At 34.1% G+C, this 115,343-nt stretch carries 120 protein-coding genes (2 of these 120 running past the window's edge); 85 read left to right on the top strand and 35 right to left on the bottom strand.

The genetic code is table 11. The annotated features are described in order from the left end of the window. The 3 genes in view from ggt to ACRHOC_RS06385 are tightly spaced (at most 21 nt apart) and all read right to left on the bottom strand, a layout consistent with a single transcriptional unit that may run on beyond the window. Positions 1–341, bottom strand: the 5' end (the start) of a protein-coding gene (gene ggt / locus ACRHOC_RS06375) for a gamma-glutamyltransferase (protein WP_431157753.1). It extends 1,372 nt beyond the left edge of the window; only the first 341 of its 1,713 coding nucleotides appear in the window; the start codon lies at positions 339–341; its stop codon lies off the left edge, out of view. Positions 342–362: 21 nt separating this feature from the next. After that, entirely contained in the window at positions 363–3,176 is a 2,814-nt protein-coding gene (locus ACRHOC_RS06380; RefSeq protein WP_431157754.1) for a prolyl oligopeptidase family serine peptidase, read from the bottom strand. Positions 3,177–3,189: 13 nt separating this feature from the next. Then, a complete protein-coding gene (locus tag ACRHOC_RS06385; protein WP_431157755.1) occupies positions 3,190–6,480 on the bottom strand; it encodes a glycosyl hydrolase in 3,291 nt (1,096 codons plus the stop codon). A gap of 358 nt (positions 6,481–6,838) precedes the next feature. On the opposite strand from ACRHOC_RS06385, the gene ACRHOC_RS06390 reads away from it, so the two are divergent. After that, entirely contained in the window at positions 6,839–7,105 is a 267-nt protein-coding gene (locus ACRHOC_RS06390; protein ID WP_431157756.1) for a hypothetical protein, read from the top strand. A gap of 325 nt (positions 7,106–7,430) precedes the next feature. Next, positions 7,431–8,366, top strand: coding sequence for a peptidoglycan DD-metalloendopeptidase family protein (locus ACRHOC_RS06395; RefSeq protein WP_431157757.1), 936 nt, complete (start codon positions 7,431–7,433; stop codon positions 8,364–8,366). Here the strand turns inward: ACRHOC_RS06395 and ACRHOC_RS06400 are convergent. Genes ACRHOC_RS06400 through ACRHOC_RS06410 form a run of 3 tightly spaced genes read right to left on the bottom strand, consistent with a single transcriptional unit; the run spans position 8,355 to position 10,608 of the window. Next, entirely contained in the window at positions 8,355–8,822 is a 468-nt protein-coding gene (locus tag ACRHOC_RS06400) for a GyrI-like domain-containing protein (RefSeq protein WP_431157758.1), read from the bottom strand. The two genes, ACRHOC_RS06395 and ACRHOC_RS06400, sit on opposite strands and share 12 nt — an antisense overlap. A 12-nt stretch (positions 8,823–8,834) precedes the next feature. Next, the gene (locus ACRHOC_RS06405; RefSeq protein WP_431157759.1) at positions 8,835–10,115 is read right to left on the bottom strand and encodes an NAD(P)/FAD-dependent oxidoreductase; all 1,281 of its coding nucleotides are present in this window, start codon (positions 10,113–10,115) and stop codon (positions 8,835–8,837) included. A 7-nt stretch (positions 10,116–10,122) separates the two neighbouring features. After that, positions 10,123–10,608: a hypothetical protein gene (locus ACRHOC_RS06410; RefSeq protein ID WP_431157760.1), complete on the bottom strand. Its 486-nt coding sequence runs from the start codon at positions 10,606–10,608 to the stop codon at positions 10,123–10,125. A 149-nt stretch (positions 10,609–10,757) separates the two neighbouring features. On the opposite strand from ACRHOC_RS06410, the gene ACRHOC_RS06415 reads away from it, so the two are divergent. The 3 genes from ACRHOC_RS06415 (at position 10,758) to ACRHOC_RS06425 (ending at position 12,814) form a co-directional block, all read left to right on the top strand. Then, positions 10,758–11,051, top strand: a complete 294-nt coding sequence (locus ACRHOC_RS06415) for a DUF3817 domain-containing protein (RefSeq protein ID WP_431157761.1) — start codon at positions 10,758–10,760, stop codon at positions 11,049–11,051. Further along, positions 11,038–12,282 carry a mechanosensitive ion channel family protein gene (locus ACRHOC_RS06420; RefSeq protein WP_431157762.1) on the top strand — a complete coding sequence of 415 codons (1,245 nt, stop codon included), beginning with the start codon at positions 11,038–11,040 and terminating at the stop codon, positions 12,280–12,282. Before ACRHOC_RS06415 ends, ACRHOC_RS06420 begins: the two co-directional genes overlap by 14 nt. Positions 12,283–12,397: 115 nt before the next feature. Further along, entirely contained in the window at positions 12,398–12,814 is a 417-nt protein-coding gene (locus ACRHOC_RS06425; RefSeq protein ID WP_431157763.1) for a glyoxalase, read from the top strand. On the opposite strand, the gene ACRHOC_RS06430 is transcribed toward ACRHOC_RS06425, so the two are convergent. Together ACRHOC_RS06430 and ACRHOC_RS06435 are read right to left on the bottom strand one after the other, a co-directional pair. Then, positions 12,811–13,488, bottom strand: a complete 678-nt coding sequence (locus ACRHOC_RS06430) for a DUF2461 domain-containing protein (protein ID WP_431157764.1) — start codon at positions 13,486–13,488, stop codon at positions 12,811–12,813. The two genes, ACRHOC_RS06425 and ACRHOC_RS06430, sit on opposite strands and share 4 nt — an antisense overlap. A gap of 87 nt (positions 13,489–13,575) precedes the next feature. Next, the gene (locus ACRHOC_RS06435) at positions 13,576–14,073 is read right to left on the bottom strand and encodes a Dps family protein (RefSeq protein WP_431157765.1); all 498 of its coding nucleotides are present in this window, start codon (positions 14,071–14,073) and stop codon (positions 13,576–13,578) included. Between the two features lie 254 nt (positions 14,074–14,327). On the opposite strand from ACRHOC_RS06435, the gene ACRHOC_RS06440 reads away from it, so the two are divergent. The 3 genes from ACRHOC_RS06440 to ACRHOC_RS06450 all read left to right on the top strand — a co-directional run bounded on the left by ACRHOC_RS06440 (position 14,328) and on the right by ACRHOC_RS06450 (position 16,933). Further along, positions 14,328–14,549: a hypothetical protein gene (locus ACRHOC_RS06440; protein WP_114301470.1), complete on the top strand. Its 222-nt coding sequence runs from the start codon at positions 14,328–14,330 to the stop codon at positions 14,547–14,549. A 148-nt stretch (positions 14,550–14,697) separates the two neighbouring features. Then, positions 14,698–15,114 (top strand): hypothetical protein, encoded by a 417-nt coding sequence (locus tag ACRHOC_RS06445; protein WP_431157766.1) that lies wholly within the window; start codon positions 14,698–14,700, stop codon positions 15,112–15,114. Positions 15,115–15,205: 91 nt separating this feature from the next. Continuing rightward, positions 15,206–16,933 (top strand): sodium:solute symporter family protein, encoded by a 1,728-nt coding sequence (locus ACRHOC_RS06450; RefSeq protein WP_431157767.1) that lies wholly within the window; start codon positions 15,206–15,208, stop codon positions 16,931–16,933. On the opposite strand, the gene ACRHOC_RS06455 is transcribed toward ACRHOC_RS06450, so the two are convergent. Continuing rightward, complete coding sequence (locus ACRHOC_RS06455) at positions 16,930–17,715, bottom strand: tRNA pseudouridine synthase A (RefSeq protein WP_431157768.1); 786 nt, start codon at positions 17,713–17,715, stop codon at positions 16,930–16,932. The genes ACRHOC_RS06450 and ACRHOC_RS06455 overlap by 4 nt on opposite strands. A 39-nt stretch (positions 17,716–17,754) precedes the next feature. Then, positions 17,755–18,315, bottom strand: a complete 561-nt coding sequence (locus ACRHOC_RS06460; RefSeq protein WP_431157769.1) for a DUF4251 domain-containing protein — start codon at positions 18,313–18,315, stop codon at positions 17,755–17,757. A gap of 337 nt (positions 18,316–18,652) precedes the next feature. On the opposite strand from ACRHOC_RS06460, the gene ACRHOC_RS06465 reads away from it, so the two are divergent. After that, positions 18,653–19,369: a T9SS type A sorting domain-containing protein gene (locus tag ACRHOC_RS06465; RefSeq protein ID WP_431157770.1), complete on the top strand. Its 717-nt coding sequence runs from the start codon at positions 18,653–18,655 to the stop codon at positions 19,367–19,369. Between the two features lie 56 nt (positions 19,370–19,425). Here ACRHOC_RS06465 and ACRHOC_RS06470 read toward each other — a convergent pair whose 3' ends face one another. Both ACRHOC_RS06470 and ACRHOC_RS06475 read right to left on the bottom strand, forming a co-directional pair. After that, positions 19,426–19,809 (bottom strand): hypothetical protein, encoded by a 384-nt coding sequence (locus tag ACRHOC_RS06470; protein ID WP_431157771.1) that lies wholly within the window; start codon positions 19,807–19,809, stop codon positions 19,426–19,428. A 12-nt stretch (positions 19,810–19,821) separates the two neighbouring features. After that, positions 19,822–21,942, bottom strand: a complete 2,121-nt coding sequence (locus ACRHOC_RS06475; RefSeq protein ID WP_431157772.1) for an elongation factor G — start codon at positions 21,940–21,942, stop codon at positions 19,822–19,824. Between the two features lie 118 nt (positions 21,943–22,060). Here ACRHOC_RS06475 and ACRHOC_RS06480 point away from each other — a divergent pair, with 118 nt between their 5' ends. Further along, on the top strand, positions 22,061–22,873 hold the full coding sequence (locus ACRHOC_RS06480; protein ID WP_431157773.1) for a DUF1853 family protein: 813 nt from the start codon (positions 22,061–22,063) through the stop codon (positions 22,871–22,873). A 12-nt stretch (positions 22,874–22,885) separates the two neighbouring features. Next, the gene (locus ACRHOC_RS06485) at positions 22,886–23,443 is read left to right on the top strand and encodes a pseudouridine synthase (RefSeq protein ID WP_431157774.1); all 558 of its coding nucleotides are present in this window, start codon (positions 22,886–22,888) and stop codon (positions 23,441–23,443) included. Here the strand turns inward: ACRHOC_RS06485 and ACRHOC_RS06490 are convergent. Both ACRHOC_RS06490 and ACRHOC_RS06495 read right to left on the bottom strand, forming a co-directional pair. Further along, entirely contained in the window at positions 23,433–24,170 is a 738-nt protein-coding gene (locus tag ACRHOC_RS06490; RefSeq protein WP_431157775.1) for a hypothetical protein, read from the bottom strand. The two genes, ACRHOC_RS06485 and ACRHOC_RS06490, sit on opposite strands and share 11 nt — an antisense overlap. Positions 24,171–24,264: 94 nt before the next feature. Further along, entirely contained in the window at positions 24,265–25,773 is a 1,509-nt protein-coding gene (locus tag ACRHOC_RS06495) for a DEAD/DEAH box helicase (protein ID WP_431157776.1), read from the bottom strand. Between the two features lie 134 nt (positions 25,774–25,907). Here ACRHOC_RS06495 and ACRHOC_RS06500 point away from each other — a divergent pair, with 134 nt between their 5' ends. Next, positions 25,908–26,471, top strand: a complete 564-nt coding sequence (locus ACRHOC_RS06500) for a biopolymer transporter ExbD (RefSeq protein ID WP_431157777.1) — start codon at positions 25,908–25,910, stop codon at positions 26,469–26,471. Positions 26,472–26,846: 375 nt separating this feature from the next. Here the strand turns inward: ACRHOC_RS06500 and ACRHOC_RS06505 are convergent, their stop codons facing one another. After that, positions 26,847–29,162, bottom strand: a complete 2,316-nt coding sequence (locus ACRHOC_RS06505) for a T9SS type A sorting domain-containing protein (protein WP_431157778.1) — start codon at positions 29,160–29,162, stop codon at positions 26,847–26,849. A 108-nt stretch (positions 29,163–29,270) separates the two neighbouring features. Then, positions 29,271–31,271 (bottom strand): alpha-ketoacid dehydrogenase subunit alpha/beta, encoded by a 2,001-nt coding sequence (locus ACRHOC_RS06510; RefSeq protein WP_431157779.1) that lies wholly within the window; start codon positions 31,269–31,271, stop codon positions 29,271–29,273. 146 nt (positions 31,272–31,417) lie between these two features. On the opposite strand from ACRHOC_RS06510, the gene ACRHOC_RS06515 reads away from it, so the two are divergent. The 5 genes from ACRHOC_RS06515 to ACRHOC_RS06535 are packed head-to-tail and all read left to right on the top strand — an operon-like array spanning position 31,418 to position 35,365. Then, complete coding sequence (locus tag ACRHOC_RS06515; protein ID WP_431157780.1) at positions 31,418–32,368, top strand: isopenicillin N synthase family dioxygenase; 951 nt, start codon at positions 31,418–31,420, stop codon at positions 32,366–32,368. A 1-nt stretch (position 32,369) separates the two neighbouring features. After that, complete coding sequence (locus tag ACRHOC_RS06520; protein ID WP_431157781.1) at positions 32,370–32,699, top strand: translation initiation factor; 330 nt, start codon at positions 32,370–32,372, stop codon at positions 32,697–32,699. Between the two features lie 5 nt (positions 32,700–32,704). After that, on the top strand, positions 32,705–33,646 hold the full coding sequence (locus ACRHOC_RS06525) for a DUF1835 domain-containing protein (protein WP_431157782.1): 942 nt from the start codon (positions 32,705–32,707) through the stop codon (positions 33,644–33,646). Further along, on the top strand, positions 33,636–34,508 hold the full coding sequence (locus ACRHOC_RS06530) for a nucleoside phosphorylase (RefSeq protein WP_431157783.1): 873 nt from the start codon (positions 33,636–33,638) through the stop codon (positions 34,506–34,508). The genes ACRHOC_RS06525 and ACRHOC_RS06530 overlap by 11 nt, the downstream gene beginning before the upstream one ends. Positions 34,509–34,510: 2 nt before the next feature. Further along, complete coding sequence (locus tag ACRHOC_RS06535; RefSeq protein ID WP_431157784.1) at positions 34,511–35,365, top strand: substrate-binding domain-containing protein; 855 nt, start codon at positions 34,511–34,513, stop codon at positions 35,363–35,365. Positions 35,366–35,700: 335 nt separating this feature from the next. Here the strand turns inward: ACRHOC_RS06535 and ACRHOC_RS06540 are convergent, their stop codons facing one another. Beyond that, on the bottom strand, positions 35,701–36,375 hold the full coding sequence (locus ACRHOC_RS06540) for a uracil-DNA glycosylase (RefSeq protein ID WP_431157785.1): 675 nt from the start codon (positions 36,373–36,375) through the stop codon (positions 35,701–35,703). Between the two features lie 97 nt (positions 36,376–36,472). On the opposite strand from ACRHOC_RS06540, the gene ACRHOC_RS06545 reads away from it, so the two are divergent. Beyond that, positions 36,473–38,635, top strand: coding sequence for an endonuclease MutS2 (locus ACRHOC_RS06545; protein ID WP_431157786.1), 2,163 nt, complete (start codon positions 36,473–36,475; stop codon positions 38,633–38,635). A gap of 113 nt (positions 38,636–38,748) precedes the next feature. On the opposite strand, the gene ACRHOC_RS06550 is transcribed toward ACRHOC_RS06545, so the two are convergent. Further along, entirely contained in the window at positions 38,749–40,410 is a 1,662-nt protein-coding gene (locus tag ACRHOC_RS06550; RefSeq protein ID WP_431157787.1) for a hypothetical protein, read from the bottom strand. Positions 40,411–40,726: 316 nt separating this feature from the next. Between ACRHOC_RS06550 and ACRHOC_RS06555 the strand changes: the two genes are divergently transcribed. Then, positions 40,727–42,607 (top strand): tetratricopeptide repeat protein, encoded by a 1,881-nt coding sequence (locus ACRHOC_RS06555; RefSeq protein ID WP_431157788.1) that lies wholly within the window; start codon positions 40,727–40,729, stop codon positions 42,605–42,607. Between the two features lie 22 nt (positions 42,608–42,629). Then, on the top strand, positions 42,630–43,052 hold the full coding sequence (locus ACRHOC_RS06560) for a thiol-disulfide oxidoreductase DCC family protein (RefSeq protein WP_431157789.1): 423 nt from the start codon (positions 42,630–42,632) through the stop codon (positions 43,050–43,052). Between the two features lie 497 nt (positions 43,053–43,549). Here the strand turns inward: ACRHOC_RS06560 and ACRHOC_RS06565 are convergent, their stop codons facing one another. From ACRHOC_RS06565 to aroC, 7 genes are all read right to left on the bottom strand, one after another. After that, on the bottom strand, positions 43,550–44,710 hold the full coding sequence (locus ACRHOC_RS06565) for a flavohemoglobin expression-modulating QEGLA motif protein (RefSeq protein WP_431157790.1): 1,161 nt from the start codon (positions 44,708–44,710) through the stop codon (positions 43,550–43,552). Next, the gene (locus tag ACRHOC_RS06570; protein WP_431157791.1) at positions 44,710–45,540 is read right to left on the bottom strand and encodes an N-formylglutamate amidohydrolase; all 831 of its coding nucleotides are present in this window, start codon (positions 45,538–45,540) and stop codon (positions 44,710–44,712) included. The genes ACRHOC_RS06565 and ACRHOC_RS06570 overlap by 1 nt, the downstream gene beginning before the upstream one ends. After that, a complete protein-coding gene (locus tag ACRHOC_RS06575; RefSeq protein WP_431157792.1) occupies positions 45,540–45,875 on the bottom strand; it encodes a hypothetical protein in 336 nt (111 codons plus the stop codon). The genes ACRHOC_RS06570 and ACRHOC_RS06575 overlap by 1 nt, the downstream gene beginning before the upstream one ends. Continuing rightward, on the bottom strand, positions 45,872–46,696 hold the full coding sequence (locus ACRHOC_RS06580; RefSeq protein WP_431157793.1) for a sulfurtransferase: 825 nt from the start codon (positions 46,694–46,696) through the stop codon (positions 45,872–45,874). The genes ACRHOC_RS06575 and ACRHOC_RS06580 overlap by 4 nt, the downstream gene beginning before the upstream one ends. Positions 46,697–46,704: 8 nt before the next feature. Beyond that, a complete protein-coding gene (gshB, locus tag ACRHOC_RS06585; protein WP_431157794.1) occupies positions 46,705–47,742 on the bottom strand; it encodes a glutathione synthase in 1,038 nt (345 codons plus the stop codon). A gap of 67 nt (positions 47,743–47,809) precedes the next feature. After that, the gene (locus tag ACRHOC_RS06590; protein WP_431157795.1) at positions 47,810–49,135 is read right to left on the bottom strand and encodes a dicarboxylate/amino acid:cation symporter; all 1,326 of its coding nucleotides are present in this window, start codon (positions 49,133–49,135) and stop codon (positions 47,810–47,812) included. Positions 49,136–49,172: 37 nt separating this feature from the next. Continuing rightward, positions 49,173–50,240 carry a chorismate synthase gene (gene aroC / locus ACRHOC_RS06595; RefSeq protein ID WP_431157796.1) on the bottom strand — a complete coding sequence of 356 codons (1,068 nt, stop codon included), beginning with the start codon at positions 50,238–50,240 and terminating at the stop codon, positions 49,173–49,175. A gap of 205 nt (positions 50,241–50,445) precedes the next feature. Between aroC and ACRHOC_RS06600 the strand changes: the two genes are divergently transcribed. Next, positions 50,446–51,294 carry a UDP-2,3-diacylglucosamine diphosphatase gene (locus tag ACRHOC_RS06600; protein ID WP_431157797.1) on the top strand — a complete coding sequence of 283 codons (849 nt, stop codon included), beginning with the start codon at positions 50,446–50,448 and terminating at the stop codon, positions 51,292–51,294. 2 nt (positions 51,295–51,296) lie between these two features. Here the strand turns inward: ACRHOC_RS06600 and ACRHOC_RS06605 are convergent, their stop codons facing one another. Beyond that, positions 51,297–52,706: an FAD-binding oxidoreductase gene (locus ACRHOC_RS06605; RefSeq protein ID WP_431157798.1), complete on the bottom strand. Its 1,410-nt coding sequence runs from the start codon at positions 52,704–52,706 to the stop codon at positions 51,297–51,299. 128 nt (positions 52,707–52,834) lie between these two features. On the opposite strand from ACRHOC_RS06605, the gene ACRHOC_RS06610 reads away from it, so the two are divergent. The 28 genes from ACRHOC_RS06610 to ACRHOC_RS06745 all read left to right on the top strand — a co-directional run bounded on the left by ACRHOC_RS06610 (position 52,835) and on the right by ACRHOC_RS06745 (position 76,147). Continuing rightward, positions 52,835–53,311: a hypothetical protein gene (locus ACRHOC_RS06610; RefSeq protein WP_431157799.1), complete on the top strand. Its 477-nt coding sequence runs from the start codon at positions 52,835–52,837 to the stop codon at positions 53,309–53,311. A 135-nt stretch (positions 53,312–53,446) separates the two neighbouring features. Next, entirely contained in the window at positions 53,447–54,529 is a 1,083-nt protein-coding gene (gene gcvT, locus ACRHOC_RS06615) for a glycine cleavage system aminomethyltransferase GcvT (protein WP_431157800.1), read from the top strand. 25 nt (positions 54,530–54,554) lie between these two features. After that, a complete protein-coding gene (locus tag ACRHOC_RS06620; protein WP_431157959.1) occupies positions 54,555–55,385 on the top strand; it encodes a sugar nucleotide-binding protein in 831 nt (276 codons plus the stop codon). Between the two features lie 50 nt (positions 55,386–55,435). Further along, positions 55,436–55,723: a 4a-hydroxytetrahydrobiopterin dehydratase gene (locus tag ACRHOC_RS06625; RefSeq protein ID WP_431157801.1), complete on the top strand. Its 288-nt coding sequence runs from the start codon at positions 55,436–55,438 to the stop codon at positions 55,721–55,723. A gap of 81 nt (positions 55,724–55,804) precedes the next feature. Next, positions 55,805–56,551 carry a YebC/PmpR family DNA-binding transcriptional regulator gene (locus ACRHOC_RS06630; protein WP_431157802.1) on the top strand — a complete coding sequence of 249 codons (747 nt, stop codon included), beginning with the start codon at positions 55,805–55,807 and terminating at the stop codon, positions 56,549–56,551. Between the two features lie 136 nt (positions 56,552–56,687). Then, the gene (locus ACRHOC_RS06635; RefSeq protein ID WP_431157803.1) at positions 56,688–57,245 is read left to right on the top strand and encodes a DUF4870 domain-containing protein; all 558 of its coding nucleotides are present in this window, start codon (positions 56,688–56,690) and stop codon (positions 57,243–57,245) included. 31 nt (positions 57,246–57,276) lie between these two features. Next, complete coding sequence (locus ACRHOC_RS06640) at positions 57,277–57,972, top strand: lysostaphin resistance A-like protein (RefSeq protein WP_431157804.1); 696 nt, start codon at positions 57,277–57,279, stop codon at positions 57,970–57,972. Positions 57,973–58,053: 81 nt separating this feature from the next. Beyond that, the gene (locus ACRHOC_RS06645; protein ID WP_431157805.1) at positions 58,054–59,061 is read left to right on the top strand and encodes an alpha/beta fold hydrolase; all 1,008 of its coding nucleotides are present in this window, start codon (positions 58,054–58,056) and stop codon (positions 59,059–59,061) included. Between the two features lie 101 nt (positions 59,062–59,162). Further along, entirely contained in the window at positions 59,163–59,897 is a 735-nt protein-coding gene (locus tag ACRHOC_RS06650) for a hypothetical protein (protein ID WP_431157806.1), read from the top strand. 162 nt (positions 59,898–60,059) lie between these two features. After that, entirely contained in the window at positions 60,060–60,545 is a 486-nt protein-coding gene (locus tag ACRHOC_RS06655; RefSeq protein ID WP_431157807.1) for a hypothetical protein, read from the top strand. Continuing rightward, the gene (locus tag ACRHOC_RS06660; protein ID WP_431157808.1) at positions 60,538–61,110 is read left to right on the top strand and encodes a DUF4870 domain-containing protein; all 573 of its coding nucleotides are present in this window, start codon (positions 60,538–60,540) and stop codon (positions 61,108–61,110) included. The genes ACRHOC_RS06655 and ACRHOC_RS06660 overlap by 8 nt, the downstream gene beginning before the upstream one ends. Positions 61,111–61,223: 113 nt before the next feature. Beyond that, positions 61,224–61,721 carry a hypothetical protein gene (locus ACRHOC_RS06665; protein ID WP_431157809.1) on the top strand — a complete coding sequence of 166 codons (498 nt, stop codon included), beginning with the start codon at positions 61,224–61,226 and terminating at the stop codon, positions 61,719–61,721. A gap of 156 nt (positions 61,722–61,877) precedes the next feature. Beyond that, positions 61,878–62,660, top strand: coding sequence for a class I SAM-dependent methyltransferase (locus tag ACRHOC_RS06670; protein ID WP_431157810.1), 783 nt, complete (start codon positions 61,878–61,880; stop codon positions 62,658–62,660). A gap of 122 nt (positions 62,661–62,782) precedes the next feature. Beyond that, positions 62,783–63,274, top strand: a complete 492-nt coding sequence (locus ACRHOC_RS06675; protein WP_431157811.1) for a hypothetical protein — start codon at positions 62,783–62,785, stop codon at positions 63,272–63,274. Between the two features lie 65 nt (positions 63,275–63,339). Next, positions 63,340–63,903, top strand: a complete 564-nt coding sequence (locus ACRHOC_RS06680; RefSeq protein WP_431157812.1) for a hypothetical protein — start codon at positions 63,340–63,342, stop codon at positions 63,901–63,903. 74 nt (positions 63,904–63,977) lie between these two features. Continuing rightward, complete coding sequence (locus ACRHOC_RS06685; RefSeq protein ID WP_431157960.1) at positions 63,978–64,559, top strand: DUF1287 domain-containing protein; 582 nt, start codon at positions 63,978–63,980, stop codon at positions 64,557–64,559. A 53-nt stretch (positions 64,560–64,612) separates the two neighbouring features. Then, positions 64,613–65,191, top strand: a complete 579-nt coding sequence (locus ACRHOC_RS06690) for a hypothetical protein (RefSeq protein WP_431157813.1) — start codon at positions 64,613–64,615, stop codon at positions 65,189–65,191. Between the two features lie 91 nt (positions 65,192–65,282). Then, complete coding sequence (locus ACRHOC_RS06695; protein ID WP_431157814.1) at positions 65,283–66,038, top strand: DUF6090 family protein; 756 nt, start codon at positions 65,283–65,285, stop codon at positions 66,036–66,038. Between the two features lie 112 nt (positions 66,039–66,150). Next, complete coding sequence (locus ACRHOC_RS06700) at positions 66,151–67,206, top strand: helix-turn-helix domain-containing protein (RefSeq protein ID WP_431157815.1); 1,056 nt, start codon at positions 66,151–66,153, stop codon at positions 67,204–67,206. Between the two features lie 72 nt (positions 67,207–67,278). Beyond that, entirely contained in the window at positions 67,279–68,997 is a 1,719-nt protein-coding gene (locus tag ACRHOC_RS06705; protein ID WP_431157816.1) for an alpha/beta hydrolase-fold protein, read from the top strand. 14 nt (positions 68,998–69,011) lie between these two features. Continuing rightward, positions 69,012–70,004 carry a hypothetical protein gene (locus ACRHOC_RS06710; protein WP_431157817.1) on the top strand — a complete coding sequence of 331 codons (993 nt, stop codon included), beginning with the start codon at positions 69,012–69,014 and terminating at the stop codon, positions 70,002–70,004. Positions 70,005–70,007: 3 nt separating this feature from the next. Then, positions 70,008–70,919 carry a hypothetical protein gene (locus ACRHOC_RS06715; protein WP_431157818.1) on the top strand — a complete coding sequence of 304 codons (912 nt, stop codon included), beginning with the start codon at positions 70,008–70,010 and terminating at the stop codon, positions 70,917–70,919. Between the two features lie 89 nt (positions 70,920–71,008). Further along, positions 71,009–71,797 (top strand): DUF6090 family protein, encoded by a 789-nt coding sequence (locus tag ACRHOC_RS06720; protein WP_431157819.1) that lies wholly within the window; start codon positions 71,009–71,011, stop codon positions 71,795–71,797. A 21-nt stretch (positions 71,798–71,818) separates the two neighbouring features. Next, complete coding sequence (locus ACRHOC_RS06725; protein WP_431157820.1) at positions 71,819–72,511, top strand: cyclase family protein; 693 nt, start codon at positions 71,819–71,821, stop codon at positions 72,509–72,511. A 26-nt stretch (positions 72,512–72,537) separates the two neighbouring features. Continuing rightward, positions 72,538–73,116, top strand: coding sequence for an outer membrane protein (locus ACRHOC_RS06730; protein ID WP_431157821.1), 579 nt, complete (start codon positions 72,538–72,540; stop codon positions 73,114–73,116). A gap of 45 nt (positions 73,117–73,161) precedes the next feature. Beyond that, entirely contained in the window at positions 73,162–75,039 is a 1,878-nt protein-coding gene (locus tag ACRHOC_RS06735) for an erythromycin esterase family protein (RefSeq protein ID WP_431157822.1), read from the top strand. A gap of 3 nt (positions 75,040–75,042) precedes the next feature. Beyond that, positions 75,043–75,729, top strand: coding sequence for a hypothetical protein (locus ACRHOC_RS06740; RefSeq protein WP_431157823.1), 687 nt, complete (start codon positions 75,043–75,045; stop codon positions 75,727–75,729). After that, positions 75,722–76,147, top strand: coding sequence for a hypothetical protein (locus ACRHOC_RS06745; RefSeq protein ID WP_431157824.1), 426 nt, complete (start codon positions 75,722–75,724; stop codon positions 76,145–76,147). The genes ACRHOC_RS06740 and ACRHOC_RS06745 overlap by 8 nt, the downstream gene beginning before the upstream one ends. Before the next feature lie 104 nt (positions 76,148–76,251). Here the strand turns inward: ACRHOC_RS06745 and ACRHOC_RS06750 are convergent, their stop codons facing one another. Continuing rightward, positions 76,252–76,770, bottom strand: coding sequence for a peroxiredoxin-like family protein (locus ACRHOC_RS06750; RefSeq protein WP_431157825.1), 519 nt, complete (start codon positions 76,768–76,770; stop codon positions 76,252–76,254). 11 nt (positions 76,771–76,781) lie between these two features. Further along, entirely contained in the window at positions 76,782–77,363 is a 582-nt protein-coding gene (locus ACRHOC_RS06755; RefSeq protein WP_431157826.1) for an NAD(P)H-dependent oxidoreductase, read from the bottom strand. 105 nt (positions 77,364–77,468) lie between these two features. Between ACRHOC_RS06755 and ACRHOC_RS06760 the strand changes: the two genes are divergently transcribed. Genes ACRHOC_RS06760 through ACRHOC_RS06770 form a run of 3 tightly spaced genes read left to right on the top strand, consistent with a single transcriptional unit; the run spans position 77,469 to position 79,731 of the window. Further along, positions 77,469–77,852, top strand: a complete 384-nt coding sequence (locus ACRHOC_RS06760) for a winged helix-turn-helix transcriptional regulator (protein WP_431157827.1) — start codon at positions 77,469–77,471, stop codon at positions 77,850–77,852. A 57-nt stretch (positions 77,853–77,909) separates the two neighbouring features. Continuing rightward, entirely contained in the window at positions 77,910–78,545 is a 636-nt protein-coding gene (locus ACRHOC_RS06765; RefSeq protein WP_431157828.1) for a transglutaminase-like domain-containing protein, read from the top strand. A 10-nt stretch (positions 78,546–78,555) separates the two neighbouring features. Then, positions 78,556–79,731 (top strand): P1 family peptidase, encoded by a 1,176-nt coding sequence (locus tag ACRHOC_RS06770; protein ID WP_431157829.1) that lies wholly within the window; start codon positions 78,556–78,558, stop codon positions 79,729–79,731. A gap of 24 nt (positions 79,732–79,755) precedes the next feature. On the opposite strand, the gene ACRHOC_RS06775 is transcribed toward ACRHOC_RS06770, so the two are convergent. Then, positions 79,756–83,025 carry a VPS10 domain-containing protein gene (locus ACRHOC_RS06775; protein ID WP_431157830.1) on the bottom strand — a complete coding sequence of 1,090 codons (3,270 nt, stop codon included), beginning with the start codon at positions 83,023–83,025 and terminating at the stop codon, positions 79,756–79,758. A 127-nt stretch (positions 83,026–83,152) separates the two neighbouring features. Further along, positions 83,153–84,340, bottom strand: coding sequence for a PKD domain-containing protein (locus tag ACRHOC_RS06780; protein WP_431157831.1), 1,188 nt, complete (start codon positions 84,338–84,340; stop codon positions 83,153–83,155). A 209-nt stretch (positions 84,341–84,549) separates the two neighbouring features. Here ACRHOC_RS06780 and ACRHOC_RS06785 point away from each other — a divergent pair, with 209 nt between their 5' ends. The 14 genes from ACRHOC_RS06785 to ACRHOC_RS06850 all read left to right on the top strand — a co-directional run bounded on the left by ACRHOC_RS06785 (position 84,550) and on the right by ACRHOC_RS06850 (position 94,934). After that, the gene (locus tag ACRHOC_RS06785) at positions 84,550–85,404 is read left to right on the top strand and encodes a CPBP family intramembrane glutamic endopeptidase (protein WP_431157832.1); all 855 of its coding nucleotides are present in this window, start codon (positions 84,550–84,552) and stop codon (positions 85,402–85,404) included. 33 nt (positions 85,405–85,437) lie between these two features. Then, positions 85,438–86,115, top strand: a complete 678-nt coding sequence (locus tag ACRHOC_RS06790) for a DUF6624 domain-containing protein (RefSeq protein ID WP_431157833.1) — start codon at positions 85,438–85,440, stop codon at positions 86,113–86,115. A 73-nt stretch (positions 86,116–86,188) separates the two neighbouring features. Further along, a complete protein-coding gene (locus tag ACRHOC_RS06795; RefSeq protein WP_431157834.1) occupies positions 86,189–86,881 on the top strand; it encodes a hypothetical protein in 693 nt (230 codons plus the stop codon). A gap of 22 nt (positions 86,882–86,903) precedes the next feature. Continuing rightward, on the top strand, positions 86,904–88,619 hold the full coding sequence (locus tag ACRHOC_RS06800; protein ID WP_431157835.1) for an amidohydrolase: 1,716 nt from the start codon (positions 86,904–86,906) through the stop codon (positions 88,617–88,619). Between the two features lie 99 nt (positions 88,620–88,718). Beyond that, entirely contained in the window at positions 88,719–89,114 is a 396-nt protein-coding gene (locus ACRHOC_RS06805) for a helix-turn-helix domain-containing protein (RefSeq protein ID WP_431157836.1), read from the top strand. 41 nt (positions 89,115–89,155) lie between these two features. Continuing rightward, a complete protein-coding gene (locus tag ACRHOC_RS06810) occupies positions 89,156–89,551 on the top strand; it encodes a VOC family protein (RefSeq protein WP_431157837.1) in 396 nt (131 codons plus the stop codon). Between the two features lie 42 nt (positions 89,552–89,593). Next, complete coding sequence (locus ACRHOC_RS06815; protein WP_431157838.1) at positions 89,594–89,992, top strand: hypothetical protein; 399 nt, start codon at positions 89,594–89,596, stop codon at positions 89,990–89,992. Between the two features lie 27 nt (positions 89,993–90,019). Beyond that, entirely contained in the window at positions 90,020–90,307 is a 288-nt protein-coding gene (locus ACRHOC_RS06820) for a hypothetical protein (RefSeq protein WP_431157839.1), read from the top strand. A 25-nt stretch (positions 90,308–90,332) separates the two neighbouring features. Then, positions 90,333–90,725: a hypothetical protein gene (locus tag ACRHOC_RS06825; RefSeq protein ID WP_431157840.1), complete on the top strand. Its 393-nt coding sequence runs from the start codon at positions 90,333–90,335 to the stop codon at positions 90,723–90,725. Between the two features lie 66 nt (positions 90,726–90,791). Further along, on the top strand, positions 90,792–91,514 hold the full coding sequence (locus ACRHOC_RS06830) for a hypothetical protein (RefSeq protein ID WP_431157841.1): 723 nt from the start codon (positions 90,792–90,794) through the stop codon (positions 91,512–91,514). Between the two features lie 69 nt (positions 91,515–91,583). Continuing rightward, positions 91,584–92,864, top strand: a complete 1,281-nt coding sequence (locus ACRHOC_RS06835; protein ID WP_431157842.1) for a hypothetical protein — start codon at positions 91,584–91,586, stop codon at positions 92,862–92,864. Positions 92,865–92,936: 72 nt separating this feature from the next. Beyond that, a complete protein-coding gene (locus ACRHOC_RS06840) occupies positions 92,937–93,968 on the top strand; it encodes a carboxylesterase family protein (protein WP_431157843.1) in 1,032 nt (343 codons plus the stop codon). 145 nt (positions 93,969–94,113) lie between these two features. Further along, on the top strand, positions 94,114–94,356 hold the full coding sequence (locus tag ACRHOC_RS06845; protein WP_431157844.1) for a hypothetical protein: 243 nt from the start codon (positions 94,114–94,116) through the stop codon (positions 94,354–94,356). Between the two features lie 2 nt (positions 94,357–94,358). Next, positions 94,359–94,934: a hypothetical protein gene (locus ACRHOC_RS06850; RefSeq protein ID WP_431157845.1), complete on the top strand. Its 576-nt coding sequence runs from the start codon at positions 94,359–94,361 to the stop codon at positions 94,932–94,934. 16 nt (positions 94,935–94,950) lie between these two features. Here ACRHOC_RS06850 and ACRHOC_RS06855 read toward each other — a convergent pair whose 3' ends face one another. Both ACRHOC_RS06855 and ACRHOC_RS06860 read right to left on the bottom strand, forming a co-directional pair. Then, positions 94,951–95,688 carry a LytR/AlgR family response regulator transcription factor gene (locus ACRHOC_RS06855; RefSeq protein WP_431157846.1) on the bottom strand — a complete coding sequence of 246 codons (738 nt, stop codon included), beginning with the start codon at positions 95,686–95,688 and terminating at the stop codon, positions 94,951–94,953. Further along, positions 95,681–96,739, bottom strand: coding sequence for a sensor histidine kinase (locus ACRHOC_RS06860; RefSeq protein ID WP_431157847.1), 1,059 nt, complete (start codon positions 96,737–96,739; stop codon positions 95,681–95,683). Before ACRHOC_RS06860 ends, ACRHOC_RS06855 begins: the two co-directional genes overlap by 8 nt. A 190-nt stretch (positions 96,740–96,929) precedes the next feature. Between ACRHOC_RS06860 and ACRHOC_RS06865 the strand changes: the two genes are divergently transcribed. The 6 genes from ACRHOC_RS06865 to ACRHOC_RS06890 all read left to right on the top strand — a co-directional run bounded on the left by ACRHOC_RS06865 (position 96,930) and on the right by ACRHOC_RS06890 (position 101,713). Further along, positions 96,930–97,298 carry a MotA/TolQ/ExbB proton channel family protein gene (locus ACRHOC_RS06865; RefSeq protein ID WP_431157848.1) on the top strand — a complete coding sequence of 123 codons (369 nt, stop codon included), beginning with the start codon at positions 96,930–96,932 and terminating at the stop codon, positions 97,296–97,298. Between the two features lie 16 nt (positions 97,299–97,314). Further along, a complete protein-coding gene (locus tag ACRHOC_RS06870) occupies positions 97,315–97,974 on the top strand; it encodes a hypothetical protein (RefSeq protein ID WP_431157849.1) in 660 nt (219 codons plus the stop codon). A 24-nt stretch (positions 97,975–97,998) separates the two neighbouring features. Next, positions 97,999–98,412 carry a DUF3997 domain-containing protein gene (locus tag ACRHOC_RS06875; protein WP_431157850.1) on the top strand — a complete coding sequence of 138 codons (414 nt, stop codon included), beginning with the start codon at positions 97,999–98,001 and terminating at the stop codon, positions 98,410–98,412. Between the two features lie 172 nt (positions 98,413–98,584). Then, the gene (locus tag ACRHOC_RS06880; protein ID WP_431157851.1) at positions 98,585–99,598 is read left to right on the top strand and encodes a serine hydrolase domain-containing protein; all 1,014 of its coding nucleotides are present in this window, start codon (positions 98,585–98,587) and stop codon (positions 99,596–99,598) included. Between the two features lie 59 nt (positions 99,599–99,657). Then, entirely contained in the window at positions 99,658–100,485 is an 828-nt protein-coding gene (locus tag ACRHOC_RS06885; RefSeq protein WP_431157852.1) for a TlpA disulfide reductase family protein, read from the top strand. A 31-nt stretch (positions 100,486–100,516) separates the two neighbouring features. Next, positions 100,517–101,713: a DUF418 domain-containing protein gene (locus ACRHOC_RS06890; protein WP_431157853.1), complete on the top strand. Its 1,197-nt coding sequence runs from the start codon at positions 100,517–100,519 to the stop codon at positions 101,711–101,713. A gap of 97 nt (positions 101,714–101,810) precedes the next feature. On the opposite strand, the gene ACRHOC_RS06895 is transcribed toward ACRHOC_RS06890, so the two are convergent. Next, complete coding sequence (locus tag ACRHOC_RS06895; protein WP_431157854.1) at positions 101,811–102,995, bottom strand: hypothetical protein; 1,185 nt, start codon at positions 102,993–102,995, stop codon at positions 101,811–101,813. A gap of 159 nt (positions 102,996–103,154) precedes the next feature. On the opposite strand from ACRHOC_RS06895, the gene ACRHOC_RS06900 reads away from it, so the two are divergent. The 5 genes from ACRHOC_RS06900 (at position 103,155) to ACRHOC_RS06920 (ending at position 107,899) form a co-directional block, all read left to right on the top strand. Further along, complete coding sequence (locus ACRHOC_RS06900) at positions 103,155–103,832, top strand: hypothetical protein (protein ID WP_431157855.1); 678 nt, start codon at positions 103,155–103,157, stop codon at positions 103,830–103,832. Between the two features lie 36 nt (positions 103,833–103,868). Continuing rightward, a complete protein-coding gene (locus tag ACRHOC_RS06905; RefSeq protein ID WP_431157856.1) occupies positions 103,869–105,713 on the top strand; it encodes a carboxypeptidase-like regulatory domain-containing protein in 1,845 nt (614 codons plus the stop codon). 7 nt (positions 105,714–105,720) lie between these two features. Beyond that, entirely contained in the window at positions 105,721–106,317 is a 597-nt protein-coding gene (locus tag ACRHOC_RS06910; protein WP_431157857.1) for an outer membrane beta-barrel protein, read from the top strand. A 59-nt stretch (positions 106,318–106,376) separates the two neighbouring features. Continuing rightward, the gene (locus ACRHOC_RS06915) at positions 106,377–107,216 is read left to right on the top strand and encodes a GNAT family N-acetyltransferase (protein WP_431157858.1); all 840 of its coding nucleotides are present in this window, start codon (positions 106,377–106,379) and stop codon (positions 107,214–107,216) included. 77 nt (positions 107,217–107,293) lie between these two features. Beyond that, the gene (locus tag ACRHOC_RS06920; RefSeq protein ID WP_431157859.1) at positions 107,294–107,899 is read left to right on the top strand and encodes a hypothetical protein; all 606 of its coding nucleotides are present in this window, start codon (positions 107,294–107,296) and stop codon (positions 107,897–107,899) included. A 68-nt stretch (positions 107,900–107,967) separates the two neighbouring features. Here ACRHOC_RS06920 and ACRHOC_RS06925 read toward each other — a convergent pair whose 3' ends face one another. After that, complete coding sequence (locus ACRHOC_RS06925; RefSeq protein WP_431157860.1) at positions 107,968–109,014, bottom strand: DUF7467 domain-containing protein; 1,047 nt, start codon at positions 109,012–109,014, stop codon at positions 107,968–107,970. Between the two features lie 159 nt (positions 109,015–109,173). Here ACRHOC_RS06925 and ACRHOC_RS06930 point away from each other — a divergent pair, with 159 nt between their 5' ends. From ACRHOC_RS06930 to ACRHOC_RS06965, 8 genes are read left to right on the top strand one after another with little or no spacing between them, the layout of a single operon-like run. Next, positions 109,174–109,917, top strand: a complete 744-nt coding sequence (locus ACRHOC_RS06930) for a class I SAM-dependent methyltransferase (RefSeq protein ID WP_431157861.1) — start codon at positions 109,174–109,176, stop codon at positions 109,915–109,917. A 12-nt stretch (positions 109,918–109,929) separates the two neighbouring features. Then, positions 109,930–110,829 carry a polysaccharide deacetylase family protein gene (locus ACRHOC_RS06935; protein ID WP_431157862.1) on the top strand — a complete coding sequence of 300 codons (900 nt, stop codon included), beginning with the start codon at positions 109,930–109,932 and terminating at the stop codon, positions 110,827–110,829. Beyond that, entirely contained in the window at positions 110,822–111,397 is a 576-nt protein-coding gene (locus ACRHOC_RS06940) for a hypothetical protein (RefSeq protein ID WP_431157863.1), read from the top strand. Before ACRHOC_RS06935 ends, ACRHOC_RS06940 begins: the two co-directional genes overlap by 8 nt. A gap of 55 nt (positions 111,398–111,452) precedes the next feature. Continuing rightward, positions 111,453–111,917 (top strand): VOC family protein, encoded by a 465-nt coding sequence (locus tag ACRHOC_RS06945; RefSeq protein ID WP_431157864.1) that lies wholly within the window; start codon positions 111,453–111,455, stop codon positions 111,915–111,917. A gap of 20 nt (positions 111,918–111,937) precedes the next feature. Further along, positions 111,938–112,309: a DUF2200 domain-containing protein gene (locus tag ACRHOC_RS06950; RefSeq protein WP_431157865.1), complete on the top strand. Its 372-nt coding sequence runs from the start codon at positions 111,938–111,940 to the stop codon at positions 112,307–112,309. Positions 112,310–112,328: 19 nt separating this feature from the next. Beyond that, positions 112,329–113,087, top strand: coding sequence for a class I SAM-dependent methyltransferase (locus ACRHOC_RS06955; RefSeq protein ID WP_431157866.1), 759 nt, complete (start codon positions 112,329–112,331; stop codon positions 113,085–113,087). Positions 113,088–113,101: 14 nt separating this feature from the next. After that, positions 113,102–113,551, top strand: a complete 450-nt coding sequence (locus ACRHOC_RS06960) for a GNAT family N-acetyltransferase (protein ID WP_431157867.1) — start codon at positions 113,102–113,104, stop codon at positions 113,549–113,551. A 54-nt stretch (positions 113,552–113,605) separates the two neighbouring features. Continuing rightward, positions 113,606–114,337 (top strand): SIMPL domain-containing protein, encoded by a 732-nt coding sequence (locus tag ACRHOC_RS06965; protein ID WP_431157868.1) that lies wholly within the window; start codon positions 113,606–113,608, stop codon positions 114,335–114,337. On the opposite strand, the gene bshA is transcribed toward ACRHOC_RS06965, so the two are convergent. Further along, positions 114,334–115,343, bottom strand: partial view of an N-acetyl-alpha-D-glucosaminyl L-malate synthase BshA gene (gene bshA, locus ACRHOC_RS06970; RefSeq protein ID WP_431157869.1) — the 3' portion only. Its footprint extends 142 nt past the window's final position; only the last 1,010 of its 1,152 coding nucleotides appear in the window; the start codon falls outside the window, past its right edge — the gene reads right to left on this strand; the stop codon is at positions 114,334–114,336. The genes ACRHOC_RS06965 and bshA overlap by 4 nt on opposite strands.

A 115,343-nucleotide genomic window follows, 5' to 3' on the forward strand; every position in this document is an offset into this window, starting at 1 on the left:
GAGCGACCACTCGCATTTAGACCATACAGTTTTTGTGTTTTAGCATTCCACACTATGGCAAAAAGATCGCCTCCAATACCACAGCCTGTAGGTTCCATAAGGCCTAGCGCTGCATTTGCCGCAATAGCAGCATCAATGGCATTCCCACCATCTTTGAGGACATCTAAGCCAATCTGAGTCGCTAAAGGGTGACTTGTAGCTACCATTCCATTCTGACCTAAAACCTCAGATCGTGTTGCAAAGGCTTCGCCTGTAATACGATCTTGTGCTTGAATGAAAACGGGTAATGCAAGCACAAAAACTAAATAATAAGTATGTCTTTTTAATTTTTCTAATTTCATAGCAATTTTTACTTTCTTTCATTAATCTTTATCGCTGTCTATAAATTCATAGCCTTGATTAATTCCTTTTTCAATAGCCGGAACACCACGATCCATCCATACTGGTAAAGGTTCACCTTTAAGATAATGATCAAAGAACTGTGCCATACGAATATTAAAATCTATACGATTCTGCATTTTTAAAGGCCAATGTGGTTCATCATTATAGTTTAAGAACCAAGATGGTTTCCCTAATCGTCTTAAACTCACAAAGAACTCTATGCCTTGATACCATGGTACATGTCCATCAGCATCATTGTGCATAATTAGTAATGGTGTGTTAATCTTATCGATATTGAAGATCGGAGAATTCTCTATATAGCGCTGTGGATATTCCCATGGTGTGCCTCCTATTCTACTCTGCGTATGCTCGTATTGGAATTGACGGCTTAAACCTGTCCACCAGCGTATACCACCATAAGCACTAATCATATTAGGTACAGGAGCACCAGATTCTGCGGCTTTAAATATATCGGTCTTCGTCACTAAGTAGGCTATTTGATAACCTCCCCAACTATGACCTTGTACACCAATATTGTCTTTATCTATAAATCCTTTCTCGATGAGCATCGTCACACCAGGAATCACACAATTAAACGCACTTTCTCCTGGATAGCCATCTCTATAGTACACATCTGGATTAAAGATGACATAACCACGACTCGCATAGAATGGATAGTTTATTGTACTACGACCATAACTTGGAGCACGATGGCGATATAATCCATCCGAACTCTTTTCATAGAAATTAACGATTAATGGATACTTCTTATTAGGATCAAAGTTCTCTGGCTTTATTAACATCCCTCGTAATGATTTACCATCTAGTGAGGTCCATTCTACCATTTCTGATGTTCCCCAATTGTAATCACTCTGTTGTGGATTAGCATCGGTTATCTGCTTTGGTGACTTAAAACTTGTATTAGTCGACCAAAAATTTGGGAAATCAGTAAATGACTCTCTAGTATAAATCAGGCGGTTTTTCTTATCGTTTTGTGCCATTCTAAACTGACCATATGAATAAGGGCCTTCCATTAATTGCTTAACAGCCTTTTGTTTTGGGTTATAGGAAGCTGTACCTCCATATTTTGAATCTTCATTGAATGTACTCAACATCCAATCTTTATCATTTGGTATGGAGCGCTCTTCTCTATCTAAGCGCACATAGCGGTAACGTAGTTTTGATGCTCTACCCTTAGTAAGGTTTTCTGAAGCTCCAGTTTCTGGATTAAAAGCCCAAATATCATAACGATCATAAATAAGAAATTTGTCATCATCATCTGTCCAACCTGCAGAACCATAGCTGTAAGGATCATCTGGATAGTCGTGCAACTCGTTATAAAATTGTCGCCCTTTAGTTAAAGCTGTATACTTTAAAGTCTCAAGATTATAGGTAAACCATGTGCTATCCTTTCGGCTGTAACCATACATGTATTTCCCTTTTGGACTAATAGCCGAACCTCCATATACTTTTGAAGCGATAGGCTTACGTTCTCCAGTATTTAAATCTACACGCTCCAAATCCATAGGACGTTGTGCTGTCCATTGGCTTTGTAATAAATAAGGGGTTTGATTACCAGTTACTGCATAATTGCTATTACCTTCATCACCATAACGCGCTAAATCATAGTCTAAGTTTGCTATCTGAACACTTTTCTTTTTATCAAAATCATATAAGCTCAAATACGATTTTTTCTTATCGTCGCTTACATCGAGTTCTTGTACGGTATATAATCTTGGTTCATCATAGGTCCAAACTTCAACGTTGACAATTTCTTCATCTAGCAACGTGGTATCCTGAACAATTGGCTTTGTTCTTAAACCATAAAATAAACGACTCTCATTTTCTGAAAATTGAAGTCTACGATCGCTTGAAACCAATAGATCTGAATTATTCTTTTCTGAATCAACAATGAGATTGGCTTCTTTATCTCCTAAATTCCAAACATAGAGTTTAGGCATTTTAATTAGACTTTTTGTTGAATCTGCGTCGACTACAAAACCTGCACGTTGGCCTGAATCTGATATCCCTAATTGTGGATACTTTGTTTTATGATGACTGGCTAATAATAGACTTTTGGAAGCTTTATCAACATCATAATGATATACGCCTCCTCCTAGACTATCAACAACACCAGAAGTTGCATAAACCAAGTGACGACCTTCTTTGGCAATAGCATAACTATATACATATTTTAGTGTGTCTTCAGTTCCTGTTTCTAGGTTTCTAATCACCAAATGAAAGCCATTATCTTTTGAAACTTTCTTTAGCTTCTTCTTTACTTTTAATGTATCCTTTTCCTTGGCTTTTGCCGTATCCTTCTTTTTCTTTTTCATCTTTGTCGCTTCTAGCATATAAGCCACTACACCACCCCATTTTTCTGGCATTCTAAAGGACTTTACATTGGCAATCTTATTAATTGAATTGCCATTTATATCATAGATAATTAAAGTGTCTTTAGGCATATCTTTCTTCTTCATCTTGTTGCGTTTCATTTCACGAATACTGTCTTTATAAGCATTTACTGTAAAAGCTACATGCCTAGAATCGTATGAAAATCTAGCGTCTCTTGCGCGTTCATAGGAGAGTATTTCCTCGCCATTGGTTGTTTGAACATGAAGCGTTTGATCTTTCTCTTCTGGTCCAAGATTATAAAGCATATAATCACCAGAATTCGAAATTTCTACGGGTCTAATTCTATTCCATAAGGCTTTATCCTCATGTTGCATTACTTTTTTTTGTGCATTCAAATTAACTGTGAGCAATAAAAAGGAGAAGATTACAAGTAGTCTCATAAAGTGTTTCATTTTAGTTTCTGTTTTCATAACCACGTCCTGGTGTATATGGAGCACCAGCGTTTATAAGTTGTTGTTCTAAGTTTTTAAGGTCTTGATTAAAAATACGCTCCATCTTTGATTTAATGGCCTTAACTTGGTCTTTTGCAATAGTATAGCTATCTCGATGGGTTTGTGTTGGCGTTGCGGTAGAATACTTTTGCTCGTACCCAATTGATCCTAATCGACTTGCTGGTGATGGTGGTTGATCTATATCTAAACGACGTTTTACCGGATCGCCATACATTTCAATTTGTAGTGCATCTAATTGATTTTCTATAGCTACAACTGAACCAGATAAGTTTCCTAAGGGTTGCTCGGCACGTTTAATAGCTTCTTTAATGTATCGCAGTTTATTACGAGACTCTGACATTAAATTTTGCGCGATACCAAAATCTGCTTGTAATTTTGCCAATGCTTTTTGAAATGCCACTTTCTCCATTCTGTTATCCGCAGGCATTTCAACATTATTCAAGGCTTTAACTTCAAAGGAAACTGGAGAAGTCAAATTAGTTACATTTCCATCCTTAAGTAAGCCCATTTCCACAGTGTAATTTCCTGGTGCTACAAGCGTCCCTTCATCTCTACCTCCAAATGGGTTATAGAATGCTGGCTGTCGCAAATTAATAGGATTTTGAAGAGTGTATCTTAAATTCCAGTGGAAGCGTTGTACGCCTTTCTTGGCTGGTCTAAATTCTTTCTTAACCACTTTACCGTCAGCATCCTTAATAGTAAACACTAATTCATCTTTAGACTCCTCACCTTCTGCCTTAAGTGCCTCATAACTTGGATAAGGCGTATCCTTATTAGATTTTAATAATTCCTTTTCAGCTTTCTGACGTTCGTCTTTCAAGGATTTGAAATCTTTATTGTAGTAATAGGTAATAAGGGCTTCTGGCCCCAGGTTATCTGCCGTATAGAAATTATCACCTTGGAAGGATTTTCCAGGTAATCCTAGTGGGCTACTCTGCTCCCACATTAAAGCGGTTCTTACCGGAAATATTTCTGCCTTATCTGCTGGTTTAGCATTCTCAATATTTCGTAATACCGAATAATCATCTAGGACATAAAATCCTCTTCCGAATGTTCCTAATACCAAATCATTTTCACGTTCTTGAATGGCAATATCTCTAACAGCAATGGTTGGAAGTCCATTTTTAAGTTGTTTCCAGTTCTGACCTTGATTAGGCGAAAAGAAAGCACCAAATTCCGTACCTACAAAGATTAATTCTTGGTCAACATGGTCTTCTTCAATCGCATAGACGCTGCCACGTTCAGGAAGATTAGACTGAATTGCTGTCCAACTCTGCCCTTTATTAGTAGACTTAAAAATATAAGGCTTAAAGTCACCAAATTTATGGTGATTAAAGGCCACATAGATTACATCTTCATTGTGTTTCGATAAGTATACACTATTTACATAAGATTGACTCGGAGCTCCAGGAACGCTAGATATCTTTCTCCAACTCTGACCACCATCTTCAGAAATATATATAAGACCATCGTCAGTTCCAGCGGCTAATAAGTTTTTATTTAATGGTGATTCCGAAAAGGCTACAATACTACCATAAAGAGAAGTAGAACCATTTTTCATAACGGCATCAATACTTACCACACGATCATACACTTTGAGGCTATTTCTATCAATCTGTTGCGACAAATCCTCACTTAAAACCGCCCAGCTGTTACCATAATCATCTGATCTAAACACTTTCTCAGCTGAGAAATATAACCTTCCAGGCACATGTCTACTAACGACTAAAGGTGCATCCCAATTAAAGCGATACGCATTCTCACCTTGCCTTGCTTTAGGTTTAATACCAACAGATTCTCCACTTTTTTTATCAAAACGCACTAAACCGCCATACTGTGATTGTGCATAGACAATATTTGGATTGTTAGGATCAATTTGCGACTCAAATCCATCACCTCCATTAGTTATGAACCATTCAGAATTACGTATACCATGATTGGTTAATACACGTGAAGGCCCACCTAAACTAAAGTTATCTTGGGTACCACCATAGATATTATAAAAAGGATAATCATTATCAACTGCTACTTTATAGAATTGTGTGACTGGCAAGTTCTTTTTAAAATCCCAGGTCTTGGCTCCATCAAAAGTTTCATAGATACCACCATCACAACCTACTACAAAATGTCTGTTGTTATTAGGATTAATCCACATACAATGGTTATCTACGTGTTTGGTGTCCTCTCCTACTAAATTGAAAGATTTGCCACCATCATGAGTTACAGACATCCAAGTATCCATAGAATACACGGTATGCTCATCGACAGGATCGGCTATAATCTCTTGGTAATAATTTCCACTTGTAACATGTGAGCTACGCTTTTCCCAACTCGCGCCTCTATTGGTTGACATAAAGAATCCGCCTTTACCATTCGCCGCTTCAACAATAGCGTAAATAATTTCAGGGTTTGCAGGAGAAATGGCCAAACCAATACGACCTAATTCTACATTAGGTAATCCAGTTTGAATCTTAGACCAGGTTTTACCACCATCAATACTTTTATGAAGGCCAGATCCTGGTCCTCCACCTACATAAGTAAATACGTGGCGACGTCTCTGTAGTGTTGAAGCATACAATACATTAGGATCTCTTGGATCCATAACCACATCATTAACACCTGTATGTTCATCTACCTTAATAATAGAGCTCCAGGTTTCGCCACCATCTTCTGTTTTATATAATCCACGTTCACCGCCTTTACTCCACAATGGACCTATAGCAGCGACATAAACAACATTAGAATCATCTGGATGAACAATAATTTTCCCAATGTGCTCAGATTTTTTTAAGCCCATGTGCTTCCATGAATTTCCACCATCCATGGATTTATAAATTCCGTCGCCATAAGCGACCGAACGCTGATTATTATTTTCACCAGTTCCAACCCAAATTACATTAGAATTGTTAGGGTCCATGGTTACGCATCCTATGGAGTAAGAGCCTTGTGAATCAAAAATAGGTTTATAAGTAACACCAGAATTCACTGTTTTCCATACACCTCCAGAAGAGGTTGCTACATAGTACTCAAAAGGATTATTAGGATTAAAAGCAAAGTCTGAAATACGTCCAGAAGTTAATGCAGGACCAACATTACGCCATTTAAGACCTGAGATACTGATCTCATCTAGTGGTGATTTAGTTGTTGTGTTCTTTTTAGATTTTTTTTGGGCATCACAAACTGAGCTCATACTAAGCAATACGCTCAGTATAACTATAGATAATTTTTTCATAGTGAAGAAATCTGATGGTTGGTTAGATTTTATTTGAATTAGTTGATGTCTAAAACTTGGAATTAATAAGTAATTAACGCACAAGTTTTAGATCCTTAAAGATACTTTATTTGGGTAGCACTATTTCCAAAGAAAATTATAAAATTTAGAAGAATTTCATCTCCATTTAAGCAAATTGTACAATGAAAATCATATCTAAGAATTTATCCAAATCTTACCGTTTGTCGAGGATTGAAAAAAAATAGTGTTTTTAATCGGTTGATAATTGCCCTTTATCAAAAAATTAAAATGCGAGCTTAAGGTCTATGTAAATTCGTTTTCGGATTGCCCCAGAATCTATTTATTAAACCTAAAAGTTATGGATACAAATTTTTCTTTATTTAATCAGATCAATAGTCTTTGTTACTGGTTACTTTCATTTAGTGATTACAGAACTTCTATTAACCTTGATGCAGATAGCGATATGTATAGCGTTTGCATAAAACATGGTGGTGTTGAATTGTACAGTAACGAAATTAAAGGATTTAGCAAACGCAACCCTCGTTTTCTAGAAAACGAATTAGATGCCATTGTGGCCGGACTACTACATTTAAAACAGAACGTAGATACACGCAAGTCTGCATAAAGCAAATTTTACTTAATAATTAATTCAAAATTTAAAACCGGTGTATTCATCGGTTTTTTTGTTAGGTGAAATTTAAGAATAATTAGTATAAAATCTCATTAGAATACTTTTTGGTAATGAAAACTGTGGCTTAGTTATAATTTTAAATCCCTAAACAATGGCCTCATTATTCTATCATGTATAAATTATCAAATGCACTAACACAATAACAAAAAATATTGGGAGACTTTATATTTAGAAAAAATTAAGGTGTAGTTAAAGCTTTTTGCGTGAAATAATAATTATTATATTTTTGCGTTCGTCTTTATTTTAGACGTTATCTTTAATGAGAAATATTGCCCTTTGTTTATTATTTTTTGTGTGTACAATTATAGTACAGTCACAAGAGAACCTTCAGAATAAAAGCTTAAAAATTAAGCTTCCACTGCCTTCTTACAACAAACCTATCCAACCAAAAGAAGTTGAAATTCCAATTGTTACTAAAGATCGCATTTTAAATGCTTCAAAAATTGACATTAAAGGTGCTTTTTGGGATACAACTGTTTACAATCCATACAAAGACTATGTGATAGATTACCCTTTTAGATTGGAGTTTCAGGATTCGGTTTATGAATCTCCTATAAATAAAGAAAAAGTCATCACCTCGCGCTATGGCTGGCGTCGTGGTCGTGCGCACAAAGGTATAGATATAGATCTTATAACGGGTGATTCTGTAGTTTCTATGTTAGATGGTATTGTACGATTTGCACGCTATAGTCATGGACATGGCAGAACTGTGGTAGTGAGACATTATAACGGTTTAGAAACCACTTATGCGCATTTATCTCGCATTGCTGTTAAGGCCAATGACACTGTGTCTAAAGGTCAATATTTAGGTAAAGGTGGGAATACTGGAAACTCAAGAGGAAGCCATCTGCATTTAGTGACGAGTTATAAAGGCGAGTATATTCATCCTGAATATTTGTTCGATTTTTCTGAGGCAAACAAAATTAGAGCTAAAGAATTATGGGTAACTCAAAAATGGACCAGAGCACATTTTCATAATGCTAGGCGTCGTTCTAAGTTGGCACTATATGAAACAAAAGAAGACGCTGATAAAAGTTTGATTAAACAGACCAAAGTCTATGTTGTGCGCAGTGGTGATACCTTATCACGAATTTCAAAACGAAACAACATAACAATTGCTTCAATCTGCAAGACCAATTCGATAAGACGTAATTCCACCTTAAGAATAGGCCAAAAATTAATTCTAGAGCTTTGATTTAATGGGTATATAAAAATCTTCTTCGGATTTATCACTACCATTAATGTACTTTTTACCCATGACCTGAAAATGAGGTCTGTCATCAATTTCGTAGCCAGAATTTGGTAACCACTCCCCTAGAATTTTCCTGTAGAGACCACCTGCATCCATACCTTTTAATACAAATACCGCATATTCACCTTCTGGTATTGTAAAACCTATGTGACCTTCAGGTATATGATTAAGATCCTCAACTTCAGCACAAGCCATTATTTCATAAGACTTACTGGTATCATTAAAATCGCCATAATATTGTAAAGCGATAAGTTCTTCATTTACAGTATTATTGATTTTAAATTTATTTGGCATGAATTGCTTCCAAAGCGCAATAATATTGTGCATTTCGCCATGATGCATTGTGCCTTGCATTCCGACAACATATTTTTCGGAAATTGTAATGATGTTAGGGTTCAAAATATGAGGTATTTAAATATATTCTGTTGATAGGTTTTCGATTACCAGGCCATCTTCAATGCTCATTATCAAACCTTGCGCTGCACGCTCACCTGAAAGCATGGCCGCATTTAAAGAGCCATTCAAAAGATGATCACCAGCAAGGTAAATATTGGTTTTAAGTTGTGTTTCTGTAGGTGAAATTTCATATTGCAGATGCTCTAAATCTGGGAGTGCTTTTCTGATATGGTAAGTTTTTAAATGTCTTTTAGTGTCGATGCCACAATAGGTTTTTAAATCAGTTTCCACTCTTTTAATGAGTTCTTCTTCACTTAACTCATGGGATTTAACCACAGTTACAGATAAAAGCTCATTATCACCTTTCTGTTGTGTTTGGACACTATTGTGATAAAAGATGTTATTTATAAGTGCTTCCTTATCTGAAATTAAACCTATCAATGGCTTTGCTATGTCTCTGCTTTCAGTTTCAAAATATAAATTGTAGCACGATTTCCATTGCACAGGTTGATTCTTAAGGTTAGCGACTAAAGGACTAGGCGCTGTGGCAATAACCGTAAAATGAGCCTTAAATTTTTCTCCAGTCTCTAATAATATATGATCATCATTTACAGCTTTAACCTTAGTATTAAAGTTAATTTCGGTATGCTTTAAGCTTGAAGCCAGTTGTTTGGGAATTTCGCCAATACCTCCTTTTGGTAAAGTTGCAAGACCTTCTCCAAACATTTTATATACAAATTCAAACATCACACTCGATGTTTGCAATTCCGACTCAAGAAAAATACCTGAAAAGAAGGGTTTAAAAAATTGATCAATTACGTTATTGCTAAATCCTTGAGCTTTTAAATACTCTATAGTGGTTACAGCTTTAGATTTAAAAATCTTATTGATGGATTTTTTCTTGAGACGATTGTTCAGTTTAAATATTTTCAATTTATCAGATAGACTGCCTACATTGGCCATTACTGTGGACCAGAATAAACTTCCATTGCGCAAAGGGTCACCTATGGTCTGTGACTTTCCATTGTTATAAATTATTGCTCCTGGTAAAAAGGATTGTAATTTTAAGTCGCTGTAATTAAGAAATTCTTGGGCTTTAGGATAAGCCTCTAAAAGCACTTGAAAACCATGGTCTAATTGATAGCCTTCTACAATATCCGTTTTTACACGACCTCCGACTTCATTAGTAGATTCTAAAATTATTGGCCTATAACCATTATCTTCTAGTGTTTTGGCTGCAATCAATCCACTTACACCAGCACCAATAATATATATTATATACTCTTCACGCTCCATATTCGATCTAAATTCTTACCACATTACCTCTATATTCCATAGAATTATTAGCATTAAAAACAGTCATAACAGCGTTGCCATTTAGCAAAATTTTAATGTCAAATTTGTACCCAACACCATTAATTGTACTTCTAAAATTAAGATCGATAACTTTACCTGCTTCATCAATATTTACCTTGTACCCTTTAATGGATTGATCATTAAATTTAAGTACATTAGAATTGTCACCTTCTAAGGCTATTAAAGTTCCAGTAATGCTTTTATTTTTAATGGATACTTTACTTGCATTTTTGGTTCTCTTAAAACCATCAAAACTTAAGTAAGCTCTAAACTCATAGGATTGACTTTCTATAGTCTTAATTGAATTTTCATAGGTGCTTTGCAATGTAGTATTATCTGCACTGTAAGATTGTGCTGATATTTGGGATAAAAAACCAAAAAAAGCTATGATAATAGCTAGTTTTGAGTGCTGAAGTACTTTGATTTTTTTCATACCTGAAAAATAAAACTTTTTAATTAGATAAGTGGCTTAATATGCATTAAAGGTAAGCATTCGTAGGACAGATTTTATTATTTTCTTAAAAGCTGTTAAAATCATAATTTTAAAAATAATTGATATGTATTTTTGCAAAAATTATCTACATGTTAAAGCAACTTAAGTTATTTCGAATTATTGCTTTATTAGAAGGTCTATCCTACATCCTTTTATTATTTATTGCAGTACCTATTAAATACGGATTAGATGATCCACAATTTGTAAAACTATTAGGTATGCCTCATGGCTTATTATTTATTGCCTATCTTATTATGGCCGTGATGATAAGTGCTGATCTAAAATGGTCAAATAAAACCTTATTTGTAGCTTTAGTGGCTTCAATTATTCCATTTGGAACATTCTATATTGATAAAAAATATTTGAGAAATGTTAAAGCTTAACATAAAACATTACATCTATGATTTGCTCGTAGAGCATGGCATGTCTGAGACTTCAGCAGAATATTTAAATATGTTTTGCTTGCTTATTGCCTTGTTATTAATTGCGTTTATCATAGACTTTATTACCAAAAGGCTATTATGGCGTTTTTCTGCTGGTGTAGCAAATCGAACAAAAACAAATTTCGATGATATACTTATAAACAATAAACTACCAAGAAATATTGCTCATATTATTCCACTTGTTATTCTTATAGAGTTTGTGCCAGATGTGTTTGCAGACTTTGAATATGCTGAGGATATTATTGAGAAAACCTTAAAAGTCATTGCTGTCCTTTTAACGCTTAGGATAATTAGAAGCTTTTTAAACTCTATAAAGGATTATCTGAAAACTTTACCGAGCTATAAGGACAAACCAGTAGATAGTTACATTCAAGTGTTTATGATATTTGCTTGGATACTTGGGATATTTGGTATTTTCTCAATTTTAACCGGTTTAACTTTTATAAAATTTGCCGTCTCTCTTGGAACTGCTTCTGCTGTTATTTTACTTGTTTTTAGAGATACCATTTTAGGTTTTGTAGCGAGCATTCAGGTAACCATTAATGATATGGTACGTATTGGAGACTGGATTACCTTCGAAAAATATGGCGCTGACGGTGATGTAACCGAAATAAGTTTAGCTACAGTTAAAGTTCAGAATTGGGACAAAACAATTACAACGATTCCTACCTATGCCTTAATTTCTGATTCATTTAAAAATTGGCGAGGTATGATGTCGTCTGGTGGAAGACGAATAAAACGATCTGTAATAATAAAAACGTCTACTATAAAGTTTTTAAATGACGAGGATATTGAGCGTTTTAAAGGGATAGAGCTTATCTCTCATTATATCAAAGAGCGATCAGACGAAATAAAGAAATTTAATAAGGATAATAATGTCGATAAGTCCATTTTAATAAACGGTAGAAATCTTACCAACTTCGGCGTTTTTAGGAAATATCTACAAACCTATATCGAAAAACATTCTGCCATAAATAAGGAAATGACTTTAATGGTGCGTCAATTAGAGCCTACACCACAAGGAATTCCTATGGAAATATATGCGTTTAGTTCAGACATAAGATGGCAGAATTATGAGTTTATAATAGGTGATATTTTTGATCATGTACTAGCATCAGTTGCTTATTTTGATTTGGAAATCTATGAACTAAGTGTCTCAAACTCTGATTAAAACCTGCTTCAAAATACTATTGTTAATAAGAAAGTTAACAACATAATTGTCTGCAAGCATTCTCAAGTTCGTTAATAACTAAATTTAATTCCCAGTTAATCCAAAGACCTATATCATGAACAAACGATCTGAAGACCTACATGCTATTAGACCAGTAATTGCATCTGCTAAAATTTATGATACCATGAGCGCTGATGAAAAGTTTCAGAACAAGACGCTCCGACCAATCATTAAGATGCAACACAATCTATTTATTGCAGTTTTTAATAATTACATTGTAAAACGTAAAAATGTCTTTTACGAATTGTCTTTACAAAAGCAGTTGGATTATATAGATAATGCTATTCACAAGGATATGAAGTTTAGAAACTCCATAAAGGGCATGATTATTGGACAATTTACTATCGAAGAATACGAAACTTATATTCTCAATTCATCAGCCTTAAATAAGCGTATGATGAATATTGTAAAGAACCGATTGATTAATAGTATTCAATTGTTTGTTAAGCCTGAAGTTTTAAAAGCAGTTTAGAGCAAAGATTCACCATTTAAATTGGTGGTCAAGACATCGCTCATATAATCAAAAAACGGCCTTATTTCGATAAATGCTTCATTGACATGGTCTATAAAATTTGAAGCTTGCACCTCCTTATCTGAATATTTCTTGATAAAGATATATTGCTTCTTTCTAATAAGATCTATAGCTGGATGTTCTTTATCAAAGCCTTTAGGTGCTGTTTTAAGTTCATCACCAACAAATCCTCCCCAAGTTGACTTGAAAGAATCCTTTTTCAGAATATCTCTCATTTCGCTATCATCCATTTCAAATTCCTTTCGAATTCTTAAAAGATCTTCTTTATTGGGTTCCCAAAATCCTGTGGCAATAAAGGATTCATTATTGGGTTGAATATGTAAATAATAGCCACCTCTTAATTCAGGTTTTTTTCTGTGAAACGAACCTCCAAAATGCGTTTTATAAGGCAGTTTATTCTTAGAAAAACGGACATCTCTATATATTCTAAATACTTTTACCTTATCTATCTGATCATGCTGATTTAAAAGCTCACCTAAAGCATTATAAGTTGCTTTTACTTGCGATTCTATGGCTTTAAATTCTGGTTTATTATCATTAAACCAATCTCTATTATTATTTTTTGAAAGCTTTTTTAAAAAGGGTAATGTTTCTTTAGGTATTCTATTATTCATAAAATTTTATTTCCTCTAAAATTAAAAAAAGCCATCCTAATAGATGGCTAATTAACGAGGTCTTAACTATAAATTGTTATATATCGTTTACACAAGGCTATCATTTAATTGAGAGGCTGTTTCTTTTGTAAACGCATCTAGCATCCAACTACTTTTTTCAATATCTCGTATGTAAGCACCGATTAAATCAATGGTTCCTTCATCATTGGTAGCTTCTGCCTTACGGATGACTTTGGACATTTGTTTTAATAAAATACTATGGTTTTCTAATATAGATTTTACCATTTCTACGTCGGTCAACTCTGCAGAGACTTCATTTATTGATGAGGCTTCTAAATAATCCTTTAGATTACTCATAGGATGATATCTCAAAGTGAGTATACGTTCAGCAATTTCATCAATCTTCTCACGTGCCTCTATATATAGGTCCTCGAACTTTTGATGTAATTCAAAAAAATTCTCTCCTAGAATATTCCAATGAAAATTTCTTAGGTTCTGGTAATAAATGTGATAGTCTGCTAATAGGGTGTTTAGTTCTACAACAGTTGGTAATAATTTGTCGTCATTCATATTTAAGTAATTCATAACTATTGTTTTCTTTTTTTGTGTTAAACTTCTTTCACTATTTAATATATAGTTATGTAATGCAATGTCAAGGGTCTTAACAGGGTTTAACGAAATGAGGACCAGTTTAACCTAATATTTTGTTAAGTAAACGGGCAAATGTTAAAGCAAAAGTGTGGAATTATCGTACATTTTTGAAATGTTAAAAAATAAACTTGCGTAGCGACTTTATTTTCACTATCATGCAGTACTATTTTAAAATTCACATTAAATTTATGGGTAGACCAGCAACAAGACCAACCAAATTAAAGGATGGTTTTTACATTGAAATTAGAAACAAAGGCTCAAAATCAGGTGTTAAACTTTACAGTGGAACTAAATTACAAATGCACCGTGCAATAAAAATGTACGAAAGATCTAAAGAAGTTATTATTCTTGGTGAATCGGTTAACGGTAAATTTGTTGATAAGGAGCCAAAATTACATGTCGTAGAATAAAATACTTAATATTAAACTTAAAGGGTGAAGGCTAAAAACTTTCACCCTTTTTTTATGCCCATATGTTTCATCAGCACATCATTTATTTGATTTTTTATAAATTGGTTTGTGTAAAAACTAACTAATTACTAATTAAATCAATTTTATTATGTCTAATTTGTCACAAAAACCACCTGTTTGGTTTTGGATCATTGGAGTCCTAGCACTCGTATGGAATGCCATGGGTGTAAATGCTTATTTACAACAAGCCTATAATACCGAAAGTTATAGAGAAATGTACACACCAGAACAACTCGATATTGCAGCTAATATGCCTGCTTGGGTTACTGGAGCCTTTGCTGTTGCTGTCTTTAGTGGCGCACTAGCATCTCTATTGTTATTATTAAAAAAGAAATTGGCAAAACCTTTATTTCTACTGTCATTATTAGCTGTTCTTACCCAAATGGGATACACCATAATTAAAGGGTATACAGACAGTATGGTTATGGCTATAATTGTTATTGCTGCAGCGGTTTTACTTTATCTGTTTGCAAAACATGCCACAAAAAAAAGTTGGATACATTAAAATGTTAACCAACCAATCCGTAAAAGGTATTAGTAAATCGCTAGTACCTTTTTTAGTTATAATATGTTAGATTTGATTATAAATAAAAATTATGCAATTAAACACTCTAGACTGGATAATCATCATCTTTTTTTTAAGCCTCTTTGCCTTTATCGGTATATATGTATCAAAACGTGCAGGTAAGGATACTAACGAATTTTTTCTATCCGGCAGAAATATGCCTTGGTGGCTTTTAGGTGTGAGTATGGTTGCAACAACTTTTGCAGCTGACACACCAGGTCTTGTGACTGAACTTGTAAGGAACGATGGTGTTTCAGGCAACTGGGTTTGGTGGGCTTTGCTACTTACTGGTATGCTCACTGTTTTTTTCTATGCCAAATTATGGAGGCGTAGTGGTATTACCACAGATCTCGAGTTCTACGAATTACGGTACTCTGGCAAAAGCGCAGCCTTTCTAAGAGGGTTTAGAGCTATTTATTTAGGTGTTATCTTTAATGTTATAACAATGGCTGGTGTTTGCTTAGCAGGTTCCAAAATTGCTAATATACTACTAGGCTTTTCGCAAGAACAAACGCTTATATATTCTTCAATAATTGTAGTTTTTTATGCCTCATTGGGTGGTCTAAAGGGTGTATTAATTACAGATTTTATTCAATTTATTATTGCAATGGTTGGTAGTATTTGGGCAACCATTTATATCGTTAATCTTCCAGAAATAAATGGAATAGAAACTTTATTAAGTCATGAGGGTGTTGCAGGTAAACTTAGCTTCTTCCCAGATTTTAGTAATACAGAAGCACTTATTACCCTTCTCATTATTCCATTAGCCGTACAGTGGTGGAGTACTTGGTATCCAGGTGCTGAGCCTGGTGGTGGAGGCTATATAGCACAACGTATGTTAGCAGCAAAAGATGAAAAGCATGCTACTTGGGCAACCCTATTTTTTAACTTTGCGCATTATGCCATGCGTCCTTGGCCATGGATAATAGTTGGACTTGCCTCTTTAGTAATTTATCCAGACTTAGGGACCTTATCTAATGCTTTTCCTAATTTGACTGCAGAAATGCAAGGGGACGATGTGGCTTACGCTGCAATGATGACGTATTTACCAGCCGGTTTAATTGGTATCGTTATGACCTCTTTAATTGCGGCATTTATGAGTACCATATCTACGCAATTAAATTGGGGCAGTTCATATGTTGTTAATGACTTCTATGGCAGATTTATAAATAAAGAAGCTTCAGAAAAACAGAAAGTTCTTGTTGGGAGAATTTCAACCATTACTTTAATGATTATGGCAGCCTTGTTTTCATTTTATCTTCAGTCTGCTAAGGATGTATTTAATTTATTATTACAAATAGGTGCTGGAACAGGTTTATTGTTCATATTAAGATGGTTCTGGCATCGTATAAATCCATACAGCGAAATTGCTGCTATGGTTATTTCATTCGCTATAGCTTTATTTTTCTTTATTAATGGGAAATTATCTGAACCTATTGTAGAATTAGCTACACATTGGCAATTAGTAACTGGTGTTTTTATTACAACTATCGGTTGGATTGTAGTGACCTTATTAACAAAACCAACGAGTACTGAAACTTTAGATGGATTTAATAAGCTTGTATTTTCCGGGTCATCAAAATTTGATGGGTTTGGTTTAAAGCTAATTGCGTTTTTAGTTGGTACACTAGGCGTTTATACGACCTTATTTAGTATTGGTAGTTTTATTTACGGCGATTTGCTTAAAGGTGTAATATTACTGCTACTTAGTTCAATATCAGTGGTAGTAATTGTTAGAATTATTGCAAGAACGCATTAATCAAACTCGAGTGAATGTAATATTAATCCAGATGCTGGAGCAATGTAATCCATTACAACATTGCTATCCTCTTTTAATGATGATGCAATAAATTCGAGGTCAACCTCATATTTACCAAGTTTAATTAGGCAACCAAACATTAATCTAATTTGATTACGCATAAATCCTTTACCTCTTATTTTAAACACGTAAGTTTTATTAGGAAAAAAATTAGCTTCGTAAATGTTATTATCAACGATTTCAGATAGTTCAATGGTTCTATTGTATTTACCTTTATCAGTAGCTTTATAGCAATATGGTTTAAAATTATGAGTCCCTTCAAATATCTTTGCTCCTTCACGCATAAGCTCAACATCTAAAGGATCTAATATTGTAGATAATATTGGTGCACAGAATGGATGATTCTTTGTACCCTCAGAAAACACATAATGATACTCTTTTATTTTAGAATCTTGAATTACATTAAAATCACTACTCACCTCTTTTATCGATAATACCCTAATATCTTGTGGTAGATTATAATTGAAAAGATTCAAAAATGCATCTAAATCCTCTATGGGTTCGTTATATAGAAATAATTCTAAAGCCGCTTCATTTGCAGAAACCATTGCGTCAGTCCGACCTGCTCCTAGGGTTTTAAATTTTTGATCGCCAAGAATATACTTCAAAGTACGATCTATCATGAGGTGTAAGGTCTTTACATCGGGCTGTTTTTGCCAACCGTGAAACCGATAGCCTAAATATTGAATTTTTATTAAATAATAATACCTTTTGTTAAACATGAGGGCAAGAACGCCAATTTGAAGAGAATTTGCAAAGGATTAATCCATTAAAGGCTCGAAAGTTCCTGTATACCTAATGGCTGTTCTATTAGATCCGTAAACGATAATATTACTTTTTAAATTATCAAATACTACCATTCTAATTCTAAAGGTTTCTACCTGATTATTAGTGTCAAACTGAATTATGAACTTGTCTGATTTACTTTTTTCATCAATATTAAAATCGGTATAATCACCAGAAAAAATAATGCTATTATCAGCAATATCATTATAACCAACATTTCGCATTTCCCCAAAATATGATAAATCACCTTCTGCTGTTTCTCCATCAACTTTTAAAAAATCATAGTTGCCAGATAAATTAATTTGACCTCCAATATTCTGAGAGCCTCGCATCAGCGCATTTGTAGCCATTATGACATCATTGGATTGCAATGGATATGCAAATTCAGCATTAAACTGAAAAGACTTCGTTGCAAGCGCTGAATTTATAAGCTGTACATTTTTTTGTTGTTCCTCAGCAGACAACTTAGGTTTTGTACTACTGCAACTCAAGAAAGTAAAAACAACAAAAAGAACTAAACAAAGCTGTGCTTTCATGGAGTTTCCTTTTTCACTTTTAAAGATAAGGATTTATTGAAGTTTACATTCGCAATAAACTGTTAATATTAAGTGGTAATCATTTAAAAATGTAATTTATGTAGTAGCTGTTTTAACGGTATATATGGCATTACATGTCTTTTAATCACCTATTAACGTTTATAACGATGCTTCGTCGATTGTTTGCAAATTAAGGCCTCCTTAATTAATACATTTATTCTCGCTATTAATCAACAAATCTATCATGAAATCTCTCAACCCGTTACTTTCATATATTTTTAGACCCTCATTTTTAAAAGTTCTAATTTCTGGGCTTTTCTGCTTCAGTCTCTTAAGTATGGTAAGTCATTCAGCCAGCTCCCACTTAGGGCTTGTAAAAGTTCGGATAGATAATGGTACAAACCATTTCACAACCGATATTTATTTTAATACAAATGGTACTGCTGGATTAGATCCTGGTTATGACGCTTCACTTTTTGGTGGTGTGGCGCCTTCATTTTCAATCTACTCTTTATTAGTTGAGCAAAATACAGGCATGCCTTTTGGTATACAAACACTTGGTGAAAATGAGATGAATGGGATTACTGTTCCTATTGGTATTCATGCAAATCAAGGTGAAATGATCACGGTAAAATTAACTGAAATCACAATCCCTAATTCAATTAATATTTATTTAGATGATAGTTTAACTGGGACTTCTACTCTACTTAATTCTGGTAATTATCAGTTCTTGGCAGAAAATGCTATACTCGATTCTGGTCGGTTTTATCTGAGATTTGATGCTAACGCTTTAAGTAATGGTAACCAAAACTTAGAACAGCTTAATATTTTTACAGACCAGAGCACTAGTCGTCTTATGATTGAAGGCACATTAGAACAGGATACAAACTATAGTATATATGCCATTAATGGGACTAAAGTTAGAAGTGGCAAACTAAATAGTACATCTAGAGATAATACAATACAACTACATGGATTACAAAGTGGTATCTACATTGTAGAAATAACCACTAAGGGTGAACAAAGACGTACCGAAAAATTTATATTGAAATAAAACATTAAAAAAACCACAGCATTTTAAAACTGTGGCCTTTTACTTTTCTAGTTAATTTACAGTACTTCTAAGAAATAGTCCATCATTTCTTCCTTTAGATCATAATGTAATTTAATATAGGTTCTCATATCTTCTCTTAATGTGCGCTGTTCATTCTGAAGCCTACCATCTATATTTTCATTAAAATCCGCATTATTAATATTAGCCATTTTGTTACGGCATCGATGTAATAATTTTGATATCGCATCTTTTTCGATCATAATTCTATTTTGAAAAACTTCCAGTTTAATCATTACCAAAGAATCTTTATCACCTCTTTGAACAATTTCTTCTAGTTTTTCTTCGAACGTATCCATTTCATTGAAATGAAATCTTAATTCGCGCTTCCAAGTTTCTATATTAAACTTGAGATCGCTTAAGTACATGACTTTACTATGCATAGTGATTGTATTTTAGGTTGTTACTAATTCTTGTTGTTTAACTAATTCTTTATGTATATGTCCTGGTACGGCTTTATAGCCTTCAAAATTTGAAGAATACGTCGCTCGTCCTTGTGTGATTGATCTTAATTGACTGGAGAAATCAGATAATTCTGCCGTTGGAATTGTACAACGCAGTATCTGATAATGTGCTTCGGTTTCGATGCCCTGTATAACAGCTCTTCGACTTTGTAGTTCCGTCATTACATTACCAACCATCTGTTCTGGCACCCTTAGTTCCATTTGTTCTATTGGCTCTAAAAGCTTTGGATTAGCATTTAAAAAAGCCTCTCTAAAAGCGTGAGCTCCAGCTATTTTAAAAGAAATATCATTAGAATCGACTTGATGCATTTTCCCGTCATATACCATAACTCTAATATCTCTAATAAATGACTTGGTTAACGGACCAGATCCCATAACCTCGATTATACCTTTCATTATAGATGGTAGATAACGTTGGTCTATAACACCTCCAACTATACAGTTGTAGAATATTAATTTTCCATCCCAAGGTAAATCTACTTCTTCCTTACCTCTTATTGAGAATCCTTCAGGTTCTGGCACACCTTCGTAATAGGGTTCAATTTTAAGGTGCACTTGGCCAAATTGTCCTGAGCCACCACTCTGTTTCTTATGTCTGTAATTTGCTGTTGCACTACGCGTTATTGTTTCTCGGTAAGATATTTTTGGTGCTTCAAAGCGTGCTTCTACATCATATATGTTTTCTAATAACCAATTTAATGTTGAGAGATGTAATTCCCCTTGCGTACCTACTAAAGTCTGATGAGTTTCATTATTATAGCTTAGATCTACGGTTAAATCTTGACTATGAATGCGCTTAAGGGCCTCACTTAATTTTTCTTCTTCTGTTGAGGACTTGGCAAATACTGCTTTAACCAATCGAGGCTGTGGATATTTAATTGGTTTAAAAGTACCAGCTTCAGCTTTCTTTGCTAATGTGTCATTCGTTTCAGTATACTTTAATTTGGTTGTGGCGCCAATATCTCCTACGGTTAGTTTCTGAACAGAATGCTTCTTTTTACCATCCATTATAAAAAGTTGATTTAGCGTTTCAGATTCTCCTGTCCTTGTATTAAAAAGTTTATCATTGACATTAACTTCACCAGACATAACCTTAAAGAAGGTAATCTGTCCTAGATTAGGTTGATAAACATTTTTAAAAACGAATATTGATGTGTCATCATTTAACTCTGGTTTTATTAATTCGCCTTCAAGTGTTTGTTCAGGTTTTAAATCGGAAGCAGCAGGTGCAACGTTGTCAATAAAGCCCATTAATCGTCCTGATCCCATGTCTTTTAACGCAGAAACACAAAATACCGGAAAGAAATCATGATTAAGCATTCCTAACTTAATTCCCTTTCTAAGTTCTTCTTCAGTTAAGGTCCCTCGATCAAAAAAATGTTCCATTAGTTCCTCATCGTTTTCAGCAGCCTTTTCTACTAATTCATTATGCAGCATGGTCGCATATTCCATCTGATCGTCTGGTATAGGTAATTTCTCAGGCTTACCGCCTTCAGGCCTGAACTTGTAACACTTCATTTTTAAAACATCAATGATGCATTGAGCTCCATCTAGTTTTATTGGGTATTGTATCAGCACTGCATTTTTCCCAACCAATTCCTTAAGACTATTAGAACTCATTTCAAAATTGGCCTTTTCACTATCAATTTTATTAATTACAAATAATGTAGGCTTGTGATATTTATCAACGTAGTTCCAAATAATTTCTGTTCCTATATCTGCACCATGTTTTGCATTTATGACCATAACTATGGTATCTGCAACTCGTATGGAAGACATAATTTCACCAATAAAATCATCTAATCCTGGTGTGTCAATAATATTTATTTTGTAGTTACGCCACTCAGTATGCAAAGGGGTAGCAAAAACAGAAGCACCGCGTTGGTGCTCAAACTCATGGTAATCAGATATGGTATTTTGCTGTTCTACAGTACCACGTCTATTAATAAGGCCAGCTTCAAAAAGCATGGTTTCAGATAAGGTGGTTTTGCCAGCACGATGCGTACCTACAAAAGCCACATTCTTAATGTGTTTGTTATCGAATACTTTCATATTTATATTGATTTTTGAAGTTATATTGTCTAAAAAATTGCATTCTTAAAGGTACCTTTACTTATAATTTTAAAACATGATATAAGTTAGGTTATGAATATTTTTGATAAATCAAAACATGAGCATTCCTACTAGGCAGACTTTAGAAGATATGTACGCTGGTTTTCAGAGCACACCCTTACTTTGGAAGGACAAAAAGGTATATGGATTGGAGCAATTTTTGCCAGATGAGACAACAAACACCTCCTTTAAAGATAAAGAAAATAATTCGATTCGACTTGGTAAATGGGTAGAGAAATTTGTTTCGTTGCAATTTGATAACCAGAAGGATGCATCCATTATCTTAGAAAACATTCAGGTTAAAAACAACAACAATACCATTGGTGAATTAGACCTATTATTCGATCGAAATGGACAAACTATACATTTGGAGATTGCCTACAAATTCTATCTTTTAGATAACTCTAATAAGACAATTAAACTCGAGAATTGGATTGGTCCGAACAGAAAAGACAATTTAAATCTAAAATTGGAAAAGATTCGTACAAAGCAATTTCCTCTACTTTTTAAAGAGGAAACAAAAACACACCTAGACAACATAGATTTAGAATCCATTAAGCAACTAACCTGCTTCAAAGCCCAATTGTTTGTTCCATTAAACAGTCAAAATGTAAGTATTGAACCATTAAATAACGACTGTATTATTGGGACATATTTTAATTATGATAAAATAGATAGCTTTAAAGATTATCAATTTTATATACCTTCTAAATTAGAATGGCTTTGTATTCCTAATGAGAACGTCGAATGGCTTAATTTTGAAGACGCAAATCCTATAATTAGACGTTTTATTGATAGTCATCGCTCGCCTCTATGTTGGCTCTATTCACCAAAGAATACAATAAATAAGCACTTTATTACATGGTGGTAAATTCTAATTTTAATGCACAGTTACTTTAAGTTATATAAGCCATATGGGTATTTAAGTCAATTTATAAATAACCAGACCAAGCGAAAATCGAAGCGATTACTGGGTAGCTTATATGATTTCCCTGAAGGCACTATGGCAGTGGGACGACTAGACGAAAAATCAGAAGGGCTATTACTCCTTACTACAGATGGTAAGTTTAGTAATGAAATAACAAGTTCTAAAGTCGAGAAAGAATATCATGTTATGGTTGATGGATTAATTACAGATGAGGCCATTAACAAAATGAAAAATGGCATTCTCATTACCAACAAAGGCGAATCCTATTTAACCAAATCTTGCAAGGTTGATTTGCTTACAAACACACAACATATTATTGAGAGACCTGTAAGAGACGATAAACATGGTCCTACAAGCTGGATAAAAATTATTCTAAATGAAGGTAAATTTAGGCAGGTTAGAAAAATGACTGCTAAAGTAGGCTATCCTACATTACGACTAATAAGGGTGAGAATTGGAGATGTAACTCTTGGAAATATGAAACCTGGTGATGTAGAAGTTATTAATTATTAGAAGCCTCGTCACCTTCACTTTCTTCTTTGCTATCGTCTTTTGACTTTATTACAGCCTTCTCATTATTAAAGACAATCCTTGCCTTTACACCTGTTAATAAATTCCATTCTTTCGACGATATGACTCTTCCTGAGTCATCGTAAACTACAAACTCTGCAGTATTTGGGCCTGATTCACCTTGGTTTAGGGCTATGATGTCTATTATATTTCTGCCTTGGGCCAAATTAACTTCTACACGTCTATAGCTACTTGTTAGTAGTAAATTATGTTTAACAATGTAACCATTAACCGTAATCTGTACTCTATCACCATCTGGATATTCGTGATCTCGACAAACGATATTTACAAACTTAGTATCTACATTATGTTCTCCAAGAAACTGATCGGACATGGTTTTAACCACACCTCCCTTTACCAATTCTTTTTTCCAACGTTTTTCAAAAATCTCACCAGGGTTTTTCAATCCATCATCATAAACCATAGAAAACGGCTTTTCTGATTCTTTACGACTAAACTCTTTGCGATCTTTATCTTTACCAGAAGACTTATCCTCCTCTTTTTCTAGTTTTGGTGCAACTTTAATCTTTAAGGGAATAGAGTCCTTTTCCTTATTAGATTTTTCTGCAGGTATTCTAATAGATTTAGTCTGCTTGTCTTTAACTTGTGAAAACAAAACCGTAGCACTAAACATGTTAAAAAAAAGTAATATGAATTTTATGGTTTTCACTTTTGTCTTGATAAGTTGACTTTTGTTATAAGCTTCAAAAACTATACCTATTTCAAAATAAACGCTAAATAATTGAAATCCTTACAAAAATACGTTAAAACTTACCGTTAAAACTGATCCTTAATTTGCGGTTGTATTCTTCAAACAACCAATCTTTATAATTATCAGTGCTGTTCATAATACAATAGCAATACTGCTTAATACGATACGCAATGTCATCTTGCAAGAGCTTAATTAAGTCGCGAGCATCATAGACATCCTCACTATTTTCGATACACATTTTTGAGTGTTGTGCAATTGACTTCTCAATTACAGTAAAAGACTTTTTACCAGATTTTATGACTTCTTTATAGGTCGACTTTACATCAAAATCTAAACTTGGTGAGTTCTTAAATTTCTCTTTCACAGAATCTGGCATTACATAAACGAAATCACGTTCAAGCGATTCATCATCAATAATATTCTCTAAGTATAAATCTGGATATTTAAATATATGCTGCCAGTCTACAGGCTGACTCCACGGACCAAAACGTGCCACATTATTACCTAAATCTATAACCTGAAAAGTGCTTCTATCTTTATAAATTCTACTACCACGACCAATCATCTGAAAATAAAGTGTTAACGATCTTGTAGCTCTATTTAAAATTATTGATTCCACTGAAGGCTCATCAAAGCCTGTTGTTAGAATGCTCACAGAGGTGAGTACAGCATCTGGTGTTGTATTGAACCACTTTAAAATATCTTTACGATCTTGCTTACTGGCTGTATTATCGAGATGTTGCACATTATAACCTGCTTTTTTAAACGTGTAATAAACTTCCTTAGAAGTGTAGATACCGTTATTAAAAATTAAGGTCTTTTTTCCTTTTGCAAGCTCTTCATAAGCTGTAAGCAATTTGCTTTGCATTATGGAATTGGTATAAAGCGCTTCAGACGATTTTACAGTATAGTCTCCATTAATACCAATTTTTAAAGACGTTAAACCAACATCATAATGATACATTTCAGCTGTTGCTAAAAAACCGTTCTTTATCAGTGTAGCAATATCATCTCCAACAATAAGTTTATCATAATTATCCTTCATTGGTAATTTGATATTACTACTTAAAGGTGTTGCTGTAACGCCTAGAATAAAACAATCCTCAAAAAACTTAAATAACTTCCTAAAAGAGTTGTAATGTGCTTCATCTATAATAACCAGTCCTACATTCTTAAGTTGAAAATCATTGTCTGAAAGACGATTATTTAAGGTTTCCACCATTGCCACAAAACACTTGTAGTCGTCTTGATCTGGTAAGGTTTTTACCTTACTATTTATGACCTTATTCTTTACTTTAAAACCAGAAAGAACATCAGATGTCTGCTTGCAGAGTTCAATTCTGTGCGTTAGAATTACAACTTTCTTATTGTGTTTTTCTATATATCGCCTTACAATTTCCGAGAAGATTACAGTCTTACCTCCACCTGTAGGTAATTGATAAAGAAGATTAAAATTATCGGACTCTTCATCCATCACATCAAAAATGCGATTGAGATCCTTTATTTGATAATCATATAATCTTTTCTCTGATATATTATTGTCTATGGTTTGGGTCGCCATTTATGGGTTGCTAAATCGTTAATTTTGCAAAAATAGCATATTATAAGAGTTTTTGTAGTTATTGTTAATAACCTTTAACAAGATTGGTATTGTTGTTGTGCATCTATAAATATTAACATTTTAAATATTTAATTATGAAAACTACAAGACGACAGCCAGCAACGGTCAATGCAGGCTCTATGGCAGATATTGCCTTTTTACTTCTTATTTTCTTTTTAGTTACTACTACAATTTCAGCAGACAAAGGGCTGTTGAGACAATTGCCACCCTTCTGCCCTACTGGAGAAAATTGTATTGCTGATATTGAAGAGCGGAATCTTTTACGAATAATGATTAATGGAAAGAACGAGGTATTGGTTAATGACGAAGTTCTAAAAATTGAAAATATAAAGGACGCTATAATAACATTTGTAGATAATAATGGATCTAATAGCTGTAATTATTGTAAAGGCCCTAAAAGTTTGGAGGCATCAGAACATCCAAAAAAGGCTATACTATCACTGAGTCATGCTAAAGAAGCAAATTATGAGCAATACGTTAGTGTGCAAGATGAAATAACCAAGGCCTATTATAAATTGCGTTATGACTATAGTAAAACCATTTTTAATAAAGAACCAGATGAACTCTCTCAAAATGAATTGAAGGAGGTTAAAAGCGCCTATCCATTTGTTGTTTCTGAGGCTAATTTGAACTTTTAGCGTTAAAATTTGTTAAATCATTACTATGTATTGCACAGTACTGTAACATTTTTGTTTAATGCTCGTCTATTATGTGTAAATCAATTAAAAAACGAGAAATCATGAGAACTTTAAACAACAATCAATTATCAGGTACGACAGTAGGAACAAAAAGTTTTACTTGGAACAAAAAGAGGCGTTACAGATAATAACGCAATTCATCAATCACTAAATCAAACAGTTATGAGAGCTTTATCAAGAATCGTCAATACATCTAATAGTTTAGATGATGACTTAGAAACAATTAGATTATGAAAATTGAACCTAATCAAATTCAATTAAAATAAAAGGCCAGTTTTAGAAAAACTGGCCTTTTTATGTAGTAAGTTAAAGGAATTACTCCTTAATAATTTTATGTACCAAGCTGTTATTTTCACTACTTAGTTTAATAAAGTAAATACCACTACTCAATTGTTCTAAAGATAAAATATTAAGTGTGTTGATATTTAATTTACCTCTTGTAACGCGCTGTCCTAAAGCATTTACAACTTCATAATCCAAAGCTTCATTTACATTCTGTGTACGAATATTTAATGTTTCCTTTACTGGATTTGGATAGAAGGTCACAAAATTAGCAAACGTCTCATCATCAATACTTAATGGATCCAAGGCCTTGAATAAGATAGATTCAGAAGCACCAAAATCTCCACCAGATATAAGAACATTACCATTTTCATCTTCTACATTATAAGATCCCGTTCCAAATCCACAACAAATACCATCTCCATAAGAATCAAATAAGGTAAACGTATAACATTCATCAAAAGCTGGAATTGTTATTGTTTCTTGATAAGTTGTCGCATTAGCGTAAGTAGTACCACCACTTGCAATTAAAACATTAATACTATTTCTTACTTCCCAAGTGGTTTCACTCGCATAATTATCTGTTGTTATATTTAGAATAATCTCATTCGTTGAAAATTCAGGAGACACCTCAAAACCAAATACAAAACTATCATTTGATGTATTTTGATCAGGAACACCGTTTGGATTAGATACCATTATGGTGAAGGTATGACTACCTGGAGCGATATTATTATAAACTGGACTTGCTACAACCACACTTTGTCCATTGGCCAGATTACCTGTCCAATTAATCGTTGTTGCAGGTTCTGAGTCCAAATAATACTCTACTGTAGCGGATGTTAAATTTAAATTACCAGGATTAATAAGTGTAACATTTGGAGTAAAACCAGCATTACATAAAAGTGCATCATTATTGTCACCTGCTGATGCTCTCGCATCATTATCAAAGGTTTCAAGAGAAGGAAATTGTCCTAATGTCGTAGCACCTGTATTTCCTGGATCTAACCAGTCTCTTAAACGTGATGCAGCAGAACTACCGAAATCCCAAGCTACACCAAATCTACCATATACATCAAAGCCTCCATTATCATTAGTTCCAGTACATGCAGCGGCACCACCAGATAAAACACCAATTAGCTCTCCGTTTTCGTTAAAAATACCAGATCCGGAAGATCCTGGTTCTGTAACTCCTAAATCCCAATCTTCAACACGCCACATTTGTGTTGTAGGGTTTCCATTGAAATTAGTTTGAGTTCTAGTAGCACCTTGATCGTCTCTACATACTTTCTGAATATCTCCACTTGGGTGATGGATACCAAAATTTAAGTTTGGTGTTTGAGTTGTTGAATTATTCCATCCTACCCATACCACATCTGGGTTATTGTTAAAAAAGCTTGCATCGGTTATTTCAACAAGTTCCATGTCCGATTGCGAACTATTGGCTCTAAGAATAGCACCACTTACAGTTTGATTGAATGAACCATTTGTACTTGGTGTCGTTGTGCCACATGAAGGATTAGGACTTCTCCAGTTAAATCTAAAGGCCCATCCACCAACATTATTTCCGCAATGGTTAGCCGTCATAAAATATGGCGTACCATCATTATTAGTATTGTTTATTAAAGTACCTGAACAAAATCCAGTATTTCCAGTTACTAACATACCTGAAGCTTTTTTAATATTCTCCTTTACCGTGTCAATACTGTAAGGATCTGCTCCTGGTGGTGTAATATCACAATCAACATCATGGTTACAGTCGCCAGAGTCATTCAGTGCTTTTTGGTAAGTCTCCGCGGTTCTATATCCATGTACCACTGAGCCTAAGGTTAATTTAGCTTGTCCAGTAACATTTGCGGGTTGGTAATACTCAATCCACGCTTGCTCTCCATTAACAAGCCAAGTGCCCAACACTTCTTCAGCATTGTTATTGTGATGCGTAAATGGCCTTAACAAATCATCCTTATCGTTATTGTAGACATACAGTTTGGCGCCTTCTGGAATATAAAATATATCGAAATAGAAATTTAAAGTATGAGCACCTTCTGATTTGTAGGACATTCTCCAAATCTTGTCTCCGTTAGGTAAGGTTGTCCATTTGCCCACTTCATTAAAATCATGATCAACATATAACTCATGGCCAAATCGCCAAGGTTTAGATTTATCTTGATCATTAATTAAATCTTCATCTTGCAAACTTTTTAAATTGAAAGAAGGCAATTTGTGAGGTTTCACATTTTCAAATTCATGTGAAATGGTCCAACTTGGTGGCTTGATATCCTCGGGTATGGTTTGACCAAAAGATACCATGGCTAGACACCAAAGTACGAGTAGTAGTTTTATTTTCATTTTTAGTTAATTTTTTACGACAGTAAGTTACATTTTTTTAAGGCAACTTAGGTGCATAGCGCAGTATTTTTCGATGTAACTGGCGCTGAGAAAGTTAAGTGGAAGCTATTAATAGTTTGCAAGTTCTATTAAGGCATTCTCCAATTTAGACTTGGCCAAATATTGATCTTCTAATTGGCTTGCAAAAGGAATAGGTGTATCCAAACTCATTACGCGCTTCACTGGTGCATCTAAAAACTCAAAGCATTCTTCCATAATCATGGCGCTAATATCACTACAAATACCTCCAAAAGATGAATCCTCTTGTAATAAAAGCACTTTGCCAGTACGTTTTACGGATGCTATAATTGCTTCTTTATCCAACGGATTTAAAGTTCTTAGATCTAATAAATCTATTGAAACATCCTTGTGCTTATCCATAAGCTCTAACGCCCAATGAACGCCTGCTCCGTAGGTGATTATACTAACGGTATCGCCTTCACTTAAACGACTCGCTTGACCAAAGGGTAATGTGTAGTAGTCTGTTGGTACCTCTTGACGTATACTTCTATAAAGTGCTTTATGCTCAAAAAATAGAACTGGATTAGGATCATTGATTGCTGTAGCCAAAAGTCCTTTGGCATCATAAGGAAAAGCAGGGTAAACTACCTTTAGACCAGGTGTTTTGGTGAACCAAGCCTCATTAGTTTGTGAGTGGAACGGTCCTGCACCAACTCCGGCACCACAAGGCATGCGAACAACTACATCGGCATGTTGTTGCCATCTGTAATGAGATTTTGCTAAATAATTAACGATAGGATTAAAACCAGAGGTCACAAAATCAGAAAATTGCATTTCAACGATAGCCTTCATACCTGCTATAGATAAGCCCATTCCTGCTTCTACAATTGCCGATTCACAAATGGGTGTATTACGAACACGTTCTTTTCCAAACTGATCTACGAATCCTTCGGTTATCTTAAAAACACCACCATACTCGGCTATATCTTGTCCCATAATAACAAGATTCTTGTGCTTTTCCATAGACTGTTTTAAGCTCTCAGATATGGCATCTACTAAACGTAGCTCTTTAGTCTTATTTCCGTGCTTATAGTCTTGATAATCAAAGTTTTTAAACACATCACCTAACTCTTCACTTTCATTGGGTATTATTGGTTCTTCGGCAAAAGCAGACTCTAAGGAACTATCTATATCTGCTTTTATTTCTTGATTGTATTTCTCGTCTATTTCTTGCGTTAAAATCTTCTTGCTAAATAAATAACTTCTGAAGTTTTCAATAGGATCTTTTGCTTCCCACTCCTCCATCAATTCCTTCGGAACATACTTTGTTCCACTTGCTTCCTCATGACCGCGTCTTCTGAATGTTTTAAATTCTATTAAAATTGGACGTGGCCGTTTCCTTATGCTTTCTGAAAGTTTTTTAACCTTCGTATACGTTTCAATGATATTGTTACCATCTAAAATAAAGGACTCTATCCCGTAACCCTTACCACGATCTGCCAGGTGCTTACATCTGTATTGCTCATTTGTTGGTGTTGAAAGACCATAACCGTTGTTCTCAATACAGAAAATGACAGGCAACTGCCAAACCGAAGCTACATTTAAAGCTTCATGAAAGTCTCCTTCACTCGTACCACCTTCACCAGTAAAAACTGCAGTAACCTGTCCATTTTTATTCAGTAAATTGGAAAGCGCTATACCGTCTGCAACACCTAATTGTGGACCAAGATGAGAAATCATACCAACGATATTATAATCTTGAGAACCAAAATGAAAAGACCGATCCCTACCTTTTGTGAAACCACTGGCTTTTCCTTGCCACTGACAGAATAGACGATGTAATGGAATTTGACGCGTTGTAAAGACACCTAGATTACGATGCATTGGTAATATATACTCACTTGGCTTTAATGCCATAGTCACACCTACAGCGATTGCTTCTTGCCCAATACCAGAAAACCATTTTGAAATTTTCCCTTGACGAAGCAAAATCAGCATTTTTTCCTCAATCAATCGAGGCCTCAACATATTGTAATACAACCGAAGAAGTGTCTTATCCGTTAAATCTCTTTTATCGTAACTGATATTGCTCTTGGAAATCGTGGGCATATATACGCATTTATGATTGTCTCAAATGTAAATAAATTTGATGCAACATCTAAAGAATATCCTTCGAATTGTCAATAAATCAGACTTAATAATTTGGCCTTATTTTCGTTAGATTTGTATATTTAATAAAATTTAAAATTTATTTAATGGATAGAATTCCCAGTGTAGATCTTAAGGATTTTGTTTCTAATGATCCTGATCGAAAACAAAAGTTCATTGCTGAAATTGGCAAAGCCTACGAAGAGATTGGCTTTGTAGCGCTAAAAGGCCATTTCTTAGACGACGAATTAGTGGATAGACTTTATTCTGAAGTTAAGAAATTCTTCAGCTTACCAGTTGACGTGAAAAGAGGCTATGAAATACCAGGAATTGGTGGCCAAAGAGGTTATGTATCTTTTGGTAAAGAAAGTGCTAAAGGTAAAAAAGAAGGAGATCTTAAAGAGTTTTGGCATTTTGGGCAGTATGTAGAAGATGATGAAGAGCGCAAAAAAGAATACCCAGACAATGTAACGGTAAGTGAGCTTCCAGAATTCAATAAAGTTGGTAAAGAGACTTATCAAATGCTCGAAAAAACAGCTAAATATGTATTGAGAGCACTTGCACTTCATTTGGATCTCGAAGAAAAATATTTCGATAATTATATCCACAATGGTAACTCTATTCTCAGACCAATCCACTATCCTCCTATTTTAGAAGAACCTAATAATGCCGTTAGAGCCGCAGCACATGGCGACATTAATCTTATCACATTATTAATGGGTGCACAAGGACGAGGATTACAAGTACAACGACACGATGGTGAATGGATTGATGCCATTGCAGAACCAGACGAACTTATGATAAATGTTGGTGACATGTTATCGCGTCATACCAATAACAAATTAAAATCTACAATACATCGAGTTGTAAATCCTCCACGTGAACTTTGGGGCACATCGCGTTATTCGATTCCCTTCTTTATGCATCCTATAAGTGAAATGAAATTAGATGTATTAGATAGTTGTGTTGATGAGGATAATCCAAAGCGGTATAATGATATTACTGCTGGTGAATTCTTAAATGAGCGCTTGGTAGAACTTGGCCTGATTAAAAAATAATATGGATTTAAGAGATCAGCTGCAACAACTCTTTCCTGATCATAAGCCCGAAGATGACAGCAAAGACGATAAAGTTGAGAGCGACATTTGGTTACAAGAGGAGCCCATACTTTGTAAATACGAAAAACGTAAAGGTAAACCAACAACGATTTTAGATGGTTACAATGGTGCAACGGAAGATTTTAAGAAATTAGCCAAAGAACTAAAATCAAAACTTAGTGTTGGTGGTAGTTTTAAAGATGATAAAATCATTATTCAAGGAGATTACAGAGATAAAATAATGGATATCCTTAAAGCAAAAGGATTTAAAGTTAAACGTGTAGGAGGTTAAAACATATGAAAAAATCATGTTTGCATATAACAAACGGAAATGTACTCACGGATTATTTACGTGAACTGGATTTTAAGGATGATATTCTCACTTGGCAAGAAATGCTATGTGAAGGCCCAACAATTCCAAAAATAGACTCCGATGAATTCTTTGAATTACGAGCAAACTTTTTGAGAGCTTACTACGATATTGAAGTAGATTCTAATGACCTTAAAAAAGAACTTTCCAAACTGGATAATGTTGATCAGTATGAGGAAATCAATTTATGGTTTGAATATGATCTTTTTTGTCATATTAATCTCATTGGCGTAATGAACTTATTACACCAAAAAGAAATTGATAAACCTATATATTTAATTTGTAGCGGTCGTGTTGAGGGTGAAAAGAATTTAAAAGGACTTGCAGAATTGAGTCCAGCGCAGATAGAACATCATTATAACAATAGGGTCTTATTAACCAAAGAAGACAAGGATTTAACTGTAGCTCTATGGCGCACTTATTGCGGTAAAGATCATAATATATTGAAGCCTTACATCGTTACAAAATCTAGTTTTAAATATATGAGCAATTGTCTTAAGGCACATTTAAAGCGTTTTCCACATCAAAAAAGTGGTCTTAGCGTACTTGAGGATAACATTCTAAGAATAATAAGAGATAACCAAATAAATTCAGAGCATCACTTATTAGGTTACAGTCTCAACTATCAAGGTTTTTATGGCTTTGGAGATCTTCAACTAAAAAGGATCATCGACAGACTTTCAATATTTTATGAGGTTACAGAAGATGGTATAAATCTAAACCGTAAAGGCCATGAAGCCTTGTTACGTAGATATAATTATGCCTCTGAAGTTAACAATGATATGAGCTATGGTGGTGTAAACCGTCTCGAATATCAATTCAGTGTAGATGAAAATAAGCTGATTAAAACAGTAATGCATGTCAATTAAAGACTCAGAACTCATATTGAATCCAGATGGCAGTGTTTACCATCTTAATCTTAAACCCGACGATATATCGGATACCATCATCTTTGTTGGTGACCAAGATCGGGTTGAACGCATTACAAAGTACTTTGATAGTATAGAGTTTAGCACTCAAAAACGCGAATTCAAAACACAAACTGGTTATTATAAGGATAGAAGAATAACCGTTATATCTACTGGTATTGGTCCAGATAATATAGATATTGTGCTTAATGAACTAGATGCTTTGGTAAACATAGATTTGAATACCAGAAAACCAAAAGTTAATCTAACAAGTTTAAATATCATTAGGATAGGTACTTCTGGATCTCTACAACCTGATATTCCTGTAGATTCATTTGTAATGAGTACACATGGTCTAGATTTAAATGGAATGCTCCACTTTTATCAAATTAGCGGAATCAGTAATCCTGAGATCGAAGATGCATTTATTGTTCATACCAATTGGGACATCAATAAGGCTAGGCCTATTATCATAAATAACAGTAAATACCTAGAGCGCTATTTTGAAAACACTAAAGTTCATAAAGGTATGACCGGAACAGCTGGTGGTTTTTATGGTCCTCAAGGTCGTGTTCTAAGACTACCTTTACATGATGAATCGTTAAATTCTAAGTTAGATAATTTTAATTACAAGGATTTTAGAATTACCAACTTTGAAATGGAGACTTCTGTTATTTATGGCTTATCTAAATTATTAGGACATGAGGCCTTATCTCTTAATGCCATTATCGCCAACCGAGCAACAGGTGACTTCAGTAAAAATCCAAAGGACACTGTTGAAAAATTAATTCTTTTTGCTTTAGAGCGTATTGTGAATATCTAGTTATGATCAAAGTAAATATTGGTGGTGTCCCAGAGCACTTTAATCTTGCATGGTATCTAACCCTTAAAAATGGAGAATACAAAAAGGAAGGTATTAATCTAAGATGGCACGACTATTATGGTGGTACTGGTGCTATGTGCAAAGGATTAAGGTCTGAAGAAATTGATATTGCAGTAATTCTTACTGAAGGCATTATTAAAGACATTATAGCAGGTAATCCATCTAAAATTGTTCAGACTTTTGTGAGCACACCATTAATTTGGGGCATTCATGTAAGCAGTAAATCTAGTTATCAAACAATAGATGAAATAAAAGGAACCAAAGCCGCTATAAGTAGATATGGGTCCGGATCACACCTAATGGCTTACATTAACGCAGAGCAAAACAACTGGGATTTAGATAATGACTTAAATTTTGAGGTCATAAAAAACCTCGATGGTGCTGTTGAGGGTTTAACAAATGGCGTTGCAGATTATTTTATGTGGGAAAAATTTACAACGAAACCTTTAGTGGATGATGGTACATTTAGACGGGTTGGAGATTGTCCATCGCCTTGGCCTTGTTTTGTGATTGCTGTAAGAGAAGAATTTATTGAGAATAATTATGGTGAACTCCAAACCATTTTAAATATCATAAATAACACAACTATGGACTTTAAATCTATTCCAAGCATAGACAAAACAATTGCGAATCGTTACGACCAAAAACTTGAAGATGTACAAGATTGGTTGTCCATAACAGAGTGGTCTCAGTCCGTTATTGATGAAAAAACAGTGGAAAATGTGCAACAAAAACTGCGAAATTTGGAAATTATACCAAGAAAAGCGAAATATTCAGAATTGATAACAATTTTATGATAATACCCTAATAAAATCACTCTTATTTTACGATATTTTCAATTATTTCCGTTTAAATGCATGATAAATTCGACGAAATACACAAAATATGTCGGTTTTTTAGGTGACAATTAGCTAATACTTGGGTCTAAAATGTGTATATATGGATTATTTATCTATATTTGACCAGTCCAATCTAAGCTATAAACCGTTAAAACAGAATAATATGCTATTAACAATTACTCTGATTTTAAGTTTCGGGATTGCGATAAATTTCTTGCTTTTATTTTTTAGTTGTAACAAGACTAAAACAAATTCAAGAAATAAAAAGCCGCAAATCATTAGAAACGAAAAACCTACTTTAGTGACCACTCAACTCCAGACAGGCCAGCTTGCTGCAACAGGGAGTTAGTTTTACTAAAATGCTTGTTACCAAACCAGTAGCCTCTATTTGCACTTAATGGAGACGGATGACCCGTTTCTAAAATGAAGTGTTTTTGATGGTCTATGAGTTTCTTTTTCTTTTTGGCATAACCGCCCCACAAGAGAAAAACGATATTATCCTTCTTATCATTTAGAAGTTTAATCACGTGATCTGTAAATTGTTCCCAACCTTGTCGTTGGTGACTTCTAGCGTTATGAGCCCTTACAGTTAAGGTAGCATTTAATAATAAAACGCCTTGATCTGCCCATGCCATTAGATTTCCACTTTTGGGATAAGCATTGTTTACATCGTTTTCTAATTCTATTAAAATATTCCGAAGAGATGGTGGATGCGAAATACCGTCCTTAACAGAAAAACACAGACCATTGGCTTGATTTGGGCCATGATAGGGATCTTGACCAATAATCACAACTTTCGTTTTGTCAAAAGGACAATGATTAAATGCATTAAAAATATCCTTCCCCTTTGGATAACAGGTGTGATTTGAGTATTCGTACTTAACGAAATTTACCAAGTTTTGAAAATAGGGTTTTTCAAATTCTTCGATTAAATGATTTTTCCAAGAATTCTCAATATCGACGTCCATCTGTTTTTTTGCTAAAAATACACATATACAGTAATAGAAGCAATTAGGCTTATCTCTCCTTTTCACTTAAATTTGCATTTTTAATTCAAACCTATAGATGATAAAAATTCACGAAAAGACCTTAAAGGACCTTGAGTTCGATTTGGTTTTGGAGCAAATTAAAGAATATGCCATTACCCCTTTGGGTAAAGAGGCTGTTCTATCTGTGCTTCCAATTGAGGTTGAAGCACAGCTTCTTCGTGAATTAGATTATGTTAATGAATATCTATCCTCCTTTGAGAATGATAATAGAATACCTAATCATGGATTTGATTCTATAAGTAAAGAATTAAAACTCCTTACTATTGAAAATACGTATTTAGAGGTCCCAAGTTTACAAAAACTGGTAAGTATATCCTTGACGGTTAATAGCATTGTGAAGTTTCTCGACAAGTTTAAAGATTATTACACCAAACTTGGTCAGTACAGTCAACACATTGAGATAACCACAGGAATTATTGATCAGGTTGATGCTGTGGTAGACAGATTTGGAGATATTAAAGACGACGCCTCTCCTCAATTATCTGAATTACGTCGTGAAATAAACAAGTTAAAGAGTAAAATAAACAGTAGTTTTTCTTCAGCTTTAAACAGATATCATGGTCTAGATTATCTAGATGATATTAGAGAATCTGTTGTAGAAAACAGACGTGTTCTGGCCGTAAAAGCTATGTACCGACGTAAGGTAAAAGGTGCTATAATGGGCGGAAGCAAAACCGGTAGTATCGTCTACATCGAGCCAGAAACAACTTTACAATATACAAGAGAGCTTAATAACTTGTTGTATGAAGAAAAGGAAGAAGTCATTAAGATATTAAAGGAGCTCACAGATTATATAAGGCTGTTTTTGCCACTACTTAATGACTACCAAGCATTCTTAATAAAGATTGATCTCATTTCGGCTAAGGCTAAATATGCAAGAAGCCTTAACGCTATATTACCAGAAATAGTTGATAATCGTGAAGTTGAATTAATAGATGCATACCACCCACTACTCTACTTAACCAACAAGGAAAAGGGAATAAAGACCTTCCCTCAATCAATTAGCCTTAATGAAAGCAACAGAATAATTGTAATATCAGGCCCTAATGCTGGAGGTAAAAGTATTACACTAAAGACTGTTGGTCTATTGCAAACTATGTTGCAAAGTGCCATTCTTATTCCTGTGCATGAGCGCAGTAAAGTTTGTCTATTTGAGCGAATCATAAGCGATATTGGTGATAACCAATCAATAGAAAACCATCTAAGTACTTACAGTTATCGCCTTAAACAAATGAATTACTTTCTTAAAAAGTGTAATTCAAAAACCTTATTCTTAATTGATGAATTTGGAACAGGTAGTGATCCCGAATTAGGCGGTGCCTTAGCAGAAACTTTTTTAGAAGTCTTTTATGATCGTAAGGCTTATGGCATAATAACCACTCACTATTCTAATTTGAAGCTCTTAGCTAACGAGCTTCCGCACATGCAAAATGCGAATATGCTTTTTAATGAAAAAAGCTTAGAGCCGATGTTTAAGCTGGTAACAGGACAAGCAGGTAGCTCTTTCACCTTTGAGGTTGCTCAAAAAAATGGGATTCCTTATAGTTTAATAAATAAGTCTAAAAAGAAGATTGAACGTGGTAAGGTGAGGTTTGATGCGACCATTGCCAAACTGCAAAAGGAACGCAGTAAGTTAGAGCGCACAGAACGTTCTCTCAAAGAAAATGAGAAGAAGAAGCTCTCAGAGGCTGAAAAGCTTGAGAAAACAAATGCTAAGATTCAAAGAAAATTAGAAAGCTTTCAAGAACTATACGATAGTAACCAAAGGCTTATTTATTTAGGACAGAAAGTCAATGACTTAGCTGAGAAGTATTTTGATAATAAACGTAAACGTGAGCTGATGTCAGAACTATTTAGACTTGTTCAGATTGAAAATGCGAAGCGTAAAAAAATCTCAGCAAAGCAAAAGCGGGCAGAGAAAGCTAAAGAAAAGCAAATCAAAGAAGAAGCTAATAAAAAAGTAGAAGCTATTCGAAAAAAGAAAAAGGCTCAAAAGAAAAAAGTGGAAATTGTAGAACCACCAAAGCCTATTTTAAAAGTTGGTAATCGTGTTCGTATGCACGATGGAAAAGCTGTGGGTACCATTGATGAAATTGAAAAAGGAAAAGCCACAGTAAACTATGGCTTATTCACAACAAACGTAAGTCTTGATCTTTTAGAATTGGTTAATGCAAAATAACTTGGATTTAACGCAATTTTTATATACGCTTTAGGAATAATATAGATTTCTGTTATTGTTAAAAACAAAAAAAGCGGTAGAATGAACCACCGCTTTTAGAATTGCTAGCAATATTAGTTACAATCCGCTGCAACATCTCGTATCTCACTTTGAGTATGTACCATATTGTCTAAAACAGTAGTACCTCGAAGCGTAACCTCAATGTAATCTGACCCAATTTCAGTTATCGTTCCTCTAAAATTGGTAACTCTAAATTGAGTTGCTATTTCGTTCCCAGAAAGATTTCCAACATATGCATTATTGTTTGCTGGGTCCATCTGATTTGCAAATATTCTAAACCGTTTTACAAAAGGTACTTTAACATTCGAATAAGTCTGGTAAGCATCATAGACCAAAGATGCACTTCCAGAAGGAACAGTGACAGTACGGAGAGAAAAGTATGAGTTTGTTTCTTCAGAACCCATCTCTTCAAATTGAGATTGTGAAGAAGTTACTTCTTGGGAGAAGTTATAAGAAGCTGTAGCTTCAGCATTAGTCGTTACAGTTCCTCCAAAGAAATTAGCTTCTGCTTCTACGCCAACAGTAACAGAGCTACCGAACTCTTCTCTAGAACTAATTGAAATGGACTCTTCCCATCCAACTGTTCGTGAAGTAGTAACCTCTTGTTCTATACCTACTTCTTGAGATAAATTTCCATTACCACAGTTTAATAACGTGCTATTAAAGCCAAATGAAGTATCCACTGATGGTAAAATCGGATTTAAAAATTTCGTATCAAGTTCTTGAAAATCCCATTGAACGTCTAAAGCCAATATTCTAAAATATTGAATCTCATATTGCTCGAGTGGGTAGGCTATCCAATATAATAAACCATCACCATTTGGTCTTCGTCTTAAAGGCTCATTTGTACTATAACGTCTTATAGTGTATAAACCATTGTCCTCTCTTTTTATTTTAAATTTATAATCATCACCAAGAGTGTTATTTTGTATACCATCAGGATGAATCGCACTACCATTTTGTCTAAAAGTAAATTGCTCATTACTAATCTGTAAATACCTATTAGTTTGCTTACTCCAAATAGAAAACACATTCTCCTCATTTGGATATTTATAAAAATAGTATTGGTGGTTTGACCATGTAGCTTTAAATTCTGAATAATCTTCAAATAACAATGTACTTGTCGTTACAGCACCAGCAGGTTTTTCTACTGCATTTGTGCCATAATTACCATTAGCGTCAACAGTTTGTAAAAAATGTGGCATTTCTAGCTTAAACGCTAATTCTACATTGTTATACTCTAACTGGTTTCCATCGATATGGACATCGTTACCGTTTTCTTCTAAAGTCAAAATACTATAAGATTCTGAAATAATTTCTGAGTCATTCTCATCGAGTATAGAAACATTTAATGGCACTCCATTTCTTAATTCATCCTCTGCATCTGTAGATAGATCTTCTACACTGAGTGAATATTGCACAATATTAGTAAATGGATCTATTGCAAGTTCTCGATCATAATTCCCTGTTGTTGCATCAAAATCCAAAATTGCCTTTACAGGGTTATACCCTTTCTTTATCAAACCTCTAACATCTATACTTATTCCGATATCTCCTCGATAATTGTCGAGTTCATCTTCCGTGATACCACTTAATTCGACTATTTCGCCATCACCAGTTCCAGGATTTGTTTCATCATCTTCACTACATCCTAATAAGACAAATAGTAAAGCACACATTGTAATACGTTGTAAATTTTTAATAACTGTTTTCATAATACTTAAATTTTTGCGAATTGTTTCTGAGTCAAAATTAGACGTGTGTAGGTGTCAAATCTAAATTACAGTATGGACAAACTATGGACTAGCCACGAAAATGAGGGGTTTTAAAGCATAGAATTACTTAAAATCGAATGATTAACAAATTAATTTATTTACCTGTATATCAATACTTTATGATGTTTATGTTTTTTAAGAAGGTATGGACAAAGTATAGACTGGCCCTGTTTTTAAGTTTCCAACCCCATATATATGTGTTATACGCAGTAATAAATTGTCTAATTTTATTTTGTTATAAATCAAACCAGGTATTATGAATTACAAATCATGTTTAACACTGCTATTATTTCTTGCTTCCATTCCTGTATTGTCACAGAGCATTGAGAAAAAAATAGACAGCTTAATTAACATAATAGAAAACACAAAGGTTGATTCAATTCAAGCCAATTCCTATTTACAGCTTTCAAATCTTACGATGTATAACGATCAAGAAAAGACCAACGCATACCTCAAAAAAGCTGAACTTTTATATTCCAATTCAGAAAATAAAAGAGGCTTGGCTAAATTATATGCTCAAAAGGCAAACTATTTCTATGGCTTAGGACAGATAGATTCTGCCATGTCCAATCTAAATAATTCTGTAGATAAATATCTTCAACTTCAAGACACACTTCGAGCCGCAGTAATAAGACATAACATAGGCATTACAGAACATTACCAGGGAAATGCCGATAAAGCCAAAGCTATAATGGAAATGAATATTCCTGTTTTTAAGAAATATAAGGATACGCTACATCTTTGTAATGCCTATCTTATTAATGGTAAAATTGCCATGACAGAGGGCTACTTTAAAATTGGATTAATAGAAAGCAATAAAGCACTTGAAGGTCATAAAGCATTGGGTGATAATTTTAGAATTGCAGACGATTTATTACAAATTGGTAGACTGTACAATTTAACAGAAGATAATACTAAGGCTATTGAAACCTATAAAGAAAGTATATCCTATTATGACAAAGTCAATAATATTAAAAATAAAGCCCAGGCTTTAAATTTTATGGCTTATTCTCAAATTAATCTGGGTAATTACGAAGATGCAGAGAAAAATCTCAAAGCGTCTTTAGAACTTTCAGAAAAACTAAAATACAAACCAAATATTGCTAGAATATATAAGAACTTAGGAAGTCTTGAGTATAAAAGACAAAACTACAACCAGTCCATTAGCCATCTCAAAAAAGGGTATGAGTTATGGAAATCTATAGGATCCTTAGCAAATGAAGCAACAACACTTCAACATTTAGGCAAATCATACCACAAGAAAAACGAATATGCCAAAGCCATTGAGTGTTATGATCAGAGTATCAACATTTCAAAGAAAATAAAATTACCAAACGTATTAAGAGCCACTTATTTAGATAGGTCACTGGCACTAGAAAAAATGAACCTTTATAATGACGCACTATTAAACTATAAGGAAAGCGAGAAAATCAATGATTCTATTTACAATATCGAAAAAATAAAGGCTGTCGAAGAACTAAAGACCATTTACGATACTGAAAAGAAAGAAGCACAAATATCTTTACAGAATGAGGAAATTAAAACTCTAAATGTGCAAGCAGAAAATGATAAGCTCACAAAACTCTTATATGGTGGTGGTGCTGTTGCAGGCTTATTAACTTCGGGATTACTACTTTTTGGCTTTCGTCAGCGCATTAAGAAGAACAAGATTGAGCGTGAAAAGCAAGAAGAAATCTATAAACAAGAAATTGCATTTAAAAAGAAAGAACTCGCCTCACAGACCTTGCATTTAGTTCAAAAAAATACATTTATTCAAGAGCTTAAGGAAAACCTTGAAAAAATTAAAAAATCACCTGAACTCTTGAAGGTTGAATTTAGACGATTGGTGATGCTTCTTAAAAAAGAAAGCGCTGAAGACAAAGATTGGGAAGTCTTTAAATCCTACTTTTCAGAGGTTCATAATAATTTTGACCAAAAGATTAAAGCTTTGGCTACTGATATTACTGAAAAGGAAATTAGGCTAGCGTCTTTTTTACGAATGAATTTAACTACGAAAGAAATCGCTTCCATGCTTAATGTCTTACCAGACAGTGTACTTAAATCTAAATATCGCTTAAAGAAGAAACTAGATATTGATAAGGATATGGATTTAACGCAATTTTTAAATACGCTATAAGGATATGACGTAACTTTGCAAGGTGATAGCATCAATTCCAAAATCCAAGCAACTTATTCTTTTTGATGGTGTTTGCAACCTCTGCAACAGCAGTGTGCTATATGTTATAAAAAACGATACTAAAAATCAATTTCTGTTTGCACCACTACAGAGCGAAATAGGTCAAGAAATTATTAATGCCTTTAATATAGACGTTCTACAGACCGATTCTATATTGTTGTTTGATCCGAAAGCACATCGCATATATAGCAAATCAACGGCAGCACTTCGCATTGCAAAGCAATTAAAATTCCCAAACACGCTAATGTCTATTTTCTTTATAGTACCTACTGGTATACGTAATTGGATATATGATTTCATTGCAAGAAATCGCTATAAGTGGTTTGGTAAGAAAGACGCTTGTATGATTCCAACACCAGAGCTTCAAGCTAAATTTATGGCGTAAAAAAGCCTTTTAGGACGAATACTAAAAGGCTTTTTTAAATTAACAACTTACTTAAAACTATTGAATCTAAACAAAATTTCAAAAAATGTTGAATGAGGGAATCAACATTATGATTAATAGCACATTTGTTTTGATGACTCAAAAATAAGCCAAGACTCAAGGTTGTTTGAAAAAAACTCGTTGTACCGTAAGAACTTCTGATAAAAAAAATAAAAACGCAAAAATCTTCTATGAGCGACCACTTTTACGAATTCAAAGTGATGTTTCACTCAATATGGGTTTTCAATCTTATGAATGCGCAATAAATTAGATTTAAGCTTTTTTAGTAATGGTTTTAAGCTTAGTAATTAATCAAACCTCAAAGCAAGAATATGTTAGTTCAACCCTAATTTCAGTTAATTAGGAAGAAGTTGAATTCTAATTGGAGACAAGTCTAACCTGCAATTAGTATCATTGATGATGATAGACCGAAACTCTAGCTTTGGGGTTTTTTATTGCTATTTTAAACTCTTAAGAATAAAGTCTAGATTAGGATCGGTATTATCATTATTGATATAGGCATCCGTAAAATACTTTGGTGCAATAGCAAGTCCAAGTGCTTGCAGCTTATTAATGGTTGCTATATACTCCTGACTTACCTTTCCTGTTAAAAGCACACCTAAATCCTCGCCAGCTTTTGCGTATTTATAGACGTTTCTAATACCGCGTAAATACAAATGGTCTTTGGTAAACCCTCCTCCTCTATGCACACGCAATGTTATGGCAAAGGCTTTATCTCTATTGAGTTTATGCTGACTATGTAAGAGATGAAAGGTATCAGAAAAACTATATCCTTTATGAAGACTATCTACGGCAATTACTCTAAAAGCAAGCTCCTTTAAACGTTCTATAGTTAGGCAACCACTCATAAACTCAGAATAAACAGCTAATCCTTCTTGTGTTTCTACATTATTAGGGAAACCATTAGAAAATACTTTAAGCGGTTGTTCTAATCCGTTAAAGGTAGTTACCATATGCACACCAATTTCATGATTAGCAAGTACCTTTAATTGGTTAAGACTGTACTTATGACTTTTTCGCAGTACTAAGGTTTGGGTATTATTAAGGACCATTGCTGCCGCAGAAAGATTATTAGAAATCTTTATGTTGTACTTAAAATCATAACGCTTAGAAAATTCATCAAAATAATCACGTGCTTCTGTGGCATTGTACATTGGTAACATCTCCTCATTAAAATCAGAATCATCAAAACGCAAAATAAAGGTTGCATTTTCAATGTCTTTTTCCGTTGGTGTACCGAAGCTCTTTAAACTATTAAAATAGAATTTTCTACCCTGACCAATGGTCTCTATACACTCAATTAAGCCGGAGTATTCATAAATGATATCCTCATATAATTGACGGATAGCATCATCTTCAATTCGCTCAAGCCGTTGTGAAAAGAAAAGGCGATGTAATTTGTAACCATTAAAACGGATCTTAGGATATTTAAACTGAGGCTCATAATTGTATTTTGCCGAATAGAACTTTTTCTTTTCCGAAGCAATATTTAAAGGATTGATATAATTGAGCAATTCGATGTTTTTGACTAATCGATTAAGATTAGCGTCGATATCAAATAAATCCTGAAATTCTTCGGTTGTTGTTATCCTTGGCATTAATCCTTAAATGTATTGTAAAATTGCTCTGCGTGTTTCGGAATAAGTGTTCTCAATTGTTCTTCGACAGAAGCCACAACTTCAGGATAATTGATCTGATTAATCTCATCGCAATACACCTTCGCAATTTCAGTCGCCAAAACTAAGGTATTTTTAAAAGTATTGGTAATGAATCTCAAGAAATATCCGTTACCATAGAAGGTATTATTTATAGCTGCCGTTTGTTTTATTTGGTGTGGCAGAACAATCTGGGAGAGCATCTCACGCCAAGATTCAATTTGCGCACCAAAACGGTCATTATCTACATTGGATGTGCCAAGATTCCATGTTGGCACTTCCCTATCCCAACGTTGCCAATTATAACTATGCATATCGTAAACAATACAAATCCCAAATTTGGATTCGATTTTTGTTATTAATGCTTTTACAACTTTATAGAAGTTGGCATGCTTTTCTAGACTTTTGTTCTTCTCCGATTCTTCTAATGGTGATTTCCAAAGTTGTTTGCCCCAAGCTGTTTCAAAAACAGCATCTTCAGGAAAACGATTAAGATCATACTCAAATCTCGAATCACAACCTGCAATTAAAATAGGGTGCGAAATGACCATATTCTTAGTTTCAGGATCTTCTTCATACCAACGTTCATATTCGGTGTGCAGACAATTGTCCCAAAGTGATTTTCTAAATTGATGCCCATCGTGTACTGCGCCGCAAACATATGGCACATACGCTTCTAATTTTAAAGTAAATGAATAATCGTCAGCTACGGCATGAAACTGTTCTTCTGCCTCAATTTTAGCAATGATAGCCTCTACGGAAAGTCTTTCCATTATAATGTTTTAAATAAGCGTTCGAGTGATTTTAGCAGGTTACGTTCATTGATATTAAATTTACCATCTGCAAAGAATAGGGTCTTTATATCAGCCAATAAGAGTTCAATATCATCTTTATCATAATTATGTTGCCTAAGGCTTGTCATTATTTTTTGAATCCCTTGGTAGTCATTATCACTATTAAACTCATTATGAATCTCTTGAAAGGTATTCATATCTACCTTAGAGATAATGACATTACGTTCCTTATTATCCTCTTTAAAATCGGAATTGGCAGCAAACAATAAGATGTAAGCCACAAGTTCATCACGTGTCCAGTCAATTGTTTTCATTCTTTATTTATTAAAGTCCCATATTCGGTCCATGAGCCATCATAAACTGCTATGTCATCGTAATCACAAAGTTTTGCACCTAGTGCCAATATGCAAGCTGTAATACCAGAGCCACAGCTAAAGACTAATCGTTTTTCCGCTTTTACTAATGTATTAAAGAAAGTTGAAAGTTCATTAACTGGTTTCAATTTATTATCATGGAGTAATTCTGTATAAGGCAAACTCCTCGAACCAGGTATATGGCCGCGTCTCAACCCTTTTCGAGGTTCATCAACTAAGCTTAAAAAACGGTCTTTTGATCTCGCATCCAAAATGACCACCTCTGGTTTACTAATACATTCTTGTATACCTGAGAAATCAACAATACAATTAGGTCTATAGTAGGCTTTAAAATTCCCTCTTTTTACTGAAGATTGATCTAATATGGAAACAGGATAATTGCGCTCTAACCATTCCGGAAGACCTCCATCTAAAACCGCAACATGTTTATGGCCAAAAGCCTTTAACAACCACCATGCTCTTGCAGAAGAATAGATACCTTTTTCGTCATATACAACAATAAATGACGATTGATTTATACCGAGTAACTGGGCTTGTTCTTCAAATTGAGTGGCTTTGGGTAAGGTACTAGGAAATGTAGCGTTTAAATCACTAAACTGTCCTTTGATATCAAAAAATCTAGCACCAGAAATACTTTCCGAATCCTCGTTGATTATTTTACTAATTGTAGCATCTAGAACAATTAAATTATCATGATTAAGATGCTCAAGCAACCAATCTACAGTAACTAATTCAGGAATAGATGTAATCGGCTTGCTCATGGCGTCCGTTAAGCCTCTTCTACTGTTTTACGTAACCTAGCACGTCTGTCAAACGCTTGCAACTGATCCAATACCTTACTTTCTAAAAAGTCAATAACCTTCTCCTCTACTTTACGCTTGTTCTTATAAACCTTATTAATGTAGGTTATTCCACCTGGTGACATCACGTTTACTTCAACGAGTTTACCACCTATGACATCTATACCCACAAAATAAAGACCATCCTTAACTAATTTTGGTCCTATTTGTTTACAAAGGGCCTTCTCAGCCTTGGTTAAAGTATGTTTTTGTACAGAACCACCAGCTGTAACATTAGATCTGTGATCATCCTTTCCTGGCACGCGTTTCATAGCACCAACAGGTTCTCCATTTAATAATAGTATTCGAACATCACCTTGATCAGCACCTTCGATATAATCTTGTAAAATCACATAATTAGATGTCCCGTCAGAATTGGTAATGTAAAAATCGAGCAAGGAATTTATATTACTCATGGCAGACTTCTCAATCAGGATAACACCAGAGCCTCCAAAACCATTCAATGGTTTTATAATCATCTTATCTGATTTAGAATCTTTAATCTGATCTATGAGATACTTCTTATTCTTAGAAACATGGGTATTCGGAATAATATTGCTATGCGCATCACCAAAAGCCGCTGTATAAAGCTTGTTATTGGCTTCTCGCATACCTTGTAATGAATTCACTATAAAAACATCATCTTTAACCGAATCTAAGAAGTTGAGCATTATAGGATCTAGTGGTGGATTCGCTCTAAAGAAAATGGCATCAAAACCAGCTAAGGGTAACATCTCTTCTCTTAAATCTGCCTTCTTGTAAAAAGCCTTTAAGGTAGAAGGTACCCTGTCCATACGACCAATTACCGTACAAAAGGCATTCGTAACACTATCTCTAATGGTTAAGTTTGAAGGTGTACACATGGCCACACCATGCTTGCGCTTTACACATTCCCTAATAAGCGCCAAACTCGTATCGTTTTCGGCATCTATATTTTCCCAAGGGTACATTATAAAACAAATGTTCATCTGTGATTATTTTTTAATTGGTTATGTTGATGATTAAAGTTAATGACTTTTTATGAGCTTGTAAAACTTATTTTACAGCATCATAATTATCATTCCATTCCTTTGGCTTAGGGTTATCATGAAGTTTCCCTAAAGACTTAGCTACCATCATAGATACTGTCGCGTCACCAGTAACATTTACAACGGTTCTACACATATCTAAGGGTCTATCTACTGCAAAGATTAGTGCTAATCCGATTGGTAATAATTCCGCTGGAAATCCTATTGATTCCAATACGATTACCAACATCACCATTCCTGCACTAGGTACAGCCGCACTCCCTATAGACGCTAATAAAGCTGTAGCTACAATTATCAATTGATTAGTAAACGAAAGCCCTTCTGGCCAAATCACCTGCATAATAAAGACGGCCGCAATACCTTGATACAAACTTGTACCATCCATATTAACAGTTGCACCGACAGGTAATACAAAACCTGAAACTTCTTTATCTACACCAATATGTTCCTCAACACGCTCCATCGTTACAGGTAAGGTTGCTGCACTACTACTTGTAGAAAATGCTAATAATTGTGCTGGACTTATTTTATTTAAAAACCAAAGTGGTGATTTTTTTGTAAAAACTTTTACCAGTATCATGTAGAATCCTATCATTAAAATTAAGCCACCAATAACACAGAAGGCATATTGTAACAATTTAATGAGGATCTCTGTATCATCAAATGCTATAATAACGTTTGCCATAAGCGCAAATACTGCATAAGGCGCAAATAGCATAATAAGATCTACCATTTTCATAACCACTTCATTGAGTGAATCAAAAATATCGACCATGGGTTTGGCTTTCTCTTCAGGGATAAGCAATAGACAAATCCCAACAAACAAGGCAAAAAAGATAATCTGAAGCATTTTAGCTTCTCCCATAGCTTGGAAAATATTACTTGGAAAGATATCTACTAAGGCCTGTAAAGGTCCAGCATCTTGTTGTGCACTCGCCTTTTGAAGTTTGTCAGTTACACCAGCATCATTCTCATATTTTAATTTAATCTTTTCTATCGTCTCTTGTGGCATACCTTCACCAGGCTTTACAAAATTAACGATGGACAACCCAATGACAATAGCGACTAAAGTTGTACTGATATAAATTATAATAGTTCGCAATCCCATATCACGGATTTTAGAAATATCCTTAAGATCGGATATTCCTTTAATCAATGAGGCCAGGATTAACGGTACAGCAATAAGCTTTAATAGATTAATGAAAATGGTTCCGAAGGGTGCAATCCAATCAGATACAAAACCCTGACCATTATTGGCATTCATAATAAAGCCAAAAATGATTCCGAGAACCATCCCTATTATTATTTTCCAGTGTAGCGCAAGTTTTTTCATAGGCTAGAATAAAACCAATATCGTGGTTTTTATGCTTTTAATTATTGGTCTCTTGTCTTCTTAATAAAGTATAGTCAGCTAAAACTAATGCAGCCATTGCTTCAACAATAGGCACTGCTCTTGGTACCACACAAGGATCGTGACGTCCCTTACCTTGCATTTCTACAGTTTCTCCCGAACTGTTTATGGTATCTTGTTTCTGTAAAGTCGTTGCTACAGGTTTAAAAGCAACATTAAAGTAAATGTCCATCCCATTGCTAATACCACCTTGCACACCACCAGAACGGTTGGTCTGTGTACTACCATCTTCATTAAACTTATCATTGTGGACACTACCTAACATCTTGGCGCCATCAAAACCACTACCATATTCAAAACCTTTTACGGCATTAATGGATAGCATAGCCTTACCTAATTCTGCATGTAATTTATCGAAAACAGGTTCACCTAATCCTGGAGGCACATTTTGTATGACACAAGTTATAACACCACCTATGGTATCACCTTGCTTCTTTACTTCACTAATTCTAGCAATCATCTCCTCTGCCTTGGCTTCATCTGGACAACGCACCACATTAGCTTCGATATTATCAAAATTGAGTTCTTGATAGGGCTTTTCAAGCTTAATATGGCCAACGGCCGACGTAAAGGCATTAATCTTAATGGAGGCTAAAAATTGCTTGGCAATAGCACCAGCAACCACACGACATGCTGTTTCTCTTGCAGAACTACGTCCACCGCCTCTATAATCCCTAACACCATATTTTTGATCATAGGTATAATCGGCATGGCTTGGCCTGTAGACATCTTTAATATGCGAATAGTCTTTAGATTTCTGATTGGTGTTCTTAATTACAAAACCAATTGGTGTCCCTGTGGTAACACCTTCAAAAATCCCAGAATGAAATTCTACTGTGTCTGGCTCCTTACGTTGTGTGACTATTTTTGACTGTCCTGGCTTACGCCTATCCATTTCATTTTGAATGGCCTCAAGATCGAGTTTTATTCCTGCCGGACAACCATCAATTACACCACCAATTGCAACACCATGAGACTCACCGTACGTGGTGAGTTTAAATAATTTTCCGAAGGAATTTCCTGCCATTAAATATAATTTTACGCTAATGTAAATGTATTATAAGAGAAACAAAAATACATCCCTTTTTTTTATGTGTTATTGCAATGTTAAGCCCAAGATTAAGGTCTTAATTTTAATAACAAATCCGTAACAATTTGGCGTTTAATTTTAATTTTTCCTTTACACCTAATACCTGTTTTATCTGTTGCTTTGTATCGGTTAATAGTATGCATTGAAACGAAAGCGCAAAATAGAAATAGCAGTCATCTCCGACGTACATCTTGGTACTTATGGATGCCAGGCTAAACAGCTCCTTACCTATCTTAATAGTATTGAGCCTAAGCGCCTTATCCTCAATGGTGATATTATAGATATTTGGCAATTTAAAAAGCGGTACTTCCCTAAATCACATTTAAGCGTCATTAAAAAAATAATGGACCTAGCTTCTAACGGTACAGAGGTGATCTACATTACAGGGAATCATGATGAGATGCTGCGCAAGTTTAGTGAGACTAAAATTGGCAACATCTCTATAGTGAATAAATTGGTTTTAAACCTCGATGGTAAACGTGCTTGGTTTTTTCATGGTGATGTCTTTGATATTTCTATTCAGAACGCAAAATGGCTGGCCAAATTAGGTGGTTGGGGCTATGATATGCTTATTGTCATCAACAGCTTTGTGAATTGGTGCTTGGAGAAATTTGGAAAAGAACGTTATTCTTTATCCAAGAAAATTAAGGATAACGTTAAAGGTGCTATTAAATACATTAATGATTTTGAGAACGTTGCAACTGAGCTGGCTATTGAAAATGGTTATGATTATGTGGTTTGTGGTCATATACACCAACCTAAAATAAAGCATATTGAAATAAAAAATGGAAGTACTACCTATCTTAATTCTGGTGATTGGGTAGAAAACTTCACTGCCCTCGAATATCAATTTAAACGTTGGAAAATCTACAACTACAACAATGACAAGCTCGCACCATTTTTTGCTGATAGCGATTTACAAGAGATGGAAATGAAAGATCTTATTGCGGCTATTACTATTGTAGAACAACCAAAAAAAGAGGAAGAATAAATTTAGTTAGGATCTAATATTTTTCCCGGATTAAGAAGGTTTTTTGGATCGATAGTTTTCTTAAGTTGCTGCATTAAAAGTAGTTCCTCATCAGTACGGCATAGTGCTAAGTAATCTTTCTTATGCAAACCAATACCATGCTCCGCCGAAACAGAACCTTTTAACCCTTTAATAGGCTGATATACAATATTATTAATTGCTTTTCTTAAATTATCACTTTCATCTATTTTACCTATCATAAAGTGTATATTTCCATCACCAACATGGCCAAAAGGAAACACATGAGTTACGCCTTCTAAAGCACTTAATTGTTCCGATATTGTAGCAATCGTATCACCTATAGCATGGATGGGTAAACTAATATCAAAATGCTGGTCATAATCGCAAACGGCAACCAAAGCATCTACATTTTCCCTAATATTCCAAAACCATTTTAATTCTGTAGAGGTATAGGCAAGTGAAGCATCGAGAATTAATTCGTTTTCTAGGGCATTCTCTAACAAGTGCTCCATTCTAATCTGGTCTTGTTCTTGATTACTCCCTAAACCTTCAATTAGAACATAGTAGTTATAATCATAAGGTAATGGTGCACGGTCTATCGATGGGTCTTTGGTAAGCGTTATAAAAGATTCTTTCCAAATGAGTTCATAACTACTTAAAGTGCCAGCTAGCCCTTGGTCTACAAACCGCATAAATTCTACCACCTTGTTATAATCATTAATACCTACAAAGGCACTAATGCGACTGTTAGGCGATTCTACCAATTTAAGCACAGCCTTAGTGACAATGCCTAAAGTACCTTCAGAACCAATGAATAAGTGTTTTAGGTCATAACCAGAGTTATCTTTTATTACTTTCTTTAAGGATGATAAAATGGTACCGTCTGCAAGAACGACTTCGAGTCCAAGCACCAAATTACGAGTCATTCCAAACCTAATTACCTGCAAGCCACCAGCATTGGTAGATATTGCACCACCTATCTGCGCAGAACCCTTAGCACCATAATTTAATGGAAATAGCAATCCGCTTTCCGCTACGGTATTCTGTACGTTTTCTAGTATAGCACCTGCACCAACAGTAATAGTTCTACTTTGTAGGTCTGGTACTTCAATACTATTTAAGCGTTCCATAGAGATAATCACCTCATTACCTTTGGTCTCGGTACTCCCAACTAAATTGGTAAGTCCACCGAAAACAATAACAGGTTGGTCATTTGTATGGCAAATCTTCATGATTTCAGAAACCTGCTCTGTACTACTTGGTAATAACATGGCAACAGCCTCTAAAGACTGGTCCATATGCCATATATGATGATAGCGCGGTTTTAAAGCATCACCATATAAAATTTGATCATTATTTAAAATAGACCGAAAGGATTCTAAAAGTGCATTCATTCGCTTTGTTTCCGTCATTTTTATTAGGACAACTCGGTATTTAAGTTGTTAAAATATGTTCATAAAACTATAAAGAATTCTAATATAAATTCGCTTTTGGCGTTATTTTTGTAAAGTTTTAGAAAATCAATTAAAAACGAAATAAAATGAAGAAATTAATTTTAACCGCAGTTACTGTTTTTGCAGGACTTTTATCTATTAATGCACAACAAATTTCGGAGAATGCCATTGGACTACGATTAGGCGATAGTGATGGTTTTGGTGCCGAAGTATCCTACCAACGCGCCTTAGGTGAAAATAACAGACTCGAAGTTGATCTCGGCTGGCGCAGTGCGCGAGACTATGATGGTTTTAAACTTACTGGTGTTTACCAATGGGTTTATGAACTCGATGGTGATTTTAACTGGTATGCTGGTGCTGGTGGTGGTTTAGGATCTTATGGATTTGAAAACCCCGCCTTAGATGACGAAACTTTTGTATTTATCGCTGGTAATATTGGTATAGAGTATCATTTTGATATCCCATTGTTACTCTCTTTAGACTTTAGACCAGAATTTGGATTTGGCGATTTTAACGACGATCTCGATTTTGATATTGCCTTAGGTATCCGTTATAAATTCTAAGACCATTTTAAACGTATTATAAACCACCTTTCCAGGTGGTTTTTTTGTTTAAATTCTAACATAATATTTTATTTCTGCGCTCATAATTTCATTAATTTTGCGCTGCATTTAATTGAAATCAATACACAAAAACTCATGAAGAATACTGCATTAACAGATACACATATCGCCTTGGGTGCTAAAATGGTGCCTTTTGCTGGTTATAATATGCCTGTACAATACGAAGGCGTTAATATAGAACACGAAACCGTGCGAAATGCAGTCGGTGTTTTTGACGTATCGCATATGGGCGAATTCCTTATCGAGGGTCCTAATGCTTTAGACCTTATACAAAAAGTATCTAGTAACGACGCTTCAAAATTAGAGATTGGTAAAGCACAATACAGTTGTTTACCAAACGATGATGGCGGTATTGTAGACGATTTAATTATCTACAAGGTAAAGGAAGAGACATATTTGCTAGTCGTTAATGCGAGTAATATCGAAAAAGACTGGAATTGGATCAGTTCTAAAAATGATATTGGTGCAACGATGCGCGATTTAAGTGAGGATTATTCTTTACTGGCCATTCAAGGTCCTAAAGCAGTTGAAGCTATGCAGTCTCTGTCTAGCCATGATTTAGCTTCTATTAAATTCTACAATTTTGTAGTGGGTGATTTTGCAGGTATTGAGCATGTCATTATATCAGCAACTGGCTATACAGGTAGTGGTGGTTTCGAAATTTACTGTAAGAATTCCGAGGTAAAACAAATCTGGGATAAAGTATTAGAAGCTGGCGCTTCATTTGGTATTAAACCAATTGGTTTAGCAGCGAGAGATACACTGCGTCTAGAAATGGGTTATTGCCTTTACGGAAACGACATCGATGACACCACCTCTCCTATCGAAGCTGGTCTTGGCTGGATTTGTAAATTCAATAAACCATTCACAAACAGCGAAGCGCTTCAAGATGAAAAAGAACGCACGCCAGAACGCAAGTTAGTGGCTTTTAAACTCGATGAGCGTGGCATTCCACGTCATGGTTATGATATTGTGGATAGCAGTGGCAAAACCATAGGTAATGTCACTTCTGGTACAATGAGTCCAAGTCTTGGTGTTGGCATTGGTTTAGGGTATGTACCAAAAGTATTCTCAAAGGTTGATAGTAAGATCAACATTCAAGTGCGTAAAAAAGCGATACCTGCTACAGTGGTAAAACTACCTTTTTATAAAGGGTAAGTGATTTTGATGTGCTCGAATGGGAATGAAGAAGGATTTAAATAAACATCGTATACTTATTCTTGGCGGTAGTGGCTTTATAGGCAATGCGCTCTATAAAGAACTAGGACCTTATTTTAGGACTTACGGTACTTATCGCACACCAAAGCGTGTTTATGAAACCAATAAGCAGTTTTTTAATTATAATGTCGAGGAAGATGATGTCTACGAAATCCTAGAAGCCTGCAGACCTACAATTATTATTTCAGCTATGCGTGGCGATTTTCATGCGCAGACCATTGCCCACCAACATATTGTAGAATATGCTTTAGAACATGGTAGTCGCATCCTCTTTCTATCTTCAGCTAATGCCTTCGATGCCTATAGCAAATACCCAAGTTATGAGCTCGATAAAACTTTAAGCCATAGTAAGTATGGGCACTTTAAGATAAAGATTGAAAACATGCTCTTGCGCTTACCAAAAAAGCAAGTTGCTGTACTGCGCTTACCAATGGTATTTGGTCCAAATTCACCTCGAATCCAAGAGATAAAACAATTGGTTGGTGAGAAGGAACCCGTTGAGATCTTCCCTAACCTTATTATGAATGTAACGCTCGATAAAAAAGTTACGCAACAGATTCATTACATTATTAACCGCAATAAATACGGTATCTTCCATTTGGGTAGTACTGATTTGGTACATCACGATGAGTTTATAAAAAACGTCTTGAAGATTTTTGCCAATGGCAATGTAAAATTTAAGCACGTTTATACTACTAATGAAGACCGTTACCTAGCCGTCTTACCTAAATTTAATAAGCTACCAAAGCATTTACAGATTACCAGTGATGGCGTCTTAGAAGAACTGCAAAAGTAAGCTTGCATTAGGAGTATTCTTTTAGTAATTTTAGTTGAAACAAATCACATATGAAACTAGACGATTCTACTATTGAAAAAAAGTTACTACGCTTTCCTGATTGGGAATACCATAAAAATGCGATACATGCCGAGTTTGAGTTCGATAATTTTAAGGACTGCTTTAGTGCCATGAGTCGCATCGCTTTTGAGTGCGAAGCTTTAAACCATCATCCCGATTGGAGCAATGTTTATAACGTTTTAAAAATTTCATTATCCACGCACGATGCAGGAGGCGTTACCCAAAAAGATTTTGATTTGGCCGAAGCCATTGAGGCTATTGTTGAAGTAGAAGAATAGAACTGCAATTACTTTTACAAAACATTTGAAATCATTTATATTTGGGATTTAAAATTTCTAACAACCTAGAACAAACAATTTATGGGAAGAGCTTTTGAGTTTAGGAAAGCAAGAAAAATGAAGCGTTGGGCCGCAATGAGTAAGGCCTTTACACGTATTGGTAAGGATATTGTAATGGCCGTAAAAGAAGGCGGACCAGATCCCGACAGTAATGCCAGACTAAGAGCGGTTATTCAAAACGCTAAGTCGGTAAACATGCCAAAGGACAATATAGAGCGTGCCATAAAACGTGCTTCCGATAAAAACCAAGGTGACTATAAAGAGGTTTTGTTTGAGGGTTATGCCCAACATGGTATCGCTATTCTAATTGAAACAGCAACCGATAATAATACACGTACCGTTGCCAACATAAGAAGCTACTTTAATAAGTGTGACGGTAGTCTCGGTACCTCAGGTTCTGTAGTTTTTATGTTTGACCATACCTGTAATTTTAAGATTAAAGGCGATGATCTCGATATGGAAGAACTCGAGTTAGAATTGATTGACTTTGGTGTTGAAGAAATCTTTGAAGATACCGACGAAGATGCTGACGGTAATGAAATTACAAGTGTTATGATCTACGCACCTTTTGAAAGTTTTGGAAGCATTCAATCCTACTTAGAAGAAAACAATATAGAGATCCTGTCTTCTGGTTTTGAGCGTATACCTCATAATACCACAAAGCTTAGTGCAGAACAGATGGAAGATGTGGAAAAACTCCTCGAAAAGATTGAAGAGGACGACGATGTACAGAACGTCTACCACACTATGGAAGAAGCCACGGAATAAAACCATTTTCCACAAAATTTTTAGCACTACCCTTTGCAAACACCTATAAACACTCAAGATGACAGATAGGTGACATTTAAATGACGTAAGGATCACAGCGGTTGCATGGTAAATTTGTACCATTAAAATTTATAAAATGGAAAACAAAACTTTAGGAAAACGCTTAAAATACCATCGCACGCTAAAAGGTCTTACCCAAGAGCAACTCGCTGAATATTCAACCGTTGGTATTAGAACGATACAACGTATCGAAAAAGAAGAGGTGACACCACACCTCCAAACTGTAAAACTCTTAGCTGATAGTCTAGACATAAAAGTTGAAGATCTTGTTGTGGTAGACAACCCAAATGAAGAGGTTATACAACGTAAGTGGATGCTTTTATTACATGCCACACCCTTTTTAGGCTTTATCATCCCTTTTGCTAATATTTTTGTACCGCTTTTTCTTTGGATCCATAAAGCCAATGACAATCCCTTATACAATGCACATGGTAAGGCCATAGTTAATTTTCATGGTTCCATCATGTTATATCTTGTACTCTCCCTGTTATTATTTTTTGCCATACCAGGTTATAACTACTTTATAACCGCAGGTCTTGTGTTGTTTAGTATCATAATGACGCTACTTAATGTTCGCTCAGCCTTGCGGAACCATACTTACAATTATCCTTTGGCGATTCCCTTTTTAAAATAAACACCTTTTTTATCACCAAATACTATTATAGATGCTAGGCTTATTATGTATCCTAACAGTCTCTTGGGTACTCCTATACCTAATCGAGGCTAAGAACCTCAATGCTTTAGGTCTTATACCTAATAAAGCACGACTTGTACAGTTTGCTGTAGGCTTTATTTTTATAATGCTTGTCGTACTGGTTAACATAGGTATAGAAACCAATGTATTGCAAATAGAATGGCACCGCAACACAGATTTGAATCTCAGTACAATTCTCAAGGCTTCTTATTACCATTTACGTTCTGCACTCACGGAGGATCTTGTCTTTAGAGGAGCGTTGTTGTATATACTAATTCAACGCATTGGTGCAACCTATGCCATTTGGCTATCTGCATTGGTATTTGGTGTTTACCATGTGTTCTCTTATGGTATGGGCTTTAACCGTATTATTCCTATTCTCTATGTGGTCTGTATCACAGGCTTTACAGGTTATGTTTGGGCTTATTTGTTTTACAAAACAAAATCCATCTACTTGGGTTTGAGCTTACATGTGGGCATAAACCTTATGAATACCTTTTTCTTTGCATCTCAGCCATATGGTGAGCTCGTCTTTATGGAAGTCTCCCGAGAAGCCTTAACAGAAGGCTATAATTTCTTGTTTTTAATTGCAAAGGGCCTCTTCCCTAGTCTTGTGACCTTGATCTGTGCTAAGTCATTTTTTAAGAGGAATCTGAAGATACTGTAACTGTAAGAAAATGAGTATATTGTATGTTAATACACTACAGACAGATAACATGCTTTTAGTGCATAATTAATACAATCAAATATGAAATCAATACTAACTACCATTTTATGCCTATTTCTGTTAACAACCTATGGCCAAGACTTAGGAGCTAATGAGAAGGAGTCTAACTCTGATTCTGAACCCTACGAAGCCAAAATGATTCAGACCTCGAGAATGAATATGGAATACATGGATTTTGGAGGTAAAGGAAATACACTCATTCATATACAGGGCGTTCATAACGCCTCTGCCTTAAAAGATAATATGACTTACTATCAAAATTACGTAGCTTGGAGAGATATGCTTACTAAAGCATCCAAACACTATCGAGTGTATGCACCTATATACAGAGGTTATGGTAATTCTGATAAGGATGGAGAGGACATCTATAAGGTTGAGAATGTTGCCAAGGATATTTTGGCCTTTATGGATAAAATGAAGATTGAGACTGCTACACTTATTGGTAGAACAACAGCACCGCAAGTGATGTTCTACATGGCAGAGCATTATCCTAATAGAGTTAATGCCATGGTTGCAGTGCCTATGAGTATGTACAAGACCATACCTATTAAAAACAAGGAGCTTAGAGATTTTATGTACTACTGTTCTTATGCAGCAACTGATTTAGGTGATCGCGCACCCGAAATTGACATGCCTAGTTACGAATATGAGCCAAAATTCTACAATGATGATTCAAAAACAATTGAAATCCCATTATTTTGGCCATACTCTGATCAAATTAAAATAGCTCAGATGAATTTACAGTTGCTTAACTACTTGCAACCTGATAATGCATTTATCCCAAATGAAAAGGCTAAGAGCTATTTTGACTCGCTTTACGCCGATAAAGAGCTACAAGGTAGAATAAAGCAGTACTATGTAGATAATGATCCTACAAAAAAAAATATGGACGCTTTAAAAAATGCATTTGGAGATAACTTAACCCTACAGAACATCGATGACATTGAGGAAACAGATATGATGAAAAAATTTGAAAAGGCCGATGAGATTATGATGAAGTTTTTAATTTCCGTTAGCAATAATGACTAGATTAGTAAACTCATTTAATAAGCTACACTCAAAATTGGTTGTAACTAATCGCTAAATAAAGCAACTACGAATAGCAGAGACCGTAGTGTATAATATAAGAAATGAAGATAATAACGACAGTAGTTTTAATTTTGATTAGCCTAACAAGTTTTAGTCAAAACATCGAATCGATAACCCAAAAAGTATCTAATAAGATTTGCGAGTGTATCAAAGATGATATAAAATCTTACGAAGAAATTAAACCAGAAATTAACCGTTGCTACGACAAAGAATTTAATCAAATTTTCAGTCTTGTAAATTCAACAGAACAAAAATCATTAGTTGAAAAGGGTGCTTTGGAGAAAATTAAAAACGGAATAATTCCAACCTTAAACGAAAATTGTGAAAAAATCAGATCATTGATTCAAACAGAAGCAGAAAAATCAACTAAACCAACAACTAAAAATCCTTGCCCAACAAATTTTGAAGGAAAAGACTTAAAGAAAATTAAGAAACTTGATGGTGAAATTATTGCTTTTAATGCACTTGTAACCAAAGTATATTCTGCACATAAGGATAAACCCTATTATCAAGTGAAATTAGAAGGTGGAAGTAGTTTATGGATTGCTTCGCTTGTAAATAGTGGATACGAAAAAGAAGGAAAAATTCTTAGACTTTTAGGATATGTATCCGAAGTTGGAAATGACAAAATTGCTAAGAAATATAATAATTTAGACTATCATATTCTTGCATTTTGTGTAATTGATATGGAAAGTAAACAAATGGCTATGTTACCAGGCTCTGAACTTCAAATAAAAGAATGGATGAATGGAACAATACCAAAAGGAGAAAAATAAAAATACTAGGCATAATAATGGCTAACTTGTGCAACTACGAATAGCCAAAACCGTTGTAACCAATTAAAACATAGATGACGTAAAGATGTCATATAGATGACGACATCAATGTCCATCAACCATATTTACTTTTGTTTCATACAATTAAAAATATTTATATTGATGAAAAAAGTAAACGGAATCATTCCAAAATTGATATTCGAAAAAGCGTTTCAATTAGCCAAAAAAGCTATTCTAATTGCGATTATTTTAACCCCAATTCGCTTTTCCCTTGAACTCGCTGGATTACCAGAAAGTGCCATTTTTATTATTGGTTTACTCTGGCTTACTATAGGATTTTCAATTTATTGGGGAATAAAATTATCCAATGCAAAAGATTCATATCTTATACTATTCCTTGCATTACTAATTTATTCACCTATTTCAAGATTTCCTGTTGCTTTGCTTTGGTGGATTGATACTAAATGGGAAATAGGGACTCATTATGGAGACTATTTTAATAATTTTGGTCAAGCGATACTAAATCAAGTAGGTTATGGTTCTCTAATTCAAATTATTCCTGGATTTATATTAGGTTCAATTACACTTGCTATATTGAGAAATAGAAAAGCAGTTATCATTAAAACTAAAACATTAGAGAATGAATAAGAATCTCTTAGGATCAAGAATAAAAGAATTGAGAAAACAAAAAGGTATGTCTCAAGAATTTTTAGCTGAAGAATCCGGTTTGAGTTTAAGAACTATCCAAAGAGTTGAAAATGGTGAAACTCAACCTACGGGAGATTCTATTAAACGATTGTCATATGCTTTAAGTATTACGCCCAACGAATTAATGGATTGGCAAATTATTGAAGATAGTAAAGCGCTTCTAAGATTAAATCTGTCGCAACTCAGCTTTATAGTTTTTCCATTTCTTGGGATACTTATTCCATTAATAATCTGGATCTCAAAAAAAGATAAGATCAAAAATATGGATCGCATTGGAAAGTCCATTTTAAATTTTCAATTATCCTGGACATTGCTTTTGTTTGTGATGATTATTGGTCTTTTTGTCTTTTCAAAACTCGGACTATCAACTGTTTCTTTTTCCGGACTATTTATAACAATTAGTGCAATGTATTTCCTGAATTTTATCATTGTCATATCTAATTCTTTAAGATATCATAATGGAAAATCGATAAAGTATCCAACGCTAATTCAATTCTTAAGTTAAACTCAGCTTTACCACATTTCATTTAATTAGTAACCATGATTAATCTCAATTACAAGGCGACATTCGAACTTGTCTTTCGTCAGTGCGTTTTTATTATCCTAAACATTTATGGAGTGTCCAAAATTTTTGGTGGACAGTTCTACATGAAAGGAAACATACCTTCCGAAGTCGCAAACACAACATTAGGTGAAGCAAACGGATTTTCATTAGCATGGACATTTATGGGACACTCTTATGCTTATATTTTATTCATTGGTGTATTTCAACTTTTAGGAGCCTGGTTTCTATTATGGAATAAAACAAAATTGATAGGCGTATTGATATTATTACCTATCATGCTAAACATTATCGTTTTTGATATCATTTTTCTAGATGTCTATCCAGCATTAGCCAATGCTATAATAGTTTTTCTAATGTTACTTTTAATCCTATTCTTCAATAAAGAAGTAGTGATCGATATAGTAAATAAGCTTACCAACTTTGAATCAAAAAATAGTATTCCTGTTAAGAATAGATTAATAACTTTGGGAATTACCATTTTATTTATCGTTTTGATCATTAGTGTTGATTCATTGATTGAATACTGGCTCGGTGCGAGTAAAAAAAAATAATCGAATAATAACTGGTAACAACAACGTGTTTAGTTCATTGTGTTTAAACATGGCTCGCGAATTTCTAGCGAAATCCAAACCCTCTGCTCTCCTTTTTTGCTAACTTAGAACTCAAACAGCATAAACCATACACCAACACCTTGTCAAACAATTGATATGATAGATACTACAACGAAATGGAAACCTGAACTTTATAATGAAAAACATTCTTTTGTTTATCAATATGGTGAAAGCCTTATAAAACTGCTTGACCCAAAAGGAAATCAAAGAATATTGGATTTAGGTTGTGGTTCTGGGCAATTGACTTCTAAAATAAATGAATTTGCAAAAGAAACAATCGGTATCGATAAATCTGTCGAAATGATAGCTGACGCTAAATCAAAGTTCCCTGAAATTGAGTTTCAAGTCATGGATGCCAGTAATTTCCTTTTTAATGAAAAATTTGACTCGATATTCTCAAATGCGACACTGCATTGGGTGAAAGATTTTAGGAATGCTATAAAATGTATGTATGAAAATTTAAATTCAAACGGAAAAATTGTCCTAGAGTTTGGAGGGAAAGGTAATGTTCAAACAATAGTTAATGAATTAAGAAACGCATTAAGGCTGCGAGGTTATGAGAACCAATCCAATTTGGATTTATGGTATTTTCCTTCCATTGGAGATTATTGCACGGAACTTGAATCTGCCGGATTTAGAGTACTTTCTGCAGAGCATTATGACAGACCAACTGAACTTGCCGATGAGGAATCTGGAATAAAGGATTGGATTTCGATGTTTGCCGAGAGCTTTTTTGTTGGAGTTTTAGAAAAACACATAGAAGAAATAAAAAACGAAGTACAAGAGCTGATAAAGGACAAATGCCTCATTAACAACAAATGGTATGCGGATTATAAAAGAATTAGAATAGTTGCTGTAAAGGAAGAAAACGTATGCTAACCAGGTTATAGTGTATACCCTTCGGGCAGAAGTACGCTAAATGCAGTAAGAACTAATTATTGCCAACAACGGGAATTATTAATTACTAAACCATAGACGAAAAATTAAACCAAATTTACATCATGAAAAAATTGAATTTTATTTTAACCTTATTCTTAATACTAACCTTGTTTAGTTGCAGTTCTGAAGATGACAATACCAACAAAGGTACCCAAAGAGATGGGACCCTTATTTTTGGTTGGTTTGCAGATTCTAGCTGTTCTGGTGATTGTTCTACGATCTACAAATTAGATACCGGAAATGTATTTAGGGACATCGATTATAATTATCCTGAGACTACTTTTTTTGTGGGTAATTTTCAACTTATGGATAACGCCTATTACCAAGATTTTGAATCATTGATAACAGAGTTACCGGAAGATATATTTAATGAACCTAATGGCTATTTAGATTGCCCTAACTGCACTAATGAAAATGGAGGTCTCTATTTAGAATATCAAGACGATAATGGTTTTCATAAATCTTGGCGATTTAGAAATGCCATTTATCCAGATTATATGGAAAGCTACAGAAGTCTTTTAATCGACAAATTAGCAGAATTAAATAGTCTTTAGAAACCCAAGAACAGAAGCTAATACATCTTAAATTACATTAACAGAGCAAAACACTTATACATTAAATGAAAAAAACACTACTCCTACTTGTTATCGTTTTAACTTCAAATTTAGCCAAAGCACAATTCATAAAAGAAAAATCAATCAATGCTCAAATCGGATATGGGTTAAGCGTACCCTACAATAGCATCACAGACGTTGCCGACGATGGTTTTTTTGCACAAGGCGAATTAGTCCTTAAGGTAAAATCGTGGGTGGAGTTAAGACCATATGCAGGCTTTATCCTTACCAAATCTAATGGAGAAGACCTCAATGGCAATCCTACTGATGAAATAGCCGAATCAAAAGCCTTTCTACTAGGAGGAAAAGCAAGACTTAGAGCACCTATTCCGTGGGTAGCACCTTACATAGAAATAGGCATAGGAACTTCGATTGGGAAGTTTGAAACCTTTACAGCCTTTGACAATATAGAAAGAAGTGGTCTCATTTACCATATTCCATTTTCGTTAGGGCTAGAACTGGGACAAAACAATAATGTCGATCTAGGACTCACCTATTATTTTCAACCCACAGTGCAACAGTTTGCTGGTGCATTTGCAGTAGGTATTACATTTCCTTTAAAGAATTAAATTAGATGTAATTGGGAACTTCTGGGAACGGCATTAAAACACAACAAACCAAATACGATCACGTTAAAGCTTATATGAGAAGTACATTTCTAATAGCATTAATTTTAGGTCTTAAACTTTGTTTTGCTCAAACAACAGTTGCACAAATTGATCTCTCCCAAAGTGCATTGGAATTAATAAAGCAACAAGTTACTTATGACCCAAGCTACTTCTCCATAGATTATCCAAATGGTGATGTGCCAAAGGACAAAGGTGTTTGCACAGATGTGGTAATTCGTGCCTACAGAAAAATTGGAATTGATCTCCAAAAGGAAGTGCATGAGGATATGAAAGCTAACTTTAGTGCCTACCCAAAAATTTGGGGACTGCGCTCCACAGATAAAAATATCGACCATCGCAGAGTGCCTAATCTCATGACATTTTTTAAAAGGCAAGGCGCAGACAAAGTAATATCTATGGATCCAAAGGATTACAAACCTGGAGATATTGTTTGTTGGAATTTAGGAGGAGCTGTCACACATATTGGAATTGTAGTTGATAAAAAATCATCTGATGGTAAACGAAACTTAATCGTTCATAATATTGGAGCCGGACAAGTTTTGCAAGACTGCCTGTTTGAATATAAAATCATAGGACACTACAGATATAAAATATGAAATGTATATTATAACCGTATAATCATACATTTATCATATTTAAATCATAAAAATTGAAAACCAAGCAACCATATCTAAAAGGAAAATCTGTTTTTATAGTTTCATTATTTGTAATCGGAATTACAGTTCTTACCGTTTATCTCACTGGTATAAATTACAACCGAAGTTTAACGTCGAATCTCTATTGGTCACTTGGTATCATTGCCACAGCTTTATTCCTGTTTATGACGTATGGCCTTTACACAGCAATTGGGCTAATTGACGATTTTCCAAAATTTCAAAAGTTTGAAGGTGGTAATATCATCGGAAATGCCTCACCAACGTTTGATATCCCTTCAATTGATGTTGGAGATGGTATTGGCGGATTGCTTTTGTCCATTGTTTTATGGATTATAATGTCAATTCTGTTCGTTGTATTATTAGTTGTTCTTGAAGCTGTATTTTGGTTTTCTTTATTTATAATTTTAGCCATGCTTTATTGGATATTCTTTAGAGCATTAAAATTTGTTTTTAGTAAAACAAAAGACACAAGAGGTGACCTCGGAATTTCTGCAGTTTATGCCCTTACTTACACCCTACTCTACGTGGGCTGGATATTTGGGATCGTCTATCTCACTGAAATATTTAAATAAATGAACGAGATGCTTATAGAAAATTTTGCTTTAATTTATTTATTACACACGTCTCATTGCAATTTGCTATCTTTCAATAAACCACCAACCAATGATTAAATTCTTTAGAAAAATACGTCAGCGTTTGCTCTCTGAAAATAAGTTTAGTGAGTACCTGCTCTATGCCATAGGAGAGATTATACTTGTCGTTATTGGTATTTTAATTGCTCTACAGATTAATAATTGGAATGAAAGAAGAAAGATTGAGCAAAGTGGGAAGGAGTATATAAAAGAAATATATAAAGACTTAAAAATTGAGATCACTAATATTGATGAAATACTAAATAGTTTAAGTGAGCAATATGACGGAACTGAATATATTCTAAATGTATTTGAATCAAAAAATAAAGTAGTTACCGACACAGTACTATTTACTAAAAATCATTGGGAACCTAGACGATTATTTATTATAGACAGAGACTTAAACACCTTCGATAAACTTAAGAGTTCTGGTCAAAGCAGTTTACTTAAAAATGATTCACTTTCTAACTTATTAGACAAGTTTTATAAAAATTTTGACACACGTATTTCTAACTTTAAAGAATATCCACTGCAAATTAGAATGGATTTAAGACGCGCTAATTTTGCTATTGGGAATTTAAAAGACTTTAAATATGAATCAAAAAACGCTAAATTATCATCAGCTTATATCCAAGAGTATCTAAATAATGAGATCATATATGAGCACTTACTATCCATCTTAAGAACATGTAGATACAATACTACTTTTTTTAAGGAGCTTAAAGAGGAGGCTTTAGAATTGATAAACCTTATGGAAGCTAAATATCCAGAACTTAAAAATAAATAACATTCAACAATGGCCTTTAGCTATTGCTTAATCAAGCATCTGCAGAAAGTAAGACTGTTATAAACTATTTGATTATTTTTACCTTCATCTGAAAAAATAGATATTACTCTTTATGGTCATTTACCTCAAGCGAATTTTACTTTTCACATTAATTCTATTTGGGAATTACTGTTTTGGTCAATATTCTATTTCTGGATATCTAGATACGCCAGAAAAAAATAAACGCGTATATCTAAGTTTATTACAGTTTGATGAAATAAATGGCATTAGTCCAGACCAAATTATTACCTCCACCCTTACCGACAGTTTGGGTTATTTTTCTTTTGAGGGCAGTTTACTTTCAGATAAGCATGCCTTATACCGTATTTACTCAAACTTAGATGAGGATGTAGAAGGCGTGCAAAAATATGATATGGAAGATCTTAAGAACTTTCACAATTTTATTTTCTCCAATAATGACACCATTGTCTTTAAGAGGAATAGTAAATTCTGGTTTTCTAGTAATAGCAATACCAATCCTATCGATAAGGAATGGAATACCTATGAATCATATGCTAAAAAACTTCGTCAAGAATTCTCTGGTTTCAACAACCAAAAGATGATTAACCAAACTACCGATCAATATCTAGGTGAGCTAAAGTCTTTTGTAATAGAAAAAGAAACCCATCCTCTTACCACTTTAATTTTACTAGGAAGTCTACCAAAAAAAGCTTTTAAAAAAGACTTAGGAGATGACCCAGAGTTTTACGTTGAACTTCTTGGCCAGCTCAATGATTATTACGATACTTCTTCTTATGCGCTGCAGTATAGAAGTTTTTTAGATGATTTGTACAAGTCTGAAACCAAAAACGAATTGGTTTTATATAAAAAGTTAACTTATGGTTTAGCTATTTTAAGTGTTCTATTTTTTATTGGTATTGTATTCCTTATCCTTAAATTAAAACGTGCCAAAACCTTACAACAAGTACCTTTAGATTTTAGTCTTACCACTCAAGAAGAAAAGGTGGCTGAGCTCATGGTTGCAGATAAAACCAATAAAGAAATTGCCTCTGAACTTTTTATTTCTTTAAATACGGTAAAAACTCATGTTCGTAATCTCTATGCGAAGTTAGAAGTGAGCAATCGTACAGAATTCGTAGCTAAATTCAAAAATCACCCTAGGGATTAGCCCCTAAATCACCTCGGTTTTCCTCAAAATTTCTTGAGTCCTCATCTACATTTGTTCAAAAATCAAACGATTATGAACATAAAAACAACAATGCTAAAAGGCCTATTATTATTTACAGCAATAATCTTTGGGCAGACCACACAAACCATTAAAGTTATTGTACCGAATAATACGGATGAAGTTTACATAACAGGAAATCAAGAGTCATTAGGAAACTGGAATCCTAACCTTGTGAAAATGGAAAAAATATCCGATTATGAACGCAGTATCTCGGTAGTACTAACCTATCCAGCTGAATTTAAATTCACAAAAGGCGATTGGAATACAGAAGGCATCATTAAACAGTTAAATGATAATCCTAATCAGAAGCTAAAATCTCCAGATTCAAAAAACATATTTACTATAAAAGGATGGTCTAATAATATTGATGGCGAAGCTTTAGGTTTAGATTATAATATCAAATTTCTACCATCTCAATATGTTTTAGGTGGAGGGAGAAATATAAAAATAGTACTCCCAAACAACTATGACCCTAAGAATAAATATCCTGTTTTCTATATTAGCGATGGTGGTAGTAGAAACTTTGAAGTAGCAAAAAACTACTTAGAGACTATGGTTGGTGCACCCTATGAAATTATCCCTGAAACTATCTTGGTAGGTATTGAACATGGTATGACCAATGGCGAATCAAATAGAAATAAGGATTTGGATGTGAATTATCAAGAGACAGGACAACAGTTTAAAAATTTCTTATTTCAAGAATTGATTCCATATGTTAATAAGCAATATGCTACTTCTGGATTTAACGTCATGATCGGTCATTCTAATGGCGCTGAATTTAATCACTATTTATTCTTGGAAAAGGACAATCCATTTAGAGGTTTCATTTCTATATCTACCAATTTCTATGGTAAAAGAAAAAATAAAGATGTGGATACTCGCATGGGAGAAGCCATCAAAAATTATAATGGAAAAAACTTCTATTATTTTGTTGCAAATGCTACTTACGATTCTCCAGACAGAATCGAAGCTGGTGATGATTACCAAAAATTATATAAAGTAAATCAAAATACTAAAATTCAATTCAAAAAGAACGTGTATACCAGAAATCACAATTCTTTAGTGCCTGAAAGTTTGTTCGATGGAATCCGTTTTGTTTATAAAGACTATAAAGTTGTAGAAAAATACCAATCCTTTTATGACTATAGAGATCAATATGCAATCGATATGGAAAGTTTCTATGGTCTTAAGGTAAAATACAGTCTAAATGATTTAGAAAATGTATTAATGAATATCATAGAAACCAAAAATGAAAAAGAGCTAGATGCCTATTATGACTTTGTTGAAGAGAACAAATTATGGCAAAATGGAGTAATGAAAGAACCAGGAGGAATGGATGCTATGAACCAAGGAAATTTTTACTATCATATTGGAGCTTTAGAAAAAAGTTCGAAACAATATGGAAAAGCCCTGGAAGAACTAAACTTAACCGTAGAACCCCAAGTATACTTCGGTAACTTCCATTTCGTGATTGAGAGCTTCAAAAAATTAAAAGACTACGAAAGATTAATGGAGGTCTTAATTAAAAGTCGAGACTATGCTTCTACACATAAGATTTATGAAGGTGGCAATAAGGGAACCTTATTAAAACTACATTACTTGATTGCCTCTTTATCTGCTGAGCATAACATGGCGAAAGAAGAGGGTGAAAAAGCAAAGCAATATTGCATTGACAATTACTTTAAAAACAAGCTTTATACACTTGAAGAAATGAAACAATTGAGCATTTAATTTACTCCAAACTTATGAAAGTATTTAAACGACTTCTATTAGGACTATTTATACTGATAGTCACAGCAGGAACCATCAGCTTCTTTTACTTTAAGAATAAATTTTTAAGTGCACCACCTAATGAACTTACAATTTCAAACGTTGGGCAATCCTTTGATTTCATTTGGAAAAGTCATAAAGTTGGTGATAAGGTTATACCAAATTCATACATGTTTGTTCCTGTAAGTCTTCCTGGAATAGATCAAACATTTTATATGCAGTTTGATACTGGAGCAAAATCTACTGTTTTACTCTATGAGAATGTTATTTCAGTAAATGAAAAGTATGGGACTATTTTTCAAATAGACACTTTAGATAATCAGGTACGTGTTTTAGATGCAAAATTCAAAGTGGGTACTGTTGATGTTACAGCAAATTCTTTAGGTTTTAAAGGCCGAGGCACTGCAATTGATTGGGAAAATAATTCTTTTATAATACTTGGAACTGTTGGTAATGATTTTATTGAACAAAACCCAATAATCATTGATTATAAAAATAAAAACATGACTCTTATTGAGGCTACAGACAAAAGAATAATAAATGAAGATGATTTTTTACCCTTCACGTTTGATGGGCGTAGAATTTTCCTTTCAGCACAGCTAAACAATGAACCCATAGAATTATGGTACGATTCAGGCTCGAGTGCATACGAACTTATTGTGGATGAAGACACCTTTAAAGATATGTCTAAACCTAATTCAAAGATAACGACCTATGAAGGCTCCTCCTGGGGAAAAAAGACGAAGATTTCTAATGTCGCATCTGAAGGCATGTTTGAATTTGGAAATACCTCAGTTCCGCTAACCTATGTGAGCTATGTGGAAATACCTGGTACGGAAATGCTTCAATCTGTATTAAAGTTGGCAAACATCGGAGGTGATCTAGGCGGAATGACGGGAAACAAGTTATTCCTAGAAAAAACCTTGATTATAGATGCACCAAACTTAAGATATGCGGTAAAAAACTAGATCATGAAGAAAATAAAATTAAAAAGAATTATAAAATATAGTGTTGTAGCATGGGCATCACTAACAACTATAACATGTCTAGCGGCGATAATAAAGTACAATTTAGACCTGAATGCTTATATCGAACAGAGTGAGCCAATTAGTCAGACCAAAATAAAAACTTCACCAGATGGCACAGAGGTTTATGTTGTTGGATCCATGCATTTTGAAACTAATAATTTTAAAAGAGATGATCTCTATAACTATATGAGTAAAGTCTCCCCTTCTATTATTTTATTTGAAAGCGATAAACAAACCGTCAAGCGAATGGTTAAAAGAACTGATTTCCTTAATCAAATGATGAGTTCTTTCAAAAAAGGGAATAAAGTAGAAAGTTTTGTAGCACTAAAATATTTAAAACATCATCCTGAAGCTAAAGTTATAGGTTTTGAATGGGAAGAAAGAGATCTATTTCACTTAAAGTATAATTATAAAAACAACATGAGTAACCTTGTTGGAACAGCACTTAAACTAAATAAGGAAAAGGCGTTATCCAAAGAGGAGTCATTAATCATGGATAACTATCATAAAGTATCCAAGAAATACCTCAACCTTGGAAATTCTAAAACCCCTTACGACTTTAATAATCGTATTGCAGACAGTATTATTAAGATTAGACAAGCATATGTATACGATAAAATTCCCCAAATTTTAAAGACGAAAGATCTAACAGAGGAATTAAGAGAATTTCTTCCTGTTCATATGAGTTATTGGGATACTAGGAATATGGCCATGGTGAATAACATTATAAAGCAAATAAAAAATAATCCTAATCAGAGAATTGTAGTACTAACAGGCTACTCACATCGATATTATTTGATCGATGAATTAAAAAAACTACAAGAAGAATATCATTTTTCTGTGAGAGCGATATAATACATTTGCTTTGCCAGTTTGAGTATAATACTTTATTCCCCAAAACTCAAATTAATTAATTATCCTATCTTAGAGGAAACCGCCAACCGATGATTAAATTCTTTCGAAAAATACGTCAGCGACTACTCTCTGAAAATAAGTTTAGTAAGTACCTACTCTATGCCATTGGAGAAATTATACTTGTCGTTATTGGTATTTTAATCGCTCTACAGATTAATAATTGGAATGAACGGCAAAAAGATTTAGCTAAGGAACAATTAATCTTAAAACAATTACAAAAAGAGTACACAAGTAACCTTAAGCAATTAGATGAAAAGATTCTAATGCGAAATGAAGGCCTAGTGGCTTGTAACACCTTATTAGATAAAATTGATCATCCACAATCTATTAATGCCATCGAATTTTATAAAGCGTTATGGCAAATTGCAAGAGATCCTACATTCGATCCTATTGAGAATGATATTATTGGCACAGAAAAATTAAGGCTCATTCAAAATCAAGAGTTAGTGGAACTTCTTTCAAATTGGTCTTCAGAAGTATTTCAAGTTCAAGAACTCGAGCTACAATATCAAAAATATAGAACGGAAACCATTTTCCCTTGTATCACTAGATTGGGTATTATGAGAAATGTGAATGACATTCTTTGGAAAGATGGTTATACGCCAACTGAAGCTTTAGACAAAACCTATAACTATAAGTTTAGTATAGAGCCAACAAAAAAGGACGTAGATTTAAAAGAAGTCCTTAACGATGTTGAGTTGGAAGGTATCGTTAGCATGGTGATCACATTTAATCAGATGACTAATATGCAATCTCAAACCTTAAGAGATCGAATAAATAACATGTTACAAATTATTGAAAATGAGATTGATAAATAATTTGACAAACAACAATATTCAATGACAGAAATTATTGATTTAAGTCAAGAAATTTATGAAGGCATGCCTGTTTATAAAGATCTGCCACAGGTAAAAATGACTATTCATAATTCGCACGAAGAATGGAATGGCATAAAAAATCCAAAGAACAAAACACCTGCTGTCCATAAATTAGAAATGGGAGAACATACAGGGACGCACGTCGATGCCATAAATCATATGCAAATTCAACATGTAGGCAAGTCTATTGACAAGATGCCTTTATCAATGTTCTACACAGAAGGCATTTGTTTAGATTTTTCACATAAAGGACTGAGAGATTTAATAGAACCTTATGAGATTGAAGAGTCATGCAATAAAGCCGGATTAGAAATTAAAAAAGGAGATACAGTTTTATTTTATACAGACCATTACAGAAAATACTTTAATAGTGAAAATTGGAGCAATGGACCAGGAATTTCCATTGCATGTGCAAAGTGGCTTGGTGACAAGGGTATTTCCGCTTTTGGAGTTGAAACCATGTCACCAGGTGTATCTGGTGTTTCAAACAAAGAAGTGCATCATATTTGTGGAGAAATGAATTTTACGCACTATGAGAATTTGATTAACCTTAATTTGCTCATTGGAAAAGGAAGATTTAGATTCATTGGTTTTCCATTAAAAATTAAAGGTGGTACGGGCTCACCTGTAAGAGCTGTCGCAATATTTAATTAAAAACGACCAATAACACTAAAAATAACATGAAACAAAATATACTACTCACCCTTTTACTAGTCCTTAGCTTTAATCTGGATGCACAAGATTCTAAGTTTAGTATTGAAGCCAATTATCCTACACCAATAGACGACAATTTTGTTGGTGAAGCTGTTGGTATCATAGATCTTGGACTCAAATACAAATTTGCCACAATAGATTTTGTAAGTGTTGGTGCCAGCTTTAATGCAGGTGTGCTTATTGACAATTCTAACCAAAATGAAGGTGCTTTAGATTTCCTTAGAACTATATTTGTTATTCAACCGAAAGTATTTGTAGAGCTCAACATACAAAACCTAGAAAAACTGCGTCCTTTTGTAGGTGTTGGCTATACGTTTTTAAATTTTAAAATATCAGGGACCTTGAACAGCGAGGATGTCTCTGGTAGAACAGAAAATTTAAATGGTTTTGGCCTTAATCTTGGTCTTGCTTATGATATTAGCAACAAGGTCTTTGTACAAATTCAGTATGATTTTACGAAGGTAAGTGTAGATAATGATGTACCAGATATTCCCTTTAATACCAATGTGAACTTACTCAAGGTTGGTGTTGGGCTAAAGTTATAAGATATTAGAGTAAATTTAAATCCTTAGTTACTGGCAAGACAAAGAATGAAGAAAACAATTCAAATATTAATCTCTGTTTTAATTCTGAGCGATTGTTCCAATAATTATGATGATAAAAAAGTAAATGAATGGATAATAGATAACGCTGTTGATATTAAAACAGTTGAAGCAAGCACAGGATTTGATGATCTTGTAAAACTTGACGAGTTTGTTGATAATGCTCGAATTGTATCTCTAGGAGAGCCAACACATGGTAACCGCGAAGTATTTCAGCTAAAGCATCGTCTTGTTGAATATCTAGTTACACAAAAAGGCTTTAATATCTTTGCTTTAGAATGCCCTTTTGGTGAAGCTTTCGATGTTAATCGCTATGTGTTAGATGGTATTGGTGATCCTAAAAAAGCATTAGCTGGTATCTATTATTGGACATGGGACACAAAAGAATTACTCGAACTTTTAAAATGGATGCGTTCTTACAATGCCAACCCAAATAATGTAAAAAAAGTCAAGTTTTATGGCTTTGACACCCAGGATCCAGAACGCGCTGCAAAAGTAACGTTAACCTACTTAAAGAATGTAGATCCCGACCTTGAATTGGCTGTGCGCCCACAATTAGGCAGTCTAGAAATACCATTTTCAGATCCAAGAGGATTAGGTAGAAGACATTGGATTCCTAAGGAATATGACTCATTAGCTTTAAAGGCAATTAAAAAAGTTATGAAAGCTTTTAATACTAAGAAAATCGATTATGTTAATTCTTCAAGTTTAAAAGATTGGGAATTGGCTAAACAACATGCTCGACAAATCGAAATTTATATTTCGGATGGAGCAAATAAAGAGCTTAATAGAGACTATGGACAAGCTGAAAATATTAGATGGACTTTAGACAATGAAGGTGAAGATTCTAAAATGATAGTTTGGGCTCATAATTTTCATGTCAGTAATATGCTAATATCAGAAAATGATAATGAAGGTTTGGATTATAACGCCTATAAATGTATGGGCTATCATCTTAAAAAATGGTATGGTAATCAACTAAAAATTGTTGGCTTTTTTTACAATCAAGGAGAATTTTCAGCTTTAGACGAGCATATTCCTTCAACTGGCTTCAATACCTTTAATGTAGACAAAGCCAAAAAAGGGTCCTTGGAACATACATTGGTTAATGCTAGCTTAGATAGAGCCTTTTTAGATTTATCTAATGTCCCTAGTAACGGTCCTATATTTGACTTTTTCAACCAACCTATACCTACACGTTATTCTTGGGGATTCTACAATCAAAATAAGTCTGAGGATTATTATCAGATACATAAGCTTTTAAAAGAATTTGATGCACTAATTTTTTTAAATAAAACAACAGCGACTATTCCAATTGATGAATCAGATTACGATCACCTTTGGATATTCAACAAAAACCTTGAATACCCATCCAATTTAAATTTTGAAGAGGGAAGAATAGGTGAATCACCCAAAGATTGGATTTCATGGTCAAAGTTTAAGCGATTAGGTGTAACTATGACCACAAGTGAAGATGCTTATGCTGGCAATAAGTCCTTGATGGTGCAACGCCCAAAAGGTCCAACTTATGGCGAGATTGGCGCTAACGTATTTCAGTCAATTGATGCAAAACCTTACTTAGGTAAAACAATTCGGCTTAAAGGCGTAGCAAAATCTAGAACTGAAGAATCTTCATTTGCCTTTCTTCACTTGTTCGTAGAATTAAACACTGAAGATGAAACGTATTTAGGAGAGCCTCCCATTTTTGATAGTCTTGATAAATTTAGGATAAATAGCACGCATTGGCAGAATTATAGTATTGAAGCTCATGTGCCAGAAAATGCACATTCCATTACCTACAGTGTGCATTTAAAAGATTTTGGCACCGTATGGCTCGATGAAGTCGAAATTGAAATTATTGAATAATTAATGAAAAAGTTATTTATAATTGTTTTTATATCACATCTGCTACTTTCATGTACTGCAGATATGAATCCCTATTTTGGTTACAAACCAATAGGATATAATAAAAAACTTCACAAAGCAACTTGGCACGCGTATAATGCAGAATACGAATCAGGAGAATGGACTAAGAATGATTTAGATTGGATTTATAGTGTCAGTTTTAACGAAAATGGAAATATTATTGAAGCCAACACCTATGACGCCAACAATACCTTAAAATCGTCGAATAAGCTTAACTATTTTGAGGATAACAAAGTTATTTCAAAATTTTATGGTGCCAATGAAGAATTAAGTGGTCAAAGATTTTATGAACTTGTATCTACCGATAGATATGAGTATAAAGAAAATGAAACGGATGAAGCTTTAAGTGGCTATATAATTTTTTCAAATAATTACGGTAAGGATTCTAGATTAGTCCAAGAATACACTTTTCTTGATAATGATGCCTTTTTGGAGTATGAGTCTTTAACTGAGCCCAATAAACGTTACAAAAAGTATTTTGATGAAAATCAAAAATTGGTATATGAGACTCGAAATGAGTTTCTTGAATTTAATGCCCATGGAGATTGGACTAAAGCAGTTCGTTTTGATGAGGGCGAAGGTGAATTACAAATCCATTTAATTTATAGAGAATTTGATTATTATGATTAAAAAGTTTTTTAAGTATCCGATCAACTATTTGATAACTATAGTTGTATTATATTCCATCTACGATTACTTTGAACATATCGGAAGAAAAGGTTCCACTTTCGAGGAGCATCCTTGGTATTGGCTCATGTTTAACATAGGTGCAATACTATCATTTATTGTTGTTGTGTTTCTCGTAAAATATGGTGCGCAAAGAATTTTAGAAAAAAACAATTTGGTTGTTGAAGTTTTAGCTATAGGGATTTGGCTTGTGCTCTATATTACACTTCTAGGTCCTTTTATTGATCAACTCTTTTGGCCTTTTGATGACTTGAGTTTTAGATTCAAATTTGGCCCTGTTTTTATAATTCTTATTGGTTATTTCGTCATAAGATTAATTATAAATCTTATTGCTGGCAAAAACGCTTTATATTCGAAATAACAGCCTCGACTGTTAGTATAATTCCTTTAATACAGATTGGAATAAAACAATAAAAACTTCAACCTTTAGCGCGCTATTACAACTGACGATTATAGGTGGACGCTCTAAAGCATCTCACCTCGCGCTGGATAGCCAGAGCGTACAATAAAATCAACTGCTTTAACAAAAGACGCCAAATATGGTCGTCCCCAAGGGTTACTATTAGTAGCAGCATAATAGATTTTATTATTATCATCTATTAAGAAAAGTCCTGGCTCACTAAATAATTCGGGCTCTCCATCTTTTACACCAGAACTTAAGTATAATCCCCATTTTCTTGCCGAAGCTTCTGTTAATCCATAACCTATCTTAAGCTTTGGTAATTCCCATAGTTGACGAGATAGCCTTGCGCGTTTTTCGCTATCCATACTTACAGCAACAACATTTACACCTCTTTCTTTAAAATCTGGTAAAAGGTCTTGTAACTGCTTTAGGTATTTTTTGCACAATGGACAGTGTAATCCTCTGTAAAAAACAACTAATGTAAAACTCTCAGGTTGCTGTTGTGATAAATTCCATTGACTACCATCTAACAACGAAAATTCTAAGCTTGGGGCAGTATGTTTTGGTGTTGGTCTATTCATATCTCCTATAATTAAAAGTTACCTTTTAAATGTGCTTCAAACCGTTTAAAATCATTTTCTATTTCTGGATTCTTCATAACATCATAAGCCATAAAAGTCGGTAAAGGCTCGTACCCAAACCACTTAAAATTTAAATGCATTGGCCTCAGTAAGTCGTCTTCACTCATTCCATTAAAAAAGGTTTCTTCAGGATTATTAAAGGCCTCTTTCGGTGCATTGGCAGTAACAGACATCATATACTTTCCTTTTAACTTACCACCTAATCCATAATTCTGTTTTGGTGTTTCTCTACTTCTACCATCACCATCAGACATCTCACCCATCATTCCAATAGAAAACACCTCATCGATGTATTTTTTAAAGGACCAGCTTACACCCATCCAGTTTAGCGGTGTTTGAAAAAAGACTACATCGGCCCATTTAAACTTTTCAATTTCTTTCTGAACTTCATAAGCATCCTCCATTGTGGTTTTCTTTACCTCATAACCATTGTTTTTAAAGTAATGCTCTGCCTTTTCTGTTAAACTAGCATTTAATTTACCTTCAGAAAAGGGGTATTTTTGATGACCATTAATTATAAATATGTTTTTCATTCTAAATTTTTAATTACATTTGTTTCGCAAAGAAACTAATAATAGTTTACTAAAGAAACTAACATTACAGAACACAATGATTTTGTGGTAACCAAAAAGTAACTAATGGCTAGAAAGTATATCGATAATCCTAATGCCTGTTCATTAGTGCACACCATGAACGTTATTGGGAACAAATGGAAACCGATCATCCTATATTTATTATCAAATGGTTCTCTACGTTTTGGAATTTTAAATGTGCTGATACCAACGATTTCAAAAAAAGTGCTTACAAATCAATTAAAGGAACTCGAAAGTGACGGATTGATCTTAAGAGAATCTTTTGCAGAAATTCCACCAAGGGTAGAATATTCATTAACTGAGAAATCTAAAGGTCTAATGCCTGTGCTAAAGAATTTGAGCGCATGGGCGAATAGTGCCTATCCTGAAATAGAGTTTGAAGAATGTAGAATTATTGAGCACAAAGCGTCAGAACATAACAACGACTAACTATATCCGTTTAATCAATTCTGCAATGCACAATCTAGAAAAAGTACCTATTCGAAAATGAACTATTTAAAGCACACCTATTTTTTTGATTTTAATGATGATGCTGTACATCATTTAATTTCAGAATTTGAGTCAAATGAATTATCCGATAAAGAAAAAGCAATAGGTATGTACACTAAAGTACGTGATCATTTTAAATATGATCCTTACAGTATTACTCTAAGCGAAGAAAAGTATAGGTCGAGCCATATTGCTAAAAAGACCTCTGGTAATTGTGTTGAAAAGTCAATAATATTAGTCGCCTGCCTTAGAGCACTTAAAATTCCTGCACGTTTGCACTTAGGTAAGGTTAAAAATCATATTGCTGTAGAACGGCTAACCGAAAAATTTGGATCTAACGAATTAACACCGCATGGTATGGTTAATGTCTATCTCAACAATAAGTGGTTAAAAATGTCACCTGCTTTTAATAAATCACTTTGTGCAAAACTTAATATAGAACCATTGGATTTTGATGGTGAAAATGATTCATTTTTACAGCAATACAATAGTGAAGGAACACGATTTATGGAATATGTAGATGATTATGGCCATTTTGAAGATGTTCCACTAGATTTTATGGAAAGTAACATCAAAGCACACTATCCACATATTTTTGATACAGACGAAGACCTAAAAGAATTTAAACTTTAAAGAGATAAATATGAAGCGATTATTTGCACTTTGCACTACTCTACTACTATGTGCGCAAACCTACAGTCAAAAACCAAGAGCACGAGACCTAGGTATTCCGTTTGTAGGTAAAACTGGAGCGTTTAATGCGATTACCGATGTTAAAGGCGTCGAAGTTGGTTACAGCACTATTATTTCTGGAGATGGAGAAAACGTATTAGGGAAAGGCCCAATAAGAACTGGTGTCACTGCCCTATTCCCTAGAGGAAAAGCTAAGAAGTTTAGTCCGGTCTATGCCAATTGGTATAGCCTTAACGGAAATGGTGAAATGACTGGAACCACTTGGGTAACCGAATCAGGTTTTCTCGAAACACCAATAATGATCACCAATACCAACAGTGTTGGAGAAGTAAGACAGGCTGTATTAAAATGGTTTGTTGATACGGATTGGTATAGTGGCGAGAATTGGTGGTATACCTATCCTGTAGTTGCAGAAACCTACGACGGATTCCTTAACGACATTTACGGATTTCATGTCAAAGAAAAGCATGTTTTGGAAGCTATAAATAATGCAATTAGTGGTAAAATCGCAGAAGGTAATGTTGGTGGTGGAACAGGAATGACGTGTTTGGGCTATAAAGGTGGTACTGGCACAGCATCGCGTGTTTTTAGTATAAATGATAAAAAATACACTGTTGGTGCCATTGTACAATCTAACTTTGGTGCTAAAAGAAATCTATCCATTGCAGGTGTTCCTGTAGGTATAGCGCTTAAGGATACTTTAAATTATGAATTTAAAGCACCTCCAACTTCTAGAAGACAAGAAGGTGATGGTTCCATAATTGTAATTGTTGCAACCGATGTCCCTTTATTACCACATCAATTAAAAAGAGTGGCTCAAAGAATTCCTTTGGGTGTTGGCATTGTCGGAGGCCGTGGAAGTAATGGCTCAGGAGATATATTCTTAGCATTTTCAACAGCAAATGAAGGCGCTTTTAATCGTGATGAAATGACAACAGTAGAAACGATGTCCAATGATTTGCTAATGCCAGTTTTTGAAGCAACAGTGCAAGCAGTTGAAGAGGCCATTATAAATGCAATGGTCGCGGCAGACACTATGGAAGGTATTAATGGAAACAAAGCGTACGCCATTCCACACGATTTACTCGTTGAAACCCTTAAAAAATATAATCGTATTAAAGACTAAATTGTAACTACGACTTATTAGTCATCAATTCTTAGGCAGTGTTTCCCCTTCCATCCATGGAGCACCAGCCTTAACTAGGTCCTTAGCTAATTGCGATAATTTCCCATGACTCATTTCCAATTTTAACTGCGATGAACTTAACTGCTCATTAATAAGCTTTAAACCGTTTTTGTGATTGGTCGTTGGACCATAAGTTGAATGATCAATTCCTATTTGTAGAGAAAATAATCTACCCACTACTGTTGGGTTCGTTTTTTCTCCTGGTTCTGTTTTTGATTTTTCACCATTGAGCTCTTGGTCAATTTTTAAAAGCTCCATTCTTATATCTGCTAATCGATTATCATAACTACCTGCAATTGTAGGTGATTGATTCAATACCTTTTTCATGCGTTCTGCACGCGTTATGGAATTTCTTAAACTAATTTGGAGTGCAGAATGTAATCGTACAGCATCCTCATACTGACGCCAGAAATTGGTAACCACTTCAGGTGTAGCACCTTCTAAAGCCCCTTTGCGTAGCTGTACAACATCAAATTCTATTGGTTGTGACAAAGCTTTAACCTCACCATTTACTTGCTGAAACAATGAAGCCGTATAGGTGCCTGGTGCTACCATTAATGCTTTTGGTCTATCATCCCACATAGGTGCAGGTGGTTCTACCATTGAAACAGCATTAGGCGAAGGATATCTTAAATCCCAAGCGATTCTATGAAACCCTCTTTTGGTGTCTCCTGCAACACGTCTCACAACCTTGCCGTTGGAATCTTTTACCTCTACCCATACTTTTGGTGGATTTTGCATACGTTCTGCCTCTAAAGCCTCCCAACCAGGGAAAGCGATATCACCATTATTATTCTTCTCTTGAGCAGCTCGAATTTCCTGTTTTGTTTTTAAATCATCTTTTAAATAATAGGTAAAAACAGCACCAAATGGTGGATTGTCTGCTACAAAATGGTCTGCACCCTGATCTCCTTTTTTACCTTCAAAACCAAGATGTCCTCGAGGAATATACCACCATGCTTTTCGCGTAGAGAATAATGTCGCTTCATCTTGTAAAACAGTATCATTGACTTCGCGAAGTACGCTTATGTCATCAAAAACATAAAAACTACGTCCAAAAGAGGCTGCAACCAGATCATTTTCTCGTCGCTGTATGGCCAAATCTCTGAAAGATATAGTTGGGACACCACCTTGGAGTTTTACCCATTTCTGCCCTGCATTTGGAGAAAAATAAATACCAAATTCAGTACCTGCAAACCATAAATCTTTTTTCACATGGTCCTGTACAAGACGCCAAACTAAGTTACGTTTAGGTAAATTATTCTGAATAGACTTCCACGTTTTACCACGATTCGTACTTTTTAAAATGTAGGGTTGATAATCACCGTACTTGTGATTGTCCATGGCGACATATACTGTATTCGCATCATGTAAATCTGCCTTTATATCATTGATGTAAGGTGTTTTTGGTATTCCTTTTATAGAACTTACTTCTAACTTTCGCCAAGTTTTTCCATAATCTTCCGTCACTTGTACCAAGCCATCATCGGTACCAATGTATATTAAATTCTCATCTAGTGGTGATTGTGCAATAGAGGTTATAGTATTATAGTTAGACATAGCGTTTAAATCCCATGCGTTATCCCAACTCTGTTGTTTCCCCATAATGGGCAATTCTAAACGATTTTGGTTTCTTGTTAAATCTCCTGAAAGCGTGCGCCAGTCGTCACCACGATTATCTGAAACCCAAAGTCTTTGTGAAGCATGAAAAATACGTTCTGGTGCATGAGGACTTACCAAAATTGGGGCATCCCAATTATAACGTTCATAGACTTCATTTGCTGCAGGTTGTGGTTGAATATCCATCACCTCACCAGTGCTTAAATCAATTCGAGACAAGGTTCCCTCTTGTCGTTGACCATACATAATATTTGGATTTCCCGGTTCTGTAGCAGGCTGATGTCCATCCCAATCTAAGACTACCTTCCAATCTGAATTTTGAATACCATGAATATTGTCAGTTCGAGAAGGACCTCCCTCTGTAGAATTATCTTGTGTGCCTCCATAAATATTATAAAAGGGTTCAGCATCATCTACTGCAACTTTATAAAACTGCGTCAGGGGAAGATTTCCCATAAAACGCCAATTTTCCGCCAAGTCAAATGATTCATATACACCTCCATCAGTACCCATTAATAAGTAGTCAGGATCATCTTTTCTAAAGGCTAGTGCGTGGTTATCAGAATGCTTATGTTGTTCTTTTAAACGACGAAAACTCTTTCCACCATCATCCGAAACCTGGACACGCACATCCATTAAATACAATCTATCAAACTGATGCGGTGAAGCATATAGCTCTTGATAATAATGTGGTCCTGTTGCACCAGATACCGCATCAGACATTTTCTTCCAAGTTGAGCCACGATCTGTCGAACGGTAAACGCCTCCCTTTCTGCGGTCTAACTCAATAGCCGCATATAATACATCGGGCTTTTGAGGAGAAATGGCTAAACCAATTTTTCCCATATTGGATTTTGGTAAACCCGATTTGAGTTTTTCCCAAATCTCACCACCATCTGAACTGCGATATAACCCTGTACCTGGTCCTCCACCCATATAAGCGGCAACAGTACGATGTCTATCCCAAGTTGCAGCATACATTTGATCCGGATTACGAGGATCAACAGCAATATCGGTAACACCTGTCCATTCAGAGTTTCCTAAAGTACGTTTCCATGTTTTACCGCCATCTATGGATTTATACAATCCTCTTTCACCACCTTTAGTCCATAGTGGACCTTGTGAGGCGACCCATATAATATTAGAATTATCAGGATGAATAATAATCTTAGAAATATGATTGGACTTTTTCAAGCCCATATTTGTCCAACTCAATCCACCATCATCACTGCGATATACACCATCACCAAAAGATAAATGACGCCCTCCTACATTCTCTCCAGTGCCTACCCACACCACATGTGGATTATTAGGATCAACTGTTACGCATCCCGTAGCAAAAGAACCTTCATTATCAAATATAGGATGCCATGTGACACCAGCATTTATTGTTTTCCAAACACCTCCCGAAGCGACTGCGACATACCAGGTGTTATCATCTTCTGGATGAATGGCGATATCTGCTATGCGGCCAGACATAAACGCAGGACCTATACTACGAAGCTCTAGACCTTCAAAGTTTTCATCCGACCAAGGTTGAACGGTTTTATCTTGTGCAATAATTAAGGTTGAAAAGAGTAAGCTTAGGAGCACTGTGAAGTAATGGTTTCTCATGTTTAAATTTTTGTTGTTAGGATTGATTTTAATTATCAAGTGATTATTAATGTTTTTCTAATACAAGTCTTAGTAAAGTGTACTAACTAACTAATAATAAGAACAACACCTTTTATCATTGAAGAATTTATGAGGTATTAATGATAAAGTCTACTAAAGACGGTAAATAATTGTCAATTTCATTGGATTCGCGCGGTGATTCGTGAGAACCATTTGCAATTAAAATGAGTTCTGAAGTAATGCCTACAGCTTCTAATCTTGTATCTATTACGCAAGGTCCAAATTCCCAATTACCAGTTTCTAATTCTAAAGCATCGCAAGGTACAACGGCATCTAGTTCGCCATACACAGCAAACATGGGTACATCATTTGCTGTTATCCATAGATCATCCTGATAGGCTTCTTCTGTTCCAAACATGCTACCAGCAAAATTTAATATTCCTAAAATATCACTAGAAACTCCAGGATTACCCTGTTCGCCTTCCCAACTCTCAATGAGGTTTGGCACTACTGTTTCCAATAATGATTGTGGGACATCAGACTCTTGCCAATAGGCATGAATTAACGCATTATAAGCTCCCGAAGACCAACCTCCAACAAATATCTGATTGGCATTAATTTCCCAATTTTCTGCATTAGTTCTTAAGTAACGTATCGCTGCTTTACTATCTACCATACCTCTTAATATATTGGCAGTTGCATTACCCACACCATTGCGATAACGCGCTGTAGCAACAACAAATCCATAACTCGAGAGGCGTTCAGCAAGTTCATCGATTAAATTGAGGTTACTGCCTTCATAACCACCACCTCCATTGATCAAGATAGTTGGTTTATTAGAACTTATATTATTTAAAGGTTGATATATATTCATTAAATGCTGTGCATCTATACCATAACTAAGATCCGATGTCTTTAATACCGGGAATTTTTCACATGCATATAAAGGACAACTATTAATGACCACAAAATTTTCAGTTGTTGAATCTGAACCATCGTTAGTGGTTACAGTTAAGGTTGCAGAGAATTCACCGATAGTATTAAACACAATTGTTGGGTTTTGTTCTATCGAAGTCGATGGTGTAGCACCAGTAAAACTCCAATTCCAAGAAACAATTGGAGAGGAACCTGCATCTGAATTGTCAGTAAAAGCTACATTGTTCCCCGCTAAAAGCGCATTAGTATTAAATGAAATGGCAGCTGTTGGTCTTTCAGTCACTTGATTCATGGGTTCACTATCGTCACTACTAGAGCAACCGATAAACAAGAAAAATAGAAAAAGGGATAAAATCGGGTTAGGGTGGTACAATTTCATCTATGATTGGTTTTTGGTTGGTTCCATAATTTACAAAAATTATATTTATATCTGATATTAAAGCAGTTAGCTCATAATACCAAGATGAATTTAACCATTATGGACTACGCTTTTACATTTATAATATTATTGCCGAGAACCATCATATACTATAAGGTAACAAAAAAGTCATCGTGTCGTCTTTTTAATAAACCAACCTAAAAACGAAAATGCAAGAAATTAATTCAGCCCAAAAAAGAACTTGGAAAATCATTTTTCTTTTTCTTGCCATTGTTACCTTATTCAGTTTTCTATTCCATTATGCCATAGTGAACCTCTATCCTTCAAAAATTTATATTGGAGGGTTAATGTGGTGTCCTGCTATCGCTACATTCATTACATTAAAACTAATTAAACGTCCTATTTCATCTCTAAATTGGAACTGGGGGAACTGGAGGTATATAAGATGGTCCTATATTGTTCCAGCCTTATACGGTCTAATTAGTTATATATGTATTTGGAGCTTAGGATTTGGAAGTTTCGCTAATGATGAAGCCATTAAAAATTGGGGAAAAGAACTTGGTTTGCTAGGAATAGGAAATTTAAGTCCGATCTTAATTACAATCTTTGCAATTATTTTGTTGGGAACTGTTGAAGTAATAAGAGCTTCGGCAACAACTTTAGGTGAAGAAATTGGATGGAGAGGCTTTTTTATATATGAATTAAGAAAAGTCCTTTCATTTACAGGAGTCTCAATAGTAAGCGGTCTAATTTGGGCTACTTGGCATTGGCCTCTAATCGTATATTATGGAGATAATATAAGTTTAGAATTATTAACGTTTTATATTGTAATTGTGTCCATGTCATTTATGATGACTTACTACACCTTCAAGTCAAAGAGTCTATGGCCAGCCGTTATGTTTCATGCCGTTAGCAATGTTTATATTCAAAAAATATTACCAGAATTAACAATACAAAAAGAAGGTTTTGAGTTTTGGCATGGGGAATACGGTATTATGTTTGCAATCATAACCTTTATATTTGGTATTTATTTTTGGAGAAAAGGGGTAAAAGAAAAATTATAATATTTTGTCCTAAAAATCAATGCAATTAATATCATGAACAAGATTATATATCTCTACTTCTTTTTAGTTTTGAGTTGCGGAGAGACAAACAACTCAAAAACAGAAACAATATCAAAGCCTCTTCAAGAAAATCTAATTGCAGTCTTAGATACCATATGGAAAGCCGAGCAATTACCTATTAGATCACGAGATTCACTTATGAAAATTTATGGTGCAGACCACCAATTAGTAAAAGAACAGCAAGCCATTTATAAGAAAAATCACATCCTCAACGAAAGAAAAATTAAGCAAATTCTAGACACTTATGGTTGGCCTTCAAAAGAGCACGCTGGTGAAGATGGTAATTGGACCATATGTAATGTGATACAGCATTCAGATAATTCTGTCCGCATTGACTATTTACCTATGATGCGCCAAGCGGTTAAGGATAAAAAGCTAGAGCCACGATTTTTGGTACGAGCTGAAGACAGAATTGCTACAGAGAGAGGCGATCTACAAATTTATGGTGGACAGATGAAATACTATCCTGAAACCAAAAGCTTTAACTTGTGGCCTGTTTTTGAACCTGAAAATATTGATAAAAGAAGAACTGAAATCGGCTTAGATTCCATCGCTATTTTTCTTAAAAACCGTTTTGATTTCGAATGGGATCTTGAAGAACAAAAAAGACGTACAGAAGCGTTCTTAAGAGAGCGAGAGCAACAAGATTAAAGTTTCCTATAAAGTTTTTAATGTAATCACTATTTTAGTAATGCTATAATCAATTCATTATCAAGTCCCTATTATGAATAAAATATTAACTGCCATTATTTTATGTTCTGGTCTTAATTACTTTGTACACGCACAATTTGGTGCACGTGTCCTTAAAGATGAACAACCAAGAGAATCATTTGTAAAACTTGTCTATCATTCCATGAATGATAGCATCGTATCAGGATATGGTTTTCCCAATCCTACTTCAATTAAATATATAGTTTTTTCAAAAGAACAACCTAAAGAAGAGATTACTAAAAACTGGGAGAATATAAAGGTAAAATATGCTGAATTTTATTATAATAAACTCGCCATGCAGACCAAATCGGTTTATAAAATCAAGTACTCAGAAGAGAAATCCTTTCTAAGAGATACGCTTAGAGTTTATTATTTAAAAGGTAAAGGAGGTGGCAGTGCCAATGGTTTAGAAGCCTTAAGTTATGAAAATGAATGTGTCCGCTTTTTTGAGCCTATACGCTGGGAAGGTTTTAATGTATATGCAAAACCAGTTTATGTTCAAACCAAAGAATTAGAACCAATGAATAGCAAGACTCATTTTCTAAATTATAATAACAGTAGCGCCTTTAAACGCTCAAGCAAGCGTGTTTTTAAAGGCTGTAAAAAACTACTTCAGAATATAAATGAAGGGTCTTATTTTCCTAAATCGCGAAATAATCTAAAACAACTGGCAGATGATTATGAGACATTATGTCTTAAGAATTGAAAACACCATAAAACTTATTAATATGAAAATAAAATTTGTTGTATCACTCATATTTATTCTTTTAACGTTTAATGCTTGTAAAAAAGAAAATGCTAATCCAAATGAATTTGAGAATAAAACTTCTGTTTACTATGGTGGTGATATTCTTACCATGGAAGGTGATACACCGCAATATGTGGAGGCCTTAGTAGTAAAAGAAGGTAAGATTGTTTATGCTGGCGCATCATCTGAAGCTATGAGTATCGCAGGTTCTGGACACAAGATGATTAACTTAAATGGTAAAACTTTGTTACCTGGTCTCATAGATGGTCATGCACACTTTGGATCTTTCTCAGCCCAAGCTATTGGTGCTCAAATTTTACCACCACCAGATGCTAGTGCGAGCAACATTCCAAAAATGATAGAAATCCTAAAAGCATGGAATACACCAGAAAATAGAGCTTTAACAGGATGGATTTTTGGTTTAGGATTTGATGATTCAGTTCTTGAAGAGAAACGTTTCCCCACGAAATTTGAACTCGACGAGGTATCTAAAGAACATCCTATTATGATTATTCATATCTCTGGGCATTTTGCTGTGGTAAATTCTAAAGGCTTAGAACTACTGAATATCACTGCTGAAACCAAAGATCCTGATGGAGGTATTATAAGACGTACAGATAACAACGAACCTAATGGTGTTTTAGAAGAACTAGCAGGTTTACCACATTATGCTAAAGCGTTGACGCCTAAATCAGAAGAAGCCGCTAACCGTTTTTTCGAAGCCGGACAGGAAATGGCACTTTCTTATGGTTACACAACTGCTCAAGATGGAAGAACAATGGATCAAACCATGTTTGTGAAAGCGGCTGAAGCCAACGCCTTAAAACTAGATGTTGTATCCTATGTGGATTATGCCTTTGTCGATGCCATGATGCCAACGAAATGGAACAGTAAAACTTATAACAATCACTACCGTATTGGTGGTATGAAAATTACTTTAGATGGTTCACCGCAAGGCCGAACGGCTTGGCGAACTGAGCCTTATTTATTGTTACCACATGGTGTTCAAGCAGGTTATAAAGGTTATCCAGCATTTCCAAATGAGCAAGACGTTATTGATCTATTCAAAAAAGGCTATGAAAATAACTGGCAAATCTTAGCACATGCCAATGGTGATGCGGCTATAGATCAGTTTATTAAAGCTACTCGGATTGCAGGAGACACTTTTGGTAATGAAAATAGACGCACTACTCTAATCCACGGACAATACATTAGGACTGATCAATTGGACTCTTTAAAAACCTTAGATATAATTGGATCATTATTCCCTTTACATACATTTTATTGGGGCGACTGGCATAAAGAAATTATCGGTGAGGAACTTGGCAGCAAGATAAGTCCAGTGAGGACAGCACTGAATAAAGGTGTAAAAATAACTATACATACAGATGCACCAGTAGCTCTCCCTAACTTAATGCGTATGGTCGGGATTTCAGTAGAACGAAAGTCGAGATCTGGCGAAATTATAGGTGCAAATGAAAAATTAACACCATACGAAGCACTTCAGGCTATTACATCCTGGTCAGCCTTCCAGCATTTTGAAGAAGACACCAAAGGTTCTTTAACAGCAGGTAAACTTGCGGATCTGGTAATATTGGATAAAAATCCACTTAAAGTTGAAGAGGCAGAAATTAAAAATATTAAGGTGTTAGAGACGATTAAGGAAGGGGTAAGTGTTTACAAGAAATCTAACTAAATGCATCATATGAAACTAAATATGTAAATTTAGAATGAGTTCTGTCACGTACCAATTGAAAGACTCTTATTATTACTGATCCAATTAGACATTTAAGGAATGACGCTATACCAATTAAAGCTCAATGAACTTCGCAATACCATTTACGATAACGAGAGCCAAATCAATACGGTTATTTTCATTCGGAATTATATAGAAACTCATTTTGAAGAGAATTTAATTCTGGATTATTTAACCCAAATGCAACCCGTTTCTAAATACCATTTATTGCGTTTATTTAAAAAATACTATGGTCAGACGCCAAGACAATATCTCATTGATAAACGAATTGAGAAAGCCAAAGTCTACCTGGAAAATGGTATGTCAGTGACAGAAACCTGTTTTGCTGTTGGGTTTGAAGGCCTGGGTTCATTTAGTGCATTATTTAAAACAAAAACTGGAAAAACACCAAGTACTTTTCGAAAAGAGCAACTTTCGAGAAGCAAATTAAATTGAATGTGCTCAACTTTGAAACATAGAATCAAATCCAATTAAAAATGAAAGTAACATTAATCAGTATTCCTGTTAGAGACCAAGAGCAAGCCTTAAAATTTTATACTGAAAAACTCGGCTTCCTCAAAAAAAAGGACCTTCCTTTAGGAGGTGGCAATAGATGGCTTACCTTAGTTTCGGCAGAGTGGCAAGATGGTCCTGAGCTTCTTTTAGAACCTGCACCTAATCATTTTGAACCCTGCAAAGTTTTTCAAGATGCACTTATGGAAGCCGGATATCCATACACGCAGTTTGACACTAATAGTGTTGATGATGATTATGAGCGTTTGAGTGAACTAGGTGTTGAATTTAGTATGAAGCCAACATCGATGGGCACTGTTAAGATTGCTGTTTTTAACGATACTTGTGGTAACAATATTCAATTGGTAGAGCAGTTATAAATCAAAATGATGAATTAGGTGCTCAAAACCTTAAAGATTTAAATGAAAAAGCGCATAAGTCGTTACTACTTTATCCAACTCCTTGTAGGCCTTTTGTTTTACATTTTGATTTTAAATCTAATGGGAGCAATAAATCAAATTGATGACTATGCCAAAGGAAGATTGTTTGTATTGTCCATCATTGGATGTCTAATGTACACCTTCTTTAATGGCCTCATCCATTTATTCAATTTTAGCTACTTAAAGAAACAAAGCAACTTTTTGGCCTTTTATATTCCTATTTTTATATGGTGTATTCCATTAACGGTAACAGTAGCTGAGACGATACATAGTAACATTCCTAAAATTTCAGATTGGCTATTTAATCTTATTTGGATACAACCAATGCTGTACAATTTACTATTGAAGAAGGCCGTAGTGAATGGAATTCGTAACCAATAGTTTCATCATGAAATAAAACCAGAAATTATGATCTTACAATTTATTAAGTTGAAATCGGCACTACCCGAAGAAGATATCCTGAAGAAAGCAAATGCGAGAAAACCTGAGTTTATTGCTATTCCTGGACTTTTACAAAAATATTATGTAAAGCTCAACGAAGAAGGGAAATATGGTGGTATTTATGTTTGGGAAAGTCAAGAAGCCTTATTAGCTTTTAAAGCATCAGATTTAGCAAAAAGCATTCCACAAGCCTATGAGGTTATTGAAACACCAGAAATAGAATTCATGAAAATAATGTTTCAATTAAGGGATTAAATCCTTCCAATTAAAAATAAAAGAAATGAAAAAGTACTTCTTCCTTATATCACTAGTTTTTACCATGTCAATGAGCTTTGCACAAAGTGATGGCCCACAATATCTATTTCATGATTATCTCTTTAGCGATTTATATGTGGTTGACATCATTGAACTCTTTCCCGATTCTACATATACGAGTAAAACATGGTCTTTTGAAGATAAAAAGGACTGGCCAAATTACAAAAACATGGAACCGACTATTGAAAAAGGACGCATTGTAAAAGAAGGTGACTATTACACTATAACAAAATTTAAAGACGGCAAAGAACAAACCTTAGTAAGTAAAATAAAACTAAACAAACGTATGCTCACCTTTTATTATCCAAATGCTAATGGTAAATTAGTACCACAAGGGAAATACAAAAGAATTAACTAGTTAGAATTTAATCGAAAAATTTAGGTTAGATCATATCTTCTTTCTTAACAGAAAAATGACATTTAAATGGACAAGAAAAATACAGCGTTCTCAATACTACTACTTCTATTTACACTTTTCATTTCATCACAAACTACACCTAATGACACCATTTTTAAAAAAGATGGTACCAAAATCATTAAAGACTATAAGACCATAACAACACATAAAGGCTATTTGGTAACCAGTACCTACGAGCTCAGTAGAGAGCGCATTGAAAATATTAGTGATAGTGATTTAGAAAGAATGGCCATCCCATTGAATGAGGTTGATAAAATCATCAGTCACTTTTTGTTCGAAAAGAGACGAAAGGATTTAGACCCTAAAGATAGAGTTTGGGAGTCTGAGACTAATAACCATAAACGTAATGTATGGATTCATCGACGATCTGAAGTAAAAAATGTGCTTTTACCAGACGGCTCTCTAAAACTCTTAACACTACTTGTTGAGGGCAAATGTGACCTCTATTTAGACTATGATTTTGATGATTTCGAATATTCAAATCGATTGTATTACAAATACTACTTTAAGAAAAAGAATGCCATAAGAAGTACGTTGTATGAGGGTGATACTGAAAAGTTTATTACAACCTCATTTAACACTAAAGCCATTGGTGAATTTATCAGAAGTAAGAAGTTTGACTATTTTAATGATTGTCAAGCCGTAACAACTGTATTAAAGGAAAAAGAAAAACTCAATAAGAATGATATTGTTGAGCTGGTTAAATTATATAACACGTCTTGTGATTGATCATTAATTTGTATAGCATGCTAAAGCAAAGGATCGATAAACTAGTCTAATCAAAAAACGAATTCATAAATGACAACTGAAAACACACATTGGAATGCATTTCAAAAAATAGGATTTAGATTTATCTTAATCTACTTTGCGCTTCATATTTCTACTTTTTTCATCTCCTTCCTACCTTTTACAACATCATTTATAACTTGGTCTACAGGTAAAATTCAAGGTGTCGTCGTGTGGTTTGCAAAGACGTTTATGTCTATAGAAATCAACATATTCCCAGGAGGTAGTGGTGATACTACATACAACTATATCGAGGTTCTTTTCTTTTTTATACTTGCCATTATTGGTTGTGTTATTTGGTCTCTAATAGATAAAAATAGATCGAGTTACAATCGTCTTTTACGGTTTTTTAAGATATATGTAAGTTATTATGTTGGCGCTTACATGTTATCGTATGGACTATCAAAAGTATTTTACCTTCAATTCTCAGAACCCTCTTTTCTCGAACTATTTAGAACTTATGGCGAATCCTCTCCAATGGGAATTGCTTGGACCTTTATGGGTGCTTCAAAGGCCTATACGATGTTCTCTGGATTTGCAGAAGTAATAGGTGGTCTATTATTATTCTTCAGAAGAACAAGAACATTTGGCGCTTTAGTCATATTTTCAGTTATGCTTAATGTCTTTATGATGAACATGAGTTACGACATTCCTGTGAAGTTGTTTTCATTTCACCTCATGATTAAAGCACTTTTTATTGCTGCGTTAGATTACAAGCGTATCATTAATCTATTTGTTTTAAACAAATCCAAAACATTTAAGAACCAGTTGCAACCCTTGTTTACGAATAGAAAGTATGGAATAACAGCCACAGTAATAAAATATATGTTCATTATCTATGCCTTTTATTCCTACACAAATTCTGATATAGAATATTGGGAACAACGCTATAATGCTCCTGAACCTTTATTCTATGGCGTTTATGATACGGAGACGTTTATCAAAAATAAGGATACTATAGCGCCACTGCTGACAGATGAGGTTCGATGGAAAAGAATGATGGTAGACAAGGGTTATTTGTCTCAGTATATTGTGGTAAAAGGAATGAAAGATCAACCGCGTTGGTATACTTATGAGTTAGACAGTATTAATAGTACTGTGAAAATGACATCTACTAGAGACAGCTTGGATATATTGAATCTTAGCTATGTGAAAACTGATAGTTTACTTTCGTTTGAGGGACTCTGGAAGACAGACACAATTAAGATACAGCTCAGTAAATATGATACTTCAAAGATTCTATTAACCAATCGTGGTTTTAACTGGATTAATGAATATCCATACAATCGCTAAGCTTTTCATGTGATTTTATTACATTGAATTAAACCTTTGTGCGCATATGGGGTCTTAATTAAAAATTCTGTTATGAAATCTCACCTTTTAACCTACGTCTTACTATTCAGTGCATTATGGTCTTGCAGAAGTGATGACAGCCTATTTGATCTTACAGACTCACAAGATCCATTGATTGAATTACAATTCACCGATTCACCTATTAATCTGCAGGGAACAGATGCTCTATTTGCAGAAAATATTGCTTATGATCAGTACGATAAAACTAAGTTTGACATCTTTTTGCCCATAAGCCAAACACCTACAGGACTCGTTATATTTATTCATGGTGGTGGATTTACAGGAGGAGATAAAACTTTTATATATAATTCAAATTTCGAGAATGAGGTAATTGATTTCTTAGATACAGGCATTGCCGTAGCAACCATAAATTATAGACTTATTGAGTTTGGTGATAATGAAGGAGTTCTTAAGTCTTTAAATGATTCTAAACGTGCCCTGCAATACATTAGATACATTCACAATGAACTTAATATTAATAAAGAAGACATCGTTTTATTTGGTTCTTCTGCTGGTGCCTCAACGGCCTTATGGTTAGCAACTAATGATGATCTACACTCACCAGAGGCAACAGATTTGGTTTTAAGAGAAAGTACAAGAGTAAAAGGAATTGCTTTAAATGCAACACAATCGAGTTTAGATATAGAAACAAGATGGCTTGGGAATGTTTTTGCCGATTTCGATGTGACTTTAGATACTATTATCGAAGCCTATGGAGAGGATACAGTTTATGGCTTTTATGGTGTGAGTAATCAAGCTGAGTACGAGACACCTGAGATTGAGGCTTATCGACAACAGGTGGATATGCTCTCGCTTTTATCATCGGACGACCCTGAAATTTGGATTAGGAATACAGGTGGGCATAACAATGAACCTATGACCATTAGTAGTTTTAACCACCACCCTTTTCATGCAAAAGAAATAAAAGCATTTGCTGATGCTGTTGGCGTACCAAATGTAACCACCTATGGAAATCCGATTTTATACAGTGATACAGGCAATGAAGATTATGTCACTTTTCTTCTGCGAAAGTTAAATGAATAAGACGTTTTTAAAGGCAGAATATTCTTGGAATTTACTTAATAATTGAGTCCTTTTATCAGTTGTGTTGAAACCAATTCATCATCTATTTACTATCTTCGCTTAACTATTTATGTTTTAAATAATCTGGATAAACAATTGTTCTTAAATGCGTAGATTAATTGAACCTTTACTTTATATCGTAGGATTTACTCTAGCATTTAAGCTGTTATTAAGATTAAAATATGCACCACTTGTCCTTATAAGCGTTGTTAGTAATGATATCTCAATTGGTCAACGATTATATTTGATTGGTCTTATTTTACTTTGGAAATTTCTTGCTTTTATTGCAGTTTGGTTAATTGGAAATGCCACAAGAATAGGAATTAAGTTATCACGAAAGACTAATTAAAAATGGAGGCACTTTTTCATTTGTTATTTCAACTTTTAAAAATTCTAATTCTAGCCTCATTTTATTCAACTTTAATAATTCTGATTCTTCTAATATTTTTAAGAATCAGACCAATTTCACGCCTAGAAAAAGTAAATAAGGAAAAGAAAAAGTACTGGTTTATTTCTGGAATTATCTTTTCTATAATACTCTTTATTTATTCATTTACTTATTGGGGAAATCATGGTCTTGGTGATAGTGCAAGAATTCCGATTGGGTATTTTAAAGAGGTAGGAGAAATTAATGGGACTGATGCTTATATCAAACCTAGAAATTATCCATATGGAAATCTGTTAGTTGATTGTTTTAGAACCTCTGAAAACTACTTACTTGGAACAACTAAGCCAAGTACTGTAGATTGGCCTAAACCTTATTTTAGCTGGTATTTGTCAAAAGACCATATTATATTTTTTGATTCAGAATTGGAATACAGTGAACATCTGAAAGCAATTGGATTATCAAAAATTACCAGATGTAAAACTTTCAGAGAAAATTATAAGGATTACTGGGGAGGTTTAAGGTTTTGGTTGTTGCCTTAACAAATTAATTTTTCTCTTAAAATTGTTCAAGCTGTTTTAAAACCTCGGTTTTGTAACTTCTACTTATGGTTAAGGACTTCTCTTTAACCATTACATACTCATTGGTAAATTTTGAAATGGCTGAAATCGCAACAATATAAGAACGATGAATGCGTATAAATTGGGTTTTCGGAAGTTTGGCTTCTACACTACTTATGGTCTCTCGTGTTACTATCACTTTGTTGGAAGAATTAGCCTTTATCTCTTCACCTTTTAAATGTATTTTAATGTAATCACTATAGCTTTCGATAAAGAGAATGCGTTCAAAATCAACTTTGTGCATTTGACGATCTGATCGCACAAACATAAAATCATTGATTTCCTGAACTACACTTGGCTCTAATTTTGAAGCGTCAAGGACTTCAAAATATCTATTTGCTGCCTTTAATAAACGCTCAAAAGAAATTGGTTTCATAATGTAATCCACAGCTTGTAAATCAAATCCTTCAACCGCATAATCTCTGTATGCTGTTGTAAAAATTACTTTTATGGATTTATTTATGGATTTGGCAAAAGCTATACCTGAAATACTTGGCATATTAATATCAAGAAATACCAAATCAATATCGTGCTTACTTATAGTATTAAAGGCCTCTACAGCGTTTTGACATTGAGCTACGACATTAATACGGTCGATCTTAGAGAGATGCATTGCAATTATATCTCTTGCAACAGATTCGTCATCAACAATTATACAATTAACCGTATTAATCATGCTTCAATTGTAATTTTAAGCGTACCTCATAAAGCGCATTAGATTCTGAAATCTCCAAATCATATTGATTTTTAAAAAGTAATTCTAACCGCTTCTTTATATTTTCTAAACCTATCCCCTTTTGGATTGCACCAGATTTATGGTGGGTATTACTAATCTTAAAATCAATTGTTTCATTAGTGCATTCAAAATTAATAGCAATATCTAAACTACCATTCATTATTTTCCCATGCTTAAAACTATTTTCCACAAATGGCAAGAATAACATTGGTGGTATTATTAAGGTATCGGGATAAGAATTAGTTTTTAAGGTTACATTTAAGGTTTCATTAAACCTCATTTTTTCTAGGGCTATGTAGTCTTCGATATGATGAATTTCGTCCTTTAATGTCACACCTGGTTTATCGGTTTGATAAAGTAAATAATCCAATAGATTACTAAGCTTTAATATCATTTGAGGCGCATTCTCCGACTTTTTAAGAGCAAATCCATAAAGAGTATTTAAAGTATTAAATAAAAAATGAGGATGGATTTGCATTTTAAGATAGTTCAACTCTTGCTCCTTAAGTTTTAGTTGTGCTCCAAGAAATTTAGCTTCTAATTCTGTATTGGTCTGTGATTGCTTTAAGTTTAATTTTAAAAGCTTAAACGCACTGACCACTATAACCACCAGATAAATACATATCATTATATAGAGTGTACTTCTGCCTATGCTCTGCACCTTACCTATAGTAAAATTAGTAAGATAAACCAGACCAAAAAAGCCTGATAGAAATATGCCAAAGACCGAAATTATTAAAGTGTAAAGACTATAGATTGAAAATTTCAAATAACGTTTTGGCAATAGATAATCAGGAATGAGTTTATAAATTGACACATAGGTTGTCCCAATAGTTACTGGCATTAGAAATAAAGAAAAAAGCAAAACATGCTTATCTAAAGCTTTATCTGCTCCAATCATAAACCAAAAAAACATCAAGACCATCACCCAAAATAAAAAGTGAAGCAAGAGTTGCTTGGCCAATTGATATTTTTGTTTTATTACTGTCATAATACTCTAATCTACAATAATAAAATATTTACTTTAAGGCTTTGAGATTTATAGATGAATAACAGATTTAGATAGGGATTTAACATTAATGCTATATCCCACTCTAATTCGGTCATCTGTCGCTTTATAAAATTTTGAACCGATTATGAGCCTAAGTTTGTTTCAAGTTTAATCAAAAACACTATTTCTTATGTTTAAAAATGTATTATTTATTGGCCTATTAAATGAAGGCGGTATCGGTATGTACTTCATTCTAATTACTTTCATCCTATCCCTTTTTTTTATTATCATGTCATTTGCTAAAAGGAAAGCGAATGCAACGTATTCTAAGAAAATGATAAAACTATCTGCTGAAGCGAGTATCTTATCCTTAGTTTTAGGATGTCTCTTTTCTGTTGTAGGCATCATACAATTATTTGATATGGTAGAAGCTTTGGGTAATGTGGAGCCAGAACTATTTTCTGGAGGGCTTAAAGTATCATTACTTACCATAACCTTTGGTTTATTTTCCTTTGTAGTTGCACGTGCAGGAATACTAGCCTACAAATGGGCATCTTAATTAAAAATCCTATTAAATGAAGTATTCAAAAACTATTTATATTGCTTTTACAATTGTATTAAGCTTTGGTGTTATTTCTTGCAAAGATGGAACTAATACATCTTCCCCAAATGAGAGTTACTTAATTGCCAAGATAAATGCGGTACAGGAGCAGATCATGGTTCAAGGAAATATTACTGCTGAAGAGGAACAAGCCATATCAAGTCTGTGTAGTATTATGACGAAAGATGACGGCCTAGCTAATCACAGCCCAGAAGATCGAATGGTTCTTAAAGATGTTGACGTAGCTCCAGTATATAGTGGCTGTGAAGGACAATTAGGTAAGCCTTTGAGAACCTGTTTTAATGAAAAAATTGAAGCTTTTATTAAAAATGAGTTCGATATAAATATTGTAAAAGACTTGAATCTTCCCCAAGAAAAGGAAGTTGAAGCCTTTTTTATTATTGATGAAAATGGTGCGCCATCAGGCTTTAAGATTCGTAATGCAGAAGTAACCATTCAAGCTGAAATCTTACGTATTTTTAGAAATATACCAATGATGAAGCCTGCTATACATAATGGCAAAAATGTAGCAGTTCTGTGTTCAATAATTGTGAAATATGGTAATACGATAACTGTCGAATCCCTCTATATTCCAGAGTATCCAGATGACAGAAGTAAGGAGTTTGTCAACTAATTCGATCTAAAAATCCAAATAAGTTTGAAGACACATAAATTAAAATTCATTCTATTATTTTTCTTGTTTCAATCGTGTGTCATTTTTGATAATGATTCAGATCCAATAATTGGAAACTATGAGGTCTCCTGGATAGATTCACCGCGAACACGTGCTATATGCGAAAAATATAGTGCAACAGGAAGTACGGTCTTGGTACCACAGTATGTTTTTGCCATAGGTTATAATTCAGAATTCATTATAGCGAAACAGCATCCTACCAGTGATTTTAAAGAAGGCTATAAAATAGATGTGTCTGTCACCAATTACTTTATAATAGATATCAGAAATGGTACTCATGTAATTGGTCCATTAAATAAAAAGAGTTTTTTTGAGCAGAAATCTAAATTAGATATTGATGAACTTAAATTTACTCGTGTCTACTCAGAAAACTTGTAGTAAAAAAGGTGGACAAGTCCAATAGACAGATAATACGTACTTGCCTACTATAGTCAATTAATACAGCTCATCTTTAGTTTTTGACAATTTGGAAATTTAGATTTTTAATATTTAGCCTTTAATCTCAAATTTGATTTAGTAACTTTAAAAAGGCTTTAGGCTAAATCAAATCATGAAAAAAAATATATTTCGAATTGTATTATTGGTAGGAACTATCGTGTCACTATTCTATGTGCCATGGATTTTAGTTTGGGCTTGGATATTACCTTTACCAGATTCAATACAAGAACAAGTAGATGAAACCCTTAATCACGGTTTCGATGGCATGATCGTTTATGTAGATGAAGCTGGTAAACCACCTGCTTTTTATACTGGAGGTTGGAATGATCGCGATAATAAAATCCCTGCCGATCCAAAGTCTTTATTTAAAATTGCAAGCATCAGTAAACTATATACTGCTGTAAGTGTTGCCAAATTAGCAAAAGCAGAACGCTTGTCTTTAGAAGGCACTTTAGTAGAATATCTTCCTGAACTAAATGGTAGAATTGAAAATGCCGATCGCATCACATTAAAAATGATGGTACAACATCGTAGTGGCATTCCTAATTATACCGATAACCCAAAGTATTGGGAAAATGAACAAGAAAATGGGAAACGAGCACTTGACTTTGTATTAGATCTTCCTGCAAACTTTGATCCAGACGAGGATTATGAATATTCGAATACGAACTATCTGTTACTCCGAAAAATAATGGATAAAGTTTTAGGCTATGACCATAACGAATTTATTCGCAAGGAGATATTACAACCATTGAAGCTCAATAATACCTTCTTCTCGTTAAAAGAAGTTGATTTAAAAGATGTTATGAGTGGTTATTATGTTGGCTACGACCAAGATTTTAAAGAAAACGAGTATGGTATGCTTGCTACTGCAGAAGATGTTGGAACATTTCTACGTGCTTTAAACGATGGCACTGTATTTAAAGAAGGTGAACAAGAATTCTATCCTTATGAGTATGAACATGGTGGTTTGGTTGTTGGGTACCAAAGTCTTGCGGAATATCACGATGATATTGATACAGTGGTCGTTCAATTTATCAATACCACAGACTTTAATGGTTACGAGTGGAACTTATCTGAGATTTCAATAAATCGCATTGTGAAAATTATTAAATCAAACCATTAATTGCTTTGTAATACAGTTACGTTACCAAGATTAAAATAGCGTTAAAAAAGACACATTCGGTGAACAAAAAAGATGGATTTGAGTATTTTCATGGCATGAAACTTAAAAGCCTATTTTACGTACTCTTATTTATTTACGTCGTTAACCTATCTGCACAGGATAAACAACTACTTAAGCCCGAATATGTCATTATTTCAAATGACAAAATCATAACACAAGAACAGCTTAATACCCTTGGAAAACAAGGATTAATTAAGTCTATGAATAAAGGTGTAACTGAGGAAGAGTGGAATCGGCTAGTTCAAAAACTTGGAGATAAAATTGGTGATAGAGAGTTTATAATCACAATAGATCTATTTACTGAAGGTGAAGTCGCTGAACGGCAAAAACAAAAGCCATCAAAAGTAAAAGCACCAACTCCAGTAAAAACTGAAGAGGATAATCTGTTTCTAAAGGTTAATGATGTAGCTAGTGACTTTACAGTACAAATGTTAGACGAGCAGAATATAAAACTCTCCGACTTAAAAGGTAAAGTAGTCCTTTTAAATTTTTGGGCCACCTGGTGTGCACCTTGTTTGATGGAGTTTGCTGAATTTCCGGAAAAAATAACAGCACCATTTAAAAATGATGAATTTGTATTAATCCCTATATCCATTGGTGAAAGAAAAGAGAGAATCCTTAAGAAAATGGATAAAATGAAGAAGTATGGTGTTAACTTTAATGTTGGCTTTGATCCTAAAAAAGACATTTGGAACAAATATGCGACTGGTGCCATTCCTAAAAGTTTCATTATTGATCAAAATGGAATCATTAGATATGTTTCCATAGGGAATTCAGAAGGCAATGTTGATAGATTGGCCAATGAAATTAAAAAATTATTGAGGTGATCTACTCAACATTAATTATAGACTTAACGTATTGAACAACCAACCGACTACAGCAAAACAACGTATTGAATTATTAGACATTTACAGAGGATTTGCCATCTTTGGAATCTTTGTTGTAAATATTGTCATTATGCATTCGACCTATCTTAATCAGGATGCATTTGCGAGTCAATGGACTTCTGTTATCGATCAAATAACAAAGCGCTTTTTGCAATTATTTTTTTACACAAAATTCTTTCCTATTTTTTCATTACTGTTTGGTTTAGGGATTTCAATGCAGGTTCTTAAACTTATGGATAAGGATCAATTTTCTATTTCATTTTTAATAAGACGATTACTCATCTTATTTGTCTTTGGATGGTTGCATATTGTACTACTTTGGTCAGGTGATGTTCTAAATATTTATGCCATCTTAGGGTTTTTCACTTTAATCTTTTTAAAAGCATCCAATAAACTCATTTTAATATGTTCTGCCATCCTGTTGGCCTTTCCCTTCTATGATTCAATTTTAGAAAGTCTATTTGGCTTTTTAAACTTTAAACCAGAATTGGTCTTAAGTAATTATACTGGAGAATCAGTAAATATCATTATAACTCAGGGAAATTATTTTCAAGGAATGAAGTTAAGACTATTAGAGTATTTCTCTAATATTCCTATCCTATTTGGATTTTTGGGTCCAATAGCATTTTCAATGTTTCTACTTGGCTTATATCTCGGAAAAAACAAGATATATGAAACTTTAGAAACATATATAATGACAATAAAAAGACCAATTATTTATCTAACTATAACAACAAATATTTACAGAGTTCTATTCCTTTTTGTACTAACTAAACTCGATCTTTTTAAAATTGAACTTTACAGATCTTTACTTATTAAATTGATGATGTTATGTGATACAATGATGGGTATTTTTTATCTATGGCTACTTGGTTGGTTATGGTACAACAAGACTTGGCAATCATTATTAAGGCCTTTAAAGTATGTTGGCCAAATGGCTTTAACAAATTATATAATGCACAGCGTGGTGGGTTTAATTTTATTTACATCTATTGGATTTAAACTCTATGAAACCTTAAGTCCTTTTCAGACCTTTCTCATTGCAATCCTCGTATTTATTTTTCAAATAGTAATAAGTAGAACATGGCTTAGTTACTTCAAATTTGGACCTTTAGAATGGTTGTGGCGTTGCTTAAGCTATAGAAAGTTTCTCTCCATCAAAAGATAAATAAATCCAATGGTATAGTCATGTTGCAAGCTCAAAACTAAAAGTTTATTGCAATATTGAGACATAAAAAAACCTCTTTTTACAAGAGGTTTATTAATTATCTTAAAGCGTAAGAATTAACTATCTGTTTTATTTTAAGCTTTAAATCCTCACCACTATCGTAGATCATTTGTTCCTCTGTTGGAAACGGTACCGCACGACGGTCTAAAAATGGAATAAGACTTGTATCTAAAGCACGCCTATCACCATTGGCATTGGCATATATATGCTCAAAAACAAATTCGCTCACCACAGGAAAAGCATCTGCCAATTGGTTTGTAACCAAATTGTAATATTCTACATTACCAACAACTTGTACAGCTTTAAACTGCTTAAATTCATAATACTCACAACGAACCGTCTTAATATTATCAACTTCTATAGCATTTCCTAAGCTGTCTTTTACTTTATTGCCCTCAGCATCAAGTAATAGTTTTGTACCATCTACAATATCTTTTTCTTTGATAAGTTGACTTTCTCTTATTTGCTCTGGAGAAATATTGATTTCTCTCAAATTAACGCGCATTTTATAATCATAAGTAATCTGATCGTTTTTATTGTTATGATATGCGGTCCAAGGATCAGTTAACCCATAAGTACTAAAGTTTAATAAATCAGTTTCAAGTCGCTCAGGTATGACTTTTTGGGTATCATTAGTCATTTCAACGAGTACAAAATCAACCCCTTTTTGATATGCTACTTCTATAAGTTGGCGAACATCTTTATAATTAGGGTTTATCGCTTCGATTTCATTAAGTTGATTATAAGCACTTCTGTAGTCCAATTTTTGATTAGAGTTGGAATTCAATAAGGCTAAAGCATTGCCATACATATGAGAGGAAGCTTTATCAATATAATGAGATATCTGAGTAGAATAGTTGTTAATAGGAAAGTTTACTTCTGATCCATCTACATATAAAGGCAACAAAGGCTTTACACGTTCTTGTCTATTATCTATACTAACGTATAAATCATAGATCTTGATAAAATTCTCAGGATTATTCGTTGTCTTTAAGAAGTTAATATCATTTAAGTCACGTTGATTAGCTTTGTTGTAAGCATCTTTCAACATTACAATAAACTGAGCTTTTCTATTTTTTGATTTATTATTACGAAGTTTATTAATAGCATTAGTAATTGCCAAATCATAATTACCAGTGTTCACAGCTTTCTCAATACGTCTGCTAGAACTACATGAAATAATTAAGGCTATAATTAAAAAAAATGGGGCAATCTTTCTCATTTTAATCCAGATTAGTCGGTTTTAAATAGGCAGTAAAAGTAGACTTTAATACGTTAAAACGCAAATTTATACGACGAAATGCGCATATTAGTAAATATTTATTTCAAAAATCTTGGTTAAATTAAGTGACTAAATGGATGGAGTTTTATAAATTACGGTATGAGATTTATCTTTCTTTTTTTCTTTGTCATAATGATGTCTTTAGATATCCATGCACAATTGGAAATGCGTCATAACCCTTATATAAAAGGTAAGATTGTTTTAAAAAATGATAGTATTAAATCTGGATTTGTAAAACTAGATGCTTCAGCTTTTAGAGTACGTTATAAGGCCATAAAAGACCAGAAATCAAAAGAAAAAATCGACGCTAAAACAATAGAAAGCATTGTTATTGTCACGCCTTCGGGTGGTGAGCGCACTTTCTATTACAAACAAACAGACCAAGATAAATTTCCAAAGTTTGTAGAGCTCCTAAGTACTGGAAAATATGATCTTTACCTCTACTCTCCTAATGAAGCAAGTTTGTACTATAAAGATGTAGATCGTAGTAACGTTAGTGATTACTTGGCCTATACCAGAGATATGGAAGGCCTAGGACATTACTCTGCAGAAGAAATCAGAAAAGAAGTTGCAAAAATTGTTAATCCCAAGTATCTCCTCGATTTAAAATCATCTGATCCCTTATATTTTATTTACTCAAATAGAAAACTTAGAAAAAATGCGCCAAACTATTTTAAGGATTGTCCATCTCTAGTGAGTAGAATCGAAAGCAAAGAATTGAATCTAGATGATATTCTTAAAATAATAGATTTATATAACAACTGTTCAAAAAACTAATTGCTCGTTATTACCATAAACCTCTCTATCTATTAAATGAATAAAAACATATTTTACCTCGTTTCATTATTTACAATCTTGTTGTGTCAGTTCAACTGGGCGCAAACTAGTCTTAAAGGAAAGATTGTAGATTCTAAAGGTGATCCAATTGCCTATGCTCATATTCATGTTGAAAATACCAATCTAGGGACTATATCTAATTACAAAGGAGAATTTAAGCTAATCGTGAGTTCTGAACAATTAGCAAACAACATTGTTATTTCATTTTTAGGTTATAAAACCAAAAGCATTCAATGGAGTGGTGAATACAATATTATTACGTTGATTGAAGATGCAACTCAATTGAATGAAGTTGTTGTGGTTTCTACAGATTTTGCAAAAGAATTAGTGGTAAAGGCTATAAATGCTATTCCAAATAATTATCCTGCTACCAATGAAAAACACACAGGCTTTTTCAGAGAAACTACCTATTTAAATGCGAATTCCGAACCCGCCTATATTGCTGAAGCCGTGATAGAAGCGATTAAAGAAGGCTATAGTAAAAAAAGGAGATCTGGTGATGTAAAACTTATTGAACTTAGAAAATACGAAAGCACTCAAATCGATTCTTTACCGACACGAATTTATGCAGGTAGCCATCATATACATCGATTTGATGTTGTGTCTCGACGTGAAGGCTTTATGAGTAATATTAAAAACTATGAGTTTAAACTTGTTGATACTTTAAAACTAAATGATAAAGATGTTTTCAAAGTTCAGTTTAGAAAAAGAAACAAATACTTTGGTCATGTTTATATTGAAGATGGTTCTTTTGCCTTTGCCAAAGCTGAAATAAATCAAGATTCTAATTTCGATATACCTGGTGAAGGCAGACAGTATCTCAAATTCACAGTAAGCTATCAAGAGAGCGAAGACGGTATATGGCGCTTTAATACTTCTAAATATAAAACTGCCTTTAAGAGAGGAAGGCGAATCCTTCATTTAGAAAGTGAGTACGTGAGTACAGATATAAAACGCAGCGAAGAAACAATTCCCTATCTGCAACGTCTACAGTTTTTAGAAATACTTCTTGATAATACTAAAGAATATAACCCTGATTTCTGGGACAACTACAACACCATAGCAACCGATGAAACTTCAGAAGCCTATTTCAAATCGATGCAAATTAACCAAAAACAAGATGAAGAGAACCAACCAAAACGGTTTAGGGATATTCTTAAACGTTTTGTTTTTGAGTTTGGCTTTTCTTGGACCAATTTAGATATAGGTGCTCATACTATTTCTTACACCAACGACTTTCTAAACATTGAAGAAAACAGCAATGGCTCTAATAAAAGTGCAATTAACCTTTCTCTGTCAATCTTATATGAATTAAGTCCTAAGTTAATGATTGGTTATACGCGCGAAAGTCATATTTCAAAAACTGGAATTAATTCAGATAATTTAATGCTTGCGAGTAAGTTCAATATAAACCCTAATGGAAGACCTATGTACCTGTCTCCACGTTTAAATATTGGATTCCAACAATTAAATGTATTTCTCGATAGTTACGATCTAGAAGATGATCTTGTGATTGATGGCAAAAAATTCAATAGTGAAACAGTTGATGTCTTTAGGTCCCAACGTGGTTTTCGATTAAATCCTTCATTGGCATTTACTGTTGAACAAAACAAAAGAATTACCTTCTTTGCTTCCGTTGGTTTGAATTTTTCTTTTAACGAAAAATACGGACTTCTATTTAGGGAAAAGGGTGGTTTTAATTTGACAAGAAATACGGTATTTTTAGAAGAAGGAATGGGTAATTTAGGATTTGAATCAAATCGAGATTCTCTTATTAAGAATAATCTCATCCTAGGTGTAGGTACAATATTTAAATTTTAAGTCATCAATGAAATCTGTAAAATTCTGTCTTATAGGTATAGTAGCTACACTCTTATCGTTTGGTTTAAACGCTCAAAACTTATTTTCTGAAGTTGGTATTGGTATCGGCAACGTTATTGGAAACGAGCACAAACTTGGTAAAGCAGAATTGCATTTTAATATTTTAAAACAGAATAACTATGGGCAAATGGGTATTGATTTGTCCTTAGGTGGTAACTTTATTCCTGGTGATCACAGTCAGTTATCTGAAAATACCGAAACCCTTTCTGCAAACGATGCTAAATTTACCGCATTAACCTTTTTCTACAGATTACCCTTAGGTAAGAAAACTTTCGTTGAACCTCGTATTGGTTATGCATCACTGTACCACTCTGTAAATACAAATGACGAATCCACCATTAAAAAAGCCAACTTTACTTATGGTATTGGTCTAGGCATCCATTTAATAGAACGATTAACCTTAGGATTAAGATATCAGTTTCTAGGTACCACTCCAGATTATCAAGGGACTAGAAATCAGATACAAGTTGTTTCAAATTCTGAGCCTGTAGATGTTGTTTTACTAAGGATTTCTTACAGGTTTAATTGGGATACTATTTTTTAGATAGGATGCTCATATGACGATTTAGCTTTTTGAAATGTAAACGATAATATAAAATCCATATGGAATTTAAAACCCTTGAAAATTGTAGTGTAACAGAAATTGCAACCACATTCAATAAAGCATTCTCAGACTATTTTATCCCTATACAGCTAACAACCGATCAGCTCAACGCTAAGATGATTGTAGATAAGACCGAACGTGCGATTTCCATTGGTGCTTTTGACAATGACAAATTAGTGGCCTTAATGCTTCATGGCAAAGACATTATAAACGGTGAAACTATAGCTTATAATAGCGGCACTGGTGTCATTCCTGAATATCGAGGCAACGGCCTTACAAAAGAAATGTATAAGCGTTTAGAACAGCGCTTAGAACATCATAATATATCAAAGATTGTACTCGAAGTTATAAGTGAGAATATCCAAGCCATAAAGTCATATGAGAAATCTGGTTTCCAAATTAAAAGAGAATTAGCCTGCTTTAAAGGCCATCCTAAATCTATAAAGCCTTCTTGGAATCTAAAATCAATTGATCTGACTGCACAAAATTGGAAGTTGATGCAATCTTTTTGGAATATTGAACCGACCTGGCAAAATTCAATAAACGTTTTAAACACAATTAAGGACACAATATCTGCCTTGGGTGCCTATTCTGACGAACAATTGGTAGGTTATTGTATTTATGACCCAAATACAAAAAGAATTCATCAAATCGCAGTAAAAAAAGAATATAGACAGCAAGGTATTGGTACCTCCTTTGTGTCCAGTATTTCAGTAGATTACGAGCAAGTAATTTCAATAATCAATGTAGATAGGATCTCAAGAGCAACTTTTAACTTTTTCGAAGGACTTGGAATGGAAAATAATTTTAACCAATTTGAAATGATAAAGTCGTTGTAATCAAATGGCACATTAACCGTTATTTGATATTGAAAATAGTATTTTTAATCATTAAAACACCTCAACTTTTAAGTACCATGAGAGACTTAATAAATTACAGTTTTTCAAAATATTTTAATATTCTATTGCTAAGCTTCCTAACGGTAATTATGCTTTCTTGTAATGGTAAGAACCCTAATGCATCATCCTTGGATATTGCCAAGAAGTATTACCAAGCACTAGACAAGTCCAATCGTGAGGTTATGTCTGGTCTATTAGAAGATACGCTCTATACCGTTGAGACCGATTACAATTATAAACATGCATTTACAAAAGAAGATTATGTAAATAATTGGATGGTATGGGATAGTTTATTTAATCCAACCTATACAGTTCTTGAGATCGATACCTTGAATGATCAGATTAAAGCCATAATTTCAAAGCACGATATGCGTATTCAATTGCTCCATGAGGCTCCTACAGTATGGACAGAAACTATGTATATTAAGGATAATAAAATAACAAGAATAGAAAGGCAGAATGTGACGTTTAATGATTCCATATGGATTAAAAACCGGGCAGAATTAATCAATTGGGTTAATATTAATCATCCAGAGCTTATTGGCTTTTTAGATGGACAGAATAAATCAATTGGAAAGAAATACTTAAAAGCCATTACATTATTCAACAATTCTCATCAATAACCCACTTAATGAACTTAAAGTGCAATAAAAAAGAGGGCTAATACCCTCTTTTTTCTATATTAAGACCCTTAGAATGCAATAGAAACAGGACATAACTGTCCTCCCGTTTCAGTAGTTCCGCTAACAACTTCTAAATCACCAGTTATATATCCTGGGCCAATAACCTGTGAACAATCCGTGGCTATTTGTGAAACTTGTTCATCATTAATAAAAAATAAAAGATCTACTCCAAGGGTGCCCTCATCTTCATTAGTAGAAATAGAAAATTCATCAGAGGCACTAATAGTACCTTCAAAAACAAGTACACCATCAATAGTCTCAACTCGTAAAGGAGCATCTTGTAATTGACCATTGTATCTTATAGTTAATTCTGAAATAGCACTATCGCAATCAACACACGGTTCTTCAATTTCCATCTCTAAAGCAATATTGTCAATGGCACCAGAGCTGTTCATTATTATTTCCATAAAAGCAACATTAGTAGTTTCAAAAAGGTCCACTGTAGATTTCGAATTATCGCCTCCTGGTTCTACTTCATCGCTAAAAATAATATTACCAGAAATATCATAAAGGTTTACCACTGTTGGATTTGAAGATTCTTCGATATCTAGAATGTCAAATGAATTTAAAGTTATAGACTCATTTTCACTATAATCAAAAAAGAAACTTGCGCCAATTTCAAAAATATCATCAGGATCACTAGAATCTAAATCCTCAGATAATATAAGCACATTTCCTAGTGCAGTATCATTAGTGACTCCTCCTGCCCCTATTCCTGGTCCACCATATAACTCATTAGGAGTACCTATATCAAAATCACCTCCTGAAGGATTTGAAGAATCGAATACCATTGCCGCATTATTATTTGGAAATGCTAGCGTAATACCTTCAACTTGTGCATTTTCGAAAGGATCATCAATTAAAATTTCTGAGACAATATCACCTGGATCGAAATTTTCAAAATCAATCAGGTAAGATTCAGTCACCACATTAGATACATCAGTGTCGTAAATAAAAAAGGGTTGGGAATTTAAGTGAACGTTAAAACTGGGTTCTGTTTCACAGGCAAATAAAACACATAACAATGCCAATGAAAGCTTTGTAAAATTTTTCATGGTAGATTAAATTTTAAGATTTGGTCTAATAAATTTACGAAAAAATGAACCAACACTATACTTTTCAAAAGAAAAGCGAAAACTGGTCTATTCTTTCATTTTAAAAAACAGTAACTTTAAGTCAATCTTGTTTTAATCAAAATTTTAACTCATAATATCTTGAAATCTAAATATGATGTGCTAGGAACAGATTATGCAACGAAGCGCAAAAGCGACCCTAGAATTCAACATCAAATTTTTGAAAAGCTTAAAAACGCTGACAAAATCCTTAATATAGGAGCAGGAACAGGTTCCTATGAGCCCATTGACAAAAACTTAGTAGCAGTTGAGCCGTCAATGGAAATGATAAAACAAAGAAGTGCAGACGCACATCCTGTTATCCAAGGTTCAGCGGAGTCCTTACCATTTCCTGATAATAGTTTCTCTCATGGCCTTACCATTTTATCCATGCACCATTGGACAGATAGAATTACCGCCTTTAAAGAAATAAATAGAGTGGTAACAGATCAGTTTATTGCAGTAACGTGGTATCCCGAATCTAAACCCTTTTGGCTGACCAAAGATTATTTTCCAGAAATCTATGATATTGATAAAGTGATTTTTCCATCAATATCTGAAATGGAAAATCATTTTGAAAGTATTAGTGTTGAACCTTTATTGATACCTGAAGATTGTATAGACGGCTTTTTGGCAGCCTATTGGAAAAGACCACAAATGTATTTAGATGCCAATGTAAGATATTCAATTTCTAGCTTTTCAAAATTACCATCCGTATTAAATGGCCTTAAGAAACTTAAATCAGATCTTGAAAATGATAATTGGCATAAACAGAATGAAAAACTTTTGACTAAATCCCAATTAGATGTGGGATATGTTATTTTAACCTGTAAAATCAGAAAGTAAAACTCAATTGATATGAAAAAGAGCTTTGGAATATTAGTCATTCTCATTTTACTATATGCCTGCGACAATAAACCTTACCAATTAGAATTCACCTATCCACAAGGTAAGCACAAGGCGCTTGTTTTAAGTTATGACGATGGTACTATTCAAGATATTGATCTTGTGAAATTATTTGATAAACACAACTTAATAGGCACTTTTAATCTCAATTCTGGGTATTTAGATAAGACCATTGGTTGGCCTTTACAAAATGGTGATACAATATTCCAACGCTATGTCCCTAAAGATTCATTGAATATTATTTATAAGAATCATGAAATCGCAGTGCACGGTGAGCTACATAAAAATTTCTTGGATATTTCAGATGAAGACATTCTTAAAGAAATTGACTCAGATATAAAGGTGATCAGAAATGCAACAAATAAAGATATTAGAAGTATGGCCTATCCCTTTGGCAATACTACTCCTCATATTGCCCAGTTAATTTCTAAAACAGGGTTAATTAATGGAAGAACTATTGCAGATACACATCAATATGGGTTTCCTGAAAATTATTTTATGTGGCATCCTACATGTCATGATAGTAGGGTAATGGAACATTTAGATTCTTATTTAAAATTAAATAACAAGGAATTATCACTGTTATATGTTTGGGGACACTCTTGGGAATTTGATGATGAAAATAGGTGGAAAAATATGATTGTATTTTGCGAAGCCATTGCTATGGCTGAAGATATTTGGTTTGTTAGCCATGGAGAGTTAACAGAATATTTACTGTCGACAAACAAGGTAAAAATTGAGGGTAATAAAATCTATAACCCGGAAGAAAATCCTACTGTATGGATTACACTATCTGATGGTCCAAAAAAAATTAATCCTGGCGAAACCTTAATACTATCTGATTATGAATGAAATTGTGAATAAGGATTATAAACTCACATCAATAGACAGATCTACCAATCTGGCCAAAAGTCTTGGGTTAGAAACTTGGAATATGGTCCTTGAACATGTTAAAAATCTGCCTTATGGTAGAAATTCAAACAGAGAAGATTTTAGCCTAGTACTTAAAGAGCAAAAAGGTTCCTGTAGCTCCAAACATGCAATTTTAAAGGAATTAGCTGATCTTAATGAAATACCAAATGTTGAGTTAATTCTTGGCATATATCGCATGGATGCAATTAACACGCCACAAATTGGAAGTGTTTTAATCGACAATGGCTTAGCCTATATTCCGGAAGCACATTGCTACCTTCAAATTGATAATGAACGTGTTGATCTTACCTTTAAAAATTCAGATATTAAAAATATCGAAACGGCTATTATTGTTGAAAAAATTATACAACCGCAAGATGTTATCGATTATAAAGAAAAGTATCACAAAACATTTATTAAAAATTGGCTAACTGATTCTGATTTACCTTTAAATATTGAAGAATTATGGAATATTAGGGAAAGATGTATTGATAACATTACCCAATAAAACATAAAAAAATTGCGACACTTAATATTTTAACTTTTAAAGAAAAATAATACATATGATAAAGGGACTTTATGAAACACATTTGTTTGTAAAAGATTTAGAGCGCTCTATCAACTTCTATGAGCAAATTATGGGGCTTCAATTGTGCCGTCTCAATGAGGAACGTAGAACAGCTTTCTTTTGGATTGGTGAGGAGAAAAAGTTTATGCTAGGCTTATGGGAAAAACCAGAAGAGGAAATAGATCTACGACATTTTGCCTTTGAATGTGAACCCGATTGGATCATTAATGAGTCCGTTGATTTTTTAAAATCAAACCGTTTAAATTTCTGGAATTTTTTACAGGATAATAATGAGGTTCCTATGGTATTTTGTTGGATGCCAGCAATTTCTATTTACTTTAGTGATCCAGATGGTCATTATATAGAATTTATTGGTATTTTACCCGGTAAACCTAAGTCTAACGATGAGAAACGTGTAGTTACCTATGATGAATGGCTATCTATAACTGAAAACGACTAACAAATAAAATCAATAATACTGTGGCAACAACTCCAGAGCATGATGAACGCGTTGCAAACTTAGTTTTTGCATCATTTTATCCACACTATGTCAGTAAAATTGAAAAAAAAGGACGTACAAAAGAAGAACTACACCAAGTCATAGAATGGCTAACTGGTTTTAACGACAGCAAACTTCAGCAACTTATTGATGCCAAAGTGACTGTAAAAGAGTTTTTCGACGAAGCAAACATTCATCCAAATGCTAATCTTATTAAAGGTGTAATTTGTGGTTATCGCATCGAAGACATTGAAACGCCTACAACACGCAAGGCACGCTATATGGATAAATTGGTAGATGAATTAGCCAAGGGTCGTAAAATGGAAAAGATTCTTAGACAGCCAAAGGACTAACTCTTGGTGATAATAAACTATGAAAAATAAGTATTCGGTAGGTCAACTCATTTATGACGCAAGCATATATGACGGAATGAATAACTTCATTGACGATCTAGATTTTTATACGCGATGGTTAACTAAAAGAAAAAATGCCAAAATTCTAGAACTTTGTTGTGGAACCGGACGTCTAACCATTCCCCTTGCAAAAGCGGGTTGCGATATATCTGGACTAGATTTTACATCAACAATGTTGAATAAAGCAAAGGAGAAAGCATTAAATCAGAGATTAGATATTCCGTTTATTGAAGGCGATATGAGAACCTTTGAACTTAATACTACCTACGATTACATCTTTATTCCTTTCAATTCTATACATCATTTGTATAATAATGAAGATGTTTTTAAAATGCTTTCAGCTGTAAAAAAACATTTAAATGACGACGGTAAGTTCATTTTTGATTGCTTTAATCCTAATATCAAATTTATCTCAGAAGGTGAAAAACATCTCAGAGAAATCTCAAATTATTCAACTGATGATGGAAGACAAGTGACTATTAAAGAAATTATGTCTTATGAGTCTGCTTCTCAAATAAATCGTATTGACTGGCATTATTATATCAACGGAGCATTTAATTCTATTCAGAAGTTGGATATGCGCATGTTTTTTCCACTAGAACTAGATGAATACATAAAACGTGGTGGCTTTAAAATCGTGCATAAATTTGGAAGTTTTAAGGAAGATCCTTTTAGTAGCGTTTCAGAAAAGCAAATTTTTATCTGTCAACCGCAATAATTAATCATCAAACTATGGAAATTATATCAATACGGCAGAAACCAGAATTTTTAGAAAGCGCTATTACATATTTCCAGAAATCTTGGCCAAGTGTGTTACCCATAATTTATGAGGATTGTATTAAACATTGTATTAATGCCAGAGACTTTTTACCACAATGGTATCTTTTAATAATAGATAATGATATTATCGGCTGTGCAGGTCTTATCGCAAATGACTTCATAAGTCGAGGTGATTTATACCCTTGGTTATGTGCCTTATATATTGAAGAACAACATCGTGGTAATGCGTATGCAAAAATCTTAATTGACTATGCGAAAAAAGATACCAAATCAGCTGGTTATGAATTCTTACATCTTTGTACAGAGCACATTGGCTATTATGAAAAATACGGTTTTGAATATATCGGTAATGGATATCATCCTTGGGACGAGGAATCACGAATCTATCAGATTAAACTTTAAATGAAATAAACCAAAATAACAATACGTTCGTACATATTATAAACACCATCATAAATGAAAAATTACACAAACGCCCTTATCTTCGGAATTGCAATTATCGTATCGTCAATCTTTTTAGGACAAGCCTATAAGGACAGGACCAAAACAGATGGTGAAATTAGGGTAACTGGTCTAGGAAAGGCAGATTTTTCATCAGATCTTATCGTGTGGGAAGGTAGTTTTGGAGCGCAGAATAGAGATTTAAAGCAAGCTTTTGAGTTATTGGAAAAAAACAAGGCTATCATAACGGATTACCTCGTAAACAAAGGCATAAAGGCAGATGAACTTATCTATAGTGCAGTTAAAACAAATCAAAGGAACAAGCAACTATATGCTAGTAATGGGAACTATATAGGTGAAGAGTTTGTTGGTTATGAATTAAGGCAAACTTTACAGATAGAATCTAAAGAAGTCGATAAGATTGAAAGGATATCACGTGAAATAACGGAATTACTGAATCAAGGTGTTCAGTTCTATTCAGAATCTCCTAGATACTATTATACCAAATTAGCAGATTTAAAAATTGAAATGATATCAAAAGCTACGGAAGACGCAAGGCTCAGAGCTGAAAAAATCTCAGAATTTTCGGGTAGTGAATTAGGTAATCTTGTTTCAGCAAAAATGGGAATCTTTCAAATTACAGGTCAAAATTCAAAAGAGGATTATTCTTGGGGTGGCACCTTTAATACAAGTTCTAGAGAAAAGACAGCCTCAATTACAATGCGCTTAGTTTATGAAGTAGATTAAATCATATTTGGAAAAGTAACCATCAATTTGTTTAGAGTCTCTTCATAGATAGCTTCGTACTTAGGTACAACGTTATGAATATCAAATTTTTTTGATTGTGCCTTAGCATTAGTTTTAAACGAACTTAATACAGACGAATCTTTAAGGATGCGGAGTGCGTTTTTGGTCATGTCCTCAACAGCATTCACATCACTTAAATAACCAGAATAACCATCTTCATTTACCTCAGGAAGACCTCCTGTATTTGTGGAGATTACAGGTACGCCACTGGCCATTGCCTCAAGTGCTGCAAGTCCAAAACTTTCTGTTTGCGATGGTAGCAAAAATAAATCACTAAAGCATAATATTCTATCTATTTCATTGCTGTTTCCAAAGAAAACTACCTTATCAGAAATCCCTAGTTCTTCGACCATAATCTCTGCACCTTCCTTTTCAGGGCCCTCACCTACCATCATTAACTTAGCTGGTATCTCCTTTTGGATATTGTAAAAAATCTTAATGATATCAGGAATCTGCTTTACTTCCCTAAAGTTACTTATATGCGTAATGATACGCTCATCATCTTCTGCCATCATACCACGTTGACAATCTGTAAAATTATTGACATGACGTTCTAAATCAATAAAATTAGGTACAACATGAATATCCTTCTTAATGTTAAAGAGCCTCAAGGTATCCTCTTTTAAACTCTGAGATACTGACGTAACAGCATCAGATTTATTAATACTAAAAGTAACCGCAGGCTTATAAAAAGGATGACTACCCACTAAAGTAATATCTGTACCATGTAAAGTCGTAACAATAGGCACAAGAATACCTTCATCCAATAACATCTGTTGAGCCATATATGCTGCATAAGCATGTGGAATGGCATAATGCACATGAAGTAGTTGAATTCCATGTAGCTTTACCATGTCTACAAGTTTACTCGATAAGGCTAATTCGTAAGGTTGATAATGAAATAAAGGGTACTCTGGAACGTGCACTTCGTGAAAGTGAACGTTAT

It is taken from the genome of Winogradskyella poriferorum (assembly GCF_050618035.1).
Classification (GTDB): Bacteria; Bacteroidota; Bacteroidia; order Flavobacteriales; family Flavobacteriaceae; genus Winogradskyella; species Winogradskyella poriferorum_A.

Excerpts from the sequence above, each read along its gene's own strand:
- ACRHOC_RS06515 (WP_431157780.1), top strand. The coding sequence starts at position 31,418 with ATGGATAGAATTCCCAGTGTAGATCTTAAGGATTTTGTTTCTAATGAT.
- ACRHOC_RS06530 (WP_431157783.1), top strand. The coding sequence starts at position 33,636 with ATGTCAATTAAAGACTCAGAACTCATATTGAATCCAGATGGCAGTGTT.
- ACRHOC_RS06450 (WP_431157767.1), top strand. The coding sequence starts at position 15,206 with ATGCAATTAAACACTCTAGACTGGATAATCATCATCTTTTTTTTAAGC.
- ACRHOC_RS06725 (WP_431157820.1), top strand. The coding sequence starts at position 71,819 with ATGACAGAAATTATTGATTTAAGTCAAGAAATTTATGAAGGCATGCCT.
- ACRHOC_RS06745 (WP_431157824.1), top strand. The coding sequence starts at position 75,722 with ATGATTAAAAAGTTTTTTAAGTATCCGATCAACTATTTGATAACTATA.
- ACRHOC_RS06415 (WP_431157761.1), top strand. The coding sequence starts at position 10,758 with ATGTTAAAGCAACTTAAGTTATTTCGAATTATTGCTTTATTAGAAGGT.
- ACRHOC_RS06700 (WP_431157815.1), top strand. The coding sequence starts at position 66,151 with ATGGTCATTTACCTCAAGCGAATTTTACTTTTCACATTAATTCTATTT.
- ACRHOC_RS06850 (WP_431157845.1), top strand. The coding sequence starts at position 94,359 with ATGGAGGCACTTTTTCATTTGTTATTTCAACTTTTAAAAATTCTAATT.
- ACRHOC_RS06680 (WP_431157812.1), top strand. The coding sequence starts at position 63,340 with ATGAAAAAAACACTACTCCTACTTGTTATCGTTTTAACTTCAAATTTA.
- ACRHOC_RS06780 (WP_431157831.1), bottom strand. The coding sequence starts at position 84,340 with ATGAAATTGTACCACCCTAACCCGATTTTATCCCTTTTTCTATTTTTC.
- ACRHOC_RS06740 (WP_431157823.1), top strand. The coding sequence starts at position 75,043 with ATGAAAAAGTTATTTATAATTGTTTTTATATCACATCTGCTACTTTCA.
- ACRHOC_RS06405 (WP_431157759.1), bottom strand. The coding sequence starts at position 10,115 with ATGGAGCGTGAAGAGTATATAATATATATTATTGGTGCTGGTGTAAGT.
- ACRHOC_RS06790 (WP_431157833.1), top strand. The coding sequence starts at position 85,438 with ATGAACAAGATTATATATCTCTACTTCTTTTTAGTTTTGAGTTGCGGA.
- ACRHOC_RS06830 (WP_431157841.1), top strand. The coding sequence starts at position 90,792 with ATGGACAAGAAAAATACAGCGTTCTCAATACTACTACTTCTATTTACA.
- ACRHOC_RS06410 (WP_431157760.1), bottom strand. The coding sequence starts at position 10,608 with ATGAAAAAAATCAAAGTACTTCAGCACTCAAAACTAGCTATTATCATA.
- ACRHOC_RS06905 (WP_431157856.1), top strand. The coding sequence starts at position 103,869 with ATGAATAAAAACATATTTTACCTCGTTTCATTATTTACAATCTTGTTG.
- ACRHOC_RS06795 (WP_431157834.1), top strand. The coding sequence starts at position 86,189 with ATGAATAAAATATTAACTGCCATTATTTTATGTTCTGGTCTTAATTAC.
- gshB (WP_431157794.1), bottom strand. The coding sequence starts at position 47,742 with ATGAACATTTGTTTTATAATGTACCCTTGGGAAAATATAGATGCCGAA.
- ACRHOC_RS06650 (WP_431157806.1), top strand. The coding sequence starts at position 59,163 with ATGAAGATAATAACGACAGTAGTTTTAATTTTGATTAGCCTAACAAGT.
- ACRHOC_RS06575 (WP_431157792.1), bottom strand. The coding sequence starts at position 45,875 with ATGAAAACAATTGACTGGACACGTGATGAACTTGTGGCTTACATCTTA.
- ACRHOC_RS06860 (WP_431157847.1), bottom strand. The coding sequence starts at position 96,739 with ATGACAGTAATAAAACAAAAATATCAATTGGCCAAGCAACTCTTGCTT.
- ACRHOC_RS06865 (WP_431157848.1), top strand. The coding sequence starts at position 96,930 with ATGTTTAAAAATGTATTATTTATTGGCCTATTAAATGAAGGCGGTATC.
- ACRHOC_RS06465 (WP_431157770.1), top strand. The coding sequence starts at position 18,653 with ATGGTAAGTCATTCAGCCAGCTCCCACTTAGGGCTTGTAAAAGTTCGG.
- ACRHOC_RS06570 (WP_431157791.1), bottom strand. The coding sequence starts at position 45,540 with ATGGAAAGACTTTCCGTAGAGGCTATCATTGCTAAAATTGAGGCAGAA.
- ACRHOC_RS06525 (WP_431157782.1), top strand. The coding sequence starts at position 32,705 with ATGAAAAAATCATGTTTGCATATAACAAACGGAAATGTACTCACGGAT.
- ACRHOC_RS06470 (WP_431157771.1), bottom strand. The coding sequence starts at position 19,809 with ATGCATAGTAAAGTCATGTACTTAAGCGATCTCAAGTTTAATATAGAA.
- ACRHOC_RS06620 (WP_431157959.1), top strand. The coding sequence starts at position 54,555 with ATGAAGAAGGATTTAAATAAACATCGTATACTTATTCTTGGCGGTAGT.
- ACRHOC_RS06755 (WP_431157826.1), bottom strand. The coding sequence starts at position 77,363 with ATGAAAAACATATTTATAATTAATGGTCATCAAAAATACCCCTTTTCT.
- ACRHOC_RS06935 (WP_431157862.1), top strand. The coding sequence starts at position 109,930 with ATGAAAAAGAGCTTTGGAATATTAGTCATTCTCATTTTACTATATGCC.
- ACRHOC_RS06805 (WP_431157836.1), top strand. The coding sequence starts at position 88,719 with ATGACGCTATACCAATTAAAGCTCAATGAACTTCGCAATACCATTTAC.
- ACRHOC_RS06855 (WP_431157846.1), bottom strand. The coding sequence starts at position 95,688 with ATGATTAATACGGTTAATTGTATAATTGTTGATGACGAATCTGTTGCA.
- ACRHOC_RS06670 (WP_431157810.1), top strand. The coding sequence starts at position 61,878 with ATGATAGATACTACAACGAAATGGAAACCTGAACTTTATAATGAAAAA.
- ACRHOC_RS06505 (WP_431157778.1), bottom strand. The coding sequence starts at position 29,162 with ATGAAAATAAAACTACTACTCGTACTTTGGTGTCTAGCCATGGTATCT.
- ACRHOC_RS06720 (WP_431157819.1), top strand. The coding sequence starts at position 71,009 with ATGATTAAATTCTTTCGAAAAATACGTCAGCGACTACTCTCTGAAAAT.
- ACRHOC_RS06520 (WP_431157781.1), top strand. The coding sequence starts at position 32,370 with ATGGATTTAAGAGATCAGCTGCAACAACTCTTTCCTGATCATAAGCCC.
- ACRHOC_RS06870 (WP_431157849.1), top strand. The coding sequence starts at position 97,315 with ATGAAGTATTCAAAAACTATTTATATTGCTTTTACAATTGTATTAAGC.
- ACRHOC_RS06895 (WP_431157854.1), bottom strand. The coding sequence starts at position 102,995 with ATGAGAAAGATTGCCCCATTTTTTTTAATTATAGCCTTAATTATTTCA.
- ACRHOC_RS06380 (WP_431157754.1), bottom strand. The coding sequence starts at position 3,176 with ATGAGACTACTTGTAATCTTCTCCTTTTTATTGCTCACAGTTAATTTG.
- ACRHOC_RS06765 (WP_431157828.1), top strand. The coding sequence starts at position 77,910 with ATGAACTATTTAAAGCACACCTATTTTTTTGATTTTAATGATGATGCT.
- ACRHOC_RS06390 (WP_431157756.1), top strand. The coding sequence starts at position 6,839 with ATGGATACAAATTTTTCTTTATTTAATCAGATCAATAGTCTTTGTTAC.
- ACRHOC_RS06495 (WP_431157776.1), bottom strand. The coding sequence starts at position 25,773 with ATGGCGACCCAAACCATAGACAATAATATATCAGAGAAAAGATTATAT.
- ACRHOC_RS06565 (WP_431157790.1), bottom strand. The coding sequence starts at position 44,710 with ATGCCAAGGATAACAACAACCGAAGAATTTCAGGATTTATTTGATATC.
- ACRHOC_RS06815 (WP_431157838.1), top strand. The coding sequence starts at position 89,594 with ATGAAAAAGCGCATAAGTCGTTACTACTTTATCCAACTCCTTGTAGGC.
- ACRHOC_RS06540 (WP_431157785.1), bottom strand. The coding sequence starts at position 36,375 with ATGGACGTCGATATTGAGAATTCTTGGAAAAATCATTTAATCGAAGAA.
- ACRHOC_RS06605 (WP_431157798.1), bottom strand. The coding sequence starts at position 52,706 with ATGACGGAAACAAAGCGAATGAATGCACTTTTAGAATCCTTTCGGTCT.
- ACRHOC_RS06630 (WP_431157802.1), top strand. The coding sequence starts at position 55,805 with ATGGGAAGAGCTTTTGAGTTTAGGAAAGCAAGAAAAATGAAGCGTTGG.
- ACRHOC_RS06440 (WP_114301470.1), top strand. The coding sequence starts at position 14,328 with ATGGGTAGACCAGCAACAAGACCAACCAAATTAAAGGATGGTTTTTAC.
- ACRHOC_RS06480 (WP_431157773.1), top strand. The coding sequence starts at position 22,061 with ATGAGCATTCCTACTAGGCAGACTTTAGAAGATATGTACGCTGGTTTT.
- ACRHOC_RS06695 (WP_431157814.1), top strand. The coding sequence starts at position 65,283 with ATGATTAAATTCTTTAGAAAAATACGTCAGCGTTTGCTCTCTGAAAAT.
- ACRHOC_RS06460 (WP_431157769.1), bottom strand. The coding sequence starts at position 18,315 with ATGAAAGCACAGCTTTGTTTAGTTCTTTTTGTTGTTTTTACTTTCTTG.
- ACRHOC_RS06435 (WP_431157765.1), bottom strand. The coding sequence starts at position 14,073 with ATGAATTACTTAAATATGAATGACGACAAATTATTACCAACTGTTGTA.
- ACRHOC_RS06675 (WP_431157811.1), top strand. The coding sequence starts at position 62,783 with ATGAAAAAATTGAATTTTATTTTAACCTTATTCTTAATACTAACCTTG.
- ACRHOC_RS06820 (WP_431157839.1), top strand. The coding sequence starts at position 90,020 with ATGATCTTACAATTTATTAAGTTGAAATCGGCACTACCCGAAGAAGAT.
- ACRHOC_RS06920 (WP_431157859.1), top strand. The coding sequence starts at position 107,294 with ATGAGAGACTTAATAAATTACAGTTTTTCAAAATATTTTAATATTCTA.
- ACRHOC_RS06655 (WP_431157807.1), top strand. The coding sequence starts at position 60,060 with ATGAAAAAAGTAAACGGAATCATTCCAAAATTGATATTCGAAAAAGCG.
- ACRHOC_RS06750 (WP_431157825.1), bottom strand. The coding sequence starts at position 76,770 with ATGAATAGACCAACACCAAAACATACTGCCCCAAGCTTAGAATTTTCG.
- ACRHOC_RS06425 (WP_431157763.1), top strand. The coding sequence starts at position 12,398 with ATGAACAAACGATCTGAAGACCTACATGCTATTAGACCAGTAATTGCA.
- ACRHOC_RS06705 (WP_431157816.1), top strand. The coding sequence starts at position 67,279 with ATGAACATAAAAACAACAATGCTAAAAGGCCTATTATTATTTACAGCA.
- ACRHOC_RS06535 (WP_431157784.1), top strand. The coding sequence starts at position 34,511 with ATGATCAAAGTAAATATTGGTGGTGTCCCAGAGCACTTTAATCTTGCA.
- ACRHOC_RS06660 (WP_431157808.1), top strand. The coding sequence starts at position 60,538 with ATGAATAAGAATCTCTTAGGATCAAGAATAAAAGAATTGAGAAAACAA.
- ACRHOC_RS06710 (WP_431157817.1), top strand. The coding sequence starts at position 69,012 with ATGAAAGTATTTAAACGACTTCTATTAGGACTATTTATACTGATAGTC.
- ACRHOC_RS06845 (WP_431157844.1), top strand. The coding sequence starts at position 94,114 with ATGCGTAGATTAATTGAACCTTTACTTTATATCGTAGGATTTACTCTA.
- ACRHOC_RS06590 (WP_431157795.1), bottom strand. The coding sequence starts at position 49,135 with ATGAAAAAACTTGCGCTACACTGGAAAATAATAATAGGGATGGTTCTC.
- ACRHOC_RS06810 (WP_431157837.1), top strand. The coding sequence starts at position 89,156 with ATGAAAGTAACATTAATCAGTATTCCTGTTAGAGACCAAGAGCAAGCC.
- ACRHOC_RS06775 (WP_431157830.1), bottom strand. The coding sequence starts at position 83,025 with ATGAGAAACCATTACTTCACAGTGCTCCTAAGCTTACTCTTTTCAACC.
- ACRHOC_RS06880 (WP_431157851.1), top strand. The coding sequence starts at position 98,585 with ATGAAAAAAAATATATTTCGAATTGTATTATTGGTAGGAACTATCGTG.
- ACRHOC_RS06445 (WP_431157766.1), top strand. The coding sequence starts at position 14,698 with ATGTCTAATTTGTCACAAAAACCACCTGTTTGGTTTTGGATCATTGGA.
- ACRHOC_RS06645 (WP_431157805.1), top strand. The coding sequence starts at position 58,054 with ATGAAATCAATACTAACTACCATTTTATGCCTATTTCTGTTAACAACC.
- ACRHOC_RS06735 (WP_431157822.1), top strand. The coding sequence starts at position 73,162 with ATGAAGAAAACAATTCAAATATTAATCTCTGTTTTAATTCTGAGCGAT.
- ACRHOC_RS06455 (WP_431157768.1), bottom strand. The coding sequence starts at position 17,715 with ATGTTTAACAAAAGGTATTATTATTTAATAAAAATTCAATATTTAGGC.
- gcvT (WP_431157800.1), top strand. The coding sequence starts at position 53,447 with ATGAAGAATACTGCATTAACAGATACACATATCGCCTTGGGTGCTAAA.
- ACRHOC_RS06385 (WP_431157755.1), bottom strand. The coding sequence starts at position 6,480 with ATGAAAAAATTATCTATAGTTATACTGAGCGTATTGCTTAGTATGAGC.
- ACRHOC_RS06730 (WP_431157821.1), top strand. The coding sequence starts at position 72,538 with ATGAAACAAAATATACTACTCACCCTTTTACTAGTCCTTAGCTTTAAT.
- ACRHOC_RS06715 (WP_431157818.1), top strand. The coding sequence starts at position 70,008 with ATGAAGAAAATAAAATTAAAAAGAATTATAAAATATAGTGTTGTAGCA.
- ACRHOC_RS06430 (WP_431157764.1), bottom strand. The coding sequence starts at position 13,488 with ATGAATAATAGAATACCTAAAGAAACATTACCCTTTTTAAAAAAGCTT.
- ACRHOC_RS06395 (WP_431157757.1), top strand. The coding sequence starts at position 7,431 with ATGAGAAATATTGCCCTTTGTTTATTATTTTTTGTGTGTACAATTATA.
- ACRHOC_RS06770 (WP_431157829.1), top strand. The coding sequence starts at position 78,556 with ATGAAGCGATTATTTGCACTTTGCACTACTCTACTACTATGTGCGCAA.
- ACRHOC_RS06510 (WP_431157779.1), bottom strand. The coding sequence starts at position 31,271 with ATGCCCACGATTTCCAAGAGCAATATCAGTTACGATAAAAGAGATTTA.
- ACRHOC_RS06910 (WP_431157857.1), top strand. The coding sequence starts at position 105,721 with ATGAAATCTGTAAAATTCTGTCTTATAGGTATAGTAGCTACACTCTTA.
- ACRHOC_RS06835 (WP_431157842.1), top strand. The coding sequence starts at position 91,584 with ATGACAACTGAAAACACACATTGGAATGCATTTCAAAAAATAGGATTT.
- ACRHOC_RS06940 (WP_431157863.1), top strand. The coding sequence starts at position 110,822 with ATGAATGAAATTGTGAATAAGGATTATAAACTCACATCAATAGACAGA.
- ACRHOC_RS06550 (WP_431157787.1), bottom strand. The coding sequence starts at position 40,410 with ATGAAAACAGTTATTAAAAATTTACAACGTATTACAATGTGTGCTTTA.
- ACRHOC_RS06485 (WP_431157774.1), top strand. The coding sequence starts at position 22,886 with ATGCACAGTTACTTTAAGTTATATAAGCCATATGGGTATTTAAGTCAA.
- ACRHOC_RS06840 (WP_431157843.1), top strand. The coding sequence starts at position 92,937 with ATGAAATCTCACCTTTTAACCTACGTCTTACTATTCAGTGCATTATGG.
- ACRHOC_RS06800 (WP_431157835.1), top strand. The coding sequence starts at position 86,904 with ATGAAAATAAAATTTGTTGTATCACTCATATTTATTCTTTTAACGTTT.
- ACRHOC_RS06925 (WP_431157860.1), bottom strand. The coding sequence starts at position 109,014 with ATGAAAAATTTTACAAAGCTTTCATTGGCATTGTTATGTGTTTTATTT.
- ACRHOC_RS06610 (WP_431157799.1), top strand. The coding sequence starts at position 52,835 with ATGAAGAAATTAATTTTAACCGCAGTTACTGTTTTTGCAGGACTTTTA.
- ACRHOC_RS06640 (WP_431157804.1), top strand. The coding sequence starts at position 57,277 with ATGCTAGGCTTATTATGTATCCTAACAGTCTCTTGGGTACTCCTATAC.
- ACRHOC_RS06900 (WP_431157855.1), top strand. The coding sequence starts at position 103,155 with ATGAGATTTATCTTTCTTTTTTTCTTTGTCATAATGATGTCTTTAGAT.
- ACRHOC_RS06475 (WP_431157772.1), bottom strand. The coding sequence starts at position 21,942 with ATGAAAGTATTCGATAACAAACACATTAAGAATGTGGCTTTTGTAGGT.
- ACRHOC_RS06955 (WP_431157866.1), top strand. The coding sequence starts at position 112,329 with ATGAAAAATAAGTATTCGGTAGGTCAACTCATTTATGACGCAAGCATA.
- ACRHOC_RS06965 (WP_431157868.1), top strand. The coding sequence starts at position 113,606 with ATGAAAAATTACACAAACGCCCTTATCTTCGGAATTGCAATTATCGTA.
- ACRHOC_RS06915 (WP_431157858.1), top strand. The coding sequence starts at position 106,377 with ATGGAATTTAAAACCCTTGAAAATTGTAGTGTAACAGAAATTGCAACC.
- ACRHOC_RS06545 (WP_431157786.1), top strand. The coding sequence starts at position 36,473 with ATGATAAAAATTCACGAAAAGACCTTAAAGGACCTTGAGTTCGATTTG.
- ACRHOC_RS06555 (WP_431157788.1), top strand. The coding sequence starts at position 40,727 with ATGAATTACAAATCATGTTTAACACTGCTATTATTTCTTGCTTCCATT.
- ACRHOC_RS06685 (WP_431157960.1), top strand. The coding sequence starts at position 63,978 with ATGAGAAGTACATTTCTAATAGCATTAATTTTAGGTCTTAAACTTTGT.
- ACRHOC_RS06945 (WP_431157864.1), top strand. The coding sequence starts at position 111,453 with ATGATAAAGGGACTTTATGAAACACATTTGTTTGTAAAAGATTTAGAG.
- ACRHOC_RS06625 (WP_431157801.1), top strand. The coding sequence starts at position 55,436 with ATGAAACTAGACGATTCTACTATTGAAAAAAAGTTACTACGCTTTCCT.
- ACRHOC_RS06420 (WP_431157762.1), top strand. The coding sequence starts at position 11,038 with ATGTTAAAGCTTAACATAAAACATTACATCTATGATTTGCTCGTAGAG.
- ACRHOC_RS06825 (WP_431157840.1), top strand. The coding sequence starts at position 90,333 with ATGAAAAAGTACTTCTTCCTTATATCACTAGTTTTTACCATGTCAATG.
- ACRHOC_RS06760 (WP_431157827.1), top strand. The coding sequence starts at position 77,469 with ATGGCTAGAAAGTATATCGATAATCCTAATGCCTGTTCATTAGTGCAC.
- ACRHOC_RS06580 (WP_431157793.1), bottom strand. The coding sequence starts at position 46,696 with ATGAGCAAGCCGATTACATCTATTCCTGAATTAGTTACTGTAGATTGG.
- aroC (WP_431157796.1), bottom strand. The coding sequence starts at position 50,240 with ATGGCAGGAAATTCCTTCGGAAAATTATTTAAACTCACCACGTACGGT.
- ACRHOC_RS06635 (WP_431157803.1), top strand. The coding sequence starts at position 56,688 with ATGGAAAACAAAACTTTAGGAAAACGCTTAAAATACCATCGCACGCTA.
- ACRHOC_RS06500 (WP_431157777.1), top strand. The coding sequence starts at position 25,908 with ATGAAAACTACAAGACGACAGCCAGCAACGGTCAATGCAGGCTCTATG.
- ACRHOC_RS06960 (WP_431157867.1), top strand. The coding sequence starts at position 113,102 with ATGGAAATTATATCAATACGGCAGAAACCAGAATTTTTAGAAAGCGCT.
- ACRHOC_RS06785 (WP_431157832.1), top strand. The coding sequence starts at position 84,550 with ATGCAAGAAATTAATTCAGCCCAAAAAAGAACTTGGAAAATCATTTTT.